Here is a 115,343-nt window from a genome sequence, read left to right on the forward strand (position 1 = left end):
GCGCCATCGAGTGTCGCGCGCAGCGCAGCCTCGGCGTCTTCGGCGCTCAAGCCGGTTGGCAGAGGAATATCGCAGGCAATACCATCTGCAAGCCAGTAAAGTCCTGTTGCATTCACTGCCGCTGACGCTTTAATCCCGAGCGACGGAACAAGAGCGGCCTTGGCCGGGTTGGCGATCAAAGTGGCAACGAGCGAAGCGGATGCAGACATGAGGGAGCGATTCCTGCGATGAGTGAGGAGGCGATCAAGAATGCCATCCTGATAGCTGGCCCAACGGCCAGCGGCAAGTCGGCACTTGCCATTCATATGGCAAGGGAGACCGGCGGTTTCATCGTCAACACCGATTCCATGCAGGTTTATGATGTGCTCGATCTGCTGACGGCGCGCCCCGGCGCAGACGATCTCGCCGCTGCTGAGCATCATCTCTACGGCCAAGTTCCGCCATCGGTCTCCTATTCCACCGGCAAATGGTTTGCCGATGTTGCATCCCTTCTGGCGCGGTCCGAGCTGGAAGGCCGAACCCCGATTTTTGTCGGCGGTACGGGGCTTTATTTCCGCGCGCTCCTGGGCGGTCTGTCGCAAATGCCGGAAGTTGCGTCAGATGTGCGCAACCATTGGCGCGCCCGCATGGAAGCGGAAGGCGCAGAAGCGTTGCATCGGGCTTTGTTGGAACGCGACCCGCAGATGGCTGCGACGCTTCAGCCGACCGACAGTCAGCGTATCGTGCGGGCGCTGGAGGTGATTGAAAGCACCGGAAAATCCCTGAGCGTATGGCAGCAAGCCAGGGGGCGCGTTCTGGTGGATGACCAGTCGGCGCGCAAACTCGTGCTTTTACCGGAACGGGGCTGGCTTTCCGAACGCATTGCGCGGCGCTTTGCCTTGATGTGGAACAATGGCGCTATCGACGAAGTGAAGGCGCTGTTGTCCTTGCAGCTCGATCCGGCGCTGCCTGCCATGAAGGCTATCGGCGTTCGCGAGATCAGCGCTTTCCTCGATGGCGCCATGACCAAAGACGAGGCCATTGAGCGGTCAGTCATTGCAACACGGCAATATGCCAAGCGCCAGTCGACCTGGTTTCGCAATCAGCTTGATAAAAGCTGGAGTTTTTTAAGTAATTCTGATGAAGCACTACTTCAATTAACGACACTGAAATAACTCGCTGGCAATCTCCGGTAAGGAGAGGCGGGCGCGAAATATGCGGTTTCATAAATCGGAGCGGGCATTTTTCATTCTGATTATTTTGATGTGCGGGATAGGCATTCTGCTCTATCGCGTGCATGTCGATCTGGGTGCGCTTGCAGCCAGCCCTCTTGATGCGTCCGCTTCCGAACTGGTGACTTCTCTCGGACGGCTCAACCATGCGGCGATCTGGGTTCTCATTGCCTCTGTCGTTTGCGGGCTTCTGCTGATCTATCCGCAGATACGCACCGAGGCGCTGGATCGCGGCAAGTTGCAGATCATCACCCAGGATTTGTCCGAACGCTCGCAAACGCTCGAACATGCCGCCCTGACTGACAGTCTGACCGGCATGCAGAACCGGCGTTATTTCGACGAGGCGTTGAAGGAATATCTGGTCCAATTCGACCGTATCCAGCGGCCCGTCGGCCTGATGATTATCGATCTCGACCACTTCAAGGCCGTCAACGACACCCATGGACACGATATTGGCGACGTGGTGTTGCAGGAAGTCGCGCGTTGCCTGCGCGATTATACCCGCTATCACGATGTGGTAGCGCGTCTTGGCGGCGAGGAATTCGCCGTGCTGGCGCCCAATATGGATGCAGAGCTGATGATCAAGCTCGCCAATCGTATCCGCAAGGCCATTGCGGCGCTGGAAATCGATCTTGGCGATGTGAAGCTGACGGTCACCGTCAGTATCGGCCTTGCGGTATGGGACCGGCGCGAAACGTCGAAGGATCTTTATCGTCGCGCCGACAAGATGCTCTATGCCGCCAAGAATATGGGGCGCAATCGCGTCTGCGCGTGATGCGCTAACACGCAGCGCCTTCCGTCAGCCTTCAAAATCCTTGCGAAAATTGCGCACCAGATCGCCAAGCTTCTTCATGCTTTGGGCGGTCTCGCTGTTATGGGAGACGACAGGTGCCGGTCGCTCCGGTGCAAGCGGTGTTGTGGTGACGGTCTCCAGCCTGCCGATTGTCGCAGGCTTTCCCAACAGGTCGCTATCGTCGGACGGCTTTTCCGGCGCGCCGGTCTGCGCATTGTTTTCAAACGAGCGAAGCCGATCCACGATACGGTCGAGCGCGATCTTGTCATCGACCTGCCGGGATGATGTCAGGCTTTCGGCCTTGCGGCGTCCCGGCAGCTGATGCGGCGGGACTGTTTCGAATGTGAGCCGCATCGGTGTCGAAAAGGCTTCACCGAAGGCAATGGCTTCACGGTTGGCAATCGACGAGAGAAACCCGGCCATGCTGCGCGCACCGCCGCGCAGCGCGCCTTTGATGATCTCCTGATCGCGCTCATTGCCCAGACGCATTGCGAAGATGGAGTTGCACTGCGAGAGAATGGTGGCGTCCAGCTCGCCGGGGCGCTGACTGATCACGCCAAGATAGGAGCCATATTTACGCCCTTCCTTGGCAATGCGGGCAATGGCCTGTCGCGTCGGCCAGAAACCGGCGTCTTTGTCGGCTGGTATATAGCGGTGCGCTTCCTCGCAGATGACGAGGGTTTGCAGGCTGCCTTCGCTCGACATGGCAATGTCGAATGCAAGGCGGCACAGGACCGAAGCAACCGCGTTGACCACTTCGGACGGTAGGCCCGCAAGCTGGAAGGTGCAGATCGGCTTGCCATTATGCGGAATGCGGAAAATGCGCGCGATCGCCTGACGCATGGTTTCCGGCCCACCGGTGACGGCGAACATGAAGCGGAAACGCGGATCGCTGGCGATAGATTCCAGCCGTGCTTTCAGGTTGCGCAGATAGGGCCGCTCCGCCTTGCTGTCGAGAAGGCCGATCCTGTCTTCGATCAGGGTGAGGAGATCGCGCAGGCGATAGGCAATGGGCGTATCGACGCTGACCGTCCTGTCCGACAGTTTGCGCCGCAGGGTCTGGCGACCGCCGGTTTCGCTGTCATTGGTCTTTTCGCGGGCAAGCTGCACGAGGTCGCGCAATATGTCGTATTCCGTCGGCTCTGGCGTGCGACCGCGAAAGATCACATCGGCAAATTCGTCCAGCCGCAGCATCCAGAACGGCAATTCGATATTGGTCTGGTCGACAGCAATGGCGAGGTCTGGAAACGCGCCCGCAAATTCATTGTGCGGATCGAGGATCAGAATGCGCAGATCGGGCCGCTGCAAGACGATGCGGCGCAAGAGCAGCATGACAGCGCTGGATTTGCCCACACCCGTGGTGCCGACAACGGCAAAGTGCCGCGAGATGAGGTCTTCAACCGAAACATAGGCCGGGACCGAGGCGTCTTGTGTCAGCGCGCCGATGGGCACGCTTGTCTGGCCCATCTGGGCATAGACTGCGGAAAGGTCGGAGGCGCGGATACGGTGGGCGATGGCGCCGGGATAGGGATATCGGGAAATGCCGCCGCTGAACGACATAGCGCCGTCCGGTTCGCCGCGCACTTCACCGAGAAACTCGACATGGACATGGACGATGTTATCGCCGCCGCGCGTCCAGACATTATCGGGCACGGTGACATTATGGACGAGGCCGACCAGACGGTTGCCGCCCGACTGAATCGAGATCAGCTGACCGACGGTCCAGTAGTCATCAGATGCGGTGGAGGAGGGGCCGGACAAAGCTGCGATAATCGCGCGCTCGCCGTCGCACTGGATGACGTGACCTTCCGTGCGGTTGCGTTGTACAAAGCCGCGGTCCTTCATTTCGGCACTGCCGTCAATATCCCCGCCCGTGTTCATTCCGCCAACTTTCATAAGAGCTATCTGATGAAGCTAGCAAATCCGGGTTGAAATAAAGTTATCGAGAGGGTGGGGTGAATCTTAAGAAAATATCACAGGGCCCATATTTATGCGTTGACGGCTTCTTTTCAGGCGATTAGTGTCCCGCCCCATGAACACGTTTATTATTCTTGTGGTACGGGCGCGCATGGGCAGGATGGTGTAACCATCCGGCGAAAGCTCCCATGCGCGAAAGACAGGCTCCCTCGGGGGCCTTTTTTATTATCCAAAAAAGCCCGATGGGCTAAATCCAACACCGAAATACTGACTAGACGGGAAGAGAACGATGACTGCAGGTAAACAAGAGGCGGAAGCGACCGCCGCAGGATCACAGGAAACAAGCCACCCACGCGAGATGACCGGCGCGGAAATGGTTATTCAGGCCATGATCGATCAGGGCGTGGAGAGCATTTTCGGTTATCCGGGCGGCGCAGTGCTTCCGATCTATGACGAACTGTTCCAGCAGGATAAGATTCAGCACATTCTCGTGCGTCACGAACAGGGTGCAGGCCACGCCGCCGAAGGCTATGCCCGCTCCACCGGCAAGGTCGGTGTGCTGCTGGTGACATCCGGCCCCGGCGCAACCAATGCGGTCACGCCGCTTCAGGATGCGCTGATGGATTCCATCCCGCTCGTCTGCATTTCTGGTCAGGTCCCGACCTCGTTGATCGGTTCCGATGCTTTTCAGGAAGCCGATACGGTTGGCATCACACGCCCCTGCACCAAGCACAACTGGCTGGTGAAGGACGTCAACGACCTGTCGCGCATTCTGCATGAAGCCTTCCACGTTGCATCCACCGGCCGTCCCGGTCCGGTGCTGGTCGATATTCCGAAGGACATCCAGTTCGCCAAGGGCATCTACACGCCGCCGCAGACCACGCCGCGCACCACGTACCGTCCGGTTCTCGACGGCAATGCGCAGGCGATCTCCGACGCCGTCCGTCTGCTCGCCACGGCCAAGAAGCCCGTCATCTATTCCGGCGGTGGCGTGATCAATTCCGGCCCGGCAGCTTCCCGTCTGCTGCGCGAGCTGGTCGAACTCGGCAATTTCCCGATCACCTCCACGCTGATGGGCCTCGGCGCCTATCCGGCTTCGGGTAAGAACTGGCTCGGCATGCTGGGTATGCATGGCACCTATGAAGCGAACATGACCATGCATGATTGCGATGTCATGCTGTGCGTCGGCGCGCGCTTCGACGACCGCATCACCGGTCGCCTCAATGCCTTCTCGCCGAATTCGAAGAAAATCCACATCGATATCGATCCGTCTTCGATCAACAAGAATGTTCGCGTGGATGTGCCGATTATCGGCGATGTTGCGCATGTTCTGGAAGATATGGTTCGCCAGTTCCGCGCTTCCGAAAAGAAGCCGGAAAAAAAGGCTATCGCCGCCTGGTGGGAGCAGATCGACCGCTGGCGCGCCCGCAATTCGCTGGCCTACACGCCGAACAAAGACGTCATCATGCCGCAATATGCCATTGAGCGGCTGTATGAACTGACCAAGGATCGCAAGACCTATATCACCACCGAAGTTGGTCAGCACCAGATGTGGGCTGCGCAGTTCTACGGTTTTGAAGAGCCAAACCGCTGGCTGACCTCGGGTGGCCTCGGCACGATGGGCTATGGCCTGCCTGCCGCGCTCGGCGTACAGATCGCGCATCCGGATGCGCTGGTTATCGACATTGCCGGGGACGCATCGATCCAGATGTGCATTCAGGAAATGTCGGCGGCCATCCAGCACAGCGCGCCGATCAAGATCTTCATCCTGAACAACCAATATATGGGTATGGTGCGCCAGTGGCAGCAATTGCTGCATGGCAATCGTCTGTCGCATTCCTATACGGAAGCGATGCCGGATTTCGTCAAGCTCGCTGAAGCCTATGGCGCGCACGGCATCCGTTGCGAAAAGCCGGGCGACCTCGATGCCGCCATTCAGGAAATGATCGATATCGACAAGCCGGTCATCTTCGACTGCCGCGTTGCCAATCTGGCGAATTGCTTCCCGATGATCCCGTCCGGCAAGGCGCATAATGAAATGCTGTTGCCCGACGAAGCCACCGACGAAGCCGTTGCCAATGCCATCGATGCCAAGGGCCGCGCGCTCGTCTGATCCGGAGGATTTGAAATCATGAATGCACAGAACCTAGCTTCCGGATCGGCCTACTTCATTGCAGCCGAGACACAGACCCCGGAAACCCATACGCTTGCCGTCCTCGTCGACAACGAGCCGGGCGTACTCGCCCGGGTGATCGGATTGTTCTCCGGCCGCGGTTACAACATCGAAAGCCTGACGGTTTCGGAAACCGAGCATGAGAAGCATCTGTCGCGTATCACAATCGTGACGCGTGGTACGCCGCATGTGCTTGACCAGATCCGCCACCAGCTGGCGCGCATCGTTCCGGTTCACCGCGTGGTGGATCTGAGCCATCGCGCGAGCGAACTTGGTCACGATCGCCCGATTGAGCGTGAACTGGCGCTGGTGAAAGTGGCTGGCAAGGGCGAAGCTCGCGCTGAAACTCTGCGTCTTGCCGATGCGTTCAAGGCCAAGGTGGTCGACGCGACGACGGATCACTTTATTCTGGAGATCACCGGCAAGACCGCGAAGATCGACCAGTTCATCTCGATCATGAAGCCGCTCGGCCTCGTGGAAATCTGCCGCACCGGCGTGGCAGCAATGAACCGGGGTCCGGAGGGGATGTAAGTATAGTTTTTCTGCCAAGGGTAGGATCGATACAATAAGGCTCAAAACCGGCACAATGTTTCGATTGTGCCGGTTTTTTATTGAGCTAATTTGTGCGGGTAAATCGGGTTCATCACATGTCTGTCGAAATATTTTTGGCGCTGATCGCCTTCGCTTTTGTTTCTTCGATCACACCGGGGCCGAACAATCTGATGCTGCTTGCTTCGGGGGTGAATTTTGGCTTTCGGCGCACGATCCCGCATATGCTGGGCATCGGTGTCGGGTTTTTCGGCCTGCTTCTGGCGGTGGGCTTCGGATTGGGTGTGTTGCTTGAAACCGTGCCGGCTTTCTATACCAGCCTGAAATTCGCTGGCGGCGCATATATGCTCTATCTCGCATGGAAAATCGCCACGTCACGCTCCATCGGGGAAGCGAAGGGTAGTGACGAAGGCAAGCCGATGACTTTCATGCAGGCCGCAGCCTTTCAGTGGGTCAATCCAAAGGCATGGGTGATGGCCGTTACCGGCATCGCCACCTATGCCACGCATGACAATTACTATCTGGCGGTGGCGCTGGTGAGCATCGCTTTCGCGCTGGTCAATCTGCCGAGCGTATCGGTCTGGGCTGGCTTTGGCATGTTACTGCGCAACTGGCTGGACGATCCGGTGCGTCTCAAATGGTTCAACATGGCCATGGCCTTGCTGCTGATCGCAAGCCTTTGGCCGATGTTACGGTAGAGCGCCGATCTGATTGTATCAGATCGGCGCTCTAAACCTTTGTTCTAACGCGCATCTTTTCCGAAAACCGTTTCACACTTTTCGGGATGCGCTCATAATCAGGAGCATGGCATGTCGGCACTTCCCACCTATGACGATGTTGCATCCGCAGCGAGCCAGATCGAAGGGCACGCGTTTCATACGCCGGTTCTGACTTCGACTGCGCTGAATGATGAGACGGGCGCAGAGTTCTTTTTCAAGGGGGAAAGTCTGCAGCGGATCGGTGCGTTCAAGTTTCGTGGTGCATTCAATGCCCTGTCGCGTTTCAGCGACGAGCAGAAAAAGCGCGGCGTCATCGCGTTTTCGTCGGGCAACCATGCGCAGGCAGTGGCCCTATCGGCAAAGCTGCTTGGCATTTCCGCCACCATATTGATGCCGGAAGATGCGCCGCAGTCCAAGCTTGAAGCGACGCGCGGCTATGGCGCGAATGTCATCACCTTCAATCGCTATAAGGATGACCGCGACGCTTTGACGAACCGTCTGGCGGAGGAGGGTGGTCTGACCCTGATCCCGCCGTATAATCATCCGCATATCATTGCCGGACAAGGCACCGCGACCAAAGAGCTGATCGAGGAAGTAGGCCCGCTCGACGCGCTGTTCGTCTGTGTCGGCGGTGGTGGGTTGATTGCCGGATCGGCGCTGGCCGCCAAGGCGCTTTCGCCCGATTGCGCGGTCTATGGCGTCGAGCCCGAAGCGGGGAACGACGTCCAGCAGTCGTTGCGTGCAGGCAAGATTGTGCGCATCGATACGCCGCAGACGCTGGCCGATGGCGCGCAGACGCAAGCACCGGGCGATCTAACCTTTGCCATTATCCGCGAAAAGGTGACGGATGTGCTGACGGTCAGCGATCAGGCGCTCGTTGATGGCATGAAGTTCTTTGCCCGGCAGATGAAGCTGGTGGTCGAGCCGACCGGCTGTCTGGCCTTCGCCGGTGCCCGCCAGATTGCGGATCAACTGCGCGGAAAACGCGTCGGCGTGATCGTCAGCGGCGGCAATGTCGACCTCTCTCGCTATACGGCTCTCCTGAATACGGCTGTTTGATCACGGTTTGATCTTGTTTTCGGGTCGCGAATCCTGTCTGAAAGAGCCATGCAGTTTTCACCGGAACAGGATCAGGCGCTCAAGGCCGTCGGACAATGGCTGAAAGAAGGGCGCAGTCCCATTTTCAGGCTGTTCGGTTATGCCGGAACGGGCAAGACGACACTTGCGCGCTATTTCGCCGAACATGTCGATGGCGATGTGCAGTTTGCCGCCTTTACTGGCAAGGCCGCGCAGGTTCTGCGTTCCAAGGGCGCCAGCAATGCGCGCACGCTGCATTCGCTGATCTATCGTCCGCGTGGCGAGGAAGCCGTTGAGGATGAGACGACCGGCAAGACGTCCATCGCACCGACATTCTCGCTCAACCGGCAAAGCCCGGTCGCCAAGGCGGCGATGATCGTGGTGGACGAATGTTCGATGGTGGACGAGGCGCTCGGGCGCGATCTCATGAGCTTTGGAACGCCGATCCTTGTGCTGGGCGATCCGGGTCAGTTGCCGCCGATTTCCGGCGGCGGATTTTTCACCGAACATGAGCCGAATTATCTGCTCACCGAGATTCACCGCCAGGCGCAGGACAATCCGATCATCCGCATGGCGCTCGATGTACGGGAAGGGCGTGAGCTGCCCTATGGCGATCACGGCGCGGCAAAGGTCATCAGCAAGAACGAAGTCAATCAGGACATGGTGCTGAAGGCGGATCAGGTGCTTGTCGGCACAAACCGCACGCGCCGTCGCTATAATCAGCGCCTGCGCGAACTGAAGGGCTTTACGGCTGACTATCCGCAGGCGGGCGACAAGCTGGTCTGTCTGCGCAACGACCCGGCCAAGGGGCTGCTCAACGGGTCGCTTTGGAAGGTCATGACCTCATCCAAGGAAACCGTGAAGCCCGGCATCAATCTGCTGGTCGCGCCGGAAGACGATGATCGCGGCGTTGCCAAGATCAAGCTTTTGAAGGCGCAGTTCGAAGACCCGGACAGCGAAATTCCGTGGCAGACCAAGAAGCGTTACGACGATTTCGACTATGGCTATGCGCTGACCGTGCACAAGGCTCAAGGCTCGCAATGGGACGATGTCGTGCTGTTCGATGAAAGCTATGCTTTTCGCGATACGCGGGAGCGCTGGCTCTATACAGCCATTACGCGTGCGGCCGAGCGCCTGACAATTGTAAAATAATCAACTCTCGATGGGTTTGGCGTTCAGCCACTCCCATGCGTCCTGTTCTTCGTCGGTTTCGAAAGAACGCATTTCGATGGAGAGGAAGGGCTGCATCAGGGTGATGCTGGCTTGTATCCACAACGGCCCTCCGACAATCGCATAGCGACGCAGATGTTTGAGCGATTTTGAGCGCATCGACAGCATGCTTTCGGAAAAAGCTGCGGTCCAGTCCACGCCTTCATAGCCGGTCAGGCGGATCAGAAGATCGATCTCGTCAAACTGCTCATAAGCCGCGTCGAGCAGACCGTAGAGATTCTCCAGCGATGAATCGTCCAGATGCCCTTCAATGGCAAAGGCGAACACATCATTCCGGTCTGTGGGAATGCGGCGGACAACGGGAATGTCCTCATTGCGCATCATCGGTCTCCAAGACTGTCTGAATTCCACTCAGGAATCAACGTTCGGACCGGGCGAAAGGTTGCGGATCGTTGTTCCAATTTTGCCGAGGGAAAGTTTGTCCTATGCTCGAAAGGTGGGAAACGGCAACATTTGGGGATGGGTCAACAGGTGCGACGGGAAAACACTCACACTTTCCTGCGGCGGGCGATATAAGAGCCTGACTCAAAAAGCGGCCTGTGCGCGCGAAAATGGTGATTTTCGAGTACCGGAGCGGAGCGTACTAAAGTACGTGAGCACCGGAATGGAGAAAATCGGCATTTGCAGCCACACAGGGCGGCTTTTGGAACAGGCTCTAAAGCGAAAAACCGATAATGGGAGAACTGCCTCCATGCCTGCGAAATTATCTGTCAATCTCAATGCCATTGCCATGCTGCGCAACCGTCGCGATCTGCCCTGGCCGAGCGTCACCGGTCTCGGACGGATAGCACTTGCGGCAGGAGCTGCGGGTTTGACGGTGCATCCGCGTCCGGATCAGCGCCATATCCGCTTTTCCGATCTTGGCGATATCCGCGCATTGATCGACGATGAATTTCCGCAGGCTGAATTCAATATTGAGGGCTTCCCGAGCGACGCTTTCCTCGATCTGGTCGAAAAGCACCAGCCGGAACAGGTGACCCTGGTGCCGGACGATCCGACACAGGCCACGTCCGACCATGGCTGGGATTTTCTATCGAAGGCCGATTATCTCGCGCCCATCGTGGCGCGGCTGAAGAAGGGCGGTATGCGCGTTTCGCTGTTCGCCGATCCCGATCCGCTGGGCTATGACAAGGCAAAGGCCATCGGCGCCGACCGTTTGGAATTCTACACCGGCCCTTATGGCGCGACCTATGACGATCCGGCTGTCGCAGCGCGTGAGCTGGACCGTATCGGCAAGGCCTCGGATGCCGCCGCAGCGCTCGGCCTCGAAATCAATGCTGGCCACGATCTGACGGTCGAAAATCTGCCCGCACTGGTCAAGCGCATTCCACAATTGAAAGAAGTTTCCATCGGACATGGATTGACGGCGGACGCTTTGACGTATGGTATGGCGGCGACAGTGGGACGTTTCAACGCTGCTTTGGCTGGGTAATTGGCACCTTCAATGCGCAAAATGCATAGCTTCGATCTGAGCTTTGCGAAAAGCGCATTTGTGCGAAAGCTCAACAAGCTATAGGCGTCCGCGGCTGGTTCATCCGCGTCAGGAGCGCGCAGGGACGTATGAGGGAAGCATTGATACGGTTTTCCGAAATCCGCATTCCGCATGGAATTGCCCCGGCGCGTTTTGCCTTCGGGGCTGCATCGGAGCGGCAGGTTTTTGCCGTTCGGTTCGGTGATTATGTTTGAATCCGATTGGGGCAAAGCTGCGGCACGGTTGTTGCAATCCGCAATCTTTTGCGGGCATTCCTGTGAGTGGGCTCCACACGCTATGATTTTCAGCCAGAATGATTTCAGGATGTTGCGAGGTGTCGGCAAATGAGCGACGAGCTGAACGGCCAGAACACGCAATCGCAATCCAACCCGCCGGATACGGCGGTCACGCCGCCGGTCGGCGGTGCAGCGGGCTCCGAAGCCGGTTTTGCCGCCGAAGAGAACGACCACCACAATGACAGCATGAAGACGCTGGTCTTGGGCGCTCTCGGTGTCGTCTATGGCGACATCGGCACCAGCCCGATCTATGCTTTTCGTGAAGCGCTGCATGCGGCGGCTTCCGATGGCGTCCTGTCTCGCTCCGATATTCTTGGCGTTGTATCGCTTATCTTCTGGGCGTTGACGCTTGTCGTCACGATCAAATATGTCCTGTTCGTTCTGCGCGCCGACAATAACGGCGAAGGCGGCATCCTCTCGTTGATGGCGCTGGTGCGTGGCGCGCTGAAGGGGCGTCCCAATCTCATTCTCGGTGTCGGCATTGTCGGCGCGGCATTGTTCTTCGGCGATGCTGTGATTACGCCAGCTATTTCGGTGCTTTCCGCAATGGAAGGGCTGGAAATCGTCGCGCCCAGCCTCACACCCTTCGTGGTGCCAATCACGGTCGTCATTCTCGTGACGCTGTTTTCGGTACAAAAGCTCGGCACTGGCAGGGTGGCAATCGTGTTCGGGCCGATCATGGCGCTGTGGTTTCTGGCGCTGGGAGCATCGGGCCTCTGGCATATTTTCGACGACCCCACGGTCATCTCCGCACTTAATCCTTATTATGCGGTGCGCTTTCTGGCCATCAGCCCCGGCATTGCCTTCATCACTGTGGGCGCGGTTTTCCTCGCCATGACGGGTGCGGAAGCGCTTTATGCCGATCTCGGCCATTTCGGGCGCAAGCCGATTGTACGCGCCTGGCTGTGGATCGTGTTTCCGTGTCTGGTGCTCAATTATTTCGGGCAGGCCGCCTTTATCCTGTCGCATGGCGAAGCGGCGGCTTTGCCGTTCTTTCAGATGCTGCCGAATTTCGCGCTTTTGCCGATGGTGCTGCTGGCGACGGCGGCAACGGTTATCGCCAGTCAGGCGGTCATAACGGGCGCTTATTCCGTGGCGCGACAGGCGGTGCAGCTCAATATTCTGCCGCGACTGGAAATTCAGCATACGTCCGAAAAACTGCACGGGCAGATTTATATTCCGCGCGTGAACCTCGTGCTCGGCCTCGCCGTTGTCATTCTGGTGCTGGGCTTCGAGAAGTCGACCAATCTGGCCGCTGCCTATGGTATCGCGGTAACCGGCAACATGCTGGTGACGACCGTTCTGCTCTATATCGTCATGACGCGGATCTGGAATTGGCCGGTGGGGCGCGCCCTGCCTTTGATGCTGGGCTTCCTCCTGATCGACGTCATGTTCTTCAGCGCCAATATCATCAAGGTGCATGACGGCGGCTGGGCTTCCATCGGTATTGCTGCCGTGCTCGTCATCATCATGTGGACCTGGGTGCGGGGCACGCGGCATTTGTTCCTCAAGACGCGCAAGGGCGAAGTGCCGCTCGATCTCATCGTCGAGCAGATGGCCAAGCGTCCGCCGACCATTGTGCCGGGAACAGCCGTCTTCCTGACCGGCGATCCCAAGAGCGCGCCGACCGCGCTGATGCACAGTCTGAAGCATTACAAGGTGCTGCATCAGAACAATGTCATCCTGACCGTCGTCACGGCTTCGAAGCCGTGGGTATCAAGCGCCGATCGTGCCCGCGTCTCGCAATATAACGAGCGCTTCATGCAGGTGACGCTCAAATTCGGCTATATGCAGCAACCGAATATCCCGCGCGCGCTTGGCCTTTGCCGCAAGCTCGGTTGGAAGTTCGACATCATGACGACGTCCTTCTTCCTCTCGCGACGCTCGCTCAAGGCTTCGGTGCATTCCGGCATGCCTCTGTGGCAGGACAAGCTGTTCATCCTGCTGGCGCGAACGGCCTCGGACGCGACCGAATATTTCCAGATTCCAACGGGCCGCGTGGTGGAAATCGGTACGCAGGTGAATATCTGATCGGGAATTCACTTTAATAGCCGTCTGTTTATCAGGGCGTCATCTGAGAACTTGATTCCGGATGACGCCCTTTCTCTTTGTTTTTATTGCTCATTTATCGCGTGATCGAGATCTTTCAGGTCGCCGTTTCGACCGTTCGCGAAAAGGGCAATTATCCTCCGAATTTCTCAAAAATCTCGCTTGACCGCCTATGCGGCAAGGGCTAATAGAATGGGAACCGTACCGTACGGTACAAGAGGAGGAAGTAATCCGTGACTGATGGAAGCGACGAATTGCAGGCTCAAAAGCAGCAGGCTCTTTCGCCGCGTCAGAACGATGTTCTGGAGCAGGCGTTGCGCCTTCTTGTCGAAGGCGGAGACCGCGCTTTGACGACGGCGAGCATTGCGCGCGCCGCCAACTGCTCCAAGGAAAGCCTCTATAAATGGTTTGGCGACCGTGACGGTCTTCTGACGGCGATGGTTCGCTGGCAGGCCTCCAAGGTTCGCGTCGTGCCGCTGGCGCGCGAGAAGCTTGACGCGGAATCGCTGTTCTCCAGTCTGGAGCACTTCGCCCGCGACTGGTTGCTGGTGCTTTCGGGCCGCACGTCGATCGCGCTGAACCGTCTCGCGGTCAGCCATGCGGCTTCGGCCAAATCGGCACTGGGCGATATCGTTCTCTCCAATGGACCGGTGGCCATGGCCCAGCGCCTGAAGCCAATCCTTGAAATGGGGATGGAAGCGAAGCTGCTCGCTTTCGACGATATCGATGAAGCATTTCGCACGTTTTTCGGGCTTGTGGTCCGGGACATGCAAATCCGGTTGCTGTTGGGCGACCGGCTGGAACTGACTGACGATGTGGTCATCCGGGACGCCCGGCGCGCCACAAAGCAGTTTTTCGCTCTGTATGGGGCATGACCTGATCGGCTGACACAAGAAGGCCAGGGAACAAACTGAAACGAAGGGAATTGGAAATGCGCGTTTATTATGACCGGGATGCGGACGTTAACCTGATCAAGTCGAAGAATGTGGTTATCGTTGGCTACGGCAGCCAGGGCCGCGCCCATGCGCTGAACCTGAAGGATTCCGGTGCTGCCAATGTGCGCGTCGCCCTTCGCGAAGGTTCCGCAACCGTCAAGAAGGCCGAGGCTGACGGCTTCCAGGTGATGAACGTTGCCGATGCCGCCAAGTGGGCCGACCTCATGATGATGGCGACCCCTGACGAGCTGCAGGCCGACATCTACCGCGACCACATCCACAGCAACCTGCGCGATGGCGCCGCGATTGCTTTCGCCCACGGCCTCAATGTTCATTTCGGCCTCATCGAGCCGAAGAAGTCGGTCGACGTCGTCATGATTGCGCCGAAGGGCCCAGGCCACACGGTTCGCGGCGAATACCAGAAGGGCGGCGGCGTGCCTTGCCTGATCGCCATCCATCAGGATGCTTCCGGCAATGCCCATGACCTCGCTCTGTCCTATGCTTCAGGCGTGGGTGGCGGTCGTTCAGGCGTCATCGAAACCACCTTCAAGGAAGAGTGCGAAACCGATCTGTTCGGTGAGCAGGCTGTTCTCTGCGGCGGCGTGGTCGAACTGATCCGCACCGGTTTCGAAGTTCTGGTTGAAGCCGGCTATGCGCCGGAAATGGCTTACTTCGAGTGCCTGCACGAAATGAAGCTGATCGTGGACCTGATCTACGAAGGCGGCATCGCCAACATGAACTACTCGATCTCGAACACCGCTGAGTGGGGCGAATACGTCACCGGTCCGCGCATCATCACGGCCGAAACCAAGGCTGAAATGAAGCGCGTTCTGAAAGACATTCAGACCGGCAAGTTCACCTCCGATTGGATGCAGGAATGGAAGGCTGGCGCCGCTCGCTTCAAGGGTATCCGCCGCAACAACGATGCGCACCAGATCGAAGAAGTCGGTGGCAAGCTGCGCGCCATGATGCCGTGGATTGAAAAGAACAAGCTGGTCGACAAGGCTCGCAACTAATCGTTCGAGCTTCCATGACAAGCAAGAAGAGGGGGCGTTTCATGCGCCCCCTTCATTACTTGGCGCGGGATGGTTGTATTGATCGCGAATAAGCCGCGAACGAAAAGAACCAAAACTCTGCGTCAGCTTTCCGTTTCATGCACTTCGAAGGCCAAAAGAATTTCGAATAGCTTTATTCCGCAGAAGCATGGGAAAAGCTGTTCTCGTTGGTCTAAAATTGCGCTAGAGCTTCCCCCTATTAGCTGGGGTTTGAGGAGAGCTAGCTAGTACGAATTCCATCAGATGGATGGTTAAGTCTAATTGAGGAGATTTCCCGTGTTGGACTGGGAAAATGTTTTTGCAACGCGCTCCAAACGCATGCGCGCATCGGAAATCCGCGAACTTCTGAAGCTGCTGGAGCGTCCGGACATCATTTCGTTTGCTGGCGGCATTCCCGATCCGGCGCTGTTTCCGCATGAAGCTTTTCAGGCTGCCTATAAGGAAACGCTGACGGGTGCCGAGGCAAATGCCGCGCTGCAATATTCGGTATCCGAAGGCTACAAGCCGCTGCGCACATGGCTCGTTGGCGAGCTGGCCAAGATCGGCATTCCCTGCACCGAGGACAATGTTTTCATCACCTCCGGTTCGCAGCAGGCGCTCGATTATCTCGGCAAGCTGTTCATTTCGCCCCATGATACCGCGCTGGTGACTGCACCGACTTATCTCGGCGCCTTGCAGGCATTCAATGCCTATGAGCCGTCCTATGACACGCTTTCGATCACCGGCAATCGCACGCCTGAATCCTATGCGCAGGCCGCTGAAAAGGCTGGCGGCAAGGTGAAGTTCAGCTATCTCTCGGCTGATTTCGCCAATCCGACCGGCGAGACCGTCGATCTGGCAGGCCGTCAAAAGCTTCTGGCGCAGGCCGACGAGCTGAATATTCCGATCATTGAAGACGCAGCCTATCAGTATCTGCGCTACAATGGTGAAGCTATCCCGCCGATCCTTTCGCTCGACATCGCCCGCAATGGCGGCGACATCGAAAAAACCCGCACCATTTATTGCGGCTCGTTCTCGAAGACTCTCGCGCCGGGTCTGCGCGTTGGATACGTGGTTGCCTCGAAGGATGTTATCCGCAAGCTCGTGCTCATGAAGCAGGCAGCTGACCTTCATTCCTCGACCATCAACCAGATCGCGATTCATCATGTCGCGACGCATGGCTTCGAGGCGCAGGTTGCCAAGATCGCCAAGGTCTACAAGCATCGCCGTGACCGCATGCTGGAAGCTCTTGCCAAAAATATGCCGGAAGGCACCAGCTGGACCAAGCCTGAAGGCGGCATGTTCATCTGGGTCACTGTGCCGGAAGGCATGGATGGCGCGCAGCTGCTGGCATCATCCATCGAGACCGAAAAGGTCGCTTTCGTTCCGGGCAAGGCGTTCTTTGCCGATGGTAGCGGCGCCAACACGCTGCGTCTCAGCTATTCCTGCGCCAATGACGAAATGATCGATGAAGGCATCATGCGGCTTGGCCGCCTGATCCGCACGCACAGCAAATCTGCTGCTGCTTGATCATCGGAAGAGAATTGAAAGGGCCGGGTTCATCCCGGCCTTTCTTCATTGAAATGGTGAGTTGCAGCTGGTGCGCGGCCCGGCGAGCGGCTGGTAAGTGTCATCGGAGCTGCGATAGCTTCGATAGCGGTTTGAGCACCACTGCATGTGATTGACGCTCGGTCCGAAGCGCTTAACCTGCGGACGGGTGGATGGGCGCACTTCCAGCGGTTCGCCGTTTTTATAGCGCAACACGCCTTCGCCGGAGATATAGCTCTCGCTGTTGCGGCAGGTGACCGAGCCGTAACATCCCGGCGAATTCGGGCCGGGGCGATTGGTATTCGAGTTCGGATTGACGATTGGCGGTCTGGCTGGCTGTAATGAAGGCAGATAGGGCGTCTTGCGTAATTCGACAGCCATTGTTGGCGCGGCAAAGCCGACAGCAAACAGGCTGGAAATCATGGCTGCGCACAGGGCTTTCTTGAGCATTACAACCTTTGCCTTTCATGCATGGGAGGCGTGCATTCGCTCTCGCCATACACTTAATATGGGTCTTTTATCTTCCAAAATCATCCGCTCGGGGGAAAAATACCGACGCGACCAAGAAGTCCTTGCCAATCGCGATGCAAGTGGCGAGATTGCTCGCACATGTTTACGATAGCCACATTCAATGTCGAGAATCTGATGCGCCGGTTCGATTTCTCCGGCTTCCGCAACGAATTGCATCAGGACCGCAGCCTGCAATTGTTCGAGATCGGCGACGAGGCGCAATACCGCCTGTTGGAACAGGCGCGAGCGGTAGCCCATGCCGACGACACAAGGCAGATGACGGCGCTGGCAATCGCCGAAACCCGCGCCGATATTCTGTGCTTGCAGGAAGTCGATAATCTGGCCGCGCTCAACGCCTTCGAATATGGTTATCTTTTTAAGATGATCGGCCACGGTTACCGGCACAAATATCTGATCGACGGCAATGACAGCCGGGGTATCGATGTGGCCGTGATGATCAGGGACACGACCCGCGACGGCCAGCCCATTGAGGTGGGTGAGGTCACCAGCCACGCGCATCTGACCTATACCGATTTTGGCCTTTACGAGCCTGTTCTTGCAGAACTGGGCATCGAGCCGCATGACCGCATTTTCAGACGGGATTGTCTCAATGTGGATTTGCGCATTGCAGGCAAGCCGCTCTCACTTTTCGTGACGCATCTCAAATCCATGACCGGCGCGCGCAACGGTTTTGACGGGCGCACCGCATCATCGCCGGTTCGTAAAGCCGAGGCGCGAGCGATCCGCCGCATCATCGAGGACAAGTTCGGACCGGCCAAGGCGGCAGACCGGCGCTGGCTGATCTGTGGCGATTTCAACGATTATCGCGAGCGTATCGTCGTCGGGGGTGATGAATGGAACGGCTATGAATTCACGCCGGTTCAGGAAGAGGAAAGCGCGCTCGACGTGCTGCTCGGCGATGGCTTTGCCGTCAACCTCGTGGAGCGTCGCCCCGTCATGGATCGCTGGACGCTCTATCACACACGCGGACCACAGGAGCGACATCTTTGTCAGCTTGATTACATCCTGGCGTCACCCTCATTTGCTTTTAAGAATGAAAGCGCGGTGCCGCAAATCGTCAGGCGCGGCCAGCCCTGGCGCACGGTCTTTCCGCCAGACCAGCAGGTGGAACGCTATCCGCGCACGGGCTGGGACCGGCCTAAGGCCAGCGATCATTGCCCGGTTGCCGTCACGCTGAATATTGTCTGAGAAACAGGATAGTGCCGCGATGGATCATGTGCGGGAAAATACGGTTCATGTCATCGATGATGTGGATGTCCGCATCGTTCCGGGACCGCTTGAATATGCGCAGCAGCATGAACAGGCGATAGCGATCAACTGGCAGCGTGAGCAGGCTGCAAAACCAGCCCTGTTCGATGGCGAAATCTTTCTGGCGCCGGAGGCGAGACTGATCGGCGGCGTCTTGCAGGCCGGGTTCAAGCGCAGCAGTTTTGCGACGCTGATGCATTGGCGCAATGATCCGGAGCCGGTCCGTCCGTGGCATATCTTTGGTGTGGGCGTCATCGTTTCGGGCGAGGGGCATTTGATCGCGGCTCGCATGGGTATGCGGAATGCTGGCGGCGGACGCATCTATTTCCCGGCAGGCTCAATCGACGATAATGACATTGTCGACGGGCGCGTGGACTACGTCGCCAATATGCAGCGCGAAGTGCAGGAGGAGACTGGGCTTGATCTGGCCGACGCAGAAGGCGAGGCGCAGCTGAACCTGGTGACCGGCAATCGCAGCATCGCGCTCTTCCGCCGCTATCGTTTCGATGCACCGTCGCGGGAGCTGGTTTCCGGTATTGAGAATTTCGTGTCTGCGCAGACCGAGCCGGAGCTTGCAGAGATCATTCCGATCAAGGCAGCAGGCATGATGGGCGATGCCACACCGTCTTATGTTCGCGCTTTTGCCGACTGGCATTTCAACCAGTGACGAAATAAGCCAGACGGACAGATGACAGGGCCGATAAATTGGCTATGCTCGCATTGAATTCTATAAATGTGATGCTTGAATGCAATCGTTGAAAACACTGGTTCTGGGTGGTTTCCAGAAAAGTGTCGAGGGGAGAATGAGGGATGAGCGAAGCCGCCGTTTCCGGCCGTTTTTATGAGATTTTCGACGTTTTTGCCGAGAAAGCTCTGGCGGGAAATCCGTTGGCCGTCGTCCATGACTGCGAAGGGCTGAATGATGCCCGCATGCAGGCCATCGCCCGCGAGTTCAATCTTTCCGAGACCGTCTTTATTTTTCCGCCTGCCAATCCGGCGCATGAAGCTGCCGTGCGGATTTTTACCCCTGACTACGAACTGCCTTTCGCCGGTCATCCGACGGTGGGGGCGGCCGTTTCGCTGGCACGCCGCCGCAACACGGGCGACGAGGCCGACCGGCTTGTTGCGCTGGAGGAAAAGGTGGGCATTGTGCGCTGCGGTGTTATCCTGGGTGACAATAGCGCCTTTGCCGAATTCGATCTGCCGCGCTTGCCGGAAAAGGTGGACGTGCGGGTCGAAAAAGAAGAAGCCGCCGCTGCCATCGGGCTTGGAACCCACGAGATCGGTTTCGAGAATCACGTTCCCGGCATCTGGAGCGCGGGCACGCCCTATCTGCTCGTGCCGGTTCACAATCTCATCGCCGCGGCCAAGGTGTCGATTGATCCGGTTTATGTGACCGAAAGTCTGCCGCATGTCGATGGTCGCCCGCTGCCGATCTATGTCTATTGCCGTGAGACGATCCTCTTCAACAGCAATTATCATGCGCGCATGTTCGTGACCGGCGCCAATGTCTATGAAGATCCGGCGACGGGTTCGGCAGCTGCCGCCTTTGCCGGAATGATCCAGCAGAACGACAAGCCAGTCGACGGCAGCTCGCAATGGTGGGTTGAGCAGGGCATGGAAATGGGGCGTCCGTCGCTCATTCGGCTCGAGCTCGATGTCAACGGGCAGAAGCTGACGGGTGCGCGCATTGGTGGAACGGCAGTCAAGATCGCCGAGGGCCGGCTTTTCATCTGACGCAATTTTCTTTCGCGTCCTTGATCACTGTCAAGGCGATCTGCCTACTCTATATTAGGATGTGAAGAAGAGCTTTTCAGGAGACGACGCGCCATGATGATCAAGGAAATGTCGGACTACGATCTTCGCGACATGATTCAGAATTCGCATGTAGGACGATTGGCTTATATTCTGGATGATCGCCCCGTTATCGTACCGATGAGTTTCCGGTTCAATGGCGGATCGCTTTATTCCTTCACGACCGACGGACAGAAGACCGAAGCCATGCGCAAGAACGATGCCGTCTGCATCCTCTTCGACCACATCGTATCGCGAACCGAATGGAAAACCGTGGTTTTGCATGGTCGTTATCGCGAGATTGCCAGAGAGGACGAGAAAGCGGCCATCGTTGGTATCATGTCTGCCGAGCCGACATGGTGGGAACCGGCCTATACCAAGACCATCACCAAGGAAGGCGACGTCCGCAAGATGGAGCCGGTTTTCTTCCGGGTGGATATCGAAAGCGCTAGCGGTCACCAGACAAGCTGACCGCCACGGCTTACACTTATCGAACAACAAGCACTGGAACAGTGCTGCGCGTGACGACTTCATAGGTCTGGCTGCCAAGCAGCAGGCCTTTGAAACCGCGCCGCCCATGCGAGGCCATCACGATAAGATCGCTGGCCAGTTCAGTTGCCGATTCGATGATGGCCGTTGCCGGGTGCTGGGCAACCACGTGCAGGGTGTGGATTTCCGCACCGGCTTCGGCTGCCAGTTCACGGGCGCGTGCCAGTGTGGTCTCGGCAAAATCCTTCCATTCCTGTTCGAAACGTTCGATGAAAGCGGGACTGTCGGTCCAGCCGCCGGGCAGGCCCGACACGGAATAGGGGGCGGTCACCGTTACAACCGTAACCTTCGCGCCAACGGCTTTGGCCAGTTGGAATGCGTGTACGAGACCGCGCTCGGCAAATTCCGACCCGTCGGTTGTGGCGACAATATTCTTGTACATGAGCCCTCGCTTCGTCAGATTCGGCTTTAAGCTAGTGCTTAAAATGAGCATATCCAAGCCTCCGAGTGCCGGATAAGGCTGGAAATGAAAAATCAACATCGGAACGCCCATGCCTCTCGACATATCGCCCTCCCATTGTGATGCGTTTCAGGCAAGCTGGATCGCCACGGTTCTCAACCTGGATTGGCCGTCGAATGCGTCAAAGAAAATCGAAAATGACGATGAACGCATCCGGCGCCAAAAGCAGGAATTGGTGAAACTGTTTGATGAGGCGTCGGAGCACGGAATCAATGCGGTCGTGTTTCAGGTGTCGCCAGCAGCGGACGCATTCTATGCGTCTTCCTATCTGCCATGGTCTTCCTATCTGACCGGTACGCTCGGCAAAAACCCCGGCTTTGACCCGTTGCAGTTTGCCATTGAGCAGGCGCATAAGCGCGGCATCGAACTGCACGCATGGCTCAATCCCTATCGGGTTTCGATGGATGTCAAGGCATCGACGCGCAAGGAGCTGAAGAACTCGTCCAAGGATTCGCCACGGAGTGTCTACAAGACCCATCCAAGCTGGGTCGGCGTGTCGGCGGATCGCTATGTTCTCGATCCCGGCATTCCTACTGTTCGTCAATGGGTGACGAACATTACCGCCGAGGTCGTGCAGAAATACAATGTCGATGGCATCCAGTTCGACGACTATTTCTATTACGAGACCGCGTCCTCGCCTCTCGATGACGACAAGACCTATGCGCGTTTTGGCACACGCTTTGCCAGCAAATATGAGTGGCGGCGTTACAATACTTACACGTTGATTCAGGAAATTTCCGACAAGATCAAGTCGATCAAGCCGAATGTACGCTTTGGCATCAGCCCCGGCGGCGTCTGGCGCAACAAGGCCGACGATCCGCTGGGTTCGGCCACGCGCGCGGGCAAGACGAACTATGATGGCGACTTTGCCGATACGAGACGCTGGGTCAAGGAAGGCCTGATCGATTACATCGCGCCGCAGGTCTACTGGTCGTTCGACCGAAAGGCCGTGCCATACGACACGATCGTCAAATGGTGGGCGGATACGGTGCGTGGCACCAAGACCGATCTTTATATTGGCTTGGCGCTCTATCGCGCTGGAACCGCAACTGCATCAGAGCCGGGCTGGCAGGCAGGTGGAGGCTTGAGCGAGATCAAGCGGCAGCTGGAACTCAATCAGTCGCTGCCGGAAGTGAAGGGAAGCATCCTCTTTCGACAAGGGTTTCTTTCCGACCCAAAACAGAAGAACGTATCCGATCATTTGAAGAAGACATGGGGCAAGTGCGGGCAGAAATAAAGCATTTCACCGCACATCTTTGATCCTGATCAAAGTGCGCTTCCTGCAGAGTTGCTAGTGCTCCTGCCGTTGTTGGTTACCACCAGAATCGGCGACCCGGGATGCCTCGTCTTGAATGGCATCCCGGTCTTCATCCAATCTGTCGAGCGCATATCAGCGCGATCTTCCGTGACGTCGTCTTCGGCAGCCAGCGGGTGCTGTCGGCGTTGCCCCTCTGTTTCACCAAATCGGCACCCGCGCTTCTCATTCGCTCTGAATTGAGGGGAAATTGCTAGTATTTTAGTGTTTATTGATCACCGTCAAAGCATTGGATAATGAGCGCCTCTATGCACGGCCGCGACGGCATTTACTTTATCGCGCGTTAATTAGCATTCGCTGGTTGTCAACCTGCGCGGTTGTTCCATATCCTCAACCGAATGGTTCTCCGATGACTATCGAGCGGGGCGGTGGGAATGCGAACAGCCAGACCAATGGGGATCGCCTGCCAATGCCTTGAATTAACTCGGGAATAATGCTGGCATTGTCGTGGATATTGCAAAGAGGGTGTTTCGCATGAGTTCCAACCGCAAACAATGGATTGTGGCTGCAGTTGTGGTGGCGCTGGCTGCCGGTGGCTACTATGCCTGGAAGGCCCTGAACGGCAGCGGATTGCCCGAGGGAATTGCCTCGGGCAATGGCCGTATCGAAGCCACCGAAATCGATATTTCGACCAAAAGTCCCGGTCGTATCCGCGAAATACTTGCCAATGAGGGTTCTTTCGTCAAAAAGGGCGACGTCCTTGCGCGCATGGATACCGATCAGCTGGAAAGCCAGCGTGCGCAGGCGGAAGCGCAATTGCGCCGGGCACAGATCGGCATCGAGACGGCCCAGAGCCTCGTCACGCAGCGCCAGGCGGAATTTGCGGCCAATCAGGCGACGGTTGCCCAGCGCAATGCGCAGCTCGATGCAGCGCAGCGGCGTTTGGCGCGTTCGCAGGCGCTGACCCAGTCACGAACCGTTTCCGAACAGGTTCTCGATGATGATCGCGCCAGTGCGCAGGGCGCTCAGGCTGCTGTCGAGGCGGCCAAGGCGCAGCTTGCGGCGAGTGACGCAGCCATCAATGCCGCCAAGGCGCAGGTTGTCGATGCTGAGGCTTCGGTGGAAGCGGCCAAGGCGGCGATTGCGAGCATCATGGCGGATATCAACGACGCAACGCTGGTCGCGCCGACGGCGGGGCGGGTGCAGTATCGTGTTGCTCAGCCCGGCGAAGTGCTTTCGGCTGGCGGTCGCGTGCTCAACCTCGTCGATCTTGGCGATGTCTATATGACGTTCTTCCTGCCAACCGCGCAGGCCGGTCGTGTCGCAATCGGCGCTGAGGCCCGCATTGTGCTGGATGCAGCGCCGCAATATGTCATTCCGGCCACGATTTCCTTCGTTGCCGATGTGGCGCAGTTCACGCCGAAGACAGTTGAAACTGAGGAGGAACGTCAGAAGCTGATGTTCCGCGTGAAGGCAAAGATTTCGCCGGAGTTGCTTCAGAAATACATCCAGCAGGTGAAGACCGGGCTGCCTGGCATGGCCTATGTGAAGCTCGATCCCGCTGCTGAATGGCCGAAGAACCTCGCGGAAACCGTAAAATGAGTGAAGCTGCGGTCCAGTCTGTGGCGGGAGACGACAGCTTTGTCGTTCGCGCGAAGGGCGTAAAGCTGTCCTATGGCGCTGCGCAGGCGCTGCGCGATGTTGATCTCGATATTCCCGCAGGGCGCATGATCGGCCTGATCGGGCCGGACGGCGTGGGAAAGTCTAGCCTGCTTTCGCTGGTTTCCGGTGCGCGCAGTATGCAGGAAGGGCGCATCGAGGTATTGGGTGGCGATATTGCCGACCGGAAGCATCGCGAATCCGCCTATCCGCGCATCGCCTATATGCCGCAAGGCCTCGGCAAGAACCTTTATCCGACGCTTTCGGTTTTCGAGAATATCGATTTTTTCGGACGGTTGTTCGGCCATAACAGGCAGGAACGCGAACGGCGCATTGCCGATCTTCTGGCGCGCACAGGCATGTCGCCCTTTGCGGATCGCCCGGCAGGCAAGCTCTCGGGCGGCATGAAGCAGAAGACTAGCCTCTGCTGTTCGCTGATCCATGATCCAGACCTTCTGATCCTCGATGAACCGACCACGGGTGTTGATCCTTTGTCGCGTCGCCAGTTCTGGGAACTGATCGACGATATCCGCAAGGACCGTCCGGGGATGAGCGTCATCGTCGCGACCGCCTATATGGAGGAAGCGGAGCGTTTCGACTGGCTTGTCGCGATGAATGACGGACAGGTATTGGCGACGGGTACGCCGCAAGAGCTTCTGGAACGCACGGGCACCCCCAATCTGGATGCGGCCTTCATCGCCTTGCTGCCGGAGGAATTGCGGCAGGGGCACAAGGAAATCGTCATTCCGCCGCGCGCGCCGGGTGCCGATGCGGAGATCGCCATTGAAGCCGAACATGTCACGGTTCGGTTCGGCAATTTCACCGCGGTCGATAATGTGAGCTTCCGCATTCCACGCGGCGAAATCTTCGGGTTCCTGGGTTCCAATGGTTGCGGCAAATCCACGACCATGAAGGTGCTGACCGGCCTTTTGCCCGCAAGCGAGGGCATTGCGCGACTGTTCGGGCGCGAAGTCGATCCGAAGGATATCGATATCAGGCGTCGCGTCGGCTATATGTCGCAGGCCTTTTCGCTTTATTCCGAGCTGACGGTTCTCCAGAATCTGGAACTGCATGCCAAGCTTTTCGGCATGGAGCCGGAGCTGACGGCGCGGCGCATCAAGGAGCTTTCCGAGCGTTTCGATCTGGCCGGTGTGATGGATGAACTGCCGGATTCCATGCCGCTCGGCATCCGCCAGCGCCTGTCTCTGGCGGTGGCGCTGATCCATTCGCCGGATATTCTCATTCTCGATGAGCCGACGTCCGGCGTGGACCCGGTGGCGCGTGATGCTTTCTGGGAAAGTCTTTCCGACCTGTCGCGCAAGGACAATGTGACGATCTTCGTCTCGACCCATTTCATGAATGAAGCTGAGCTGTGCGACCGCATTTCATTGATGCATGCGGGCAAGGTGCTGATCAGTGACACGCCAAAGGCGATCACCGAAAGCCGCAATGCGGCGACGCTGGAAGAAGCCTTTATCGCTTATCTCACCGAAGCCATTGGCGAGACGCCGCAACAGGAGGCCCCTGTACCGAAGGAGACACCAGCGCCGGTCGAGCCTGCGACTGCCCACCCGAAGCCTTCTTCAAGCTGGTTGCCCAATCGGCGACGAATGCTTGCTTACACGCGGCGTGAAGCGCTGGAGTTGAAGCGCGATCCGATCCGCGCGACGCTTGCCATTTTGGGCACCGTGATTTTGATGTTCGTGATTGGTTACGGCATCAATCTCAATGTTGAAAACCTGACATTCGCTGTACTTGACCGCGACGATACGACGGTCAGCCGCGATTACACGCAGCAGATTGCCGGTTCGCGCTATTTTACCGAAATGCCGCCGATCACGGATTATGACGATCTCGACCGGCGAATGCGCAATGGCGAAATCAGCCTTGCCATAGAGATACCGCCTCGGTTCGGGGCGAATATAGCACATGGACGGCCTGTCGAGGTGGCGGCATGGATCGACGGCGCCATGCCCACCCGCGCCGAAACAGTGCGCGGCTATGTGCAGGGCATGCATGCTAACTGGCTGACGCAAAAGGCACGCCAGCTTTATGGCAATGCGGCGACAGTCGGCAATTTCAATCTGGAAATTCGCTATCGCTACAATCCCGACGTCCAGAGCCTGGTGGCGATGGTGCCAGCGGTCATTCCGATGCTGCTTTTGATGATCCCGGCCATGCTTGCGGTTTTGAGCGTGGTGCGTGAAAAGGAACTTGGTTCGATCATCAACTTCTATGTGACGCCGGTGACCAAGTTCGAGTTCCTTTTCGGCAAGCAATTGCCCTATATCGCGCTCGCCTTCCTCAACTTCCTCATGCTGACGGCCTTTGCAGTCTTCATCTTCCGGGTACCATTTACGGGCAGTTTTCTCACCTATGCAGCGGCGGCGCTGCTTTATGTCATCATCGCGACCGGCATGGGACTGGTGCTTTCCACCTTCATGAGCAGCCAGATCGCGGCCATTTTCGGCACGGCCCTGCTGACGCTCATTCCCGCGGTGCAATATTCCGGCATCATCGATCCGGTTTCGTCATTGCAGGGCGCTGGCGCATTCATCGGCAAGATCTATCCCACGACCTATTTCGTGACCATCTCGCGCGGGGTGTTTTCCAAGGCGCTGGATTTCGGCGATCTGGCCGGGTCGTTCATTCCGTTGCTGATTGCCATTCCGGTTCTGATGGTGCTCGCTATTCTCCTTCTCAAGAAACAGGCGGGCTGAGATGCGGATAGCCAACATACTTCAGCTCGGCATCAAGGAATTGCGCGGTCTCGCCCGCGATCCGATGCTTCTGCTCCTCATCGTCTATGCTTTCACGCTGGCGGTTTATACCTCCGCCCGGGCACAGCCGGAAAACCTCAGCAATGCGGCCATCGCCATTGTCGATGAGGATCAGTCGCCGGTCTCAAACCGGATTACCACGGCGTTTTATCCGCCCTATTTTGTGCCGCCCAAACTCATCTCCTCCCACGAAATGGACAGCCGCATGGATGAGGGGCTCGACACGTTTGCGCTGAACATCCCGCCGAATTTCCAGCGCGATCTGCTGGCCGGGCGCTCCCCGACCATCCAGCTCAATGTGGATGCAACCCGCATGAGCCAGGCCTTCACGGGCGGCGGCTACGTGCAGTCCATCGTGTCCAGCGAGGTGAACGAGTTTCTCAACCGCTATCGGGGTACGGCGGATACGAAGGTCGATCTCAATTTGCGATCCCGCTTCAATCAGGATCTGAACAAGAGCTGGTTCGGCGCGATCAACAATGTCATCTCGTCCGTCACCATGCTGTCGATCATCCTGACGGGTGCTGCGCTGATCCGCGAGCGCGAGCATGGCACCATCGAGCATTTGCTCGTCATGCCGGTGACACCGGTTGAAATCATGATCAGCAAGGTCTGGTCCATGGGGCTGGTCGTGCTGGTGGCTTCGGCCTTTGCGCTGGTCTTTGTCGTGCAAGGCCTGCTGGCGGTCCCGATTTATGGATCGGTTCTGCTGTTTCTGGCTGGCGCCGCGTTGCAGCTTTTCGCAACCACCAGCCTTGGCATTTTCCTGGCAACGGTTGCAGGCTCCATGCCGCAGTTTGGCATGTTGCTGATGCTGGTGCTAATGCCGCTGCAGGTGCTTTCCGGCGGCATGACCCCACGGGAAAGCATGCCGGATATCATCCAGAACATCATGCTGGTGGCCCCAAACACGCATTTCGTTATATTGGCGCAGGCGATCCTGTTCCGAGGGGCGGGGATCGGCGTGGTGTGGCCGCAATTTCTGGCCCTGATAGTCATCGGCTCGGTGCTGTTTTATTTCGCGCTGCAACGTTTCCGGGCTTTCCTGAGATAACCAAAGATATTTGAAAACAACACCCTGAATCGCTTCGTTGAGAATGCGATTCAGGGGAGCGCGCTTTTTGGCGCATTGCGAATCCGCACCAGCCTTGCTAGGGCTCGTTTCAGGAAACGGTTTCGCTGTAAAAGGCGGATGAAAAGGGAACGCGGTGAGGCCATCTGGCCAATTCTGCGACTGCCCCCGCAACTGTAACCGGAGAGTTATCTTCCAGGGTCGCCAAGGCGACCAAGCCACTGAGTGCAGACGCATTCGGGAAGGCGGGAGAGCAGCGGCGACCCGGAAGTCAGGAGACCTGCCGTATCCGGTCACCTAGTTTCGACACGGGGCGTGTCGGGGCGCGGCTTTCCGTAGCGGTGACATTGAACAAATGTTGCCGCCGGAACGAGAAACGGGTTTCCCATTTCTTCGACCTGCGGTCAGGCGATTGCAGGAGAAGATACAAGTGCATATTCCAAAATTTACCATTTTGCTGACGGCTGCTTTTGCGGCTGCAGATCCGCTTGCCGCATCGGCTCAAACCGCCAGCGGCGCGGGCGATGCCAATGCAAGCGTGGTTCTCGATACGATTGTCGTCACGCCGCTTCGTCGCGCAACGTCGTTGCAGCGATCCACATCGTCGGTAACGGTCATCGACACGGCTGACATCGAGCGCTCGGCCGCCTCCGATCTGCCATCGCTGCTGAAATCCTATAGCGGTGTTTCGATCAAGACGAATGGCGGGCAGGGGTCCAAGTCGGACATCTATATGCGGGGCATGTCGTCCAAGCAGACGGTCGTGCTGGTCAATGGCGTGCGCACGGCATCGGCGACGGACGGCGCCACGGCGCTGGCCAATATTCCGCTGACGTCTATCGAGCGCATCGAGATCGCCAAGGGCGGCCATTCGGCCCAATATGGCGCGGATGCCATGGGCGGCGTCATCAATATCATCACCAAGCAGGGCGGGGCCTGTGGCGAGCGCTCGTGGTGCGGTAGCATGACCACCGGGGTCACCCATCCCTGGGGCGGCTATGCTTCCGGTTCGGTGCGGGGGCAAAGCGCTACGGGTGTCGATTATGCCTTTGGCGCGGCGATAACCGGCACTGAGGGCTATGATTTCACCAGCCCCGATGCGTGGGGACACGAACCGGACCGGGATGGTTTCCTACAAGGCTCGTTCAACTTTTCGCTCGGAAAAGATTTTGACTGGGGCAGGATCTATGCGGATGGACTTTTGAGCCGCAGCCGTAATCAGTATGATTCCGAATATCCGTCCGCCAATCAGGGCTACAGCACAGCCTTTTCTGGAAAGATCGGCACGCGGATCGATCATACGGATGACTGGTCATCGACGGTCGAATTCAGCTCGGGCATCGACAACAGCCGTGATTTCCGCAAGGGTGTATCCGGCTCCGACCGTTTTGAAACCAAGCGTTATGGCGTCTTCGCTTCCACCGAGAAAAGTTTCGAGACAGGCAAGGCAAAGCATGTCGTGACCGGCGGCGTCGAAGCCTATCGGGAGACCATCGATTCCACCGTCGCCTATGACGAAACGGGACGTGATCTGGCGGCGGTGTTCGGACAATATTCGCTGGAATATGAAGCGTTGCGCGTCGATGGCGGCGTGCGTTACGATCACAACCAGCAATTCGGCAATGTGACGACCTACAATATCGGCGCGAGCTACGAGATTGTTCCCGATCTCGTTGTGCGTTCGTCCTATGCGACGGGCTTCCGCGCGCCGACATTCAACGAGCTTTACTATCCGGGCTTCGCCAATCCCGATCTGCAGCCTGAAAAGTCGCGCTCCTATGAAGTGGGGCTGAACTGGCAGATGTCGGCAGCGACCAGCCTCGATCTTGCATTTTATCGCAATGAGTTGCGCGATGCGATCATCAGCACAGCACCGTCCTATCTGCCCTATAATGTGGCCCGCGCGCAGGTGACAGGCTTCGAGGCGACGCTTGGCCATCGCTTCAATGACCAGTGGGGTGTGAAGGGAGTGCTGGACTTCAAGCGCCCCATCGATGAAGAAAACGACACCGATCTAGCCTATCGCGAACGTTTCAAGGCGACCGCTGAAGTGAACTATACGCCGTTTGAAGGGCTCGACCTGACGGGCCGCGTCTTCTATGGCGGTTCGCGCTATGCCGATGCCGCAAATATGCGGAAGCTCGGCAGCTATGTGACCGCCGATTTCGTGGCGCTTTATGCCATCGACAAGCAGGCGAAGCTGAAGTTCTCGGTCGAGAACATCTTTGACAAGGACTACCAGACAACCTCCGGCTATATTGCGCCGGGCCGCACCTTCAATATCGGCCTGACGCGGAATTTCTGAGGGTTTATCGACGGGTGACGAGAGCGACGATCCTTGGCAGAAACTGGCTTGTGGCGCTGGCAGCCATGGTTTCGGTCGCTCTTTCTTCTGCGGAGGCCGCACCGCCGCAGCGCGTGGTGTCGATCAATGTCTGCACCGATCAGCTGGCCATGCTTTTGGCCGCGCCGGGGCAGTTGCAGTCGGTTTCTCATCTGTCGCGCGATCCGCAGCTTTCCGTGCTGGCGGGGCAGGCGGCGCAACTGCCGGTCAATCGGGCCGAGGCGGAAGAGGTTTTCCTCCTGAAGCCTGATCTGGTGCTTGCGGGCACGTTTTCATCGCAAGTGACGGTCGATCTGTTGCGGAGACTTGGCCTGCGTGTGGAACAGTTTGCGCCAGCACGTTCATTCAGCGATATCGAAACACATTTGCGACGTATGGGTGCGTTGCTGGGGCGCGAAGAGCAGGCGGATGCGCAGATCGGCTCCATGCGGGCAGGGCTTGCGGCAATTGAAAAGCCGCAGCATCGCAAGACTGTCGCGCTCTATTTCGCGAATAGCTACACCTCCGGGCGCGGCACGCTGATTGACGAGGCGGTCAAGCGGGCGGGGCTGGACAATATCGCCGACCGCGCCGGCGTGAACGGTCCTGCGGCGCTGCCTCTCGAGATGCTGGTGATGGAAAAGCCGGATATGCTGGTCCTTAGTGCAAGCGAGCGTGCACCGGCGCTGGCTTTCCAGAATTTCCAGCATCCGGCTTTGCGAGTGCTGGAACGCGAGGCGAAAGCAATAACGCTGCCCGATAATCTGACCGTTTGCGGCGGGCCTTTCAGTGTTGAAGCGGTGGCAAAACTAAGCGAGGCGGCGCGTGACTGAAAAGGCTCGTTTCGTGCTTTTGCTTGTCGGCCTCGCCGTGCTCGTCGCGGTTCTCTTCGCGTGGTCGCTGCTGACCGGGCCAGCCGATATCAGTGTGAGCGATAGTCTCCGGGCGCTGTTCAGCGGTGAGGGCGATGCCATCGTGCTGGTCATGCGTGAAATTCGTCTGCCGCGCGCCTTGCTGGCGCTGCTGATCGGCGCGTCGCTGGGCCTGTCGGGCGCAACACTGCAAGGTTATCTGCGAAACCCGCTGGCAGAGCCGGGATTGCTCGGCGTCAGTGCTTCGGCTTCATTTGGCGCAGTCATCGCTATCTATACCGGGCTGTCCTTGCTGTTCCCTCTGGCCCTGCCATTGCTGGCGCTGGCCGGTGCATTTGCGTCGGTCTTTCTCGTCAAGCTTATGGCCGGGCGCAATGCCGGAACGCTGGCGGTCATTCTGGCCGGTGTTGCGGTGACCAGCCTTGCCGGAGCGCTGACCGCGCTGGCGCTGAACCTCTCACCCAACCCCTTCGCGGCCATGGAAATCGTGTTCTGGATGCTGGGCTCGCTGGCGGACCGGTCGATGACCCATGTGATGCTGGTGGTTCCGTTTATCCTCCTTGGCTGGATCATGCTTTTGTCGCTCGGGCGGGCGCTGGACAGTCTGACGCTCGGTGCCGATGCGGCGGCCAGCATGGGCGTCAGTCTGGCGCGTGTGCAGCTTCTGGCCGTGCTCGGCACAGCGCTTTGCGTCGGGGCGTCAACCGCGGTGGCAGGCGCTATCGGGTTCGTCGGCCTTGTCGTGCCGCATCTGCTGCGACCGCTGGTCGGGGCGCGCCCGTCGCGGCTGCTTGTCGCGAGTAGCTTGGGCGGTGCGGCTCTGCTGCTTGCTGCCGATATAGCGGTGCGGGTCGCCATGCCGGGACGGGAACTGAAGCTCGGTGTCGTGACGGCCCTGATCGGCGCGCCATTCTTCCTGTGGCTGGTGTTCAAATATCGCAGGCAACTTGTATGACGGCGCTCTCGGTTCAAAATATCAGCGTGTCGCTGGGTGGGAAAACCGTGCTGGATCGCGTCAGCTTCGACGCAGGCCCCGGTGAATTCATCGGCTTAATCGGCCCCAATGGCGCTGGAAAAACCACACTTTTGAAATCCATGCTCAGCCTTGTTCGAGCAGATGGCGCGGTTTCACTGGATGGCCGGGGAATAGCCAGTCTCAACGCCCGCGACAGAGCCCGTGCGGTTGCATATCTGCCGCAGGAGCGCGATGTCGCCTGGCCGGTTTCCGCGCATATGCTGGTCTCATTGGGACGGTCTGCACTGAAGCCAAGTTTTGCATCGCTGGACGCTGGCGATGAAGCGCTGATCCGTTCGGCGATGCAGCGCATGGATGTGGAAGCTTTCGGCGAGCGCCCAGCCAACGCGCTTTCCGGCGGTGAGCTGGCGCGGGTATTGATCGCTCGCGTTCTGGCGCAGGATACGCCTGTTATCCTCGCCGACGAGCCGGTGGCCGGACTTGATCCATCGCATCAGCTGGCCTTGATGGAAAATTTTGCAGCGCTTGCGCATGAGGGTCGGACGGTGATCGCCTCGCTGCACGAGCTTGGCCTCGCGGCTCAATATTGCACGCGGCTGATCATTCTCGATAACGGGCGCGTGGTGGCGGACGGTTCGCCGCAGGACGTGCTGACGCCGGAGCGGCTGCGGCAGGTTTACGGGATCGAGGCGCATATCCTGCATCTCGACGGCCAGTTCATCGTGCAGCCGAAGTCGCGGGCTTAAACTCGGCGCCACTGGCGTTCGCGCGCCGAAGCATAGATCGTTTCCACGGACTTTTGCACTTCATAGCCTTCGCGGAAATCGGCATGGCTGGTTCTATGGCCCGCAATGGCCAGCAGAAAGTCGCGCACTTCGATAGTCTTGAGGTCGTTGAAGCCGATCTGATGTCCTGCCGCCACGCAGAACGAACCATAGGGTTCGTGGTCGGGGCCGGCGAAAATCTTGCGGAACCCCTGCTGCCCCTTTTTGTCGGCATAGAGAAAGAGGTCCAGCTCGTTGAACCGCTCCTGCGTAAAGAAGATCGCGCCTTTGGAACCGGAGATTTCAAACTCGTGCTGCATTTTGCGCCCGCTGGCGATCCAGCTTGCTTCCAGCGTCCCGGTCGCCCCATTGGCAAAACTGACCATGGCGTGACAGACATCATCCACTTCAACCGGCTTGTTCTGTGAGGGATTGGCGCTATCCGGGCGCTCGCGGATGGCAGTCACAGTCTTGCCCATGACTTCGGCAATTGGGCCGACCAGATAGCGTGCGGCGGCGATGATGTGGCTGCCAATATCGGCAAGGGCGCCGCCCCCGCCTGCCGGGTCCAGCCGCCAGGTCCACGGAATGCGCGCATCAGCCATGAAATCTTCCGCATGGATGCCGCGAAAGTTTCGGACCTCTCCAATTTCACCGCTGTCTAAGATGTCTTTCGCCAGCCGGATCATCGGGTTCTTGAGATAGTTGAAGCCAACAGCTGTCTGGACACCCTTCTTCTCCGCTGCCAGCGTCATTTCCAGACAATCGGCGGCGCTGGGGGCAAGCGGCTTTTCGCAATAAACATGTTTGCCCGCATCGATCGCCGTCAGCGCCATTTCCTTGTGAAAACGGTTGGGGGTGGTGATGTCGATGAGATTGATTGCCGGATCGACTATCAGGTCGCGCCAGTTGCCGGTCGCATGGGCAAAGCCCAGCTGTTTCGCGGCTTTCTGCGCCGTTGTTTCATCAATGTCGGCCAGCGTGTGCAGCTCGACCCGCACGGGCAGATCGAAGATGCGATTGACGTTGGCCAGCGCCAGCGCGTGGGTCTTGCCCATAAAGCCCGACCCGATCAGACCTGTAACGACTGCCATGCCTTCCTCTCAAACGCTGACACCATACATGCTGGCAAAGCTCAGCCCGCATTACGAAACGCCCAGCCGGAAAATATGCCGTTCGGGGCGAGCTTATGCGATTGACATCAGCTAGCAGAAATGGAATTATAATTCCACGAGAATTTTCTAATGATTGTTTCATTCTATTGAGTAGTCGACATCGGTTTACGTTGCGGGACATGGCTTGGAGGAAGCCCCGTAACGATACCGGCAAGGCTGAAAAATCGGGAAAACCGGCGGGGAGCGTCGGGCAATGGGAGGAGTGAACATGAAATCTCTTTTGAAATCGGCAGTCGCTGGTGTGGCCCTTATGGCTGCATCATTTGCTGCACACGCGGCTGACATCAACATTGTTGTCGTCAGCCATGGTCAGGCATCGGATCCGTTCTGGTCCGTTGTGAAGAACGGTGTGGCGGAAGCCGCCAAGGATACCGGCGCAAAGGTTGATTATCGTGCGCCGGAAACTTTCGACATGGTGCAGATGGCGCAGCTTATCGACGCTGCCATCAACCAGAAGCCGCAGGGTATCGTCGTATCGATCCCGGACGCCGATGCGCTCGGACCATCGATCCAGCGTGCCGTCGCGGCTGGCATTCCAGTCATTTCGATGAATTCCGGCTCCGATGCCTCCAAAAAGCTCGGCGCGCTGCTGCATGTCGGTCAGGATGAGGCCGATGCGGGCAAAGCTGCCGGTGAAGCCCTGAAAAAGGCTGGCGGCAAGAAGGGCATCTGCGTCAATCAGGAAGTGGGCAATGTCTCCCTTGACCAGCGTTGCGCCGGTTTCAAGGAAGGTTTCGGTGACGTTACCGTTCTGCCCACCTCGACCGACCCTGCGGAAAATGAAGCCAAGGTGCGTGCAGCGCTGGCTTCGGATACGGCCATCGATACGATCCTGACGCTCAATGCTACCCTTGCCGGTGAGCCTGCCGTGAAGGCCGCTGGCGAAAGCGGACGCAGCGGCATTCATGTCGCAACATTCGATATGTCGCCAGGTTTCCTTGAAGCTGTCGAGAACGGCAAGGCAGACTTTGCCATCGACCAGCAGCAGTTCCTGCAAGGCTATCTGCCGGTCTCATTCCTCGCTCTTCATGCCAAATATGGCCTGATGCCCGGCGGCAATGTGGCTTCGGGCCCGAACCTGATTACCAAGGACAAGGCCAAGCAGGTTGTGGAGCTGTCCGCCAAGGGCATCAGGTAGAAACCGCCTTTAGAATAGATAATTGACCCGCCCATTGCGATGGGCGGGAACGGGTGGTCGCACCCCTGAGATCGACGGCTGCGCATCAAGCGGCTGCGAGGCGCTTCAGGAGAAAATCATGAGTGAACCAATGTCCGAACCGAAGCCCGCGACGATTGCGGAGCAGCGCGACGAACGGCTCAAAACGGCAAGTCCGATCCAGCGGCTCTTGAGCCGACCCGAACTTGGCGCCGTTTCCGGGCTTATTCTCATCACGGCTTTCTTCCTGACAACGGCCAATCCCGCGATGTTCACGGCTGCCGGCATCATGAATTTCATGGCGCCCGCGTCGCAGCTGGGCATTCTCGCGGTTGCCGCTGCGCTCTTGATGATCGGCGGCGAGTTTGATCTTTCCATCGGTTCCATGGTGGCTTTTGCCGGTTTGATCTTCGCGGCAGCGCTGGTCGTCTGGCAGGTGCCACTTGTCGTGGCGATCATCCTCACGCTCGTCTTTGCGGCGCTGGTCGGCGTGATCAACGCCCAGATCGTCATCAGGACGGGGCTGCCGTCCTTCATTGTGACGCTGGCTTTCCTGTTTATCCTGCGCGGCCTGTCGCTGGTTGGTCTCAAATGGGCGACCGGCGGCGCAACGCAGCTTCGCGGCGTCAAGGATGCCGTCGGCAACAGCATGCTCGCCGGTTTGTTTTCCGGCGATGCGTTTCAGGGACTGTTCGCCTGGATGGCCGAGCATGACCTGATCGCCAAATTCCCGAATGGAGAACCGACCGTGAAGGGCGTTCCGGTCGAGGTGTTGTGGTTCGCCGGTGTGGCGCTGATCGCCACCTATGTTCTGGTGCGCACCCGCTTCGGCAACTGGATTTTCGCGGCGGGCGGCGATGCGCTGGCGGCGCGAAACTCCGGCGTTCCGGTGCGCCGCGTCAAGACCACGCTCTTCATGTGCACGGCCATGGCCGCGGCGCTGGTCGCCATTTTGACCGTGCTCGACGCCGGATCGACCGATGCGCGGCGCGGCTTCCAGAAAGAGTTCGAAGCCATCATCGCAGCCGTCATCGGCGGGTGCCTGCTGACGGGCGGCTACGGCTCTGCCATCGGTGCATTCTTCGGCGCCATCATTTTCGGCATGGTGCTGATCGGCCTGACTTACACGCAGATCGATCAGGACTGGTATCTCGTCTTTCTCGGCGGAATGCTGCTGATCGCCGTCCTCTTCAATAATTTCATTCGCAAGCGCGCCACGGGCGAACGCTAAAGCATTTCCAGCAAAAGTGCGTAGCGGTTTTGCGAAGGATAATGCGTAAAAACAAATAGATAGAGCGGTTCCGCGATTTCGTTTTAATCGGAACCGCTCTGAGCCGGGAGGTTGCCATGACAATGACAACGACGACGCCGACGATTGAAATCCGTAATCTTGTCAAACATTTCGGGCCGGTTATTGCACTGAATGGCGTCTCGCTGAGCGTCGAACCCGGACAGGTCCATTGCCTGCTCGGCGATAATGGCGCGGGTAAATCGACGCTCATCAAGACCTTGTCCGGTGTGCATAAACCGACGAGCGGTGACTTCTTTGTCGAAGGCAAACAGGTCGTATTCAACAGCCCGCGCGATGCGCTCGACCATGGTATTGCGACGGTCTATCAGGATTTGGCGATGATCCCGCTCATGTCGGTGATGCGGAACTTCTTTCTGGGGCGTGAACCGACCAAGGGGATTGGTCCGCTGCGCTGGTTCGACACGCAATTCGCTGAAGACGTGACGCGCGAGGAAATGCGCCGGATCGGCATCGATGTGCGCGATCCGCAGCAGGCCGTCGGCACGCTGTCCGGTGGCGAGCGGCAGTGCGTGGCCATTGCCCGGGCGGTTTATTTCGGGGCTAAGATATTGATCCTCGACGAGCCGACCTCCGCGCTTGGCGTCCGCCAGACCGCGATGGTACTCAAATACATCAATCAGGTGCGCGCGCGAGGTCTGGGCGTGATTTTCATCACCCACAATGTCCGCCACGCCCATGCGGTGGGCGACAAATTCACCGTGCTCAATCGCGGTGTGACGCTTGGCACCCGCACCAAGAGCGAAGTCGATATGGATGAATTGCAGAGCCTGATGGCTGGCGGTCAGGAATTGTCCGACCTGTCGGCCGAACTGGGCGGCAGGGTTTGATCGGGTCTCGGAGTTTGCGATGAACGAGCAGTTGAAAGGCAAGGTTGCTGTCATTACCGGCAGCACGCAAGGGCTGGGTGCGGCCACGGCAAAGCTGTTTGCCGAACGAGGCGCCGCCGGTCTGGTGATTTGCGGTCGCTCGGCAGAAAAGGGGCGGGCGCAGGTCGATCTGCTGGAGAAAACCGGCCCGCGCGCGGTTTTCGTTCAGGCCGATCTGGAGAAAGTCGAGGATTGCAGAAAAATCATCGCCGAAGCCGACCGTGCTTTCGGACGTCTCGATATTCTGGTCAATGCGGCTGGTCTGACCGACCGCGGGACCATTCTGGATACCTCGCCCGAACTTTTCGACCGATTGTTTGCGGTGAACACAAGGGCGCCTTTCTTTCTTATTCAGGAAGCCATCAAGCTTTTCCGGCGCGATGGCGTCGAAGGGGCAATTGTCAACATATCCTCCATGTCATCGATGGGCGGTCAGCCATTCATCGCCGCTTATTGCGCATCGAAGGGCGCGCTCGACACGCTGACCCGCAATGTTGCCTATTCGGTGCTGCGCAATCGCATCCGCGTCAATTGCCTGAATATCGGCTGGATGGCGACGGACGGCGAAGACCGTATCCAGCGCGAATTTCATGGCGCGCCCGCCAACTGGCTCGATGACGCCGCCAAAGCGCAACCTTTTGGACGCTTGATCGATCCTGCGGAAGTTGCGCGGGCAATTGCGTTTCTGGCTTCGGAAGAATCGGGGCTGATGACGGGAGCCATCGTGAATTTCGACCAATCGATCTGGGGTGCCTACGATGGTTCGCCTCAACCGCATGCACCGCTCTGACAGCCTTTCTAACGGATCTACTGAAAACGAGCTCTTTTATTGGGAGTATTCCGAAAAAATCAGGCAGCAATCGGCGTTCCTGCTTGCGCGCACAATTACAGGTAGATAGACGGTGCTCTAAACCGTTGTTTTAGCCGTGTTTCTGCAAACCACGACTTTTCGTTTGGTTGTACGATCTTAAGGCGGTGACGGCTGACACAACGACCGTTTCAATTGCGCTGAAAGGACGAATATCGTGGAGCAGGCAAAGAACGGGACCGGCAAGGGTGGACGCAAGGCGCTTTGGGCAGCCGTTGCGGTCATCGCGATAGCTGCCGCTGGTCTGACCGGATACAAGATCACGCTTCAGAACACCATCACGTCACAGCTGGAAAAGCGTGGCGGCAAGGCTGCTTCCGTCGAAGCCGATTTCTTCGGACGCATTCATCTGCGCGACGTGACGCTGCCGCTCAAGAACGGTTCTGATGTGCGCATCGGCTCGATCGAAGGCCGTCCGAAATTCCTGTTTCTGACCGGTATGCTGGATGCATCCGACATCAACACGCAGGTCGCCAATTACAAGATCTCCATTCCCCATGTGAAGATCGATGATGCGAGCTTTGATATTTCCACATTGCGTGAAACCTTTGGTAACAGTCAGCTGACCTTGCCCGAGCGCGTTGGCCGCTTCTCGGCCAAAAGCGTCGTCGCGCCGGAGATCAATCTGGTTCAGACCATTGCGGGCAACGAGCAGAAAGTCGTCTACAAGGACGTGAAGCTCGAAGACATCCAGCAAGGCCGCGTCGCCCGTTTTTCCGCTGCTAATACGACCTTTGAATTTGCGTTCGAGGCCCCTAAGGCAGACGGCGAAACCGTCCGCGACCAGATGCAGGGCTCAATCGGCCAGACGGAAGGCAAGGACATTGACGGCGTTTATCTGACGCGCCTTTATACGGAAAAGGCTGGACCGGACGATAAGGACGCCAAGCCGGTTTATGGCCCGTTCTCGGCCAAGAATATCGCCATGAAGAGCCGTGAGGTGAGTTTCAGCTATGATGAGATTCGCAGCAATGGCTTCAGCATGCGCATGCCTGCCGAGCCGCTGCTGGACATAGTTCAGCAGATCGAGGCGGTTAAAAATCCGGAAGATCTGACGCCAGCCGAACAGCGTGCATTCTTCCTGCGTGTGCTGTCGATTGTCGATATGATCGGCAAGGGCGACATGGAGATGCTCGGCCTCAAGATCGAGCCCACCGACGGCACCAAGGGCAAGGGCGACATTGCTCAGATTTCGATTGCGTTCGACACCAGCAAGGTGGACGCCACCGTGAAGGGCGTCAATATCGGCAACGGCACCGACTATATGAAAGTCGATGAAGTTTCCATGCAGGGCTTTTCCTGGGCACCGACTATGGAAGCCTTGAAGAAGTTCGCCGCGCTCAGCGATGAAGAGGCCGAAAACTTCCCATTTACAACGCTGCTGCCTGAATTTGGTACGATGCGCGTTTCCGGTGTCGATGCGGATCTGCCTTATGAACCGGAAGCGGTTGACGATGTGACCGGCGCTGACGAGACCACTGACGATGCGACTGATCAGGAAACCGTCGATGCGGCTGGCGATGATGCCGCAGTCGCTACGGATGATCAGGGCGTCGACATCGCGGGTCCGGCACAGGATTCCACCGAAGAGCCTGCGACAGAAGGCGAAGAGGCGCAGCCGGAAGCGGCTGAAGAAGCATCGGTTCCGGCAATTCCCGAGCGTATCAAATTCTCCATGAAGAATTACGAAGTCGCGCTCAACAAGCCGCAGAACGGTATCCCGTCCGATATTCGCGTGAGCTATGAGGATATGACGCTTCCGGTGCCGCAATCCGGCAATGACGAGATTTACGACCAGTTGCGCAAGCTTGGTTATGACAAGGTGACGATCTCGTCCAATGTGGCGATGAACTGGGATGAACCGAACCAGAACCTTGTCATTTCGGATATTTCCGTCAGCGGCAAGGATATGGGCAGCGTCTCGGTCAACGGCCTGATGGGCGGCTTCACCAAGGAGTTTTTCTCGGGCGACAAGGTGATGACGCAGGTTGCTGCTCTTGGCCTCAAGGCGCGAGAAGTAAAGGTGAAGGTTGAAGAGAAGGGCCTGATCGCCAAGGCGCTCAAGCTCTATGCGGAAGAAAACGACATGACGGAAGATGAAGTGCGTAGCAGCTTCTCCCTGATCGCCGCCGCCTTCCTGCAGGAACTGGCGACCGACCAACCGAAGCTTCAGGAGGTGGTGGCCGCATTCTCCACATTCCTCGCAAAGCCGAATATTTTCGAGCTGGCGGTCACGTCTAAGGCAGAGAAGGGCATCGGCGCGCTGGAGATGATCTCTGCGTCTCAGGATCCTCTATCGCTGCTTGATAAGGTGAATATCGAAGCAAAGGCCGAGTAAGCCATCTCTTCGGAATCAACGAGAAAAACGCCGGCTGCATCGCAGCCGGCGTTTGCATATGGGCAGGTGTTTGATAGATTTTCGGATCGAAGATGCCTCAAATCTGGAATCAGACATTATGCTGAAAAACATCAACCCTTTGCTGACCGGCTCACTCCTCTCCATTCTCGCGGATATGGGGCATGGCGACGATCTCGTGATCGTAGACGCAAACTATCCAGCGCAAGCTTCCGGTGTGCCAGTCCTGGATTTCCCGGGCATCAGTGCCACTGCCATGGCGGAAGCCGTCCTGTCGGTTCTGCCGCTTGACGATTTTGTCGACAAGCCAGCGGCTGTCATGCAAGCGTCGAACGAAACGCCAGCCATTTATGGCGAGTTTGAAGCGGTCATCGCGGTGGCTGAAGGGCGCAAGATTGCCGTCGATCCGGTAGAACGCTTTGCGTTCTACGCGCGTGCCAGAGAAGCCTTCGCTGTGATCCGCACGGGCGAGCGTCGGCTTTACGGCAATATCATTTTCAAGAAGGGCGTTATCCGCTCCTGATCGTCGAAGACGAACCAATAAAAGCCCGGGCCATTGCGCCCGGGCTTTTGTTTCTGGAACTATTCCTGAGGCTGTTCTTTCTGGTCCTTCATTGCACCGTGGGAGCCTTTGAAATCGCCACCCTTGTGATGCTGCCCCATGCCATGGCGGCCGTGATGGGGTCCCATGCCGTGACGGCCCATATGTGCGGCGCGCATTTCCTTGCGGTCGATGACGCCGTCATCGTTCCGGTCCAGCGCGGCAAATTCCTTCTTGCGCTGGTTTTCGATGGCCGAGAGGGTGATCTTGCCGTCGCCCTTGACGTCGAGGCGGCGTTCCAAACGGTCAGCCTCGCGCTTCACGACACGCTTCAGCGCTAACGCTTCAATTTCATCGCGGGAGAGGACGCCGTCGCCATTGGTGTCGGCGGCCTTCAGCTCTTCCATGCGGGAGAACTTTTCCAGATCGATTGGTCCGCGCTTAGTCTTGACGTCCTTATCCTGTGTAGCAGCCGCTTCCGTTGCCGGCTTTGGTGTATTCGCATTGCTGCTTTCCTGGGCCAGTACAGGTCCAGCAAGCATTGTAGATGCGATTACAGCGAGAATTGCGGTTCTATATTTCATGGTTGTTTCACTCCATTACTCTTTACAGGGGCGCCGTCAATTGGCGTGCCAGTAATGTGTGTCTTTTTAGATGAACCGCATATGAATGGACCAATTAATTATATGTAATGAAACTGCAATGTACTCGCGGTCCGGTGCACGAGGTTGCCGCAAATGCGGACAGATCCAGATGAACGAAGAGATTTATCAGGGGACGAAAATCGAAATTTTGATGCGATCACAGGATCACTTCGGCACCGTTCATTACGGTGTCAATCAGCGGAAGCGTTTGTTTTCAGGAGAGAAAATGGTGGGTGATGTAGGGATCGAACCTACGACCCGCTGATTAAGAGTCAGCTGCTCTACCAACTGAGCTAATCACCCACTCGCTTTGCCGAGGCAGCGGCCCCGGTGAAGTGAGCGGGTGTATACCGGTCGATTTTACAGCTGTCTACCCTCCAATCGAAAAATTTCGAAAAAAACTTGCATCTTTGAGCAAAAGCCCGGAAACGCTGGCTTCTGAACAATCCAGCTACGCATCTTTGCCGGGAGTTTCGCTGCAATTGTCGCAAAAGTTGTGACCACCCCAGCGAATCCGGAAGAATCGAATGCCAAAAGAATCTTGTTTTGATTCATTTTTTTGCGTTTCCAGCGTTGTAAGCGCGCAGGCCCCACTCCATATTCGCGAAATACTGGATTCGTACTTGCGGTTATGTCCGTGTGGGGGCGAAGCGGGTTACGGCTTCGGGGCGTAGGTTCACGCTTCAAATGTCGCAGCCATGTCATCATTTTTTGATGCTTGTCTGAGAAGTTAGAGCATATAAATGTCTTGATCGGCGGGTAATCATTCATAGTCACGAACCCGAGCTGATCGATCAGCATTATAATCCGAGCAGGGCGCGTCATGCACCGGATAGCCTTTGCAGAGAAAACCGAGGCGGGAAAACCGCTTCAAGATCCGGTTCGCGGCATTTGAGGAAAGCATGGAAAGCATTATCAGCAATCTCGGGCATTTCATTTCCGATCATCGGGTATGGGCCGGGCCTATTGTTGGTGTTATTGCCTTCGGCGAATCTCTCGCGATCATCGGGATGTTCATTCCCGCCACCCCGATCATGATTGCCATTGGCGGCCTTGTGGGCGCTGGCATCATCGAGCCGCTGCCCGTCATCATCGGCGCTATTATCGGCGCGGTCATTGGCGATATCATCTCCTATTTCCTCGGCTGGTGGCTGGGCCGCAACATCATTCACAAATGGCCGCTGAACAAGCATCGCAGCGGCGTTGCGCGTGCGCGCCTGCTGTTCCGCCGCTACGGCTTTTCCGCCGTCTTCCTTGGTCGTTTTTTCGGGCCGGTTCGCTGTACCGTGCCCATGGTCGCCGGCATGATGTCGATGGACCAGACGCGCTTTCAAACCGCAAACGTGCTGTCCGCGCTGGTCTGGGCGCCGCTGATGTTTCTTCCAGGCTGGCTGGCCGGGCGTGGCGCAGGCATATTCGCCAAGATGGACGGCGATCATATGTTCTGGTTCGCCATCGGCATTACGGTGCTGACCTTGATCGTCACGGTCATCGGTGTGCGTTTCTTCAAGGCACGTCCACCGCGTCGGGAGCGAAAGTCGCGTCGGATACAGGTTTCGCCCGCCGAATAAGGGATTATGGAGACGCACTTGCCTGACCGGCGATCGTCTGCATAATGAGGGGTAACGCTGGATGCTGATTGAGAAGTTTAGCCGCCAGCCTGTGAGTATATTGCGAACAACGATCGTATGTTTCGTATAACAATTGGTGCCCGAGGTCGGTGATAACACCGATACAGCGCCCTATAAAAGGTTCATCGCGCTTAATGCCCGACGACAGTTCTGACGATTCGTCTTACCGAAGTACCGGTTCCCGCGCGGGAACCTTTCGCTTCATAGGCTTCAAGCCTTTCTCTGCCGCCTGTGGATTGTTTCGGCTGGATCGCGATTTTGCGTTCCGGCCCGAAGGCGTTTGCGCAGGTATCTCTGGATTTCGCTTTTTCTGACCCGTTTGGACGCTGCCTTTTTGATTCAGGACAGCACTCTAAACATCTGTTTATACTCACATATTGCCCGGAAATAGTCTTCGGGCCGTGTACTAAAGGAGCCGACATATCATGGACTGGTCCATGGACTGGATTGCCGACCCCAATGCCTGGATAGGTTTGGTGACATTGGTGGTGCTTGAGATCGTTCTCGGCATCGACAATCTCGTCTTTATCGCCATTCTGGCCGATAAGCTGCCGCCGCATCAGCGCAGTCGCGCGCGTGTCATAGGCCTCACTCTGGCGCTTCTTATGCGCCTTATCCTGCTGGCATCGATCTCGTGGATCGTGACGCTGCGCGAACCGTTGATTGAAGTGATGGATATGTCCTTCTCCGGACGCGACATCATCATGCTGATCGGTGGTCTGTTCCTGCTGGCAAAGGGCACGATGGAACTGCACGAACGCCTGGAAGGCGCGCATGGGGCAAAAAGCTCGCGCGTGGTCCATGCGGTGTTCTGGCAGGTCATTGTCCAGATTGTCGTCCTTGACGCGGTTTTCTCGCTGGATAGCGTGATTACGGCTGTCGGCATGGTGCAGCATCTGCCCGTGATGATGATTGCCGTCATTATCGCAATCGGCGTCATGATGCTGGCGTCCAAGCCGCTGATGGACTTCGTCAACAAGCATCCGACGGTGGTTATCCTCTGCCTTGGCTTCCTGATGATGATCGGTTTCAGCCTGGTGGTGGAAGGCTTTGGCTTCCATATTCCGAAGGGCTATCTCTATGCGGCCATCGGCTTCTCAGTGTTGATCGAAGCAGCCAACCAGATGTCACGCCGCAATCGCGAGAAGTTGGTGACGACAAACGATCTGCGCGAGCGGACGGCGGGCGCGGTTCTGCGGCTGCTCGGTGGCGGGCGCGGCGAGAACCCGCTTTCCGATACGGTCGACGTGATCGCCCAGCAGACGGCTGCCAATGACGTCTTCCTTCCGGAAGAAAAGGAAATGATCCGTGGCGTGCTGGATTTGGCGGATCGTCCCGTGCGCTCGATCATGTCGCCGCGCAATGAAGTCGAATGGCTCGATATCGATGAAAGCGAAGATGAACTGCACGAAGCAATTCGCAAGCTTTCGCATTCGCGCGTGGTGGTTGCGCGCCGTCAGGTTGATGAATTCGTCGGCGTGGCGTCGGTCCGCGATCTGCTGCTCGACATGACGGACAAAAAGTCCATCAACTGGGACCAGGTCGTCAAGCAGCCGCTCGTCGTGCATGAAAGCGCCAATGTGCTGCGTGTGATGGAGCAGCTGCGTGTTTCGCCGGTGCAGCTTGCCGTGGTCGTCGATGAGCACGGCTCATTCGAAGGCGTCGTCACGCCGACTGACGTGCTGGAAGCGATTGCCGGAGAATTTCCCGACGAGGACGAGGAAGCATCCGTCGCCGAATCGGACGGGCAGGGCGGTTATATCGTCGATGGTTTCGCCGATATTCGCCGCCTGAGCGGTCTTCTGGAGCGCGATCTGGTGGACGACAGCGACCGCTATACGACGCTGGCCGGTTATGTGCTCTGGCACCTTGGCCACCTGCCGCTGGGTGGCGAGAGTTTCGTCGCGGACGGCTTCGAATTCAGGATCGACGCCATGAAGGGGCGCAATGTGGACAAGGTCCATATCAAGCCCGTCAGCGACTACGAGGTATAAGCTGGTATGATTTTGCGGGCGGCAACCTGCTGTTCGCAAAATATTTCACCCTGTTAACTCCGATAAAATAAGTCGGTTATTGACATCTGCTTCGAAGGCTTCAAAATTAACGCATCGTTCATTGTTGCGGCGAAAGCATGTCTGGATTGAAGACGTGCCTGGATGTCGGCAGCTTGGAGATGGGGACGCGACAACGCGGATAGGAGGCCTGGTTTGATGCGGAACTTGCAGGTGCTGACCACCGGACTGAAAAACGCCTTCTTGGGCATTCCCGCATTTTTGGCGCAGCCGTGGCGGGAAATGAAACTGAGCGCTGAGGAAATCGCAGCGCGTCGGCGCAGTCGGCTTGAGCGCAGCGAGCATAATTTTCTGTGGTGCTGGCAGCATCGCGGTTTCTGGTAAGATTTTATGCAGAAAGAAATACGAGCCGGAGGCGAAAGTCTCCGGCTTTTTTGTTGTCCTGTTTCGGATTTTTGCGCCTCTGAGGAATATTTTTCTAACACGCATAGGCCGCTTGGGCGCACGTTCCAAGGAGTTCGCGGAAAGTAGTTTATTGATTTAAATCAATGATTTAGGTTGATTTTGAATCGCCTTTCGATAGATTTTCTTTCCAAGTTCAATCATCTATATGAACGCTTTGCAGGTGCAGGGCGGTGGGGATAGTCTAATGCGGAAAATTTTTCTCTATGCGGCTGTCGCGCTTGGTCTGGGTGCAGCACCGGTCAAGGCTGAAGAGCCGAAGGAAATCCTGAACGTTTCCTATGATATCGCTCGCGAGCTGTACGAGCAGGTCAACAAGGCGTTCATCGCGGACTGGAGGGCGAAGACTGGCGAAGAGCTGACCGTCAACCAGTCGCATGCCGGTTCCTCCAAGCAGGCCCGCTCCATTCTGGAAGGTCTTGAAGCCGATGTGGTGACCTTCAATCAGGTGACCGACGTGCAGGTTCTGCACGACAAGGGCAATCTGATCCCGGCGGACTGGCAGAAGCGTTTGCCGAACAATTCGTCGCCCTATTATTCCTTCCCGGCATTTCTGGTCCGTGCGGGCAATCCGAAGAACATCAAGAACTGGGACGATCTTGCCCGCGACGATGTGAAGGTTGTTTTCCCGAACCCCAAAACCTCGGGCAATGCGCGCTATACCTATCTGGCGGCAACCGCCTATGCGAAGGAAGCTTTCAACAACGACGACGCCAAGGTGCGTGAATTCGTCGGCAAGATATTCAAGAATGTGCCGGTCTTCGATACGGGCGGCCGTGGTGCAACCACCACCTTTGCTGAACGCGGTATCGGTGATGTTCTCGTCACCTTCGAGGCCGAAACCCGTGGTACACAGAAGCAGCTCGGCGCAGACAAATATGATGTTGTCGTTCCGCAGGTCAGCCTTCTGGCCGAATTCCCGGTCACGGTCGTTGACAAGGTGGTGGACAAGCGCGGCTCGCGCAAGATCGCCGAAGCCTATCTGAATTATCTCTATTCGCCGGAAGGTCAGGAGATTCTCGCGCAGAACTTCAACCGCGTGCATGACAAGGCGGTCATCGAAAAGCACAAGGATATTTATCCGGATGTGCGTCTCGTGACCGTCGATGATGTGTTCGGCGGCTGGGACAAGTTGCAGAAAGAGCATTTTGCCGAAGGCGGCGTGCTTGATCAGCTCTTCACCAAGAAGTAAGCGGTAATTTAGCGCGGATCCAGGAGCGTGCGGCGACGTGCGCTCCTGCCGTTATATGGAATAATTCAGTGTCGCTTCTCAGCATGAAACGCAATTCGGTATTGCCGGGGTTCGGTCTGACCCTCGGCTGCACCCTGTTTTATCTGACTGTCATCGTGGCTTTGCCATTGCTCGCCATGATCATGAAGACCGCGAGCCTCGGCTGGAGCGACTTCTGGTCCATCGTCACCTCTGACCGTGCTCTGGCCACCTATCGGATCACGCTCAGCACGGCGGCGCTTGCGACCGTGTTCAACGGCCTGTTCGGCCTGCTGCTGGCCTTTGTGCTGGCGCGGTATGAGTTTCCCGGCAAGCGCCTGATGGATGCCGCCGTCGATTTGCCTTTTGCGCTGCCGACAGCCATTGCAGGTCTCGCACTGGTGACGGTCTTTGCGCAGAACGGCTGGTTCGGCCAGTTTCTGGAGCCGCTCGGCATCAAGGTCGCCTATGCGCCACTCGGTATTTCCATCGCTATGGCTTTCACCAGCATTCCTTTCGTCATCCGCACGGTGCAGCCGGTGCTGGAAGATATGAGCGCCGATGTGGAGGAAGCCGCTCGCAGCCTCGGCGCGAAGCCGTGGCAGATTTTCGCCCATATCGTCTGGCCAACGATCTTCCCGGCTTTTCTCGCGGGCGCGTCATTGTCTTTTGCGCGCAGCCTCGGCGAATTCGGCTCCATCGTTTTCATTTCCGGCAATCTGCCGTTTGAAACGGAAGTGACATCGCTTCTGATCTTCATCCGGCTTGACGAATATGATTACCCAGCCGCAGCGGCGCTGGCCTTCGTCATGCTGGTCGCTGCATTCCTGATGCTGCTCATCACCAATCTCATTCAGGCAAGGCAGCTTCGTTATGCAGAGCGCTAATGTGGCACGCAACGCGCCGGGGCCGGTTCGCAGTCTGTTGATCTGGCTGGCCAGCGTGCTGTCCATCCTGTGCATCGGCGTGCCGCTGGCGGTCATCTTCGCCTATGCGTTCAGCAAGGGCGCGGGCGCATTTTTTGGCGAAATCCTGAAGCCCGATACGCTGCATGCGATCTGGCTGACGGTGCTGGTCGCCATTGTGGTCGTGCCGATCAATATGGCGTTCGGCGTCTGCGTCGCATGGCTGGTGACAAAATTCCGTTTTCCGGGACGCAGACTGCTGATTACCTTTGTCGAGATACCCTTCTCCGTCTCGCCAATCGTGGCGGGCGTGACCTATCTCTTCCTCTATGGCTCGCAGGGGCTGCTCGGTCCGCTGCTCGAAAGCTATGATCTCAAGATCATGTTCACGGTCCCGGCGATCTTTCTGGTCAGCCTGTTCGTGACCTCACCCTTTGTGGCGCGCGAATTGATACCGCTGATGGAAGTGCAGGGGAGCGATGAAGAAGAAGCGGCGATGACGCTGGGCGCGAATGGCTGGCAGACATTCTTCTACGTCACGCTGCCCAATATCAAATGGGCGCTGCTCTATGGCGCGGTGCTGTGCAATGCGCGCGTGATGGGCGAGTTTGGCGCGACATCTGTCGTGTCCGGCGCTATTCGTGGCAAGACGAACACCTTGCCGTTGCAGGTGGAGCTTCTGTTCAATGACTATAATGTCGCCGGAGCCTTTGCCGCGGCTTCCACACTCGCATTGATTGCCGTTCTCACGCTGGTGCTGAAATTCTTGCTGGAGCGCAGGCAGCACGCCTGACAATGAAAAACACCGTGCGTCTGACGGGACGCACGGTGTTTGCAGTCAGGCAGCCAGCGGAGCAGCTTGGGAGGATGCTGCTTTTTGTGGCTCCCGTTGCAGGGACGAGGCGAGAATGACGCCTTCCGGCCAGCGGCTGAAACCGCTCGCGACATTGATGTGACCGGCATGGCCGAGGTCGACAAAACCCGAACCCCAGACATTCGCCAGAGCTTCCGCCTTGGCAAAGCGCATATAATCGTCATTGCGGCTCGCGACGACGATGGAAGGGAAACCAAGCTCATGGCGCGGCAGCGGGGCAAAGCTCTGGAAACGGCTGTCTCGGGAGGCCATGGTTTCCGCGTCGGCTGGAGCGACCAGAAGCGCGCCCGCAACATGGGCGGCAGCTGGGCGGCTTGCCAGATGGGCAACCAGCACACAGCCGAGGCTATGGGCGACCAGAACCGCGCCGGGATTTTCGGCCAGTTTTGCTTCGAGTGCATGCATCCAGTCGGATAGCACTGGATAATGCCAGTCGTCCTGTTCAACCAGTAATGCTGACGGATCGTCATGCAACCATTGGCGCTGCCAGTGGCCTGCTTCCGATCCCTTGTAACCGGGGATGATAAGTGTCGCAGGCATGCGTTGTTTCCTTTTCCGGCAATCGCAGCAAAAGCACGAGTTGGCTTTGCTACAATTGCGACATCACAGAGATCAGAGCCTTGGGAGGGCTTTTCTGTTTCGCTTTTCGCCCCGATCGAGGCGACTAGCGAAGCAGTTTCCAAAATAGGCGCTGAAACCCGCGATTTTAAGGAAAAGGAATTCAAATTCAGGCGGATGCGTGAAAATTATTCTCCGCCTGAATGGGGTCTCACTTGTTGTGCTTTTCGTTCCAGCGCAGCAGGAACTGCGATTTCTCGAAAATCAGCACCACCACCAGCGACATGGCGAAGGGGATCAGGAGATAGAGCAGGCGGAACACGATCAGTGCCGCCAGCACATCGGCCTGATCCATATCCGGAAGGCCGGTCAGGAAAACCAGTTCGAGCACGCCAAGGCCGCCCGGCGCATGCGAGATGAGAGCTGCCGAGAAGGAGACGAGGAAAATGCCGAGCACGATCAGAAAGCCGGGATTGCCCGCTTCCGGCAGGGCGAAATAGATGATGCCCGCAGCGCCGATCAGTTCGAGGGGTGCGACGATCAGCTGCTGCACGACAACCGACATGCGCGGATATTCGAGCCGGAACTTGCCGATCTGGAGTGGACGCAGCTGCATCCAGCTGCCGAAAACATAGAGCAGAACGAATGCCAGCATGATCAGGGCGATGACCATGGCGACGGTGGGTGTCAGGTCTTCGTTGAAGCGCATGAGCACATGCGGCTCCAGCAGCAACACCACGCTGGAGGTGATGATCACACCGAGTATGAATGTAAACGAGCAGAAGGCGATGAGAACGGCAATCTCGCTGCCCGGCATGCCTTGCGAGGAATAGGCGCGGTAGCGAACGACGGCCCCGGAGACGACGGATGCGCCGATATTGTGCGACAAAGCATAGGTGGTGAAGGAACAGAGTGCGATGAAAAGCCAGGAAATCTTGCGCCGCAGATGGAGAAGCGCGATACGGTCGTAACCAGCAAGCGAGCTATAGGCGAGAAGGGCTGCCGCCGCTGCCAGTACCCAGTGATGTGCGCGAATGGCGTAGAGGCTGTCCAGAACATCGTCGAGCGATATGCTGCGAAGTTCCCGATAGAGAAGCCAGGCTGAAACGCCGACAGCACACAGACCGATGACCGGCCAGATGTAATCCTTTGCTTTCATTAACCGATTACCGCCCCTTTAAATTTCATTCTGTGTTCCCCCTTATATGGCCTGTGCTTCGCCATCAGCGGCAATCACCGAACTGTCGTCCTGTGCCTGAATGTGCTGCTGTGGCGACCGGGCGGAAGCATTGCCGCCCGTATTCGAAACGTCTGCACCGATTGCCTTGGCTATTGCCTTTGCAATTTCCTCTTCGCCAAGAATGACGGAGGTTGCACCGAGATCGGTCAGATATTGCGCTTCAGCCTGCGAATTGGCCTGCGCAACGATGTGGATATCCGGGTTGGCCGCATGGGCCAGAGCGGTCGCGCGTCCTGCCTCAAAGGCATTGGGAATCGCAATCACCAGATTTTGGGCGAGCCCGGGCTTCGCCGCGTTTATTATTTCAATATCGGAGGCATTGCCTGCAATAGCTTCGATGCCTTTTTCGCGCAATGTGGTGCAGATTTTCGACGAGTCATCGATGACGAGGAACGGCATCGCACGTTCCTGCAAACTGCCGGCCAACCTGCTGCCGATATGTCCGTAACCGGCAATGATCGTGTGGCCGGTCAGAAGGGTGTGCGGCAATGGTTCCGGTTCGGAGACATCGATGGCTGTGCTGCCCGTTGTGTCGTTCGCACCTTCGCTTGCGCTGCGTTTTTCGATCCAGGGCCGCATCCGTTCAGCGACGATGAACATCACCGGGTTGAGGAAAATGGAGAGGATTGCACCTGCCAGAATGAGGTCTCGTCCGGCGGGCGGCAACAGATTGAGGCTGACGCCAAGGCCTGCGAGGATGAACGAGAATTCACCGATCTGCGCCAGACTTGCCGAAATCGTCAGCGCGGTGCTGACCGGGCGGCGGAAAGCCCGCACGATGAAAAAGGCCGCGACGGACTTGCCGATCAGGATGATCGCAAGGGTGGCCAAAAGGGGCAGGGGGTCTTTCAGCAGGCTCATCGGGTCGAACAGCATGCCGACCGAAATGAAGAACAGCACCGCGAAAGCATCGCGCAGCGGCAGGGATTCTTCCGCGGCGCGATGGCTGAGCTCGGATTCGCTCATCACCATACCGGCGAAGAAAGCGCCGAGCGCGAAGGAAACGCCGAAGAGATGCGCCGCACCGAAGGCGACGCCAAGCGCAATGGCCAGAACGCCAAGGCGAAACAATTCGCGCGAGCCGGTCTGCGCAACGACATTGAGAAGCCAGGGAATGACCTTGCGCCCGACGACCAGCATCAGGGCGACGAACAGAACCACCTTGGCGATGGTCAGAAGAATGATGCCACCGATGCCGAGGCCAAGCCATGCCGCGAGCGGGTCGCTGGCTGCCGCACTGGTTGCGCGGCCTGTGACGCTGGCGACAGCTGGCAGCAGAACCAGCGCCATGACCATGGCAAGGTCCTCGACAATCAGCCAACCGACGGCGATGCGCCCTCGTTCGGTGTCGATGAGGCGGCGCTCCTGCATGGCGCGCAACAGAACAACCGTACTGGCCGTGGATAGCGCAAGGCCGAAGACCATGCCTGCCTCCACATCCCAGCCAAGCGCAAGACCAAGGCCAGTGCCAAGGGCAGCGGCAGTAGCGATCTGCGCCAATGCGCCCGGAACGGCGATGGCTTTGACGGATAGCAGGTCTTTCAGGGAAAAATGCAGGCCGACGCCGAACATCAGCAGGATGACGCCGATTTCGGCGAGCTGCAGAATGAGGCCCTGATCGGCAACGAAACCCGGTGTGTGCGGACCGGCGATAACGCCAGCCAGAAGATAGCCGACCAATGGAGAAATCTTGAGGCGGGTGGCAATCGCACCGAAAATAAAAGCAAGGCATAACCCGATGACGATGGTCGCAATCAAAGGCGTGTCATGGGGCATAGGGTGCCGTTTCCCTCTATTGAAATTTCAGTCGTTGGGAGCCGGGCAGGGCGAAAATCCTGCCCGGCAATTGGGTTCACTTCTGCGCGATAGCCTTTTCTTCAGCAGGCTTGTGGGCATCCTTATGGTGCTGCCACCAGTCACCCAGCAGAAGCAGGATCGGCGCTGCGATGAAGATCGACGACGATGTCGCAATGACGATACCGAACAGCATCGGCACGGCGAAATTATGGACGGCGCTGCCGCCCCATACCGCCATCGGGAACATACACAGGAAAGTCACGACCGACGTGTAGATACAACGCACGAGCACCTGATTGATACTCATGTCGATGATCTCGCGCAGCGGCTTCGACTTATAGAGGCGCATGTTTTCACGCATACGGTCATAGACCACGACCTTGTCGTTCACCGAGTAACCGATGATCGTCAGAAGGGCCGCGATAGCCGTCAGGTTGAAATCGAGCTGCATCAGCGCGAAGAAACCGACGATCTTCGTGGTGTCGAGAATGAGCGTGATGATCGCACCAAGCGCGAAGAACCACTCGAACCGCCACCAGAGATAGACCAGCATACCGAGTGCGGAGAGCACCACCGCGATGAAGCCGGAACGGGCCAGTTCGCCGGAGACTTTCGGTCCCACGACTTCGGTTCGTTCGATTTTCACGCCCGGATCGAGTTGCGTAACGGCTTCCCGCATCTTGTTGACGGCTGCGGTCTGCGCTTCCTCACCGCCATCCTGACGCTGGATGCGGATGAGCACTTCATTGGCGCTGCCTGCGCTCTGGAGCGCAACTTCACCGAGGTCCAATGCACCGAGCTTGGCGCGAAGCTGCGCAAGGTCGGCTGGCTGTGACGTGGTGATTTCGGCCTGGATACCGCCCTTGAAGTCGATGCCGTAATTGAGGCCCGGCTTGAAGAACAGCACGATCGAGGCAATCGACAGCACGATGGACACGCCGATGCCGACAAAACGCGCATTCATGAAGCGGTAGTTTGTGCCTTCCGGCGCGAACTTCAGGATCGGCTCGATGTGCAGAACCTTCAGCTTGCGCTTGCGCACGAACCAGCCCATCGCCATACGCACCAGCGTCACGTCGGTGAACATCGAAATCGCGATACCGAGCATCATAGTGATGGCGAAGCCCCGAACCGGGCCGGTGCCGAACATGAACAGAAGCAGCGTCGAAATCAGCGAGGTGACGTTGGAATCGACGATGGTTGCAAAGGCGCTGTGGAAGCCCTTATCGAGCGCCGCCATGGCGCCGAGGCCCTTGCGCGTTTCTTCGCGGATACGTTCGTTGATGAGAATATTCGCGTCAACCGCGATACCGATACCCAGAATGATACCGGCGATACCGGGCAAGGTCAGCGTTGCACCGATGAGGCTTAGCGCGGAGAAAGTCAGCAATGTGTGCAGAAGAAGCGCCACATTGGCGATCATGCCCCAGAGGCCGTAGAGCAGAACGATGAATACGGCCACGAGCGCGAAGCCGATGATGCCGGTGATCAGGCCCATCTTGATGGCGTCGCCGCCAAGGTCGGGACCGACGGTGCGTTCTTCGATGACGGTCAGCGGCGCGGGTAGGGCGCCAGCACGCAGAAGCGCGGAGAGAACGACGGTATCCTGAACCGTGAAGCTGCCGCTGATCTGGCCCGAACCGCCGGTGATCGGCTCACGAATAACCGGTGCGCTCAAGACCTTGCCGTCGAGAACGATGGCGAAAGGACGGTTCACATTCTTGGTGGTGATATCGGCGAACTGACGAGCGCCAAGGCTGTCGAACCGGAAGGAAACGATTGGCTCATTGGTGCGCTGATCGAAACCGGCGCGCGCATCGGTCAGGCGTTCGCCCGACAGTGCGATCTGATCCTCAATCGGATATTTGATGTTCGGGTCCTTGGAATCCGGCATGATCGTGACGCCCGGAGGCGGCGTATCGTTCGGATTGGCATCGGCGACCATATGGAAACTCATCTTCGCCGTGCTTCCGAGAAGCTGGCGGAGCTGGGCTGGATCCTGAAGACCCGGTAGCTGAACCACGATACGGTCGGAACCGACACGCTGGATCGAAGGTTCGGCAACGCCGACCTGATCAACGCGCTGGCGGATGATTTCAAGGCTCTGCTGCAGCGCCGCATCGAGGCGGTAGTTGAAGCCCGCTTCTGTCAGCGTCAGGCGAATCTGATTATCGGTCGAATTGACGTCGATATCGTTAATCGCCGTGCCGAAGCCGCTGGTGTTGACCTGCGAGATGAGCGTGCGAAGCGCCGTTTCCGCCTTCGCGCGCTGGTCGGTATCGGGAATTGCCACGATGACGGCATCGCCCACGGCACGGATCGACTGCGGCTGGATGCGCTCGGCGCGCAGTTTGCTGCGGGCATCGTCCAGCAGCGCACGCAGGCGGTCCTTTTTGAGGCCGGCTGCGTCCACTTCCAGCACGAGATACGAACCGCCGCGCAGGTCGAGACCGAGCGTCACCTGACGCTTCGGGAACCAGGATGGCATCGCATCCAGCTGTTTTTGTGTGAAGAAGTTGGGCAAGGCGATGATAAGCCCGATCACGACGATCAGGCTGTACAGCGCTACGACCCATTTCGAAGTACGCATGGATTGTGGTTCCGGGTCTGCGCGTCATCTCAAGTCCCGATAGCTGACCGAAATGGAAAGCCACAATCTGTGCGGGGCGGATGACGCTGTTTTACGTAAGAGTGTGCGGGACTGGAAAAGCCAGCCCTCCGGTGGTGCCTATTATGCGCCTACAGGAGGCGCGCGGGCAAAACCAAAATATTGCTGGGCTGCCGTGAAGCGCTGAAAGCTGCGCTCTGCCTCTGCGGATTTCGCATTGGCAAAGGACAGGCCAGTTCCGGTAACAGCCAGAGCCGTGTCGCCACCCAGCGGATAAGCCGCCTTGATTTTCGCGGCAATAGCTTCGATGAGGATGGCGCGCATGGGCTGCGACGCCGGTGCCGATTGTTGCCTGACGGGGGCCGTCGGCGTGCTTTCAGCCTGTCTGGCCGCAAGCATCTTGGGCAGACTGCGCGAAGATTCGTCATTCGCCTTATCAGTGAGTGCGGAGAAGTCCACGGCGAACAAAAGAGCTGCGAAAGACAGCACGCATGCCATCAACAGCATGAAGCCATGCTGTCTATGATGCCCTGTGCTGTTCATGCCTATCATAAAACCGCCCAGACTTCCGTTAGAGTCTCGCTCAGGATTTGAGCCAGCTTCCGCACTGTCCACGAATCCTCATTAGCCATTTCAGCCGGTGCGAACAAGGAAATACTGGCGTTCTGCCGTGGTTTCGTTGTTGCTCCCCAGCAAGGGCTGTCGATATGCGCCATTGGAGACTTTCAGGAGCAAATGGGATTCTCTCTTGCAAGCCGCCTTGTTTCCGTTCTACGGCGCTTTATGTTGAAACAGTGATCGTCTTAACGGCAGATTTGAAATTGGCTTATTTATCAACGTTTCGGATAGTTGCATTTTCTCTTTTGATCGGCGCGCTTTCGTTGGGCAGCATAGCGCCCACCAGCGCACAGGATAACAAGCCGAAAGCCGAACAGACGGCGCAACCGGCTCCTGCGCCAGCCGGTTCGTCAAACGATGGTGCTCAAGCTGCGCCGGGAAATGGTGATCAGCCGCCGGTCTCGGCCATCGTGCAGCAGCAAAAACCGGTCATCGACGACTTGAAGCAACAGGCGCAGAAGATCAGCGAACAGTTGCAGAAATCTGGAACCAGTGACGAAACCTTGGCGAATCTGAAGCTTCAGCTGGATGGGCTTTCCAAGAAGCTTCTCGATGCCGGTGTCGCTTTTCGTCCGCGCCTGACCGAGATCAACACGCGTCTGGAACAGCTCGGCCCCGCGCCGACCGGCGAGGCCACGGAACCGGGCATTGTCACCGATGAACGCAAGCGGCTCACCGCTGAAAAAGCGACGATCAACGCGATGATCGGTGATACGGAAGATACCTCGCTGAATGTCAATCAGATGTCGGCGAAGATCGGCGATCTGCGCCGCGATCTTTTCGCAAAAACGCTGTCGCAGCGGGTTAATCTCGATTCCGCACTCGGCACCGAGGTTGCAGCGGCGGCGAACAATCAGGTCGTGTCGCTGTGGCGGATTATCCAGTCATGGTGGCGCTTCGTCGTCACCTTCAAGCTGAATTCGTTTCTTGCCGCAGCATTTTTCGCTTTCGTCGGCGCCCTGGTGATTCAGCTTGGCGCGCGCCATGTGCTTGGTACACTTTATCAGCGCGATCCGACCATCGAATCGCCCTCCTATCTCAGCCGTCTTCTGGTCGCGTTCTGGTCCACGGTCATTCCGTCGGCTGCGATCGGCGTCTTTCTGGCGACGACTTACTTTTTCCTCAATTATTTCAATGTCCTGAGAACGGACGTCGCGTCGATACTGGAATCGCTGTTCATCGTTCTCGGTCTCGTCTTTTTCATTCATCGGCTGGCCGCAGCCTGTATCAGCCCCGATATGCCGCAATGGCGGCTCGTGCCGGTTGCACCGCGCCCGGGACGGGTTCTGGGCCTGCTGATAACGGCGACGGCGCTGACGACGGGTGTCGATTCCTTTGTCGGGACGGTCAACAAGCTTCTGTCGTCGCCGCTGTCGCTTACCATGGCGCAGAGCCTGCTGGCGACCGTGATGGTGGGCATTCTCATTCTGGCAATAGCCTTCCTGAAACCGGTGGTACGGCGCGACCACGAGGGCGTGCGTTCATGGCCACGTCCGTTCAAGGTATTTCTCATCATTCTCGGGCTTCTACCCATTCTGGCCGCCATTTTCGGCTATATCGGCATGGCGCGTTTCCTGTCGCAGCAGATCGTCGTCACCGGCGCTTTTCTGGTGACCATGTATCTGGGCTTCCTGACGGGCCGCGCCATTTCCGAAGAACAGGCATTCGCGTCAAGCAAGGTGGGCGCGAGTTTGCGCGAGCGCTTCCATTTTGACGATGCGACGCTTGACCAGCTGGGGCTTGTCGCGGGCATTCTCATCAATCTGGTCGTGGCGCTGATCGGCATTCCGCTGGTGCTAATGCAGCTCGGCTTCCAGTGGGCCGAGTTGAAGAATGCCTTCTTCAAACTGATGACCGGCTTCGAAATCGGCAATATGTCGGTTTCGCTGATGGGGCTGCTCACCGGCATTTTGCTGTTCGTCATCGGCTATCTGCTGACGCGCTGGTTCCAGAACTGGCTCGACAACAGTGTCATGGCGAGAGGCCGCGTCGATTCCGGCGTGCGCAACTCCATCCGCACGGTGATCGGTTATGTCGGTCTCTGCCTCGCTGCGCTGATGGGTGTCTCGGCGGCCGGGTTCAATATGTCCAATCTGGCGCTTATCGCCGGTGGTCTTTCACTTGGTATCGGTTTTGGTCTCCAGAATATCGTTCAGAACTTCGTTTCCGGTCTGATCCTTCTGGCGGAGCGTCCGTTCAAGGTCGGTGACTGGGTGGAAGCGGGCACGGTCAGCGGCATCGTGAAGAAGATCAGCGTGCGCGCAACGGAAGTGGAAACTTTCCAGAAGCAGTCGATCATCGTGCCGAACTCGACGCTCATCAACGGCAATGTCGGCAACTGGACGCACCGCAACAAGCTTGGCCGTATCGATATCAACGTGCAGGCTTCCTATACGGAAGATCCAAGGCGTGTGCACACCCTGTTGCTGGATATCGTACGCGGCCACCCGTCCATTCTCAAGAATCCGGAACCGTTCGTTGCTTTTCAAAGCATGACCGATTCGCTGATGGTGTTCGATATCTACGCCCATGTCGCGGATATCACCTCGACCGGCGGCATCAAGAACGAGCTGCGATTCCAGATTGTCGAACGGTTCCATGAAGAGGGGCTGCATCTGTCCTCGTCTTCGACCGATCTGGTGCTGAGCCTGCCGGAAATCGAAAAGCTCTCCGAGATCATGCAGAAGGCACCGACACCGACGCCGAAGAAGAAAGCACGTGAGGAGAAAAAGGTCGCAGATGACAATGACGATAAGGCGTGATGAACGCCTCGTTCAGTTGCAGTTCAGTTTTGTCCATCTATAAATGAGCTATGAACGGCGGGTCGTTCTTCGAGGATGGAAGCGGTGACACGCGCTTTCATCGGGGTGGTAGAAGCGGGAGCGGTGGAAACGCCGAAACGATATGAACGTAATTCAGATCAGAAAGTTTGGCACGATCGGTCTTGGCGCAGTTCTTATGCTTGCAGCTTCCATGGGCGGTTCCTACGCCGCCAAGATTTCCAACAAGGACAGCGCCGCGCAGACCATTGTGGTGACCGAAGGTGCTTCCAAGCGCGAAATGGTTGTGGCGCCCGGCGATACGGTCGATTTCTGCGCTTCCGGCTGCTTCGTGACCTTTCCGAACGGCGACCGTGAGGCGCTGACGGGTGATGAGACGATCACCATTACAGGCGGCAAGGCGACGCTGAAATAAGATCGCTGCATCATGAATTGAAAAAGCCGGGCGCAATGCCCGGCTTTTTGCTGGTCAGGTCAGCTGCGTGGCTTGAGGTTCTCCGGGTCGTAAAGCGGCTTGTAGCCAACGGACGCCACTTCGACGGGATAGGTTTCACCGAAATATTCGACCGTCAGCTTGCGGCCTTCCTGACAATAGCTCCACGGCAGATAGGCAAGCGCGATATTCTTGCCGATGGTCGGGCCGAAAGCCACTGACGTGGTGAAGGAACGGCGACCCAGTTCGTCGACCAGCGTTTCGCCGGTTTCCGGGTCCATGACCGGCATGATGCCGACAGGATAACGGGCAACACCCTTCGAATCGACATTATCGGTCATGACCAGTGTGCAAAGCATGGCGGGCTGGTGCTCGCGGGCGCGATATTCAACATGCTTTGCCTTGCCGCGGAAATCGGCTTCCTTGACCTTCGGACGCGCCAGATCGGCTTCCAGGAGATTATACTCCGTCAGCAGGTCGGCATTTTGTAGGCGCAGGCTTTTCTCCATACGGCGGGTATTGGCATAGGTTTCGACTCCAACGGCAATCGTGCCGGTCGAGCGCAGCGCATCCCAGACGGCGAGGCCGTCTTCATAGCGCATATGCAGTTCCCAGCCCTGTTCGCCGACATAGGAAATGCGGAAGGCGGTCACGTCCTTCCCCGCAATCCTGATCGGCTTGATCGCCGCAAAGGGGAAGTTTTCGGCATCGAGCCCTTCCGGATTTTCGACAACCTTCTTGAGGTTTTCGCGGGCATTCGGGCCCCATATGCCGATGGTAACATATTTCTCCGTCACATCGGTAATGGTGACGTCAAAGCCCTTATCCTCGGCCACGCGGCGCATGTAATGGAAATCGCGCGGGCCTGCATCGGCGCCGTTGATCATGCGGATACGGTCGGCCATGCGGATTGCCGTGAAGTCGGCGCGCACCATGCCTTCATCGTCGAGGAAGTGCGTATAAATGCCCTTGCCGATATTGGTATCGCCGCCAATCTTGGCCGCGCAAAGCCATTCCATCAGCTCGACATGGTCCGGGCCTTCAATATCCACAATCGCGAAATGCGAGAGATTGATGATGCCGCAATTTTCAGTCAGTTCGAGATGTTCGGCATTGGAAACACGCCAGAAATGGCGGTTGTCCCATTCATTTTCGCGCACGGGTACGCGGTCGCCGTATTTTTCCAGCAGATGCTCGTTGGCGGCATAGCCATGCGCACGCTCCCAGCCACCGAGTTCCATGAAATAGCCGCCAAGCTCCACTTCACGCTCATAGAAGGGTGAACGGCGGATATTGCGTCCCTTGGAGAACGGCTCACGGGGATGCACTGCCGGGTTATAAACCTTCATTGCCGTTTCGGTACAGCGATCCCAGATGAACTGCTCGGTCATCTGGTGCGGATAGAAACGGGAATAGTCGATGGCATGATGGTCGATGGATGTGCGCCCGTCGGTCATCCAGTCGGCGATGAGCTTGCCCATGCCGGGACCATCCTTGACCCAGATGGCGACTGCGTACCAGAGGCCGCGCACCTTCTGGCTTTCGCCCATGGATGGGCCGCCATCGGTGGTGACTTGCAGGAAGCCGTTGAAGGAATGGCTTTCATTATAGCCAAGCTCGCCGAGGATCGGAGTCAGTTCGATGGCGCGCTCAAGCGGTTCCAGAACCTGTTCCATATCCAGGTCGCGCTGCGACGGCGAAAGCCGCGCTTCGTGCTTTTCCAGAAGATCGCGCGGGTGACAGAGGCGCGGATTGGTCTCTTCGTAATAGCCCCATTCGATCTGGCCGCCTTCGGCGGTCTTCGGGTCGCCCGTATCGCGCATATAGGCGGAATTGCCCTGATCGCGCATGAGCGGCCAGCCGATTTCCTTGCCCGTGCCTTCGAACTCGTTATAGGGACCGAAGAATGTCAGCGGATGGTCAATCGGCATGACAGGCAGGTCCTCACCGACCATCTCGGCAATCAAACGCCCCCAGAGGCCAGCGCAGACCACGACATAATCCGCTTCTATGGTGCCGCGATGGGTGACGACGCCCTTGATGCGGCCGTTTTCGACGAGCAGCGACTGGGCGGGCGTATTGGCAAAGCTCTGCAATTTGCCCGCCGCTTCCGCCTGATCGATCAGCTTGCCGGCGACCGTCTGCGAACGCGGGATGACCAGACCGGCATCCGGGTCCCACAGGCCGCCCTGAACCATGCTTTCCTCGATCAGCGGGAATTTTTCCTTGATCTCTGCCGGTTCGATCAGGCGGGCGCGAGTGCCGAAGGCCTTGCCGGAAGCGACCTTGCGCTTAATTTCATCCATGCGGCCATCGTCGCCCACACGGGCAACTTCAAGGCCGCCGACACGGGCGTAATGCCCCATCTTTTCGTAGAAATCGATGGAATAGAGCGTGGTCCAGCAGGAGAGGAAATCGTGGCTGGTCGCATAGCAGAAATCCGACGCATGCGCGGTCGAACCGATATCGGTCGGAATGCCCGACTTGTCGATGCCGACGATGTCGTCCCAGCCCCGTTCGATCAGGTGATGCACGACGGATGCGCCGACGATGCCGCCGAGCCCGACGATTACGACCTTCGCCTTCTTAGGAAACTCTGCCATTTTATGTGACCCTGGTTGGTATTTGACAGAACCATAATCGCTGACGGGGCAGGATATTTGCCTTTATACGACATATTCCCAGCCTGACACGACTGCGTCCATCACCGGGCAAAGCCGGGTTTTTTCGCAACAAGCCTGTCCTGCAAGCGACATGGTGGAACGTGCGTTATCCGATCTTGCGAAACTGATTCCGAAAGACGCTTTACGGTTCTGATTTTCTTATCTTTTAGGCAGCCGCCACACAGGCGGCGTTACCATTCGCAGTACTGATCCGGCCTATGCCGCGATGAGCATTTTGCGATCTGCGCGCTCCTGTTGCGGCGAGCGCCCGTAGAGTTCGCGATAGCATTTGGAAAAATGCGACGCGGAAACAAAGCCACAGGCCACTGCTACTTCCACCACCGGCATCGATGATTGCAAAAGCAGGTGCCGTGCCCTGTCGAGGCGGATTTCCAGATAATAGCGGGCCGGAGAGCGTCCCATTTCCTGCCGGAACAGCCGTTCGACCTGACGGCGCGACAGGCCGATCGTGTGGGCGACGTTGATCAGCGCCTGCGGCTCTGACAGGTTGGCTTCCATCATCTCGATGATGGTCAAAACCTTGGAGTTCTGGATGCCAAGGCGCGCGCGCAGCGGCAGACGCTGGCGGTCCTGCGGGCTGCGAACCCGGTCGGTCAGTGCCTGTTCGCAGATCTTGTTGACCAGATTGGCGTCGAAATCGTCGCCGATCAGCTTCAGCATCATGTCGAGCGAGGCCGTGCCACCAGCGCAGGTGTAGATATTGCTGTCGAATTCGAAAAGGTCGGCATAGACCTCCGCCTTGGGGAAGGCCTCCGCAAAGCCGGGCAGGTTTTCCCAATGAATGGCGCATCGCTTGCCGGAAAGAAGACCGGCTGCCGCAAGAATATGCGCGCCGGTGCACAGGCCGCCGACCGCCACGCCGCGATTATATTCTTCGCGCAGCCAGGCGAAGACCGACTTGTTGCGGAATTCTTCGACATAGACGCCTGAACAGACAAACACCATGGACGGGCGCTGTTCGCGTTGCAGATAGCGCCGTTCGTCTTCCAGCGAGGCATTGACGGCGCAAACGACGCCGTTCGATGCCGTGACCGGCTGGCCATCCGTTGACGTCAGACGCCAGTGATAGGCTTCGTAACCGAGCATACGATTGGCGATGCGCAGCGGCTCGATGGCCGTCGCAAACGCGATCATCGAAAAGTTCGGCACCAGAAAAAAGACAATAGACCGCTTGATCGATGAAGCCTGGTTCATAACCGGACCGTTCCCATTTTTTGAAGCAGATGCCGCGGTTCCCGACGCGGTGCTGCTTACGTCTCCGTCACGACTGCGGGGTCGATTTTTGCCCCGCTTTTGCCGGTCGCTATCAGACCGGCGATCCCGGTAGCCTTGCCCGCAAATGCTAGGGGAGGGCAATGACGCAAACGGGACAGTGCTTTATTGAGACACAGAACAGTTAGGTTGCAAAGTGCGGCTAAATGCCTGCCGCGAGAAGGTATTTTTATGTCGTGAAAATGAGGGCGAGATAGGCTCGCCCTCATTCGAAAAGAGATATTTGTCGCAAATCGGCCTTAGCGCGGGTCGCTCAGATGCGTGGGACGGCCCTGTCGGGATACGGGAAGGCGATCTTCAATGGTGGGCCAGCCAACATCCTGGCGGATATGTTCCGGCAGATTCTGGACAGCCAGGCGGGTACGGGCGATTTTGCGGTCGAGCAGCCATTGATCGATCTGGCTTCGTATCTCGGCCAGCGCCTGGCGCAGCCATCTAAAGATCGAATGGGATTCCGGCCTCGCTGAACCGCGATTGCGGGCTGCGGTCTGGCCTATAGTTTGACCCACGGTTTGGCATTGTACGGTCATTTTCGGTCTCCTCGGGGCGAGAATGGATTGGTTTGAATGCCTGCTGCAGCGGGATGCCTTGTTTCGATGGACTTAATGTGCGCCGTGCTTGACGTTCAATCAAACGAAATATAAAAAGGCTTAAGATCAGAAAAATTGATTTACAGCCGGAGTTCCGTTATGACAGCGCCCGTCCAGCATCCTTTGCCAATGCTCGATATCGATGTCCTTCGCACGTTTGTGGCGATCGCGGATACGGGCAGTTTCTCTTCCGCCGCTAATGCGGTTTTTCGCACGCCTTCGGCTGTGTCGATGCAGATCAAGAAACTTGAGGAGCAGATCGGCGTTGCCGTGTTCGACCGCGACGCGCGTTCGGTGACGCTCACCAGCGACGGTGAGGTTCTGCTCGGCTTTGCGCGTCGCCTTCTGGCGCTCAATCGTGAAGCAGTTTCGAAATTTGTTGCGCCGACTGTTACCGGCGTTGTGCGGCTCGGTTCGCCCGACGATATTGGCGAATGCGTTCTGCCGCTGGTTCTCAAGCGCTTTGCCGAAACTCATCCGGGCGTGACGGTCGATGTGGTGATTGATCAGAGCGGCAATCTGCGCAAGCGTCTGGATGAACGGCGTCTCGACGTGACGCTCGTCAACATGTCGCATACGGTGCCCAGCAAGGACGATACGGAAGTTCTACTTGATGAGGAACTCGTCTGGGCCGGGGCGAAATGCGGAACGGCTTACCGTCGCGATCCGCTGCCGCTTTCCATTTGGGAAGAAGGTTGCGCCTGGCGCGGCAATGCACTGGAAGCGCTCGAAAGCTCGCGCCGTCCTTATCGCATCGCTTATATGAGTTCACATTCCACCGGGCAGCGCGCCGCCATCATGGCCGACCTCGCCATCGCCCCTTTCGCGAAGACCTTGCTCAGCGAAGGCATTGTTGCGTTGGGTTCTGAGCATGGCCTGCCTGAACTGGGGCGCTATCAGCTTGGCATGATTATCAGGCCCGACGCCGGGCCGCATATTCATGCGGTGGCGGAGAATTTGCGCAATGTCTTTGAAGCTTATCGCCGTACGGGTCGTTTCGAGACTTTTCGTGCTTGCTGATACAACTCACAAGAACTTGTGGGTGTAAGTAATGCCGTCTCTTGTCAGGTTAAAAGGTTGCGCTAGATTTCATTTATGACAGCCGCATGAAACGGCTTCATGGCCAGCTGACAGAGGCGGGGTCCGGGGTGGGCCTATGGATGCTGGCTCGATACAAGCATGTGTGCCCATTCATTTGGGCTGTAACGACATCCCTATCGGAGAGACCGCTATGAAACTGACCCGCCTTGTCCCGGTTGCTATTGTTCTCTGTGCTTTCACACTGGCTTCTTGTGCCAATACGGTTCGCGGCGTTGGACGCGATGTCAAAGGCACAGCGCATGCCGTTCAGGAAACAGTGGAATAAGGATTTAGAGCGCATCCCGAAAAGTGTGAAACGGTTTTCGGGAAAGATGCGCGTTAAAACAAACATTGAGAGCACCGATCTGATCCAATCAGATCGAAACGCGCTCCAAGTGAAGGCCCGGGATATGCTCCCGGGCCTTTTCATTCGTCGTTCATTCGCTGTCATAGACATGTCGGATGTTTATTGCGCGTTGACCAGAAAATACCCCACCGGCATCTGCATATCCGGGCGCGTTCTATAAGCAATGCTCGTCGTCATGATACCCGTCGTTGGCACCGCGATATTGACGCTGGCCAGAAGGCTCGCAATCTGTGCATTGGGTGTGGCGTCACCAAACCACAGGATAAGGATCGGTGCTGCGATCTGCTTGGCCCCTTCCGGTGTCTCCGAGTGGACAACCTTCAGCGAGGGGTCAAACAGCCGGAAATTGCCCGGTATCTGCGGATTATCAGCAACAATGGTTTTGAACGGTCCGTGGCTGCTGATTTCCGTATAAAGCTGACGATAATCGAGCTGCCCATATGGGGGAACGCTGGAGCCATAGACCAGATAATAGGACAGGACCGGGGGGACGAGCAGCGCAACCAGCGCACCCATCGCCGCATATTCGATGACCGGCCGGTTGCCGATGCGGAAGCGCTCCAGACGGAAAGCCAGCACAGCGGGCAAAAGAAACAGCACGGGCTGAAGCCAGCGGTCCTTCACGTCATTGGCGCCGGTAGCAATAACACCGCTAAGCACGATAAGTAATCCGACAAGCACCAAGCGGCGCATGAATGTCTCGCCGGGCGTGTAGGGCGTGGTCGGCACCGTGCGCTTTTTGAAATGAATGAGCGCGATGATCGCCGCGATTGCAAGTGCCAGAACCGAGAACAGGAAGGCCGCTTCGACAAAGCTTTCCATACCGTTCAGCCGGTCGAAGATCGGATTTCCCGATGCGCCCATCTGAAATTTGCTGGAGCGCGCCAAGACGCTCGATTTGTGCGCGAACATCCATCTTGCCGTTGGCCCGATGCAGATCGCGAAAGCAAGCAGGGTAATTCCCGAGAGTTTCGACAGCAGCACCGCCCGATATTCCGGGACGGAAAGCGCCGTGATGATCAGCATGATCAGGAAGAAAGATGCGTTAAACTTGCCGAGAAGAGCCGCTGTCATCGCCACGCCGAGCGCGGCTGCGGAAAGCGCATTGCGTTTGCGCATATGCCAGGCGAAGGCCAGAAAAGTCCATCCGCATGCTGCCGTGCCCGCGACGGAATGGGTCAAGGCGCGCTGCGATTCCCAGCCGATTTGCGGGATGAGAAACAGGCCGAGCATGCTGGCCGAGGCCACTGCACGTGAAAAGCCCAGAAGCCGCATGGCGCCAAACACACTGAGGAAGAGGCTTGCCAGCATGCCGAACTTCACAATCTGAAGCGTGAGCATCGATGTGCCCAGCACAGAGGCGGCAAGATTGGTCGTCCACGTATAGAGCGGCGGCTGCGAACCGCCATAACCCCAGTCGAGATAGCCTATATTGGCAAGCTGCTCCGCATCGTCGAGGCCAGCACCGTTGGAGATATAAGTCACCAGAACGGCCTGAAGCACGAAATAGCAGATGACGAAGAGAACGGCCCAAGGCAGTCCCAATATTTCTTTATCTGCGGTGGACGCGGTATGTCTTATTGCGGTCAAACTCGAAGTCCCGATGCTGAACGATGTGCCCGGATAGGCGCAAACAGGCTGCTACATGTCACAGGATTATGTTCGGATTTCAATCCGAGTAGCACCCATCAAGGGAAATATGCGGACAATATTTGATAAATTTTTCGTTTACGGCAAAAACCGCGCTGCCTTTCGGTGCACGGTTTTGCCAACTACGCATGGCAATCCCACCGGACTGAACGCTGGTGGGAGATACATGAAGCTCCGGTACGCAATACCAGATCCGGAGCATCGAGAGAGGCTCGGCCTGTCTCGAGCTCCTTTTTAACTGAACATCGTTACCGTACGGTTAGCAGACGATTAAGCAAATCTAAACATTGCCTTTTTGGGACAAGTTTTTCACGCATGTGATCTCTTTTTACTTTGCGTCGGATTTTGCCCGCAAATGATTGATGATGCCGGAGAAGTCATCGCCGCCATGGCCTTCACTGTCGAACAGCGAATAAATCGCCTCCGCATGGGCGCCAAGCGGCGTCTCAGCGCCTGCACTTCTCGCCGCTTCCTGCGACAGCTTGAGGTCCTTGAGCATCAACGCTGCGGCAAAGCCCGGCTTATAGTCACGGTTGGCGGGGGAGGTCGGCACCGGTCCCGGCACGGGGCAATAGGTGGTGAGCGACCAGCACTGACCCGACGAGGTTGAAGCCACGTCGAACAGCGCCTGATGGGACAGGCCGAGCTTCTCAGCCAGCACAAAAGCCTCGCTGACACCGATCATCGAAATGCCGAGAATCATGTTGTTGCAGATCTTGGCGGCCTGTCCGGCTCCGTCACCACCGCAACGCACGATCTTGCCAGCCATTGGCTTGAGGATCGGTTCGCCACGCTCGAAGGCCTTGTTGCTGCCGCCTGCCATGAAGGTTAGCGTGCCTGCGGCGGCACCGCCGGTACCGCCGGAAACCGGTGCGTCAATGGAGAGGTGCCCGTGATCTGCTGCAATCGCATGGGCCTTGCGGGCGGAATCGACGTCAATCGTGGAGCAATCGATAAAAACTGAATCTTTTCGCGCTTTAGGGGCGATTTCCTCATAAACGGCGAGAACATGCTTGCCCGCTGGCAGCATGGTTATGACCGCGTCGACATCCGAAACGGCATCCACTGCACTCGCGGCAATCTGCAATCCATTGGCACGGGCTTCTTCGAGATGCTGCGGCAACAAATCAAAGCCGCGCACCGTGTGTCCGGCTTTGACCAGATTTGCCGCCATCGGGCCGCCCATATTGCCGAGGCCGATAAATGCGATAGTGGCCATGATAAACTCCTCCGTATAAATGCTGTTCAGCGTCCGATCATATGCCTTGCAATGATCACGCGCATGATTTCGTTGGTGCCCTCCAGAATCTGGTGCACGCGCAGGTCGCGGACCAGCTTTTCGATTCCGTAATCATGGAGATAACCGTAACCGCCAAAGAGCTGCAGCGCTTCATTTGCGATATTGAACCCGGTGTCGGTGACAAACCGCTTGGCCATGGCCGACCATTTGCCCGCATCGTGGGTTTTGCGGTCGAGCCTGTTGGCGGCAGCGTAAAGCAGCAGTCGCGCTGCCGAAAGCTCCGTTTCCATATCGGCAAGGCGAAACTGCAGGGCCTGAAAACGGTCGATCGTTTGTCCGAAGGCTTTTCGCTCGCCGCAATATTCCAGCGCCTTGTCGAGTGCAGATTGCGCGCCGCCAAGCGAGCAGGCTCCGATATTCAGCCGTCCGCCGTCGAGACCGGCCATGGCGATCTTGAAGCCTGTGCCTTCTTCGCCAAGCCGATTTCCCACCGGCACGCGGCAGTTGTCGAAAATGACCGTTCGCGTCGGCTGGCAGTTCCAGCCCATCTTGTATTCATTGGCGCCGAAAGACAGACCCGATGCATCTTTTGGCACAACGAGGGTTGAAATCCCTTTCGGACCGTCCTCGCCGGTACGCACCATGGTCACATATATGTCGGTCTCTCCGGCACCGGAAATAAACTGCTTGGCGCCGTTGATGACATAGTGATCGCCGTCCCGCGTGGCGCGGGTGCGAAGGGCGGCGGCGTCCGAGCCGGAACCCGGCTCGGTCAGGCAATAGCTGGCCAGCCAGTCCATCGTGGTGAGACGGGGCAGAAATTGCTGGCGTTGCGTATCGTTGCCGAATGTATCGATCATCCACGCAGCCATGTTGTGGATCGAGACAAAGGCCGAGAAAGAGGGGCACGCCGCTGCGAGCGCCTCGAAAATAAGCACGGCATTCATGCGTTTCAGCGCCGATCCGCCGACATCCTCGCGCACATAAATACCGCCCATGCCGAGCGATCCGGCCTCGCGCAGCGCATCAATCGGGAAATGCTTGTCGCGGTCCCATTCCAGCGCGTGGGGTGCAATCCGCTCGCTTGCGAAGCCGCGCGCCATCTCCTGAATGGCGAGCTGTTCCTCGTTCAGCTCGAACTGGTTCTGTTCAGCAGCATCCATGGTTTCCTCCCCTATGAGTACCGCGCATCTTGGTCTGACTAGAGCACAAGAGCGGAGGACTGCCAACGCTCCTTTGGAATAATCTTGCTCACATTTGTAATAAACTGATGCGCATTTTTGCATAGAAGGTGCATCGTTGAGCGCGTTAGATGTGCCGGTAGGCACAGGCTCAAACCCGGATTGCCACGGCTTACCGTTTCGGCTAGGCAGGTCAAATGGTACGGGCAATTATGTTTCAGGGAACGGGGTCTGATGTCGGCAAGAGCGTGCTTGTCGCTGGGCTCTGTCGTGTGGCGCGCAATCGCGGATTGAAAGTCCGTCCGTTCAAGCCTCAAAACATGTCCAACAATGCTGCGGTCAGCGATGATGGCGGTGAAATCGGACGCGCGCAGTGGCTGCAGGCGCTGGCGTCGGGTGTTCCATCCTCGGTGCATATGAACCCGGTTTTGCTGAAACCTCAGACCGATATGGGCAGCCAGATCGTCGTGCAGGGCCAGGTGCGCGGCGAAGCGCGCGGGCGCTATTATCAGGAATTGAAGCCTCAATTGATGGCCTCGGTGATGGAATCCTTTTCCATCGTCAGTGAAGGCGCCGATCTCGTGCTGATCGAAGGGGCGGGGTCGCCCGCGGAAATCAACCTTCGGGCCGGTGATATCGCCAATATGGGCTTTGCGACGCGTGCCAATGTGCCGGTGGTACTGGTCGGCGACATTGACCGGGGAGGGGTGATCGCCTCGCTGGTCGGGACACACACAATCCTGCCGGAAGAAGACCGTGCCATGGTGCGCGGTTTCATCATCAACAAGTTTCGCGGCGATATTTCCCTGTTCGACGACGGGCTGGAAGCAATCGAACGCTTCACCGGCTGGCGTTCGTTCGGTGTGGTTCCATGGCTCAAGGCTGTTTCCAGATTGCCCGCCGAAGATTCGGTGGTTCTGGAGCGTGCGGTGCGCAGCGCTGACAAAGCGCTGAAAGTTGTGGTTCCTATGTTACCGCGCATCGCCAATTTCGACGATCTGGACCCGCTGAAAGCCGAACCTGCCGTCGAAGTGATCATGGTTCCGCCCGGCGCGCCGCTTCCGCCCGATGCGGGACTGGTCGTGCTGCCCGGAACAAAATCCACCATTGCCGATCTTTTGGCGTTCCGCGAAAACGGATGGGATCGCGATCTGGCAGCGCATGTGAAGCGTGGGGGACATGTGCTCGGGATCTGCGGCGGCTTCCAGATGCTGGGGCGCAGCATCCGCGATCCGCACGGGATCGAAGGGCAGGTGCGCGAAGCGGAAGGGCTCGGCTTGCTGGACATCGAGACGGTCATGGAGCCGGAAAAAGTCGTCCGCAATGTCGAGGCGCGTTCATTGCTTTATGATGCGCCGCTGGAAGGATATGAAATTCATATTGGTCGCACGACAGGGGCTAATATGTTCAGGCCTTTCGCCCGCATCGGGGATCATGATGACGGCGCGGTCTCTCCGAACGGTCGGATTATGGGGACTTATCTGCATGGGGTGTTCGGCGCGGATCGGTTTCGACAGCAATTTCTCGCTGCGCTGGGGGTCGAAGGCGGCGCAGGCAATTATCGTTTGACCGTCGAGACGGCGCTCGATGAATTGGCCGAGGGACTGGAAGCCTGTCTCGATATCCATGCACTGTTTTCCTTGACCTGACACTGCCGCAGTCCTGATTGACGGCCCATCAGCAAAAGCCTAATGTCCAGACATGTGACAGGTTTCCGCCGGACGAATCTGGTGGGACCAAGAGGGAATGCGAAGGACGGACCCATTCCGGGCGTCTTTATCGCAGCCGACCCCGCGACTGTAGAGCGGAGAGGAATGGAGCCAAGCCGGGCGACCGGCAGCCACTGGAACTTAAAGTTCCGGGAAGGTGGTGACATTTCCGACGACCCGCGAGCCAGGAGACCTGCCTGTTGCAGAAGGGTATCATACCCGCGCCCCATGGGAGGTTTTTCCCTGCTGCCTGCACGGAGGTTGTCATGGCTGCACGTATAAATAATTCTGTCTCCACCACGACTACCCTGCCTTTGGCTGCGCGCCTCGGCACGGCTGTTGTTTCCCTGCTTCTTGGCGCGTTTCTCATTTATGGCGTCGGTCTTGCGCATTCGGACGCGCTGCACGATTCAGCGCACGATACCCGCCATTCTTACGGTTTTCCCTGCCATTGATGCTTTAGCATCGACATTGCGAACCGCGATAGCGCGTCGGTTCGCATGGGGAAATGAACGTATGTCTGTTTTTCAAGGAAGCTGACACTGCAGAGCGTCGGATAGCATTTGCTACCGGTGCGCTTTGCAGTTGGGGGAATGAAATGTTGATCCGATATCTTTTGGCCACGCTTGCTGCGGGCCTTCTGGCAGGACTTCTGGTGACGCCTGCCATGTATCTCAAGACCGTGCCGCTGATCATTCAGGCGGAAGTATACGAAGAGGCCAATGGCGGCCATAGTCACGATCTGGGCCATGGACCGGCGGAGGCTGCGTCTCATGAACATGCTACTGAAACGCCTGCCCGTGATCATGCGGCAGCAGCCGCACCAGCCGAAGAAGAGGCCGGGGCAGAACTGCCTTTCGGTCGTCTTGGTAATACGATTCTGGCCAATCTCGTGGCCGGCGCCGGTTTTGCTCTTCTGCTTGGTGGTATTGCGCTGCTGCTCGGTCGCCCGATCACGGTGCAGAACGGCCTTTACTGGGGCATGGCCGGTTTCTTCGCGGTGGCGTTCATGCCTGCGCTCGGCCTTTCGCCGGAACTGCCAGCCATGCCTGCCGCTGATCTTGCAGAGCGTCAGCTCTGGTGGATATTGACGGTCGTTCTGAGCGGCGTTGGTCTCTATCTGATCGTGCTGCGCGGAGAAATCTGGGCAAAACTGCTCGGTCTCGTCGCCATTATCGCCCCGCATGTCTATGGCGCGCCGCATCCGGAGGATATTGCGTCGCCAATTCCGTCGCTGCTTGCGTCGCAATATGCGGTCGCCTCGCTGGCGACGAATCTGTTCATGTGGGCGGTTATCGGTCTGGCGCTCGGCTGGTTCATCCAGCATTACGCCGCATCGGAACTGGAAGGCTGAAAGCGTGGCTCTGCCTGGAAAAATAACCTTTGTTCTTGGCGGAGCCCGTTCGGGCAAGTCGTCCTATGCCGAAAAACTGGTTGAAGCCTCCGGGCTTGAGCCGGTCTATCTGGCGACGGGGCGCGCCTTCGACGGAGAAATGGAAAGCCGTATCGCGGTGCATCGCGACCGGCGCGGCACGCAATGGCAGACTGTAGAAGAGCCGCTCGATCTCAAGGGCGCGCTGTTGCAACAGGCGCAACCGTCAAGATTCGTGCTGGTTGACTGCCTGACCCTATGGGTCACCAATCTCATGATGGCCGAGCGCGACATTGCTTCGGAAGGACGTGATCTGGTTGCCGCGCTTTCTAAGCTGGGTGGGCCGGTTGTTTTCGTCTCCAACGAAGTGGGACTTGGCATCGTGCCGGAAAACCGCATGGCGCGGGAATTTCGCGATCATGCAGGCTTTCTGCATCAGGCCGTCGCTGCGGCGGCGGACGAAGTTTATTTCATGGCGGCAGGTTTGCCGCTCAAGATGAAGGGATAATTCCATGCAGGGTCAGAAGATACCGGCTACCGTGATCACCGGGTTTCTCGGATCGGGCAAGACCACGATGATCCGCAATCTGCTTGAAAACGCCAATGGCAAGCGCATTGCGCTGATCATCAATGAATTTGGGGATCTTGGTGTCGATGGCGGCATTCTGAAAGGGTGCGGCATCGAGACCTGCCGCGAGGAAGACGTGATCGAGCTCAACAATGGCTGCATCTGCTGCACCGTTGCCGATGATTTCATTCCGACCATGACCAAACTGCTCGACCGCGCAGATCGTCCGGACCACATTGTGATCGAGACCTCCGGCCTCGCATTGCCGCAGCCGCTGGTCGCCGCCTTCAACTGGCCGGAGATCAAGACGCAGGTCACGGTCGATGGTGTGGTGACGGTGATCGACGCTGCCGCCGTCGCCGAAGGCCGCTTCGCCGACGATCATGACAAGGTGGATGCGCAGCGCGCTGCCGATGAATCGCTTGATCATGAAAGCCCGCTGGAAGAACTGTTTGAAGATCAGATTCATGCAGCCGACCTGATCGTGCTCAACAAGGCCGATCTGATCGACGCCTCAAGCCTCGACAGCGTGAAGGCTGATGTTGCCGAACGCTCGTCGCGCCGCGTCAACATGGTGCCTGCAAGCTTCGGCAAGCTTGGCGCCGATGTGCTGCTCGGGCTTGGCGTTGGTACGGAAGACGATATCGCCAACCGCAAGTCGCATCATGAAATCCATCATGCCGATGGCCACGAGCATGATCACGATGAATTCGAGAGCTTTGTCGTCGAAGCCGGTTCCGTGTCGGACCCGAAGGCTTTTGCCGAAAAGCTGAAGACCATCATCGCTGACCATGATGTTTTGCGTCTCAAGGGCTTTGTCGATGTGCCGGGCAAGCCGATGCGTCTGGTGGTGCAGGCTGTCGGCCCGCGTATCGAGCATTATTTCGACCGCCCGTGGGGCAAGGATGAAGCCCGTTCGACGCGTCTCGTCGTCATCGGCCTGCATGAGATCGATGAAGACGCCATCACCAAGGCCGTGAAAGACGCAGTTTTGTAATGCATCTTCTGCTTGCCCAGAAAGGAACGATCAGCGACGGCAATGAGGCCGTCGATCTCGGCCAGACGCCGGGCGATATTCTGTTCCTTTCCGCCGCCGACACGGAACTGGCCAGTCTTGCGCAGGCGCATCGCGCTGAACCAGACGGGCCAAGCCTGCGGCTCGCCAGTTTTCTGAGCCTCACCCATCCCATGTCCGTCGACGCCTATGTCGAGCGGACGGCGCGTCATGCAAAGCTGATTGTCGTGCGCATTATCGGCGGCGAGACTTATTGGCCCTATGGGCTGGAAGCGCTTCATGCCTGCGCCGTGAACCATGGCGTGAAGATCGCGGTGCTTCCGGGCGATGACAAGCCGGATCACGGCCTGGATCGTTTCTCGACGGTTGCGAACGCCGACCGTGACGCGTTGTGGCATTATCTGATCGAGGGCGGCGCTTCCAATATGCGCGCCTTCCTCGATTATTGCGCAGCGCTGATTGATGGCGGCGAAAAGCCAGCCGAAGCAGCACCTCTGCTCAAGGCGGGGCTTTGGTGGCCCGGCGAGGCGGTGGTATCGCTCGACCTCATCCGCAGCCGCTGGATCAAGGATGCGCCGGTTGCGGCCATCGTCTTCTATCGCGCGCTGGTGCAAAGCGGCCAGACCCAGCCTGTCGAAGCGTTGATTGCGGGTTTGCAGGCGGAAGGCATCAACCCGCTGCCTCTGTTCGTCTCCAGCCTCAAGGACCGGCTGTCCGCCGCTGTGGTGGACGGCGTTTTCGAAGATTGCACGCCGGATATTGTGCTGAACGCGACCGGCTTTGCCATTTCCTCACCGGGCGCAGAGCGCAAGCCGACTGTGCTCGACAAGCGCGGCAATATGGTTTTGCAGGTGATTTTTTCGGGCACGCCAAGGGCCGTCTGGCAGGCTTCCCAGCAGGGATTGCTGGCGCGCGATCTGGCCATGAATGTCGCCCTGCCGGAAGTGGACGGGCGCGTCCTGTCGCGGGCGGTTTCGTTTAAATCGGCACGGCAATTCGATGCGGCGGTGGAAGCGAATATCGTCACCCATGAGCCGGATGAAAACCGTGTGGCTTTTGTGGCGAAACTTGCGGCAAACTGGGTGCGATTGAAGCGGAAGAAGGCCGGGGAGCGCCGTGTGGCGCTGATCCTCGCCAATTATCCCAATCGCGACGGGCGGCTTGGCAATGGCGTCGGGCTGGATACGCCAGCCGGAACGGTCGAGACGCTCAAGGCCATGGCCGATGCAGGCTATCAAGCTGGCGAAGTGCCTGCGGATGGCGATGCGCTGATGCAGCTTCTGATAGCCGGGCCGACCAATGCCGCGCGCGATGGCCGAGAGATTCGCGAAACCATTTCGCTCAATCAATACAACGACTTTTTCAAAAAGCTTCCCAATGCGATTCAGGCGGAAGTCACCGCCCGCTGGGGCGAGCCGGAAGCCGATCCGTTCTACGACCGGGAACGTAATGCTTTTGCGCTGCCGCTGATGCGGCTTGGCGAAACGCTGACCGGCATTCAGCCCGCGCGCGGCTACAATATCGATCCGAAGGAAAGCTATCATTCGCCGGATCTGGTCCCGCCGCATGGCTATATCGCTTTCTATGCCTACTTGCGCACGATAGCGGATGTCGATGCCATCGTGCACATGGGCAAGCACGGCAATCTCGAATGGCTTCCGGGCAAGGCGCTGGCGCTGTCGGAAAACTGCTATCCGGAAGCCGTGTTCGGGCCGACGCCGCATATCTATCCGTTTATCGTCAACGATCCGGGCGAGGGCACGCAAGCCAAGCGCCGTGCGGGCGCGGTGATCATCGATCATCTGACGCCGCCTTTGACCCGTGCCGAAAGCTACGGCCCGCTGAAGGATCTCGAAGCGCTGGTCGATGAATATTACGAAGCGTCGGGCGTCGATCCGCGCCGTCTGCTGCGGCTTAAGGGGCAGATTCTCGATCTGGTGCGCGATATTGGTCTCGACCGTGATGCAGGCATTCACGACCATGACAATGAAGACATGGCGCTGCAAAAGCTGGATGCCTATCTTTGCGATCTGAAGGAAATGCAGATCCGCGACGGGCTGCATATTTTCGGGCAAGCGCCGCAGGCGCGGCTTTTGACCGATCTTCTGGTGGCGCTGGCCCGTGTTCCGCGTGGCGTGCCGGTTGCGCTTGGCGGAAGGGTCGGCGACCAGAGCTTGCAGCGCGCTATTGCTGTCGATGCCGGGCTGGATGAGGGTTTCGATCCACTGGATTGCAACATGGCCGATCCCTGGACCGGACCGAAGCCGGCATTGCTGGTAGAAGTTAGCCCGGCGACATGGCGTATTGCGGGCGATACGGTGGAACGTATCGAACTCCTGGCGGCAACGTTCGTCTCGGGCGAACAGGCCTGTCCGCAAGACTGGCAACAGACCGGCGCTGTGTTGCAAGCGATAGACGATCATCTGCGGCCAAGCGTTATCGCCTGCGGTCCGGCAGAAATCGAAGGATTGCTGACCGCGCTCGATGGACGCTTCGTGCCGCCGGGGCCCTCCGGCGCGCCAACGCGTGGACGGCCCGATGTCTTGCCGACCGGGCGCAATTTCTTCTCGACCGACAGCCGCGCTGTGCCGACGCCAGCCGCGTGGGAACTGGGACGCAAATCGGCGGAACTGCTGGTCACGCGCTACACGCAGGACCATGGCGAATGGCCGACCTCTTTCGGTCTCACCGCCTGGGGCACGTCCAATATGCGCACTGGCGGCGACGACATTGCGCAGGCTCTGGCGCTGATCGGCGTCAAGCCGGTCTGGGACATGGCCTCGCGCCGCGTCACCGGTTACGAAATCGTGCCGCCTGCCATGCTTGGGCGTCCGCGTGTTGATGTGACCTTGCGCATATCGGGCTTTTTCCGCGATGCGTTTCCCGAACAGATCGCCTTGTTCGACAAGGCGGTACGTGCGGTGGGAGCGCTCGACGAGGACGCCGAAGATAATCCGATTGCCGCACGCATGGCGGCAGAGCAGGCGCGGCTTATGGCCAGCGGAGCCGATGAAAAGACCGCGCAGCGCCGTGCAGGCTATCGCGTGTTCGGCTCGAAGCCCGGCGCCTATGGCGCTGGGTTGCAGGCGCTGATCGACGAAAACGGCTGGGCCGGGCGCAATGATCTGGCGGAAGCCTGGCTTGTCTGGGGCGGCTATGCCTATGGCGCGGGCGAGGAGGGGCAGGCGGAGCGCGGCCTTCTCGAAGAGCGCCTGCGTTCGGTGCAGGCCATCGTGCAGAATCAGGATAACCGCGAACATGATCTTCTGGATAGCGACGATTATTACCAGTTCGAGGGCGGCATGGCCGCGACTGTGGAAAACCTGACCGGTGCTATGCCGACGGTTTATCACAACGACCATTCGAGACCGGAAAAGCCGGTGATCCGCACGCTTGAGGAGGAGCTTTCGCGTGTGGTGCGCGGGCGTGCTTCCAATCCGAAATGGATCGCGGGCGTGATGCGCCATGGCTATAAGGGTGCGGCGGAGATTGCCGCCACCGTCGATTATCTGTTCGCCTTTGCCGCTACCACCGGCAAGGTCGGGAACCATCATTTCGAGGCGGTCTATCAGGCCTATATCGCCGACAAGACTGTGCATGATTTCATGGCCGAAAAGAACCCGGCAGCGCTGGTGGAAACTGCAGCAAAGCTGAACGATGCTATCGAGCGCGGCTTCTGGACGCCGCGTTCGAACTCGGCGCGGTTCATATTGGAAAATCTTCAGAAGTTGAATCCGGAAAGGGCGACAAATGGCTGAGAAATCTGAAAAACTTCTGTCGATGACCGAAGATGAGCTGAATGCGCGCCATGCGGACAAGATGCGCAAGAAGAAGGCCGCGCGCGACAAGATACAGGCCACCAAGACCGAGGAAAAAGGTCTGGTGATCGTCCATACTGGCAAGGGCAAGGGCAAATCCACCGCCGGTTTCGGCATGGTTTTCCGCGCGCTCGGTCACGGGATGAAGATCGGCGTGGTGCAGTTCGTCAAGGGATCGTGGGACACCGGCGAGCGCTGGGTTCTGGAAAAATTTCCCGAACAGGTGACGATTTCGGCATTGGGCGAGGGCTTTACCTGGGAAACACAGGATCGCAGCCGCGATATCGCCATGGCGCGGGGCGCATGGGAGCAGGCCAAGGCCATGATCATGGATGAGGATATCGACATGGTGCTTTGCGACGAGCTGAATATCGTTCTGCGCTATGATTATCTTCCGGTAGAAGAAATCGTGGAGGTGCTGAAAGCCAAGCCCGAGATGAAGCACGTTATCGTGACCGGCCGAAACGCGAAAGATGAGCTGATCGAGGTGGCCGACCTTGTCACCGAGATGGAAATGATCAAGCATCCGTTCCGTTCGGGCGTGAAAGCCCAGAAGGGGATCGAGTTCTGATTATGGTAGCAAGCTGGCAGTTCTGGGCGCTGATGTCGGCGGTCTTCGCCGCACTGACCGCGATTTTCGCAAAGGTCGGCATTCAGGGCATCAATTCGGACTTTGCAACGCTGGTCCGGACGTTCGTCATTATCGGCGCGCTGTGCCTGTTTTTGACGATCACCGGCCAATGGCAAAGGCCGGGCGAGATTTCTGCCAAGTCGTGGCTGTTTCTCGTTCTGTCCGGTCTGGCGACCGGGGCATCCTGGCTTGCCTATTTTCGTGCCTTACAAATTGGCGATGCGGCGCGCGTTGCACCAGTGGACAAGCTTTCGGTGGTGCTTGTGGCGCTGTTCGGTGCTGTCTTTCTCGGTGAGCGCATGTCGACCATCAACTGGTTCGGCATTGTGCTGATCGGCTGCGGGGTGGTGCTGGTCGCCTTGAGGGTTTAAAGTCCAATCCACTGCCGGAGCGGATTGGTCGGGTCCATCAAAAGGCGCACGGCCAGTGCGAGGCTGACCACGATCAAGAGTGGCTTGATCATGCGCGAGCCGACCTTCATCGCCAGACTTGCGCCGATTTGCGCGCCGATGAATTGCGCAATGCCCATGCAGATGCCGATCTTCCAGTTGATGACGCCGACTGCTGCAAAGGTTGCAAAGCCGCCGACATTGGACGCGCAGTTCAACAGTTTCGTATGGGCGGTTGCTTTCAGCACGCCATAGCCCGCCAGCGCCACGAAAGCCAGCATGAAGAGCGATCCGGTCCCCGGGCCGAACACGCCATCGTAAAAGCCGATCAGCGGCACAATGGTCACGCCAAACAGGAACGGGCCGATGCGGCGGGAACGGTCGATGTCGCCGATATTCGGTTTCAGCGCGAAATAAAGAGCGATTGCGATCAACAAAAACGGCAGCGCAGTGCGCATGATTGCGACCGGCAGAACTGTTGCAAGCAGTGCACCGAAGACGGAACCGAGCAGCGAAGCAAGCGCTTCCCGCCATTGCTCGCGAATATTCACGTGCCCCTTGCGCGCATAGGCGATGGTCGCCGATGACGAGCCGAACAGGCCTTGCAGCTTGTTGGTGCCGAGCGCTTCCACCGGGGGAATGCCCGCGAGCAATAGAGCGGGGATCGTAATCATCCCCCCGCCGCCAGCGATGGAATCGATGATGCCAGCGATGAAAGCGGCAGCCGTCAGGAGCAGGGTGATTGTATCGAGAAATTCTGGCATGGAGAGGGTCCGGGAACTGTTGTCGCAACATAACGTTGTTTTCCCGATCCGCCAGCATTAATGATGTGGTTGTGACCACCAACTCGGAGGGGGCCTATGAGCGAAAGCATCTTTGACCGCATTAGCGCATTTTTGAACAAGAAGAGTGCCGTGCAGCGTGTTGCCGATGATCCGGCGCTGGCTTCGGAATTGCTGCTGCTTTTGCATGTTGTGTTCGCCGATGGCGACCAGCACCCAGCTGAAATTGCCGCCTTCAAGGAAATCGCCTTCAAGAATTTCGGTATCGCGGCGGAAGATATTCCGGAAGTGGCCGAATATCTGAAGGATTTCGCTTATGAAACCACGACCAAGCAGGCCGCGAATATGCTCGCCGAAATGGCTCCCGAGCGTCGCCTGTCGCTGTTGCGCGATCTGATGACGATTGCCTGCGCCGATAACCGCATCGACAAATCGGAAACGGTGCTGATCCAGCGTGTTGCCGATGTGCTGGGCATCAAGCATGAAGAATTGCAGCAGGCGCAACGGGGTTCGCCCTGTGGCGCGTGAGGCGCAGCTTGCCGTTCTGGGAATGGGCAGCTCTTCCGGCGCGACGCTTGGCGAATTGATCACCCTTGCGGGCACTGTTCTATCCCAATGCGGGCTGCGCAGGCCTGATATGATCGCGACACTCGCATCGAAGGCCGGTGATTCCATCTGGACTGAACTGGCGGCTCATTACGATTGCGCCTTGCGCTTTTTCGAGGCGAGGCGTCTGGAGGAAGAAACGCCGCGTCTTGCCAATCCTTCCGAGGCTGTGTTCAAGCGCATCGGTTGCCATGGGGTTGCAGAAGCCGCCGCCCTTGCCGGTGCGGGGCCAACGGCAAAGCTCGTCGTTCACAAGACCGGCGTGCCGCGCGCCACCGCTGCGCTGGCTGTGGCGGGACAAGAAAACAGGTAAGACAAAGTGACCGTTCATTTCATTGGCGCCGGTCCGGGTGCGGCAGATCTCATCACTGTGCGCGGCCTGCGGTTGATCGAAAAATGCCCCGTCTGCATTTATGCGGGATCGCTGGTGCCGAAGGATGTGGTTGCTTCCGCTCCGGCGGATGCACGGCTTGTGGATAGCTCATCCATGACGCTCGATGAAATTATTGCGGAAATGGCGGCGGCCTATGCCAATGGGCAGGATGTCGCCCGCGTCCATTCCGGTGATCCGTCGATCTATGGTGCGATCGCCGAACAGATGCGAAGGCTCGATGCGCTGGACATTCCCTATGATGTGACGCCCGGTGTTCCGGCCTTTGCCGCAGCAGCGGCGGCGATGAAGCAGGAATTGACGATCCCTGAAGTCAACCAGACGATCATTCTGACGCGCACATCGATGAAATCCTCCGCCATGCCGGAAGGCGAAGACCTCGCCACACTTGGCCGTTCGGGAGCCACCTTGGTCATCCACCTGTCGATCCGCAATCTTGGCAAGATCGAACGCGAGCTGACGCCGCTTTATGGCGCGGATTGCCCGGTTGTGGTGGCTTATCGCGTCGGCTGGCCGGATGAACTCATCCTGCGCGGCACGCTGGCGGATATTGCCGGAAAGATCGAAGCAGCCGATTTGAAGCGGACCGCGATGATTTTTGTCGGACGCGGGCTCGATCCGAAGAGCTTTCGGGACTCGGCGCTTTATCACGAAGCGCACAGCCATGCGGCGCGTTCAAAGACCGAAGTATAAGCGGATCAGCCCGACGGTGTCTTCCACCGTTGTCGCGACATGTTCAGCCACGACCGCGGGGCGGGCGATCATTATCACGGGCAAGGCGAGATCGCGCGCGGCCCTGACCTTGGCATAGGAGGTGTCGCCGCCTGAATTGCGGCAGACGATCAGCCCGATACGCTTTTCCGTCAGAAATTGCTTTTCCTGCGCGTAAGTGCCCGGTCTGGCGAGCAGGATTTCGCAATTCGCAGGCAGAGGGGCATCGGTCGGGTCGATCATGCGCATGACGAAATGCACATCGGCGCGCGCTGAAAAGGGCGCAATATGCTGACGCCCGAGGGCCAGAAAGACACGTTCTCCCGCCGAGATCAGTCTTGCAGCTTCTTCTTCATTGGCCACAACGATCCATTGATCGCCGCTTTGCTGCACCCATTGCGAACGTTCGAGCCGGAGCAGGGCCGTCCCGGTCGATGCAGTTGCCGTCACGGCATTTTGTGAAATGCGGGTAGCATAGGGGTGCGTGGCATCGATGACGTAATCGATTTTCTCAGCCGCAATATAGGCAGCAAGCCCGTCAGCGCCGCCAAAACCGCCGCTGCGCACCGGACCGGGCAAGGGTGCTGGATTGGCGGTGCGTCCCGCAAGCGAAGTCATGACTTCGACCGGCAAGGCCGAAAGCTCCTGCGCCAGCTTTGCGGCTTCCGTCGTGCCGCCCAAAATCAGCAGCTTAGGCTTAGACGCGGGCAAGGATGGCTCCCGCCCGGTCGGTCACGATGATCTCCACATCGACAGGTGCGCCGCGCAAGGTTGCGAGCGCTGTTTCCTTCGCTTTGACGGCAATCGGCGTGGCGATATCGATGCCGATTGCTTTTGTCATATCAAGCACTTCCTTGGCGGTGTTCGCAAAGAGAATCCGGTCCTTGAAGTTTCCGGGCGCGCCCGCCTGTTCGGCAATCTCTGCCAGAAAGCCCATATCGACCTGACTGCGGGCCGAATGCAGATCGAGCGCGCCCTGGGCAAGCTTGGTGAGCTTGGCGAAACCGCCTGCAATGGTCAGCTTGTCGATCGGATGATCGCGCAGATATTTGAGCACGCCGCCTGCAAAATCCCCCATGTCGAGAATGGCGAAATCCGGCAGATCGTAGATCGCTTGCGCGGCATCTTCCGAAGTGGAGCCTGTCGCGCCAAGTACATGTTTCTGGCCCGCCGCGCGCGCCACATCGATGCCGCGATGGATGGAGTGAATCCAGGCCGAGCATGAGAAGGGATGCACGACGCCCGTGGTGCCGAGGATGGAAATGCCGCCAACAATGCCAAGGCGCGGGTTCCACGTCTTCTTTGCGATTTCCTCGCCGCCGGGCACGGAAATGGTGATGACGAGATCGGCGGGCAGCCCGTATTCGGCGCAGATTTCCTCGCAGACTTCTGTCATCATGCGGCGCGGAACCGGGTTGATCGCGGCTTCGCCCGGTGGAATAGGCAGTCCGGCCCGCGTGACGGTGCCAACACCTTCGCCCGCACGAAAAACCACGCCGGTTCCGGGCGGAGCGGGAAAGACGGTCGAAATGATCGTCGCGCCATGCGTGACATCCGGATCGTCGCCCGCATCCTTGACGATGCCCGCCATGGCATAGCCTTCACCAAGCCCCTCATAGGCCAACTGGAAATAGGGCACTTCCCCTTTCGGCAGAATGATTCCGACCGGGTCGGGGAATTCGCCGGTGATAAGCGCGGTCAGCGCCGCCTTGGTCGCGGCGGTTGCGCACGCGCCTGTGGTCCAGCCACGTCTAAGCTCGCTTTTTCCAAGCTTTTTATTGGGGTCTGCGGTTTCGTCACTCATGGATGCCTTATAAGGTATCTGATAGCAGTGCCGCTAGATTTATTAATGGTTGAAGAGAATGAGCGGAATCGGATCGACGACAGAACGGGGCATTGCCCTGCCAGCGATGGAGCCGGGCCATGTCTGGCTGGTCGGCGCCGGGCCGGGAGATCCGGGATTGCTCACGCTTCATGCCGTCAATGCGCTGCAACAGGCGGATGTCATCGTCTATGACGCTCTGGTGGATGAAGCCTGTCTGTCGCTGAAAAACGAACAGGCTGTGCTGGAATATGCGGGCAAGCGGGGCGGTAAGCCCTCACCGAAACAGCGCGACATTTCACTTCGGCTTGTGGAACTGGCGCGGCAGGGCAAGAAGGTTCTGCGCCTCAAGGGCGGCGATCCCTTTGTTTTTGGTCGCGGCGCGGAAGAAGCGCTGACACTGGTGGAACATGGCGTGCCATTCCGCATCGTGCCCGGCATTACGGCGGGCATCGGCGGATTGGCCTATGCGGGCATTGCCGCCACACACCGCGATATCAACCAGTCAGTGACGTTCCTGACAGGGCATGACGCAACGGGATTGCTGCCTGACCGCATTGATTGGGACGGCATCTCAAAATCGTCACCGGTTATTGTCATGTATATGGCAATGAAACATATCGATCTCATCACGGCTCGGCTGATCGCTGCCGGACGCTCGCTCGACGAACCGGTCGCTTTTGTCTGCAATGCCAGCCTTCCCGAACAGACCGTTCTCGAAACGACGCTGGCGCGCGCTGCCGCCGATGTTGAAGCTTCCGGGCTCAAGCCGCCTGCCATCGTGGTGGTCGGTGAGGTGGTCCGGCTGCGCGGCGGTCTCGACTGGATCGGGGCCGCGCAGGGACGCCAGCTTGTCAGCGATCCGCTGGATATCAGACGTGGAGGCCAGAGCGCATGAAGGGTCTTATGATCGCCGCGCCCGCCTCCGGTTCCGGCAAGACGACGGTAACGCTTGGTTTGTTGCGCGCCTTGAAGCGGGCCGGTGTCGCCCTTGCGCCGGTGAAAGCCGGGCCCGATTATATCGATCCTGCCTATCATAAGGCTGCAAGCGGTGCGGAATGCTTCAATCTCGATCCATGGGCGATGCGGGTGGAACTGATCAGCGCCCTGTCGGCCCGGATGACCGAAGGTGGAAAAGTGCTGATCGCCGAAGGCATGATGGGCCTTTTCGACGGCGCGCTGGACGGACAGGGCTCTTCCGCCGATCTGGCAAGGCTGCTCGATCTGCCGGTAGTGCTGGTGGTTGATTGCGCAAAACAGTCCCATTCCATTGCGGCGCTGGTTTCAGGCTTCAGCCGGTTTCGCAAGGATGTATTCGTTGCAGGTCTGGTGTTGAACCGTGTCGGTAGCGCTAGTCATGAAACCATGTTGCGCGATGCGCTCAAGCCGCTGGGTATTCCCGTCGTTGGGGCTTTGCCGCGTGACGCGGCACTGGCTTTGCCGGAACGCCATTTGGGGCTGGTACAGGCGGGCGAACATGCCGATCTCGAACGCTTTCTCGACCACGCCGCCGATATGATCGAGGCGCACATCGATCTTGCCGCACTGCGGCATATCTGGTCGGCACCGAAGCGTTTCGTTCAGATGGCCAATGTGCCGCGTCTTCAGCCGCTTGGAAGTCGCATCGCCGTTGCGCGCGATGACGCATTTGCCTTTGCCTATACGCATCTGTTCGAAGGCTGGCGCAGGCGCGGGGCGGAAATTTCCTTCTTCTCGCCGCTGGCGGATGAAGCGCCGTCACCGGTGGCGGATGCGATCTATCTGCCGGGCGGTTACCCTGAACTCCATGCGGAACGGCTTGTCGCCGCGCAGAATTTCCAGAACAGCATCAAGGCTGCGGCGGCGCGCAGTATCACCGTCTATGGCGAGTGCGGCGGCTATATGGTGCTAGGCGAGACGCTGGAAGATGCCAGCGGCAAAAATCATCCGATGCTGGGTCTTTTGCCGCTGGAAACGAGTTTTGCCAAACGCAAGCTGCATCTTGGCTATCGCGTTCTGGAGCCGTTGGGCGGATCGCCTTGGCAGGTGCCGCTGAAAGGCCACGAATTTCATTATGCCAGCATCACGCGCGAAGGCGCGGCGGACAGGCTGTTCAAAGTCCGTGATGCGGTGGGGGATGATCTGGGCGAGGCCGGGCTGAGGGTCGGGTCGGTCGCCGGTTCCTTCATGCATGTCATCGATTTTTCCGGAGATCATGCGTGACATCCAATATTGAACATGGGGGCGCGCTGGACAAGGCGATTGCGCGTTTTGGCGGCATGCCGGGCGATTGGCTCGACCTTTCGACCGGGATCAATCCCGAACACTATCCATTGCCGGATATTCCGGCCGAAGTCTGGAATCGTTTGCCGGATGAGCGGCTGCTGCGCCAGACGCTTGAACTTGCGCGCGACTATTACGGGCTGACGGAAGGCGCGCCCATCGTTGTCGCACCCGGTACACAAGCGCTGATCCAGATCATCCCGACGCTGGCGCAGCCTGCAACCGTCGCCGTTTTGACGCCGACCTATCAGGAACATGCAGCTTCTTTCGCCGCGTCAGGCTGGCAGGTTGTGGAATGCGCTGGCATCGCCGATATTCCCGACCATGCGACGGCTGCGGTTATCGTCAATCCGAACAATCCCGATGGGCGGGTGATTGCTGCCGATGAATTACTCGCTCTCGCCCGGACTATGGGTGCGCGAGGCGGCTTTTTGGTGGTGGATGAGGCTTTTGCCGATCCGCATCCCGAAGTCAGCGTCGCAGCGCTGGCTTCCGATGAGCCGCTGATCGTGCTGAAATCCTTCGGCAAGTTTTTCGGTCTGGCTGGCGTGCGGCTTGGTTTTGCCGTCGCGCAGGCTGGTATTGTCGAGACGATAGCGCGGCGGTTGGGCCCATGGGCTGTGCCGGGTCCGGCGCTTGTCATTGCTTCCGACGCCTTTGCGGGCGGCGAGACATTGCAGGCGTTTCGCAGGCGGATAGACGTTCGGCGTCGGGGACTATCCGATGTGCTTGCGCGATGCGGATTGTGGGAAGTTGGCGGCACGGCGCTTTTCTCGCTGGTTGCCCACGACAACGCCCGCACATTGTACAATGCCTTGTGCGCGGAGCATATTCTTCTCCGCAAGTTTGCTTATGCTCCGCATTGGTTGCGGATCGGTCTTGCCAATGACGATGCCGATCTTGCGCGTCTGGAACGTGCGCTCAATCAATGTCTCGGAAAAGCAGCTTGAAAAAGTGATTCATGAATCTCGGTTAAATCCATGGAAATAAAGCTGATTATCCTGTCGCTGGCGCTCATTCTTGACCGTGTTGTCGGCGATCCGCCGCAGCTCTGGCAAAGGTTGCCGCATCCGGTGGTGCTGTTTGGCAAGGCGATTGCCTGGGGGGAGAAGCGCTTCAATGATCGCACTTTGCCGGAAGCGGTTCTGCGCCGGAACGGCATGTGGCTCACCATTGCGCTGGTCGCGGCCTGTATTCTGGTGGGGCTGGCGATTGAAAGCCTGCTGCCCTTCGCCGGCTCGGCTGGAGCGGTGGCGGAAATCGTCATCGTTGCCGTGCTATTGGCGCAGAAGAGCCTCGGCGATCACGTCGGCGCGGTTGCGCGCGGGCTGCGTGACGAGGGTATCGAAGGCGGACGCAAGGCGGTTTCAATGATCGTCGGACGCAATCCCGATCAGCTGAGCGAAGGCGGCGTCAGCCGTGCTGCCATTGAAAGTCTGGCGGAAAACGCCTCGGACGGCATCGTTGCCCCGGCATTCTGGTTTCTCGTCGGCGGTCTGCCGGGACTGTTCGCCTACAAGATGATCAATACCGCCGATTCGATGATCGGGCATCTCAATGATCGTTATCGGCACTTCGGTCGTTTCGCTGCGAAGCTGGACGATGTTGCCAATTATATTCCCGCACGCCTGACGGGTCTTCTGGCGGCGCTGGCGACAGCGTTCACCCGCAGCAAGGGGGCGGCGAGAGCCGCTCTATCGGTCATGCGCAGCGATGCGCGCCTGCACCGCTCGCCCAATGCGGGCTGGCCGGAATCCGCTTTTGCGGGTGCGCTCAATCTGGCGCTGGCCGGTCCGCGTCAATATGGCGAAGAGAAAGTGGAAGGGCCGATGCTCAATGCATCGGGCAAGCGCGAGGCCGAAGCGACCGATATTGACGCAGCGTTGGACCTGTTCTGGGCGACCATGACCCTAATGACTGGGTTCCTTATAGTTGCAAGCCTTCTCGGTCTTATCTATCAGCTGGTATGAAGCGCGAGCCTTCATAGCGCTGCAAGCGGTTGGGATTGTCCGTCCGCATGCCGGTTCCGTCGAATTTGATCGTACCAAGCACCGTTTCGAAGGATGCATTGCGCAGCGTATCGAGTACCGGCTGCTTTTGTTCGTCGGCTTTGCTGACGGCATCGGCGGCGATCTGCACGGTTGCATAGCCCGTGAGCGCATAGGCTTCGACAAGGTGGCCCGCTTGATGCAGCGCGTCGATTGCCGGTTTCGCGGTTGGCAGATCCTGCGGCTTTAGCGGCGCCGTCATCAATGTGCCGTCGCTCAAACGCTTTGCGCCGGGTGCTGCGTCGAGAAGGCTGCCGCCTGCAATCACCAGCGGATAATTGAGCGAAGCAGCACTTGCGCCAATGGCGGCGATGTCGTCGCGTTCGCCGCCAACATAAACGTGGGTGGCCCCAGCGCGCTTCAGCCGGGCAACCAGCGCATTCTGGTTTTCAAGCCCCGGACGATAGGTGTCGGTGAAAACCGGCTGCAGCTGCTGTTCTTTCAGGCTGGCAAGGACACGGCTCGCGCGCTCGCGCCCTTCTATGGTGCCATCGTCGATCACCGCGAAAGGCTGGGCGCGCCACAGACTACCGAGAAAACTCGCCGTCGCCTGCGTTTCCTTTTCCAGTCCCGTGCTGATCCGAAACGCTGGCAAGGGCGACGCGGCACGGCGCTCGACAAGGGTCTGTTCGCTGACGCCCGACACGATGACCGGAATATTGCGCTCGGCCAGAACGGGCAACGCTGCTTCCAGCGCTTCGGCGCAGAGAAAGCCCGATGCAATACGGACATTTTGCGCGATGAAGCGTTCTGCGGCTTGCTTGCCGCCTTCCGCGTCGCAATGATCGTCGAAGATAACGAGATCTGCGCTTTTTTCATCAGCGGCGGCCCGTGCGCCTTGTACCAGCTGATTGCCCAATGGCGCGAAGGTGCCGGTCAAAGGTGCGGCCAGACCGATCCGGACATTATCCGCATACGCCATGCCCGATCCCGCCAGCAACAGCATGGCGAGGCTTGTCAGAACGGCAACGGGAAGCTTCCCAGACTCAATCACGTTATCGGTCTTCTTTATACAATTCGTGGCAATGTGATCGAAAAGTGGGTAGCGGTTTCCGCGCCTTTGTGCAATGCCCGTAATCTATGCCAGTATTCTGGCTAAATATTATGGTCGGCAACGGATCAATTCTGACGTGCAAACGATAAATAACATTATTTCCGATGCGGTATCTGTGGAACCGAAGGCTTACCGCGACGCCATGAGTCACTATGCTGGTGCGGTGCAAATCGTGACGACCGATGGCCCGGCCGGGCGTCGCGGCCTGACATTGACTGCGGCCTGTTCCGTATCCGACGCTCCGGCGACGGTGCTGATCTGCCTTCAGAAGATCCATGAAGACAATCGCCTTTTCATCGAAAACGGCGTCTTTGCCATCAACACGCTGGCGGGAACGCATCAGCAACTGGCCGATGCCTTTTCCGGGCGCATTGGCCTGACGCAGAATGAGCGTTTCGAACTGGCGACGTGGGAAAGGCTTGCCACCGGGGCGCCCGTGCTTGCCGATGCGCTGGCGGCTTTCGACTGCCGGGTTGTCAGCATTCAGGATCACTCGACCCATCATGTGCTGTTCGGCGAAGTGATTGCTCTGCGTTCAAATCCCGATGCATCTGCGCTCATCTATCTGAACCGGCGCTATCACACGCTCGATTTGTGATTGGATGGCCGGGGAAGAGGCAAATGAAAAAGCGATTGAACGCAACAGCGCGCGCTGGACTTGTCGGTATGGCAGCGCTGCTGTTGTCGGTGTCCGTAGCTTGCGCACAAGGGCCTCTACCGCCCTTCAAGGATGATGCCTTTGCCTATCCGGGCGTGTTGAGCAGCGCCGATGGCGGCGATTATAAAATCGTTGATTACAATGAGATGCGCGACATCAATGGTCGCGACAGCGTGCCGGAAAAGCGTGTCAAGGACAGCTATATTTCGCTCAAGGCGCGGGCCTATCAAAAGGACGCCACCTTTCAGACTGCGGCTGGGCCAGTCAAGGCAATGCTTGCCGGCAAGCAACAGGGCGCGTCCTTCATCGTGATCTATCTGCACGGTCGTGGCGGTAACCGACTGCAGGGCATGAATGATTTCACCTTTGGCGGCAATTTCAACCGCGTCAAGAATCTGGCGACGTTGAATGGCGGTCTCTATGTCACGCCGGATTTCAAGGATTTCGCCGATACCGGCGAAGCGCAGGTCGCCGGACTGATCGAGGCTTTGAAAGCAACATCGCCTTCCGCGCCGCTGATCCTTTCCTGCGGCTCACAGGGCGGTTCGCTGTGCTGGCGCATCGCGTCCAATGAAAAGGCGGGTGCTCAGCTCGCCGGGCTTATTCTGCTCGGTTCGTTGTGGGACGACGGTTTCTTCACATCGGCGACGTTTAAACGGCGTGTTCCAATCTTCTTCGGGCATGGCAGCCGCGATCCGGTTTTCGCCATCGACCGGCAGGAAGCTTTCTATCGCGATATTCGCAAGCGCGCGCCGGGCTATCCGGTGCAGTTCCGGCGGTTTGAGTCCGGCAACCACGGCACACCGATCCGCATGACGGACTGGCGGGAGATGCTGAACTGGATTCTCGCAAAACAGTGACGACAGTTTTGTGGATGCGAATCGAAATTCCGGCTCTGTGGCGTTCCTGCCACTCGACAATCGGCTAAAAGCGAATAGTTATCGAAGTTAAAATTTTACCTATCCAGCAGACCTTATGAGGTAGACCATTATGTCCGGACGAGTCCGCATCGGAGCCCGTTTCCTTGCCATTGCCATGTTGGCCCCGCTTGCTGCCGCCTGTACGACGACTGCGCCCGTTGCCATCACCCCCGGCAAGACCGATTCGCCGGTGCCTGCGGCCAGCTCTTCGCTGCCAAGCTTCCTTCCGACTCCTGTAAAGAGCGTGGATTATTCTCTGGCGCAGCCATGCATCACAGCCGCTGCCAACAAGTACTTCCTGCCGGAGCACGCCATCAGCGCTGTCGACTCGCGACCAGGTGCCAATGGCGGCACGGATGTGGACCTGAAGGTCGATCTGCGCACCGCAGTTTGCCAGCTGACCGCCAAGGGCGGCGTGCGTGCTGTTATCGATACCTCGCCGAAGAGCGCCGATCAGGTTGCCGCTGAAGCTGCAGCCGCCAAGGCGGACGCAGCCGCTGCTGCCGCGCCCAAGAAGGTCAAGGCAAAGAAAAACTGATTCCATAAACTTGGATAAGCTACGAAAAAGGCAGGGATTTCCCTGCCTTTTTGTTTGTTCATTTGTCCGGCTTTTCGCCATACCAGCGCGGCGTGTAGACCCATTCGCCGCCCGTTGCGCGCGCAAACCTCTGCGTATGGGACGAGCCGACGATTACCACCGTGCGCATATCCACATCATCGGGCGTCAGCTGCCCAAGCGTTGTGACGCGGCTGGTTTCCGCCGGTCTGCCGATATCGCGGCCCAGCACAACCGGTGTTTGCGGCGCGCGATGCTGGCGCAGAATTTCCAGTGCGCGGCCCAGCTGATGCGGGCGGGCCTTGGAAATCGGATTGTAAAAGGCCATGGCGAGATCGGCTTCTGCCGCCAGCGTCAGACGCTTTTCGATCACATCCCATGGCTTCAGATTGTCGGACAGCGAGAGAATGCAGAAATCATGGCCAAGCGGCGCGCCGCTGCGGGATGCTGCTGCCATCGCAGCCGAAATGCCCGGCTGAATGACCAGCTCCACACCATGCCAGGCAGGGTTTTCGGTTTCATCCAATGCTTCGACCACGGCAGCCGCCATGGCGAAAACGCCGGGATCGCCGGACGATACCATCGCCACCGTTCGGCCTGATGCTGCCAGTTCGAAAGCATGGCGCGCGCGCTGCATTTCTTCGCGATTATCCGTCATGTGGACGGTTTGACCGGCATGAAACGGCCCGACCATGCGCACATAGGTCTCGTAGCCGAGAATATCTTCCGCCTGTTCGAGTTCGCGCTGCACGGCTGGCGTCATCAGATCGCGCGTTCCGGGGCCAAGCCCGACCACGACCAGCTTTCCGCGTTTGCGCCCAACCCGCAGCACGTCGGCTGGGGTGGGGGCAACGGCCAGCACAACGCCGTTGGATTCTGCCACGCGCAATGGTTGCTCGACCGAAAGATGGGCGAGAGCGAGGGCATTTTCGGCTGATGGTACAAAGCGCAGGCTCACGCCGAGCGCGCTCGCCGCTTCGTGGATTTGTGGCGCAGCGCAATGGCGTTCATGGGCAAGCAGCAGGGCCAGCGATGCCAGAGCAAGCCCCGCTTCGTCGAAGGCTTTCGTGATGGCCTCTGCAAGATTGTCGGTCGGCTGGTCGATGGCCACGGCAACGACTTGCGGATGATAGATGAGTTCATCCGGCAGCGGTGTACGTTTTTCCGGTGTGATGCTGATGGTGAGCCTGCCATCGTCGGAGAAAGGCAGCCTGGAGGATTGCAGCCAGCGGGAGTGTCCTTTGAGGCGCAGTTTCGCACCTGCCAGAAGATCGGACGTGAAGGCTTTTGCCGCATCCGGATTGGCGAGCGTCAGTTCCGCTGGCGGGTGCATGAGATTGATTCCGAAGCGCAATTCGCCGGAGGTGGTGATCGCCGGGGCCACGTCCAGTGCCGCGGCAATGGTTCGCGCCATGTCGTTGACGCCAGACAGCCCGCCGAGAAGCGGCACCACCGCGCTGCCGTCTTCGGCAATCGCCAGAACCGGCGGCTCGATACGCTTGTTCTGCAAAAGCGGCGCGAGGGCACGAATGACAATACCGGCGGCGCAGAGCGCGACAACCGGGCGGCCTTCTTCATAGAAGGTGCGTATGGTATCGCCGAAATGGGCAAATGTTCTGTCCGCACCCGTGACGCGATCCTGCAGTCCAAGCACTTCGGCCTGATCGAGCGCGGTGGCAATGCGGCGCGCCGTCGGGATCGCCGCTTCCGCCAGCACAACGATAGCCGGCTTCATGCGCCGTTCCATTTCTGGCCGGGAACGAGAATGATCGAGAAATAAGGGCAATCGCTGCCGCTAACATCTGATAGCGGCACAATGCGCTGATTGGCCATGGTGGCGCGCTCGACATAGAGTGCGCGGTCCATCAGTCCCAGATCGGACAGCACATCGCGAACCTTGTCGAGATTCTTGCCGAGCTTCATGATGGCCGCGGCACCCGTATCGGCAAGCCTACGCTTCAATTCGTCAGCTCCCATGACGCCGGAAAGGATCGACAGCGTTTGGTTGCGATAGACCAGCGGCGCGCCAAGCACAGCCGAAGCACCGAGCACCGAACAGACACCCGGGACAACCGTGGTTTCGTAAGTTTCGGCCAACCGGTCATGGATATACATGAACGAGCCGTAGAAAAACGGGTCGCCTTCCGCGATCACCGCCACATCCTGCCCCTGGTCGAGATAAGCGGCGATTGTTCCGGTAATCTCACCGTAAAAATCGCTGACGATCTGCTCATAATCCATATGCGCGGGCAGTTTTTCCGTGGTCACCGGATAGATGAGCGGCACCAGAACCTGTTCCGGCGAGAGATAATCTTCGACAATGGTGAGTGCGTTGCCTTTCTTGCCCTTGGCGGCGTGATAGGCCACCACGGGCGCGGCCTTGAGCAGCCGAAGCGCCTTCAATGTGATGAGTTCAGGATCGCCGGGGCCGACACCCAGACCGAAAAGCTTGCCTTTTGCCGTCATTATTCGCGCTCCGAAGCCAGAGCATTGACCGCGGCTGCCGTCATGGCGCTGCCGCCACGGCGTCCGCGCACGATGACATAGGGCACGCCGCGACTATTGGCGGCGAGTTCGTCCTTCGATTCCGCCGCGCCGACAAAGCCAACCGGCATACCGATGATAAGCGCTGGCTTTGGTGCGCCAGCATCCAGCATTTCGAAAAGGCGGAAGAGGACAGTTGGCGCATTGCCGATGGCGACAATGCTGCCTTCAAGATGCGGCAACCACAAATCGAGTGCGGCGGCAGACCGGGTATTGCCGATTTTCTTCGCCAATTCAGGCACGGAAGGGTCGTTCAGCGTGCAGATGACCGGATTGGCGGCAGGCAGACGCGAGCGGGTGATTCCTTCGGCAACCATGCGTGCATCACAAAGGATCGGTGCGCCCTGTGCAAGCGCCTGCTTGCCCGCCAGACCGGCGCCTTCCGAAAAAGCAAGGTCGTTCACCACATCCACCATGCCGGAAGCGTGGATGACGCGCACAGCGAGTTTTTCGAGATCGGCGGGGATGCGGCTCAGATCCGCCTCGGCGCGGATGATGGCGAAGGAGCGGTCATAGATGGCCTGCCCGTCGCGAATGTAATCTGTCATGGTTTCCGCTCTGGTGAATTGAGAAGGCGCGCGGCAGCGTCGATGGTCACATCCCTCGCCAATAGCCGCCCGAAACGGGATGGTCCAGCCTTGTCTGTAAAAAAGACATCGTAGCGCCCCGGCGCGCGAGCGAGAAGCGTGTGCGGAAGCGGGGCAAGGGCGGCGCAGGACTTGGTGCAGCCAGTAAGATGGATTGCGTTGGTGCTGTCGCCATCAAGGAGCAAGGCCAGTTCTTTCGCATCGGTCTGTGTATCGGACAGGGCCGAGGCGCAACCCTTTGCCCCCGTGCAGCTGCGCAGTCGTGATTGCGGTGCCTGCGCATCGGTCGCAAGCCCGAGGGTATGCAATTGCTGGATGGCGTCGTCGCGGTTTGCGGCATCGATATTTGGCAGGATCACGCCCTGCCAAGGCGTCAGCCGGATTTCCCCGCCGCTGACCTTTTGCGCAAGGGCACCAAGCGCCTTTAACTGTACCGGATCGAGCCGCCCAAGAAGCGGCATCGCGCCGGTGTAAAACCATCCGTCGGCCTGAATGTGCACTCCGAGTTGGGCGGACTGCCGCGGGTGTCGTCGCTGCCAACCTGCAGCGGGCTCGATTGAAAAGGGAAGGCTGGCAATCAGCTCCGTCAAAAACGCTTCGACCGCAATGGTTTCGAAGAGTTGCTTCATGCGCGCGGCCCCTTTGGCATGGGCGAGAAATAATCGCAGCGCCGCTTCCAAAAAGGGCAGGGCATTATCGGCCTCTATGCGTCCCAACGCGGCTCCATCGGGTGAAGAAGCGAAGCCGAAAGCAAAGTGATGGCCGTCATCGCTGGCCGAAAGCCAAATATCGCCCGGATGCGAAACGATCGCGCAGGCTTCGCAGCCGTCGATCTGGAATGAGAATTTTGGCGAAAGCGCGTGATAGTCGGCGTTGTTTTCAAGCGCTGCCAGCAATTGCCGCGCCAGCGGTGTGACATCGCAAGCCTGATCGCGGTCGATACCGGCTGTCGGGCTGACCATCACGTTGCGAATGTCATCCGCCGCAGGATTATCGGCACCAAACCCGGCTTGATAAAGCGCGGTGACCGCGTGCTCCCAATTTTCAGGCGCGATGGCGCGTAGCTGAAAATTAGAGCGAATTGAAAGCTCCGCAGCATTCGGGCTAAATTCTTCGGCAATCTCCGCGAGCGCGAAAGCCTGATCGGCGGTGAGCCGACCCAGCGGCAGTTTTATGCGCGCAATCGCGCCGTCGCGCGCCATAACCATGCGCGACAGGCCGGGACACGCGTTTCGCCTGTCTGAGTTTTCGGTGTCTGTCGCTATGGTCTTTTGGTTCAACATAATCGCCTTATACGCCCACCATGTCGGGCAAGAAAGTGGGAACCGCTTTGGGCCTTGCACTTGCCATCGGTGCACCCTACGAACGAGGAAAACGGAGCGAACAATATGGCTTGCTGGCTGACGGTCATCGGTATCGGCGAAGACGGTTTGAACGGACTTGGCGAGACTGCACGGCAGGCTCTTGCTTCGGCTGATGTGATCTTCGGCGGCAAGCGGCATTTGGGACTGGTTGGCGAAACGTCCGGTGCCCGGCAGATTGCATGGCCTTCGCCTTTTGACGACGCTTTTCCGATGATTGCCGCCGAACGCGGCAAGTCGGTGGTGATTCTGGCCAGCGGCGATCCGATGCATTACGGCATGGGTGCTTCGCTGATCCGGCACTTTCCACCCGAAGAAATGCTGATCCTGCCTTATCCATCTTCGTTTTCGCTCGCTGCGGCGCGGATGGGCTGGTCGTTGCAGGATGTGCGCTGCCTCAGCGTGCATGGGCGTCCGCTGGAAGTGCTGGCAAAGCATATTCTGCCAGGCGTCAAACTGCTGATCCTCAGCAATGACGGCTCCACGCCGGAAAAAGTGGCACAGATGCTAAACGCTCGTGGCTTTGGACCAAGCCGCATCGATGTGCTGGAACATCTTGGCGGACCGAAAGAAAAACATAGTCGCGGTATTGCCGGGACATGGACAATTCCCGCCGGTGCCGATCTGAATGTCGTTGCCGTGGAATGTCTTGCGGAACCGGATGCGAAAATTCTTCCCAATATGATCGGCCTACCGGATGAGGCCTTCGAAAATGATGGCCAACTGACGAAGCGCGATATTCGCGCCGTGACACTGTCGCGGCTGGCGCCGCTGCCCGGCGAGTTGTTGTGGGATGTTGGCGCGGGATGCGGCTCTATCGGTATCGAATGGATGCGCACGCATCCCTCCTGTCGCACCATCGCCATTGAGGTGCATGAAGGGCGTCAGGACATGATCGCCCGCAATCGCGATGCTCTTGGCGTACCCGCTTTGCAGATCGTTCTCGGTGAAGCGCCCGGCGCGCTTGCGGGGCTGGAAAGGCCGGACGCGGTTTTCATTGGCGGCGGCGTTACGGATGAGGGTGTGTTGCAAGCCTGCTGGGGTGCATTGAAACCCGGCGGACGGTTGGTCGCCAACGCCGTGACCGTGCAAAGCGAGATGCAGCTTTTCGCCTGGCGGCAGCGCTTTGGCGGAGAACTCGTGCGGCTCTCCGTGGCGCAGGCCGGAGGGCTGGGTTCGTTCGACGTGTGGCGTCAGGCGCTGCCTGTCACGCTCTATTGTGCGACCAAAGATAAATGATGACTTGAATTGTCATCTTATATTCGGGTAAGGCTGATGCATCATTTCGTCCGACGGAGGATGGGGCATGTCCGAACTCAACGCCAACACCCGCTTTACGCTGACCAATGCCGGTCATATCGTCAATCAGCTGCTCGATCATTTCGTCGAACATGCCGATGTGCACCGGGACGCAACGCATGCGAAACTTGTTATGAGCTTCGGTGAGGCCGATGTTCAGTGGGATGGCGAGACAGTCAGCGTCGATGTAAAAAGCGATGACGAGACCGGCCTTGCCTATATGAAATACTCCATAGCCGAGCATGTGCTGGAGTTTCTGGACAAAGGCAGCCCAATGCCGAAAATCGTCTGGCAGGGGGATGTTGCTGCGGGTCTGCCGCTGCCTTATTTCCGCGAAATGCAGGTGGTGTCCGTGTCCAACGTCACGCCGCATATGCGTCGCGTGCGCCTGAGGGGCGAAAATCTCCAGCGGTTCTCGCATAGCGGACTGCATATCCGCCTGCTGTTCCCGCCAAAGGGACTGGCAAAGGCGCAATGGCCGGTGACGGGCGACGATGGACGTCCGGTATGGCCGGAAGGCGATGCCAAGCTTGCAACGCGGGTTTACACGATCCGCAATATCGATCCTGAAGCGGGTTGGGTCGATATCGACATGGTTGTGCACGGCGACGATTGCGATGCGCCAGGATCGGGTTGGGCACTGACGGCCAAGCCGGGCGACATCGTCGGCATGACCGGCCCCGGGGGCGGCGATGCAGGTGATGCCAAATGGTATCTGCTCGCGGGCGATGAAACCGCGCTGCCCGCCATAGGTCGGATTCTCGAACGGCTGCCAGAAGATGCAAAGGCCGTTGTGCGCATTGAAATTGGCGACAAGGCCGAGGAACAGAAGCTTGTTTCGCGCGCGAATGTCGATGTGCAATGGCTGAACCGCAATGGCGCCGAAGCCGGCACCACGACGCTTTTGCAAGATGCGGTGCGCGCGGTCGAGCTGCCGGAAGGCGAAGAAGATATTTATGTATGGGCGGGCTGCGAGTTCAACGCCTTCCGCAATATTCGCAGCTATATGCGCAAGGAGCGTAACGTTCCGAAGAATCGTCAGCTGATCGTCGCTTATTGGCGGCGCGGTCAGGATGGCGATAACGCTCGAAAAGCTTCGGAAGAATAAAAAAGGGGACCGAAAGGTCCCCTTTTTAGTTGCGTCTTGCGGGTCGCTTCAGCGCCGGAAACCTTCACTCGCGCGCATCAGGTTTTTCGTATAGTCGGCTTGAATATTGCCGGTGACGAGATCGCCAGACTGCAATTGTTCAACCACTTCACCATTGCGCATCACCGCAAGCCGGTCGCACATATGGGTGACGACACCAAGATCGTGGCTCACCATAATGAAGGTGAGGTTGCGGTCATGGCGAACCTGTTCCAGCAGGTTCAGCACTTCCGCCTGGACCGATGCGTCGAGCGCCGAAGTCGGTTCATCGAGCAGCAGAATGCTCGGCTCCACGATCAATGCGCGGGCAATGGCGATGCGCTGGCGCTGGCCGCCCGATAGCTGGTGCGGATAGCGGAAGCGAAAGCCCGAACCAAGCCCCACTTCGTCCAGTGCGCGCACGATGCGCTGTTCGGCATCGCTGACGCCATGGATAGCGAGGGGTTCCAGCAAAAGCCGGTCCACGGTCTGACGCGGGTGCAGGGAACCATAAGGGTCCTGAAACACCATCTGCACCTTGCGATAGAAGGCCTTGTCGCGTGGTGTCTTGAGGGGCTCGCCGTCGATACGGATTTCTCCATCGTCGATCGGCGCAAGTCCTGCGACTGCACGCAGAAGCGTGGACTTGCCCGAACCGGATTCACCCACGAGGCCATAGGATTCGCCTTGCGCCACATGGACGCTGACCGACTTCAACGCATGGAAATGGTCGAAATAGACGTCAATATTGTCGACGCTCAGTGCTGGTGCCGTGCTCATAGCTTCCAGGCCTCCTCACGCTGCAAGGTGGGCAGAGGATGGCGGTCGGCTCCGATTTTCGGCATGCAGTTCAGCAATCCTTGCGTATAGGGATGTTTCGCATTGGCAAGATCCTTGGCCGCGATCTCTTCCACGATACGGCCCGCATACATCACGATGACGCGGTCGCAGAAGGACGAAACAAGGCGCAGATCGTGGCTGACGAAAATCAGCCCCATGCCGCGTTCGGCCACCAGCTTGTCGAGAATACCCAGCACTTCGAGCTGCACCGTCACGTCGAGCGCCGAGGTTGGCTCGTCGGCAATCAGCAGTTCCGGCTCGGCCACCAGCATCATGGCGATCATCACGCGCTGGCCCATGCCGCCCGAAACCTCGTGCGGATAGAGCTTCATGACGCGTTCCGGATCGCGAATCTGCACCGCTTCCAGCATGGCTGTCGAGCGGGCGCGAATTTCCGCGCTGCTATATTTGCCATGGGCTTTCAGCGTTTCGGCGATCTGTTTGCCGATGGTCATCACAGGATTGAGCGAATATTTCGGATCCTGCAACACCATGGCGATGCGGCCGCCGCGTAAGGCGCGCCGTTCGCGGGCTGAAATATTGAGAAGATCAATCCCGTCGAAATTAAGCGTCTTAGCCGTGATCTGGGCGTGAAGCGGTGTCAGCCCCATGATGGCGCGACCGGTCTGGGATTTGCCCGAACCGGATTCGCCAACGATGCCAAGGCGTTCGCGGCCAAGCTCGAAGCTGACGCCGCGAACGGCCTCGATGGCTCCCGTGCGCGTCGGGAAGGTGACGCGCAGGTCTTCTACAGTCAGAAGCGGCTTCATTGGTTGTTACCCCGCGGATCGAGCGCATCGCGCAGGCCATCGCCCAACAGGTTGAAACCGAGGCTGACGATCAGGATCGCAATACCCGGCATGGCGGCAACCCACCATTGGTCGAGAATGAACCGGCGACCGGATGCGATCATCGCACCCCATTCCGGCAATGGGGGCTGTGCGCCGAGGCCAAGAAAGCCAAGGCCCGCTGCTGTCAGAATGATGCCCGCCATGTCCAGCGTCACGCGGACGATCAGCGACGAGGTGCAAAGCGGCATGATATGACGCACGACGATGCGGATCGGCGAAGCGCCCATCAGGCGGACTGCCGAGATGTAGTCGGAGTTGCGCACGGTCAGCGTTTCCGCACGTGCAATACGCGCATAAGGCGGCCATGAGGTAATCGCGATGGCGATGATGGCGTTTTCGATGCCCGGTCCGAGAGCGGCAACGAAGGCGAGCGCCAGGATGAGCTTCGGGAAGGCAAGGAAGATGTCGGTGATGCGCATAAAAACCGCATCGCCCCAACCGCCGGCATAACCGGCCACCGTGCCAACCAGTAGGCCAATCGGAGCTGCAATGATCGCAACCAGCAGCACCACATAAAGGGTGAGGCGCGAGCCATAGATAAGCCGCGAAAGAATATCGCGGCCCTGATCGTCGGTGCCGAGCAGATAGCCGGGGCTTCCCGGCGGCAGTAGGCGAGCATTGGCGAGATCGCCGATAACCGGCGAATGCGGCGCAAGCACATCGGCCAGCGCGGCAACGACGAGCAGGCCGATGATGATCAGGAGGCCGAGAACCGCCAGCTTGTTGGCCGTAAACCGCCGCCAGACCATATAGGCGCGACCGAGGCGGGCCTGCGTGCGTGACTGGGGCCGCTCGGTAAGCAGCCATTCACGCCATGAGAGGTTGGAAGTATCTGTCATTTGGCTCATCGTGCGCGCGTCCTTGGATCGAGAAGCCGATAGAGAAGATCGGACACGAGGTTGAGCGCGATAAAGACCGACCCGATGACGATAGTGCCACCGAGAACGGCATTCATATCAGCGTTTTGTAGTGAATTGGTGATGTAGAGGCCAAGACCCGGCCAGGAGAAGATGGTTTCGGTCAGAACCGAACCCTCCAGAAGTCCGGCATAGGAAAGCGCAATCACGGTCACAAGCGGCACGGCTGCGTTGCGCAGCGCGTGACCCCAGATGATGCGGGTTTCCGAAATGCCCTTGGCGCGCGCCGCGACGATATATTCCTGATCAAGCTCGTTGAGCATGAAGGAACGCGTCATGCGGCTGATATAGGCGAGCGAGAAATAGCCGAGCAGCGCCGATGGCAGGATAAGGTGGGAGACAATATCCTTGAGGGCAGGCCAGTCGCGCTGGAGGATCGCGTCGATCAGGTAGAAGCCGGTGATCGGCGTGAACGTATATTCGAATGTGATGTCGATGCGTCCGGGACCAGAGGTCCAGCCGAGACGGGCATAGAAGATCAGCAGCGCCAGCATGCCGAGCCAGAAGATCGGCACCGAATAGCCGACAAGCCCGATAACACGCACGATCTGGTCGATGATGCTGCCGCGCTTGACGGCTGCAAGTACGCCGAGCGGAATACCGAACAGAGCGCCGATAATCGTGCCGAGTGTCGCCAGTTCCATGGTGGCCGGGAATACGCGGCGGATATCGGTCATGACCGGATTGGTCGTGAGAACCGACGTGCCGAAATCGCCGTGCAGCACGCCCTTCACGTAAAGATAGAACTGCTGGTAATAGGGCAGGTTGAAGCCCATTTCTTCGCGCACGCGGGCGATGACATGCGCAGGCGCGCGATCACCGACGATGGCCAGCACAGGGTCAATCGGCACGACGCGACCGATGAAGAAGGTTACGGCCAAAAGGCCCAGATAGGTCGTGACGACGATGACCAGAAAACTGGCTAACGACGCGGCAAGGGCCGATGAACGTCGCGGCGCTCGCCTTACTCTTTTCTTGGTTTCGATATTACTCAATGTTTTGACCGCTTCCGACGATGAGTGCGGTTCAGAACGGTTGACGGTCTGAAGCCCAGTCATCTTTGCTTGCAAAAGCTCAGGAGCGGCTTTCCTTTTTGATTCAGAAAACCGCTCCATCTCCTTGTTTTAAAGCCGGTTTGGCACATGAAATTGCTCATGCGCCAAGGCGTGACCGACTATTCCTTGGTGATGTTTACCAGCGGATTGGAGTCGAAGGTCGGGCCAAGCTTGTAGCCCTTCACATTGCCGGCGATACCAGCCGTTTCGATCTGCTGGAACAGCATGACGAACGGGCTCTGATCGAGCGCTTCCTGCTGGAGCTTCTTGTAGATCTCTGCGCGCTTTTCATTGTCGCGTTCCAGAAGGGCTGCCTGCGTCTGCTTGGTCAGATCCGGAATATCCCAGGCGTTGCGCCATGCGAGCGTCTTGGTGGATGCATCGTCGGCATTGTTCGGATTGCTCGTGAAGGCTTCGGCGTTGGAATTCGGATCCCAATAGTCCATGCCCCACTGGCCGATATACATGTCGTGGTTACGAGCACGATATTTGGTCAGTGTCTGCTTGCCGTCGCCGGGGATGATATCGATCTTCACACCAGCTTGCGCAGCGCTCTGCTGGAAGGATTCGGCAATACCGGTCACCGGCTGCGTATTGCGGACGTCGAAGGTTACGGAAAGGCCGTCCTTCAGACCAGCCTTGGCGAGAAGTTCCTTTGCCTTGGCAACGTCGAACTTGTAGGGCGCAGCATCGAGAGCGCCAAGAACGCCCTTGGCCTGATAGGTCTGGCGGATTTCGCCAATGCCCTTGATGAGCGACGAACCGATGGCATCGTAGTCAACCAGATATTTGAACGCTTCGCGAACTTCGGGCTTCGCCAGATTCGGGTTCTTCTGGTTGAGGCTGATGTAATAGACCGTGCCCTTGGCGGCGCTGGTCGTGGTCAGCTTGTCGTTTTTCTGAACGGCTTCGTAGTCACCCGGTTCAAGATTGCGCGCCACATCGACGTCACCGGATTCCAGCATCAGGCGCTGAGTCGCGCTTTCCTTGACGTGACGATAGAAGACGCGCTTGAGCTTGGCCTTTTCGCCATAATAATTGTCGTTGCGTTCCAGAATGACGACTTCATTGGCGCGCCATTCGCGGATCGAGAAAGGTCCAGAACCTGCCGATTTGGTCTTCAGCCATGCATTGGCGTAGTCGGTGTCATATTTGTAATCGTCGGTCGGCGTGACTTTTGCGGCATGTTCTTCGAGCAGCTTTTTGTCGACCACTGCCGCGACGGTCGCGGTCAGGCAGTTCAGCACGAAGCTTGGCGCATAAGGCTTGTCCACGGTGAAGACGAAGGTGTTGTCGTCTACGGCTTTCGCCTTTTCGTTGACGTTGTCTTTGGTCAGGCCAAACTGGGTCAGGATGAAAGCCGGGCTCTTGTCGAGGCGCACGGCGCGCTCGAAAGAATATGCCACGTCGGCAGAAGTGATCGGGTTGCCCGAAGCGAACTTGATGTCCTTCTTCAGTTTGAACGTATAGGTAAGACCGTCGTCGGAAACGGTCCAGCTTTCCGCCACGCCCGGCACGACTTTCGACGTGTCGTTGATGTCGAGGCGAACGAGCATGTCATAGGCGTTACCGATAAATTCAGCCGGGCTGAGCTCGAAGGATTCCGCCGGATCGAGCGTAATGGTGTCGTCGATCGCCCATGCCTGAACGAGCGTATCGGCCGGTGTGGCCGACAGGGCCGGGTTTGCTGCCATCACGGCGGCAAGCGCCGCACCTGCGGCGAGAATACGAAAACGTCCGAAATGCATCATGTTTGAGTTCCCTTTCTGTATTTTTGTTGGGATTTTGTTGGATTGTGTTTGTATCTCAGGCTTCGTGCCACGCCTGTTTCAGGACCCTGATCCAGTTGTCCCGGCAGAGCTTTGCCAGTTCCTCGTCATTATATCCGGCCTTTTGCAAAGCCGTGACAAGGTTCTGCGTTCCGGCGGCATCGGAAATTTCTGCCGGGATGGTCGCGCCGTCATAATCGGAACCGAGCGCCACGCAGTCGATTCCCATGCGCTCGACCATATATTCGATATGGCGCACCATATCGGACAGCGGCGTGTTGGCGTCTTCCTTGCCATCGGCGCGCAGCATCGTGGTGGCATAGTTCAGACCCGCCAAGCCCTTGCTTTCGCGAATGGCATCCAGCTGCTTGTCCGTCAGATTGCGGGCCACAGGCGTCAAAGCGTGGGCATTCGAATGACTGGCGATCAGCGGTTGGTCGCTGAGTTCGGCCACATCCCAGAAGCCTTGCTCGGTGATATGCGCGAGATCGATCAGAATGCCCTTGCGGTTGCACGCTTTGACAAGGCGCTTGCCCGCTTCCGTCAGACCGGGACCGGTATCCGGGTTCATCGGGTAAGAAAAGGGTACGCCGTGACCGAAAATATTGTTGCGGCTCCATACGGGGCCAAGCGAACGCAGGCCGAGCGCATAGAAGACATCGAGCGCGGCAAGATCAGCGTCGATAGCCTCGCAGCCTTCCATATGCAGAACGGCGGCAAAGGTATCACTGTTCAGCGTTGCATCGAGTTCGCGGCCATTGCGGCACAATTTCCACGCGCCAGCCTCTTCAAGGCGGAGCGCGATGGATGCGATTTCAACTGCAATGTCGAGGGAAGGGGCGCGCTTGAGCGGCGGCGAAAGCGGCGTGTCGTAATGGCCGTTCGCATCCGGCTTGCCAAGTTCGATATGGTGGCCGGAGGGCACATAAATGGCGCAGATACCGCCGGCAAGTCCGCCCTTGCGGGAGCGCGGCGCATCGATATGGCCGGTTTGCGTTCCGTCGATGAATTCCCGGATGGGATCGTCGCCGTTTCTGGAATTCTCCCAGAGCCTCAGAAGGACATCGTTATGCCCATCGAAAACACGCTGCATGCTATCTTCCTGGCTGAGTGACAAAGCGTTGCTTCAGCACTCTATTGAATAAACTTACGCAACGGGAAGAATTTGTATCGGCATTTTTGCATAAAATTTAAACAGAATTGCCACGCGCCTAATCCCCAATCGTAACCTCCTATAAGATAGGAGACGCAGTGGGAGTCAATAGATGAGGAAGCGGACATGCGTGTCTGAAAGCAAAGAAATCGGTGCAAAATGAAAGGGCTACGGTTGAACCGCAGCCCTTGTGCAAAAATGGAATTGCCTTATGCAAAAACGGTATAAGGTTACTATCGCTCTAGAAGCGGTAGTTCAGACCGGCCTTGATCGCGTGGTTCTTGAGGTTGTTGCGCTGAGAAACGCCGTTGACCTCCGACTTCACATCGCCGAAACGCTGGAAGTCATATTCAGCTTTCACCGAAAGCGGGCCGCTCAGTGCCTGTTCGACGCCCGCGCCAACCAGCGCGCCGCCTTCCCAACCTGGACCCGACGTGGTGTTGTCCTTCGCCTTGAAGCGGGTCGCACCATAGCCGAGAGTGCCGTAAACCAGCGTCTTGTCGAAGGCGTAACCGGCCTTGACCTTGGCATTGGTGTTCCAAGACTGCTGTAGGCTGCCGCCATGACCGATGCGATGTTCGGCTTCCGCGAAATTGGCTTCGACTTCGCCGCCAACGACGAAATTGCCGCTCTGGATGTTCTTACCGGCGACAACGCCACCGAGCACCCCGGCGCGGTTCGTAAACGGGCCAGGGATCTTCGAGGAAGATGCACCGATCTGTGCGCCGACATAATTGCCGGACCAGTCATGCGGGCCTTGGGCAACGGGATCGTTGTAGGAATAATCGTTCGAACCCATCATATCGGCGGCGACTGCCGGGGCTGCGAGGGCCATGATGCCGGCGCTGAGCGCCACTGCGGTAAAGGTACGCTTCAACATTTTGTACTCCGTTTTTCCATCCGGAACGCTGATGGAAAATATGCAAAATCTGTTCGGCAAAGGCGGACACCGCCGCCTTCGGTTTGGTTCCCGTTTGACGGTTGCCTTCTCGTGGCTGAATGTGACCAAATTTAAGAAAATTGGAGCGAATTCCACCCAGCGCGCCGCCATTCTTCGCGCTATGCTTAACAAGTGGTAACGGGGGCGACGGACTGGTTTCAGATGCGCGTCACATCAGGTTCATCTTACGGAAGCTGATGCATTTTTGTTTGCCGACGATGATGTGGTCATGCACGGTAATTTTCAAAGGCCTGGCGGCGGCAACCAATGCATGTGTCATCTCAATGTCCGGTCGAGATGGCGACGGGTCGCCTGAAGGGTGATTGTGGACGAGAATGATTCCCGTTGCGGCAAGCTCCAGCGCGCGGTGAAACACCTCTCTTATATAGACCGGCGTATGATCGACCGTACCTTTTTGCTGTACCTCGTCGGCAATGAGCTGGTTTTTCTTGTCCAGGAACAGAATGCGGAACTGCTCACGGGTTTCATGGGCCATGGCCGTCATGCAGTAATCCATCACCTTTTCCCAGATGCTGAATACCTCGCGCTTCATGACCTTGCTGCGCGCACTGCGTTTGTGAACGGCTTCGATGATCTTGAGGTCACGCGCCACGGAAGGGCCAGCGCCAGGTACCTCGGCAATCAGCGTTTCGGAAGCTCCGAGCACTTCAGCAAGCGTGCCGAAGCGGTTCAGCAGGGCCTTTGCGATGGGCTTGGTATCAGCGCGCGGGATAACGCGAAAGAGCAGGAGTTCCAGCAACTCATAATCGGCGAGCGCATCGGGCGCAGCCTGGAAGCGTTGCTTCAGACGATCCCGGTGGCCGACATGGTGCGGCTGTTTCGCGATCTTCGGTGACAGTTGAAGCGTGTCGCTGAAACCGGGGATGTCATAGATCCCCGGCTTGTCTCTATTCCTTGTCATTCTGTTTAAACCCCCGCAAAAACAGATGAGAATATAGCTCCGGTTTTACCGCATTGATGCCGGGCCGAATATATTGGCCGGTGACAATGTGAAAATTTCGCAGCCGTCCTTGGTCACGCCGACCGTATGTTCATACTGGGCGGTCAGGGAGCGGTCGCGCGTCACGGCAGTCCAGCCATCGGCCAGCACCTTCACATGCGGCTTGCCAAGATTGATCATAGGCTCGATCGTGAAGATCATGCCTTCCTTGATCTCGACGCCCTCGTTCGGCGTGCCATAATGGAGAATATTCGGCGCGTCGTGGAAAAGCTGGCCAACGCCATGGCCGCAAAAATCGCGAACCACGGAGCAGCGTTCACCTTCGGCATAGGTCTGGATCGCAGCGCCGATAGCGCCCGTCTTCACGCCCGGCTTGACGACAGCAATACCGCGCAGCAGGCTTTCATAGGTTACTTCCAGCAGGCGTTCCGCCGCTCGCTTGATTTCGCCAACCGCATACATGCGGCTGGAATCGCCGTGCCAACCGTCGAGCAGATAGGTCACGTCGATATTGACGATATCGCCTTCGCGCAGCGGCTTGTCGTTCGGGATGCCGTGGCAGACCACATGGTTGATCGATGTGCAGGTCGACTTGGTATAGCCGCGATAGTTGAGCGTCGCCGGAAAGGCGCCGTGATCCATGCCGAATTCGAAGACGAAGCGGTCGATTTCGTTGGTCGTCACGCCGGGCTTGACGATGTCGTTCAGCGCATCCAGACAGCGGGCGGTCAGATTGCAGACCTTGCGCATCGCCTCGAAGGCATCCGGGCCATAGAGTCTGATCTGGCCGGTATATTTCATGGGGGCGCTTGTCGCTTCGATATAAGTTACCATCACTCGATCCGTCTTTGTCTATTCGATTGGCACCAGCTCGGTGGCGACAATGCTTTTGTCCGTTATGTGGCATCGAACGGCCCATGCCTCAACCCCGGATGCGATGGCGCGCTCAAAAGCGCGGGCATAGACAGGGTCGAGATCGCCGGAAATGCTGAATTTGCTGCAATCGCTTCGCTGGATAATAAACAACATCACCCCACGATGACCAGCGGCAACACTGTCGGTGAGCTCATTGAGATGTTTTGTCCCGCGCGCGGTCACCGTATCGGGAAATTCCGCGAGGCCGGGTGTGCGAATAAAATGCACATTTTTCACTTCCACATAGGCGCGGGGCAGGGTGCCTTCATCAAGCAGAATGTCGACGCGGGAGTTCTGTCCGTATTTCTGTTCACGCTTGAGGCTGGCATAGCCACCGAGGCTCGGAATGAGCCCTGACACGATTGCTTCTTCAGCAATCTTGTTCGGCAGGCCCGTATTGACGCCGACCAGCGTGTCGTCAGCCTCTACGATCTGCAATGTATGGGGATATTTGCGGTGGGGCGCATCGGAAACGCTCAGCCATGCGCGTGAGCCTGGCGTCGTCAGGCCGAGCATAGAGCCTGTATTGGGCACCGCCGCCGTAATAAAGCGGCCATCGTCGAGCGTTACGTCTGCGAGAAATCTCTTATAGCGGCGTTCAAGCCTGCCGGAGACGAGGGGCGTTGGAAATAACATAAAGCTTCTGAACATTTTGGACTAAACGGCGAAACGTTTGTCCGCCGAAAGCGACAAAAAGTCAAAAGCACTATCGAGCGATCATGACGCTTGTTCTAGAAAAGCGCCTTGATGACGTCCGACCAGCTCAGATCCGCACCAAGCGCCATTGCTGCGGCGACAAAGCCTGCACCGAGAAAGGTGAGAGTGGTTCTGGTTTCGCTGGTCATCCTATATTTCCCCATCAAATCGGTCATTTGAAGTTGTGAGGAATGTCGCGGGGGAATGAGCCCGGAATGTGATGCGATGATGGCTATTCCGGGCATTTTGCGGGCGATTTGCAGATAAGGTAAACGACGGCGTTTAAGCCTGCTCCCAGTTGAACACCAGTTCCTCGCGGAACGCGAAGCGGACGATGTGATTCACAACGACTTCCTGCAACCGGGCAAGATTTTCGGCAGAGGTTTTCACGGTAACGGTGAGTTTCTCCGAATCCGCATCCAGAATCACCAGTCGGTCTTCGCCAAGATCGATCTGGCCGTGTTCAGGTGTGAACGCGACGGTGAACTTATGCGCCCAGTGTTTGCAGAGCTGCTGCAGATAACGGCTGGCATGGGCGGTGGGAACGATGGCTGTAGCTTGCGACATGAGCAGTATTTCCCTCTGAATTGCGAAATGGGTGCAGATGCGCGTAGCAATATACCGGCAGAACAACCAGTATTGTTTCCATCAATTTTTTGGGAAAAGAAAAACCAGCGAATGGTACGCCCAAGGGGAATCGAACCCCTGTCTGCGCCGTGAAAGGGCGCTGTCCTAACCGCTAGACGATGGGCGCCTGCTGGTGTGGGGCGCTTATAGTCAGGATATTTCAGACATGCAAGCCCTTTTTTCAGCATATGTGAAATAAATTCAGAGGGCGCAAAACGACACGCGAATGACTGCTCTGAAAGAGCTAAAGGTTTGATATGTCTTGGAAAAGAAAAACCAGCAAGTGGTACGCCCAAGGGGAATCGAACCCCTGTCTGCGCCGTGAAAGGGCGCTGTCCTAACCGCTAGACGATGGGCGCCTGTTGCTGGTGTGAGTGGGCTTATATTCAGGAAGGTACTGACTCGCAACCCCTTAAAATCAGTTTTCTGAAAAAAGTCGCGGAAGCGTTCATTTAGTGAGATGATGCCTGTGGATTTCCTCGCTATGACCTTGAAATAGATAGAAAAAAGAAAGGCTGGCCCCAACGGGGCCAGCCTGATCTCTGTCAAAAATGGTGTTGCGGATGGTTACATCAGCCTTTGCATTTCCAGTTCCAGTCGCGTTCTGGCCCAATATCCACGTGGATCGATGTCGTGTGGCAATAAGTGCCGACGCCGCCGCGTCCCGGCATGGAACGGGCAAAGCGGGCCATTTCCCACTTGGAAACGCCATCGATTTGAATATCGGCTGCGGCGCAGATCATATGCAGCGATTTACGGGCGCCGTTGACCTTGCGGTTATAAGACGGGCTGCGATAGCCCGACGTCACCATGACCGGACGCCGGAAATGCCGCTCCATGGTCTTCAGCATGGAAACGAGCTGCGGCTTGAGGCAGGCGACATCGACAGTCTGGCGCTGCACCTTCAGGCCGTTCGGCGCGAGCCGGGCGAGGCCGGGCGCTGAAGCAAGCGTGACATTGGGCGAATCATCATATTCGTTCGCATCAATGTCGGTGTCGTCATAGAGACTGTTGCGATGCTTGATTTCGATGCCACCATTGGCGCGCACACCCGGCAATGTATAATTATACTCATGCTTTACGGCAGGCGAGACAGGTTTCGCCATCGCCAGCTTCTTGTTCTCTGTGCGGTCAGCGCGCGAGCCTGCCGATTCGTCGGAGAAGAGCCGCGAGATGCTGCCCTGAGAGGCGGTGGGGCGCTGCGGCGTGGCGTAAGCATTGGCATTCTTCGGCGTGCCGAAAAGCGAGGCAACCTGCACCGGCTTTTCCTGCTGGGCTGGTTTCGCGGTTTCCTGCGGCTGCGCCTTCGCATCTGCTGCCGACTCCGGCGCGGCTTCTGGCTTTGCCTCGGCGCTTTCGCTCTTCGGCTTTTCGGCGCTTGCCGCCGCCGTTGTCGCCGCTGGCGCGGTTGCCTCGGCAGGCTTCGATTCGCTGGTATCTTTTCCGCCAAACAGACCGAAGAGCGAATTGCTCTTCTTTTCCGGCGCAGCTGCCGCCACTTGTGTGGGGTGCGCCTCGGCTGCCGTATTTTCCGCAGTGGTGGTCATAGCGGCATTTTTCGCGTTTTCTTTAACGGGCGTAGCGGCGGGGGTCTGCGCCGTTACAGCGGCTGCGGCCTGCTTTGCGTCACCGGGCTTCTCTTCTATCTTCGTTTCCGCGGTCTTGGCTTCGGCGCCAGCTTCGGCGGCGACAGTCTGGTCGGCAGCACTTTGCAGCGTCTCTGTCAGCATTGAGCCATTGGCCGTCATCTGCAGCGGCTTGCCGTCAGGACCGGTCCCCGTAGACGTGCAGGACGACAACAGAAGGGCGAGCAGAGCCACGCTGCCTGAAAATCGTCGGCCGGTTGTCCGGTGCGCAGATGGTACAAATTTCAATAGTCCGCTCCAGCTCGATTTCCCTGACCAGCTTGGCGAACCGGACGAGTCCGAGCCCACCTGGTTTCGGGAGATCGGCTCTCCCGTGCGGGTTCAACCAATCACAGAATGTGATTTCTCCCGCAGTCCCCTCATAAAAGCCTTAATAAGCCTTGGGAAACAAACTCCATCATATCAATGCGTTGAAGTGGCTTCTCCAGTTTTGCGGCAAACCAATTTCAGCACTGTGCAAATCACCTGATCTGCAATTGTTGCCAATTTTTAAGTTTTTTATGCTGTGAAGGCAACTATCGAAGTGCATTTTGTACGATAGACAGCCTGCATTATTCCAGAAGATTGCGGATTAATCCTTTAGTAACGAAATATTACTTTGTGTAATCTTCCGAGGGGTGTAGCGCTGCATGGAACGAAATAAGCGCTGTCCGCAAGCCAAATGTCGGAATTGGACCAATCGCTTGTTGACATGGTGCATCGTCTTGGTGCTATCCCTTCGGAAGTATATTCTGTCGCGACTTTGCGGCAGCCTCAACGGCAAAACCGGGATCAGACATATGACCAAGAGCACGCGGCAGATCGCCCATCTCATGCTGGCAGCAACAGCCGCAGCGATGCTCACTGCCTGTGCCGGTGGCAAGGAATTTCAGGGTGTCCCGCAGGAAGGCGCATTGCGCACCGGCGTCTACCCGACATTCGGTCATATGCCGAAGGCTGCAACCGAGCAGATCACGCCGGAAGAAAAGCAGCAGATGACTGCAAAACTCGATTCCGATCGCACGCGTCTCGCGGCATCGAGAACCACTGGCGGCGGTTTTACCCCCGCACAGGCTGAGGCCATGCGCAAGCAAGCGCAGGCTGAATCAGAAGCTACCCTGAAGCAGATCGAATCCGGGGAAGAATAAGCCCTTCATCGACACGGAAGGCCACATTCGAAACGGCGCGGCAAGAAGTCTCGACCCGATTCGATATCAGGTGTATAGCTCCACCCACGGCGCATTGATGCGTCTATTGTTCAACTCTCCTTTTGGAACAGGATCATGTCGGAAGAATTCCATAAAGTCCGTCGCTTGCCCCCTTATGTCTTTGAACAGGTCAATCGCCTGAAGGCATCGGCGCGAGCGGGCGGGGCCGACATTATCGATCTTGGCATGGGCAATCCGGATCTGCCAACGCCGCAGAATATCGTCGACAAGCTGTGCGAGGCCGTTCAGGACCCGCGCGCCCATCGTTATTCCTCGTCGAAAGGCATTCCGGGGCTGCGCCGGGCGCAGGCTCAATATTATGCGCGCCGTTTCGGCGTGAAGCTCAACCCGGACACGCAGGTTGTCGCTACGCTCGGCTCCAAGGAAGGCTTCGCCAATATGGCGCAGGCCATCACGGCGCCGGGCGACGTGGTGCTTTGCCCGGATCCGACCTATCCAATCCACTCGTTCGGCTTCATCATGTCGGGCGGTGTGATCCGTTCGATTCAGGCCAAGCCGGATGACAACTTCATCCCGGCGCTGGAACGCGGCGTAAAGCACTCGATTCCGAAGCCGATTGCGCTGATCCTCAATTTCCCGTCCAATCCGACGGCCTATGTGGCAACGCTCGATTTCTATAAGGATGTCGTGGCCTTTGCCCGCAAGCACGACATCGTCATTCTGTCGGATCTCGCCTATTCGGAAATCTATTTCGACGGCAATCCGCCACCCTCCGTGCTGGAAGTGCCGGGCGCCATGGATGTGGCGGTGGAATTCACGTCCATGTCCAAGACATTCTCCATGCCAGGCTGGCGCATGGGCTTTGCGGTCGGCAATGAACGCCTGATTGCGGCTCTGACGCGTGTGAAATCCTATCTCGATTACGGCGCATTCACGCCGATCCAGGTGGCAGCAACCGCAGCACTCAACGGCGATGGTTCCGACATTGCCTATGTTCGCGATGTGTACAAGCAGCGCCGCGATGTGCTGGTCGAAAGCTTCGGCCGCGCAGGCTGGGATGTTCCGCCGCCAGCAGCCACGATGTTTGCCTGGGTGCCGATTCCGGAACGCTTCCGCGCGATGGGTTCGCTCGAATTCTCCAAGCTTCTGGTGGAAATGGCCGATGTGGCCGTTGCTCCTGGCATTGGCTTTGGTGAACATGGCGATGATTATGTGCGTATCGCGCTGGTCGAAAACGAACATCGCATTCGTCAGGCCGCACGCAATATCAAGCGTTTCCTCGCCACCAAGGACGAGAATCTGCACAATGTGATCCCGCTGGAAGGCCGCCGCTAAGCGCCATTCCCGGTTCTTCCTTTCTGGCCGCGACGAGTGTGCGGCCAGAATTCCCACCTACCGAAATCCACTACATCCAGACAATCAGAGTCAGAAGGTCGATATAATGAGTGATGCATTGCGGATCGGCGTTGCGGGCCTTGGCACCGTTGGCGCTTCAGTGTTGCGTATCCTGCGTGACAAGTCCGAAATGCTCACGCGCCAATGCGGTAAGCCGGTGACTATTACCGCCGTCAGCGCCCGTGATCGCTCGCGTGACCGTGGCGTTGACCTGAACGGCATCGACTGGTTCGACGATCCGGTCGAGCTGGCGAAGTCGGCTGATATCGACGTCTATGTTGAGCTTATCGGCGGTGATGATGGTCCTGCCAAAGCTTCCGTTGAGGCGGCTTTGCGCGCCGGTCGTCATGTCGTGACCGCCAACAAGGCGCTTCTTGCGCGCCACGGCGTTGCCTTGGCGAAGATCGCCGAAGATAAGGGCGTTCTGCTCAACTTCGAAGCGGCGGTTGCCGGTGGCATTCCGGTCATCAAGGCGATGCGCGAGTCGCTGACCGGCAATACGGTTTCGCGCCTTTATGGCATCATGAACGGCACCTGCAACTACATCCTGACCCGGATGTGGGAAGAGGGCATTTCGTTCGAAGAATGCCTGAAGGATGCGCAGCGCCTCGGCTATGCCGAAGCCGATCCGACATTCGATATTGAAGGCAACGATACGGCGCACAAGCTTGCGCTGCTGACCAGCCTTGCCTTTGGCACGCAGATTGCCGCCGACGATATCTATTTGGAAGGCATCAGCAATATTTCGCTGGCCGATATTCGCGCCGCCGATGAGCTGGGCTACCGCATCAAGCTTCTGGGCGTGGCGCAGAAGACCGATACCGGCATTGAACAGCGCGTGCATCCGACCATGGTTCCAACCTCGTCGGTCATTGCGCAGGTGCATGGTGTCACCAACGCGGTTGCCATTGAAACCGATCTGCTGGGCGAGCTGCTGCTGTCTGGACCCGGCGCTGGCGGCAATGCGACGGCGTCTGCCGTCATCGGTGACATTGCCGATATTGCCAAGAGCCGTCCGGGCTTCCAGCACGGCCCTGTATTCGGCACGCCTGCCAAGGCCTTGCAGCCTTATAAGCGCGCCAAGATGCGCAAGCACGCGGGCGGCTATTTTATCCGTCTGACGGTTCTCGACCGCATCGGCGCTTTCGCTGGTATCGCCAAGCGCATGGCCGAAAACGACATCTCGCTTGAGTCGATCGTGCAGCGCCCGCCCATGGGCGACACGCAGCAGGAAGGCATCAAGACTGTCATCCTCGTCACGCATGAGACGACGGAAGCAGCTGTCAAGAAAGCGCTGGAAGCGATCCTCAAGGATGACCATCTGGTGGATAAGCCGCAGATGATACGTATCGAGCGCGCAGGCTAATTCGAGTGTCGTGCTGTGCGATCCGCCATGATTATTCGTGGCGGATTGCACCATGATGTTGCGCAGGCCAGTTCACGCCCGGCCATGACATGCAACGAAGCGTGTAGTCCTTAAATCGATTAAGCATTTGAGCGCACATAGTTTTTAGCTTTCGGGCTCTTGCAGGGCACCGGGGACTTTGACAAAAGGTTCGCATAGTGCCGCTATAAACGCGGCAAGGCGCCCCTTGTGGCGCATCAACGCAATTCGAATTCAGGACTTGTTCAAATGGCCAACACCGCAGAGCAGCACCCCCACGGACTGGATCGCATTCTCACACTGGAACTGGTCCGTGTAGCCGAACGCGCAGCAGTGGCAGCAGCGCGGCTGCGAGGCCGGGGCGATGAAATGGCTGCCGATCAGGCCGCCGTTGACGCCATGCGTCAGGAACTGAACCGTCTGCCGATTTCCGGCACTGTGGTGATCGGCGAAGGCGAGCGCGACGAAGCGCCGATGCTCTATATCGGTGAAGAAGTCGGCACCAAGCAGGGACCGGATGTCGATATCGCGCTCGATCCGCTGGAAGGCACCACGATCTGCGCCAAGAACCTGCCGAACTCGCTGGCGGTCATCGCCATCGCCGAGAAGGGCAATCTGCTTTATGCGCCCGACGTCTACATGGAGAAGATCGCCGTTGGCCCGGGCTATCCAAAGGGTGTTGTCGATCTCGACGCCAGCGCGACGGAAAATATCAATGCCATCGCCAAGGCGAAAGGTGTGAAGCCGCATGAAATCACGGCTTGCATCATGGACCGCCCGCGTCACGCGCGCCTGATCGAAGAAGTGCGCGCGACGGGCGCTGCAATCCGCCTTATCGGCGACGGCGACGTTGCAGGCGTGATGCACACGACCAACCCGGATGAAACAGGCATCGACATCTATATCGGCATCGGCGGCGCACCGGAAGGCGTGCTGGCTGCAGCAGCTCTGCGCTGCATAGGCGGTCAGATGCAGGGCCGTCTCCAGCTGAACACGGACGAGAAAGTCGCCCGCGCGCTCAAGATGGGCATTACGGATCCGAAGAAGGTCTACACGATGGAAGAAATGGCCAAGGGCGACGTGCTCTTTGCAGCTACCGGCGTGACGGATGGCAACATGCTTTCCGGCGTGAAGTTTGCGCGCGATTACATCCAGACGCATACGATCGTGATGCGCTCCAGCTCGCAGACCGTGCGCGAGATCAAGGCTCGTCATCAGGACCTGTCGAAGTTCTAGTTTTTTGCGTCATGATTGACGACGAAGCAAATAGATCCCGGAGAGCCCCGCGCTTTCCGGGATTTCTGTTTATGGAGCCTTGCGCAGATGCTTTGGCCAAAGATTTGTCATTTTGATCGCGACTGTGTTCAATCACCTATCGATTTAGAAATGGAGCGGGCATGACTGAAACGCCGAACAAGCTAC

105 protein-coding genes, 3 tRNA genes and 2 riboswitches (2 of these 110 cut by a window edge) are annotated in these 115,343 nt (G+C 58.1%); of the genes, 66 read left to right on the plus strand and 42 right to left on the minus strand.

The features are described from left to right. Positions 1–209, minus strand: the 5' end (the start) of a protein-coding gene (gene serB, locus JAU75_RS00250; RefSeq protein WP_199053671.1) for a phosphoserine phosphatase SerB. 691 nt of this gene lie to the left of the window's left edge; 209 of the gene's 900 nt are visible here — the first part of the coding sequence; its start codon is at positions 207–209; the stop codon falls past the left edge of the window. A gap of 18 nt (positions 210–227) precedes the next feature. Between serB and miaA the strand changes: the two genes are divergently transcribed. Together miaA and JAU75_RS00260 are read left to right on the plus strand one after the other, a co-directional pair. Beyond that, positions 228–1,154: a tRNA (adenosine(37)-N6)-dimethylallyltransferase MiaA gene (miaA, locus tag JAU75_RS00255; RefSeq protein WP_199053672.1), complete on the plus strand. Its 927-nt coding sequence runs from the start codon at positions 228–230 to the stop codon at positions 1,152–1,154. Positions 1,155–1,194: 40 nt separating this feature from the next. Beyond that, on the plus strand, positions 1,195–1,986 hold the full coding sequence (locus JAU75_RS00260) for a GGDEF domain-containing protein (RefSeq protein ID WP_199053674.1): 792 nt from the start codon (positions 1,195–1,197) through the stop codon (positions 1,984–1,986). Between the two features lie 24 nt (positions 1,987–2,010). On the opposite strand, the gene JAU75_RS00265 is transcribed toward JAU75_RS00260, so the two are convergent. Then, the gene (locus tag JAU75_RS00265; RefSeq protein WP_247880351.1) at positions 2,011–3,885 is read right to left on the minus strand and encodes an ATP-binding protein; all 1,875 of its coding nucleotides are present in this window, start codon (positions 3,883–3,885) and stop codon (positions 2,011–2,013) included. 325 nt (positions 3,886–4,210) lie between these two features. On the opposite strand from JAU75_RS00265, the gene JAU75_RS00270 reads away from it, so the two are divergent. The 5 genes from JAU75_RS00270 to JAU75_RS00290 all read left to right on the plus strand — a co-directional run bounded on the left by JAU75_RS00270 (position 4,211) and on the right by JAU75_RS00290 (position 9,591). Further along, a complete protein-coding gene (locus tag JAU75_RS00270) occupies positions 4,211–6,034 on the plus strand; it encodes an acetolactate synthase 3 large subunit (protein WP_199053676.1) in 1,824 nt (607 codons plus the stop codon). Between the two features lie 18 nt (positions 6,035–6,052). After that, positions 6,053–6,625, plus strand: a complete 573-nt coding sequence (ilvN, locus tag JAU75_RS00275; protein WP_078339370.1) for an acetolactate synthase small subunit — start codon at positions 6,053–6,055, stop codon at positions 6,623–6,625. Between the two features lie 116 nt (positions 6,626–6,741). Further along, a complete protein-coding gene (locus JAU75_RS00280; protein WP_199053677.1) occupies positions 6,742–7,341 on the plus strand; it encodes a LysE family translocator in 600 nt (199 codons plus the stop codon). Between the two features lie 111 nt (positions 7,342–7,452). Beyond that, entirely contained in the window at positions 7,453–8,421 is a 969-nt protein-coding gene (locus JAU75_RS00285) for a threo-3-hydroxy-L-aspartate ammonia-lyase (protein WP_199053678.1), read from the plus strand. Positions 8,422–8,469: 48 nt separating this feature from the next. After that, the gene (locus JAU75_RS00290; RefSeq protein ID WP_109369370.1) at positions 8,470–9,591 is read left to right on the plus strand and encodes an ATP-dependent RecD-like DNA helicase; all 1,122 of its coding nucleotides are present in this window, start codon (positions 8,470–8,472) and stop codon (positions 9,589–9,591) included. On the opposite strand, the gene JAU75_RS00295 is transcribed toward JAU75_RS00290, so the two are convergent. Beyond that, positions 9,592–9,990 carry an STAS/SEC14 domain-containing protein gene (locus tag JAU75_RS00295; protein WP_199054876.1) on the minus strand — a complete coding sequence of 133 codons (399 nt, stop codon included), beginning with the start codon at positions 9,988–9,990 and terminating at the stop codon, positions 9,592–9,594. It lies immediately after the preceding gene. 370 nt (positions 9,991–10,360) lie between these two features. Between JAU75_RS00295 and JAU75_RS00300 the strand changes: the two genes are divergently transcribed. From JAU75_RS00300 to JAU75_RS00320, 5 genes are all read left to right on the plus strand, one after another. Then, entirely contained in the window at positions 10,361–11,101 is a 741-nt protein-coding gene (locus tag JAU75_RS00300) for a pyridoxine 5'-phosphate synthase (protein WP_199053679.1), read from the plus strand. A gap of 521 nt (positions 11,102–11,622) precedes the next feature. Continuing rightward, positions 11,623–13,467, plus strand: coding sequence for a potassium transporter Kup (locus tag JAU75_RS00305; RefSeq protein WP_371836108.1), 1,845 nt, complete (start codon positions 11,623–11,625; stop codon positions 13,465–13,467). Between the two features lie 251 nt (positions 13,468–13,718). Further along, the gene (locus tag JAU75_RS00310; protein ID WP_199053681.1) at positions 13,719–14,360 is read left to right on the plus strand and encodes a TetR/AcrR family transcriptional regulator; all 642 of its coding nucleotides are present in this window, start codon (positions 13,719–13,721) and stop codon (positions 14,358–14,360) included. 56 nt (positions 14,361–14,416) lie between these two features. Further along, entirely contained in the window at positions 14,417–15,436 is a 1,020-nt protein-coding gene (gene ilvC / locus JAU75_RS00315; protein WP_199053682.1) for a ketol-acid reductoisomerase, read from the plus strand. Positions 15,437–15,751: 315 nt separating this feature from the next. Beyond that, on the plus strand, positions 15,752–16,984 hold the full coding sequence (locus JAU75_RS00320) for a PLP-dependent aminotransferase family protein (RefSeq protein ID WP_199053684.1): 1,233 nt from the start codon (positions 15,752–15,754) through the stop codon (positions 16,982–16,984). A gap of 45 nt (positions 16,985–17,029) precedes the next feature. On the opposite strand, the gene JAU75_RS00325 is transcribed toward JAU75_RS00320, so the two are convergent. Beyond that, positions 17,030–17,452: a BA14K family protein gene (locus JAU75_RS00325; protein ID WP_199053686.1), complete on the minus strand. Its 423-nt coding sequence runs from the start codon at positions 17,450–17,452 to the stop codon at positions 17,030–17,032. Positions 17,453–17,611: 159 nt separating this feature from the next. Here JAU75_RS00325 and JAU75_RS00330 point away from each other — a divergent pair, with 159 nt between their 5' ends. The 4 genes from JAU75_RS00330 (at position 17,612) to JAU75_RS00345 (ending at position 21,046) form a co-directional block, all read left to right on the plus strand. Then, complete coding sequence (locus JAU75_RS00330) at positions 17,612–18,721, plus strand: endonuclease/exonuclease/phosphatase family protein (protein ID WP_199053687.1); 1,110 nt, start codon at positions 17,612–17,614, stop codon at positions 18,719–18,721. Between the two features lie 19 nt (positions 18,722–18,740). Then, a complete protein-coding gene (locus JAU75_RS00335) occupies positions 18,741–19,448 on the plus strand; it encodes an NUDIX domain-containing protein (RefSeq protein WP_199053689.1) in 708 nt (235 codons plus the stop codon). Positions 19,449–19,591: 143 nt separating this feature from the next. After that, entirely contained in the window at positions 19,592–20,518 is a 927-nt protein-coding gene (locus JAU75_RS00340; protein WP_151589395.1) for a PhzF family phenazine biosynthesis protein, read from the plus strand. Between the two features lie 93 nt (positions 20,519–20,611). Beyond that, entirely contained in the window at positions 20,612–21,046 is a 435-nt protein-coding gene (locus JAU75_RS00345; RefSeq protein WP_199053691.1) for a pyridoxamine 5'-phosphate oxidase family protein, read from the plus strand. A gap of 16 nt (positions 21,047–21,062) precedes the next feature. Here JAU75_RS00345 and JAU75_RS00350 read toward each other — a convergent pair whose 3' ends face one another. Beyond that, on the minus strand, positions 21,063–21,506 hold the full coding sequence (locus JAU75_RS00350) for a universal stress protein (protein ID WP_199053693.1): 444 nt from the start codon (positions 21,504–21,506) through the stop codon (positions 21,063–21,065). Between the two features lie 109 nt (positions 21,507–21,615). On the opposite strand from JAU75_RS00350, the gene JAU75_RS00355 reads away from it, so the two are divergent. The 8 genes from JAU75_RS00355 (at position 21,616) to JAU75_RS00390 (ending at position 33,267) form a co-directional block, all read left to right on the plus strand. After that, on the plus strand, positions 21,616–22,821 hold the full coding sequence (locus JAU75_RS00355; protein WP_199053695.1) for a glycoside hydrolase family 10 protein: 1,206 nt from the start codon (positions 21,616–21,618) through the stop codon (positions 22,819–22,821). Between the two features lie 552 nt (positions 22,822–23,373). Further along, positions 23,374–24,441, plus strand: coding sequence for an HlyD family efflux transporter periplasmic adaptor subunit (locus tag JAU75_RS00360; protein WP_199053697.1), 1,068 nt, complete (start codon positions 23,374–23,376; stop codon positions 24,439–24,441). Continuing rightward, positions 24,408–27,218 (plus strand): ribosome-associated ATPase/putative transporter RbbA, encoded by a 2,811-nt coding sequence (gene rbbA, locus JAU75_RS00365; protein WP_371836092.1) that lies wholly within the window; start codon positions 24,408–24,410, stop codon positions 27,216–27,218. Before JAU75_RS00360 ends, rbbA begins: the two co-directional genes overlap by 34 nt. A 1-nt stretch (position 27,219) precedes the next feature. Further along, entirely contained in the window at positions 27,220–28,332 is a 1,113-nt protein-coding gene (locus JAU75_RS00370) for an ABC transporter permease (protein ID WP_199053704.1), read from the plus strand. Positions 28,333–28,432: 100 nt separating this feature from the next. Beyond that, positions 28,433–28,653, plus strand: a riboswitch (cobalamin riboswitch). 127 nt (positions 28,654–28,780) lie between these two features. Continuing rightward, positions 28,781–30,655, plus strand: a complete 1,875-nt coding sequence (locus JAU75_RS00375; protein WP_199053705.1) for a TonB-dependent receptor domain-containing protein — start codon at positions 28,781–28,783, stop codon at positions 30,653–30,655. Positions 30,656–30,720: 65 nt separating this feature from the next. Continuing rightward, complete coding sequence (locus JAU75_RS00380) at positions 30,721–31,506, plus strand: ABC transporter substrate-binding protein (RefSeq protein ID WP_199054878.1); 786 nt, start codon at positions 30,721–30,723, stop codon at positions 31,504–31,506. Then, the gene (locus tag JAU75_RS00385) at positions 31,499–32,500 is read left to right on the plus strand and encodes an iron ABC transporter permease (RefSeq protein ID WP_199053706.1); all 1,002 of its coding nucleotides are present in this window, start codon (positions 31,499–31,501) and stop codon (positions 32,498–32,500) included. The genes JAU75_RS00380 and JAU75_RS00385 overlap by 8 nt, the downstream gene beginning before the upstream one ends. Continuing rightward, positions 32,497–33,267 (plus strand): ABC transporter ATP-binding protein, encoded by a 771-nt coding sequence (locus JAU75_RS00390; RefSeq protein ID WP_199053707.1) that lies wholly within the window; start codon positions 32,497–32,499, stop codon positions 33,265–33,267. The genes JAU75_RS00385 and JAU75_RS00390 overlap by 4 nt, the downstream gene beginning before the upstream one ends. On the opposite strand, the gene JAU75_RS00395 is transcribed toward JAU75_RS00390, so the two are convergent. After that, positions 33,264–34,379 carry a Gfo/Idh/MocA family protein gene (locus JAU75_RS00395; RefSeq protein WP_199053709.1) on the minus strand — a complete coding sequence of 372 codons (1,116 nt, stop codon included), beginning with the start codon at positions 34,377–34,379 and terminating at the stop codon, positions 33,264–33,266. The two genes, JAU75_RS00390 and JAU75_RS00395, sit on opposite strands and share 4 nt — an antisense overlap. 289 nt (positions 34,380–34,668) lie before the next feature. Here JAU75_RS00395 and JAU75_RS00400 point away from each other — a divergent pair, with 289 nt between their 5' ends. The 6 genes from JAU75_RS00400 to JAU75_RS00425 all read left to right on the plus strand — a co-directional run bounded on the left by JAU75_RS00400 (position 34,669) and on the right by JAU75_RS00425 (position 41,541). After that, positions 34,669–35,598 carry a sugar ABC transporter substrate-binding protein gene (locus JAU75_RS00400; RefSeq protein WP_199053711.1) on the plus strand — a complete coding sequence of 310 codons (930 nt, stop codon included), beginning with the start codon at positions 34,669–34,671 and terminating at the stop codon, positions 35,596–35,598. A 118-nt stretch (positions 35,599–35,716) separates the two neighbouring features. Then, positions 35,717–36,847: an ABC transporter permease gene (locus JAU75_RS00405; protein WP_199053712.1), complete on the plus strand. Its 1,131-nt coding sequence runs from the start codon at positions 35,717–35,719 to the stop codon at positions 36,845–36,847. Positions 36,848–36,969: 122 nt separating this feature from the next. Next, the gene (locus JAU75_RS00410) at positions 36,970–37,755 is read left to right on the plus strand and encodes an ATP-binding cassette domain-containing protein (RefSeq protein WP_171058801.1); all 786 of its coding nucleotides are present in this window, start codon (positions 36,970–36,972) and stop codon (positions 37,753–37,755) included. A gap of 19 nt (positions 37,756–37,774) precedes the next feature. Further along, positions 37,775–38,584, plus strand: coding sequence for an SDR family oxidoreductase (locus tag JAU75_RS00415; protein ID WP_199053713.1), 810 nt, complete (start codon positions 37,775–37,777; stop codon positions 38,582–38,584). A 235-nt stretch (positions 38,585–38,819) separates the two neighbouring features. Next, positions 38,820–41,000, plus strand: coding sequence for a hypothetical protein (locus JAU75_RS00420; RefSeq protein WP_199053714.1), 2,181 nt, complete (start codon positions 38,820–38,822; stop codon positions 40,998–41,000). A gap of 118 nt (positions 41,001–41,118) precedes the next feature. Next, entirely contained in the window at positions 41,119–41,541 is a 423-nt protein-coding gene (locus JAU75_RS00425; RefSeq protein ID WP_199053715.1) for an RbsD/FucU domain-containing protein, read from the plus strand. Between the two features lie 59 nt (positions 41,542–41,600). Here the strand turns inward: JAU75_RS00425 and JAU75_RS00430 are convergent, their stop codons facing one another. The 3 genes from JAU75_RS00430 to JAU75_RS00440 form a co-directional block, all read right to left on the minus strand. Then, complete coding sequence (locus JAU75_RS00430; RefSeq protein ID WP_199053716.1) at positions 41,601–42,143, minus strand: calcium-binding protein; 543 nt, start codon at positions 42,141–42,143, stop codon at positions 41,601–41,603. A 287-nt stretch (positions 42,144–42,430) separates the two neighbouring features. Continuing rightward, a tRNA-Lys gene (locus JAU75_RS00435) sits at positions 42,431–42,506 on the minus strand. Positions 42,507–42,563: 57 nt separating this feature from the next. Further along, on the minus strand, positions 42,564–43,004 hold the full coding sequence (locus tag JAU75_RS00440; protein ID WP_199053717.1) for a hypothetical protein: 441 nt from the start codon (positions 43,002–43,004) through the stop codon (positions 42,564–42,566). A gap of 101 nt (positions 43,005–43,105) precedes the next feature. Between JAU75_RS00440 and JAU75_RS00445 the strand changes: the two genes are divergently transcribed. From JAU75_RS00445 to cysW, 6 genes are all read left to right on the plus strand, one after another. Then, positions 43,106–43,774, plus strand: coding sequence for a DedA family protein (locus JAU75_RS00445; RefSeq protein ID WP_199053718.1), 669 nt, complete (start codon positions 43,106–43,108; stop codon positions 43,772–43,774). Between the two features lie 485 nt (positions 43,775–44,259). Then, a complete protein-coding gene (locus tag JAU75_RS00450; RefSeq protein WP_199053720.1) occupies positions 44,260–45,828 on the plus strand; it encodes a TerC family protein in 1,569 nt (522 codons plus the stop codon). Positions 45,829–46,044: 216 nt separating this feature from the next. Then, positions 46,045–46,230 carry a hypothetical protein gene (locus tag JAU75_RS00455; protein ID WP_078339338.1) on the plus strand — a complete coding sequence of 62 codons (186 nt, stop codon included), beginning with the start codon at positions 46,045–46,047 and terminating at the stop codon, positions 46,228–46,230. A 265-nt stretch (positions 46,231–46,495) separates the two neighbouring features. After that, positions 46,496–47,500, plus strand: a complete 1,005-nt coding sequence (locus JAU75_RS00460) for a sulfate ABC transporter substrate-binding protein (RefSeq protein ID WP_199053722.1) — start codon at positions 46,496–46,498, stop codon at positions 47,498–47,500. Between the two features lie 83 nt (positions 47,501–47,583). Continuing rightward, positions 47,584–48,405, plus strand: coding sequence for a sulfate ABC transporter permease subunit CysT (cysT, locus tag JAU75_RS00465; protein ID WP_199054880.1), 822 nt, complete (start codon positions 47,584–47,586; stop codon positions 48,403–48,405). Continuing rightward, positions 48,392–49,216, plus strand: coding sequence for a sulfate ABC transporter permease subunit CysW (cysW, locus tag JAU75_RS00470; RefSeq protein WP_199053724.1), 825 nt, complete (start codon positions 48,392–48,394; stop codon positions 49,214–49,216). Before cysT ends, cysW begins: the two co-directional genes overlap by 14 nt. Positions 49,217–49,261: 45 nt before the next feature. On the opposite strand, the gene JAU75_RS00475 is transcribed toward cysW, so the two are convergent. The 5 genes from JAU75_RS00475 to JAU75_RS00495 form a co-directional block, all read right to left on the minus strand. Further along, a complete protein-coding gene (locus JAU75_RS00475) occupies positions 49,262–49,837 on the minus strand; it encodes an alpha/beta hydrolase (RefSeq protein ID WP_199053726.1) in 576 nt (191 codons plus the stop codon). A gap of 229 nt (positions 49,838–50,066) precedes the next feature. Further along, positions 50,067–51,014 (minus strand): lysylphosphatidylglycerol synthase domain-containing protein, encoded by a 948-nt coding sequence (locus JAU75_RS00480; protein ID WP_199053729.1) that lies wholly within the window; start codon positions 51,012–51,014, stop codon positions 50,067–50,069. Positions 51,015–51,056: 42 nt separating this feature from the next. Further along, positions 51,057–52,871, minus strand: a complete 1,815-nt coding sequence (gene ybaL, locus JAU75_RS00485; RefSeq protein ID WP_199053731.1) for a YbaL family putative K(+) efflux transporter — start codon at positions 52,869–52,871, stop codon at positions 51,057–51,059. A gap of 76 nt (positions 52,872–52,947) precedes the next feature. After that, positions 52,948–55,482: a protein translocase subunit SecD gene (gene secD, locus JAU75_RS00490; protein WP_199053733.1), complete on the minus strand. Its 2,535-nt coding sequence runs from the start codon at positions 55,480–55,482 to the stop codon at positions 52,948–52,950. Positions 55,483–55,623: 141 nt separating this feature from the next. Beyond that, positions 55,624–56,052 carry a hypothetical protein gene (locus JAU75_RS00495; protein ID WP_199053735.1) on the minus strand — a complete coding sequence of 143 codons (429 nt, stop codon included), beginning with the start codon at positions 56,050–56,052 and terminating at the stop codon, positions 55,624–55,626. Positions 56,053–56,321: 269 nt separating this feature from the next. On the opposite strand from JAU75_RS00495, the gene JAU75_RS00500 reads away from it, so the two are divergent. Continuing rightward, positions 56,322–58,880, plus strand: a complete 2,559-nt coding sequence (locus JAU75_RS00500; protein ID WP_199053737.1) for a mechanosensitive ion channel family protein — start codon at positions 56,322–56,324, stop codon at positions 58,878–58,880. Positions 58,881–59,022: 142 nt separating this feature from the next. Next, entirely contained in the window at positions 59,023–59,313 is a 291-nt protein-coding gene (locus tag JAU75_RS00505) for a hypothetical protein (RefSeq protein WP_199053739.1), read from the plus strand. Between the two features lie 59 nt (positions 59,314–59,372). Here JAU75_RS00505 and JAU75_RS00510 read toward each other — a convergent pair whose 3' ends face one another. The 3 genes from JAU75_RS00510 to JAU75_RS00520 all read right to left on the minus strand — a co-directional run bounded on the left by JAU75_RS00510 (position 59,373) and on the right by JAU75_RS00520 (position 63,817). Beyond that, positions 59,373–61,934 carry an FAD-dependent oxidoreductase gene (locus JAU75_RS00510; protein WP_199053741.1) on the minus strand — a complete coding sequence of 854 codons (2,562 nt, stop codon included), beginning with the start codon at positions 61,932–61,934 and terminating at the stop codon, positions 59,373–59,375. A 276-nt stretch (positions 61,935–62,210) separates the two neighbouring features. Then, a complete protein-coding gene (locus JAU75_RS00515) occupies positions 62,211–63,209 on the minus strand; it encodes a GlxA family transcriptional regulator (protein WP_199053743.1) in 999 nt (332 codons plus the stop codon). Positions 63,210–63,526: 317 nt separating this feature from the next. Then, entirely contained in the window at positions 63,527–63,817 is a 291-nt protein-coding gene (locus JAU75_RS00520; RefSeq protein ID WP_199053745.1) for a hypothetical protein, read from the minus strand. A 159-nt stretch (positions 63,818–63,976) separates the two neighbouring features. Between JAU75_RS00520 and JAU75_RS00525 the strand changes: the two genes are divergently transcribed. Together JAU75_RS00525 and JAU75_RS00530 are read left to right on the plus strand one after the other, a co-directional pair. Continuing rightward, a complete protein-coding gene (locus tag JAU75_RS00525; protein WP_199053747.1) occupies positions 63,977–64,897 on the plus strand; it encodes a LysR family transcriptional regulator in 921 nt (306 codons plus the stop codon). Positions 64,898–65,108: 211 nt separating this feature from the next. Continuing rightward, entirely contained in the window at positions 65,109–65,243 is a 135-nt protein-coding gene (locus tag JAU75_RS00530) for an entericidin A/B family lipoprotein (protein ID WP_012091850.1), read from the plus strand. 180 nt (positions 65,244–65,423) lie between these two features. Here the strand turns inward: JAU75_RS00530 and JAU75_RS00535 are convergent, their stop codons facing one another. From JAU75_RS00535 to JAU75_RS00545, 3 genes are all read right to left on the minus strand, one after another. After that, the gene (locus tag JAU75_RS00535; RefSeq protein WP_199053749.1) at positions 65,424–66,914 is read right to left on the minus strand and encodes a glycosyltransferase family 39 protein; all 1,491 of its coding nucleotides are present in this window, start codon (positions 66,912–66,914) and stop codon (positions 65,424–65,426) included. A 388-nt stretch (positions 66,915–67,302) separates the two neighbouring features. Continuing rightward, positions 67,303–68,193: a 3-hydroxyisobutyrate dehydrogenase gene (mmsB, locus tag JAU75_RS00540; protein WP_199053751.1), complete on the minus strand. Its 891-nt coding sequence runs from the start codon at positions 68,191–68,193 to the stop codon at positions 67,303–67,305. A 26-nt stretch (positions 68,194–68,219) separates the two neighbouring features. Next, positions 68,220–69,377, minus strand: a complete 1,158-nt coding sequence (locus tag JAU75_RS00545; RefSeq protein ID WP_199053753.1) for an isobutyryl-CoA dehydrogenase — start codon at positions 69,375–69,377, stop codon at positions 68,220–68,222. 215 nt (positions 69,378–69,592) lie between these two features. Here JAU75_RS00545 and JAU75_RS00550 point away from each other — a divergent pair, with 215 nt between their 5' ends. The 8 genes from JAU75_RS00550 (at position 69,593) to JAU75_RS00585 (ending at position 78,879) form a co-directional block, all read left to right on the plus strand. After that, positions 69,593–71,044: a cobyric acid synthase gene (locus tag JAU75_RS00550; protein WP_199053755.1), complete on the plus strand. Its 1,452-nt coding sequence runs from the start codon at positions 69,593–69,595 to the stop codon at positions 71,042–71,044. A gap of 42 nt (positions 71,045–71,086) precedes the next feature. Beyond that, a riboswitch (cobalamin riboswitch) is annotated at positions 71,087–71,320 on the plus strand. A 50-nt stretch (positions 71,321–71,370) separates the two neighbouring features. Beyond that, positions 71,371–71,559: a CbtB domain-containing protein gene (locus tag JAU75_RS00555; protein WP_199053757.1), complete on the plus strand. Its 189-nt coding sequence runs from the start codon at positions 71,371–71,373 to the stop codon at positions 71,557–71,559. Between the two features lie 143 nt (positions 71,560–71,702). Beyond that, positions 71,703–72,458, plus strand: a complete 756-nt coding sequence (locus JAU75_RS00560; protein WP_199053759.1) for a CbtA family protein — start codon at positions 71,703–71,705, stop codon at positions 72,456–72,458. Between the two features lie 4 nt (positions 72,459–72,462). After that, positions 72,463–72,984: a bifunctional adenosylcobinamide kinase/adenosylcobinamide-phosphate guanylyltransferase gene (gene cobU, locus JAU75_RS00565; protein WP_371836093.1), complete on the plus strand. Its 522-nt coding sequence runs from the start codon at positions 72,463–72,465 to the stop codon at positions 72,982–72,984. Positions 72,985–72,988: 4 nt separating this feature from the next. Continuing rightward, on the plus strand, positions 72,989–74,041 hold the full coding sequence (gene cobW / locus JAU75_RS00570; protein WP_199053763.1) for a cobalamin biosynthesis protein CobW: 1,053 nt from the start codon (positions 72,989–72,991) through the stop codon (positions 74,039–74,041). Next, positions 74,041–77,817 carry a cobaltochelatase subunit CobN gene (gene cobN / locus JAU75_RS00575; RefSeq protein WP_199053765.1) on the plus strand — a complete coding sequence of 1,259 codons (3,777 nt, stop codon included), beginning with the start codon at positions 74,041–74,043 and terminating at the stop codon, positions 77,815–77,817. Before cobW ends, cobN begins: the two co-directional genes overlap by 1 nt. Beyond that, positions 77,810–78,448, plus strand: a complete 639-nt coding sequence (cobO, locus tag JAU75_RS00580; protein ID WP_199053767.1) for a cob(I)yrinic acid a,c-diamide adenosyltransferase — start codon at positions 77,810–77,812, stop codon at positions 78,446–78,448. The genes cobN and cobO overlap by 8 nt, the downstream gene beginning before the upstream one ends. A 2-nt stretch (positions 78,449–78,450) precedes the next feature. Further along, complete coding sequence (locus tag JAU75_RS00585; protein ID WP_138786300.1) at positions 78,451–78,879, plus strand: EamA family transporter; 429 nt, start codon at positions 78,451–78,453, stop codon at positions 78,877–78,879. Here the strand turns inward: JAU75_RS00585 and JAU75_RS00590 are convergent. Beyond that, positions 78,876–79,661 carry a TSUP family transporter gene (locus JAU75_RS00590; RefSeq protein ID WP_199053769.1) on the minus strand — a complete coding sequence of 262 codons (786 nt, stop codon included), beginning with the start codon at positions 79,659–79,661 and terminating at the stop codon, positions 78,876–78,878. The genes JAU75_RS00585 and JAU75_RS00590 overlap by 4 nt on opposite strands. 96 nt (positions 79,662–79,757) lie before the next feature. Between JAU75_RS00590 and JAU75_RS00595 the strand changes: the two genes are divergently transcribed. From JAU75_RS00595 to cobM, 3 genes are read left to right on the plus strand one after another with little or no spacing between them, the layout of a single operon-like run. Beyond that, positions 79,758–80,207, plus strand: coding sequence for a TerB family tellurite resistance protein (locus tag JAU75_RS00595; RefSeq protein ID WP_078339313.1), 450 nt, complete (start codon positions 79,758–79,760; stop codon positions 80,205–80,207). Between the two features lie 22 nt (positions 80,208–80,229). After that, positions 80,230–80,598 (plus strand): cobalamin biosynthesis protein, encoded by a 369-nt coding sequence (locus tag JAU75_RS00600; protein ID WP_199054882.1) that lies wholly within the window; start codon positions 80,230–80,232, stop codon positions 80,596–80,598. A 6-nt stretch (positions 80,599–80,604) separates the two neighbouring features. Next, a complete protein-coding gene (gene cobM / locus JAU75_RS00605; protein ID WP_199053771.1) occupies positions 80,605–81,369 on the plus strand; it encodes a precorrin-4 C(11)-methyltransferase in 765 nt (254 codons plus the stop codon). On the opposite strand, the gene JAU75_RS00610 is transcribed toward cobM, so the two are convergent. Continuing rightward, on the minus strand, positions 81,352–82,098 hold the full coding sequence (locus JAU75_RS00610; protein ID WP_199053773.1) for a cobalt-precorrin-6A reductase: 747 nt from the start codon (positions 82,096–82,098) through the stop codon (positions 81,352–81,354). The genes cobM and JAU75_RS00610 overlap by 18 nt on opposite strands. Then, complete coding sequence (locus JAU75_RS00615; RefSeq protein WP_199053775.1) at positions 82,085–83,191, minus strand: cobalt-precorrin-5B (C(1))-methyltransferase; 1,107 nt, start codon at positions 83,189–83,191, stop codon at positions 82,085–82,087. Before JAU75_RS00615 ends, JAU75_RS00610 begins: the two co-directional genes overlap by 14 nt. Positions 83,192–83,249: 58 nt before the next feature. Between JAU75_RS00615 and cobA the strand changes: the two genes are divergently transcribed. Genes cobA through cbiB form a run of 4 tightly spaced genes read left to right on the plus strand, consistent with a single transcriptional unit; the run spans position 83,250 to position 87,441 of the window. After that, positions 83,250–84,107 carry a uroporphyrinogen-III C-methyltransferase gene (gene cobA / locus JAU75_RS00620; RefSeq protein ID WP_199053777.1) on the plus strand — a complete coding sequence of 286 codons (858 nt, stop codon included), beginning with the start codon at positions 83,250–83,252 and terminating at the stop codon, positions 84,105–84,107. Continuing rightward, positions 84,104–85,411: a cobyrinate a,c-diamide synthase gene (locus JAU75_RS00625; protein ID WP_199053779.1), complete on the plus strand. Its 1,308-nt coding sequence runs from the start codon at positions 84,104–84,106 to the stop codon at positions 85,409–85,411. The genes cobA and JAU75_RS00625 overlap by 4 nt, the downstream gene beginning before the upstream one ends. Beyond that, complete coding sequence (gene cobD / locus JAU75_RS00630) at positions 85,408–86,421, plus strand: threonine-phosphate decarboxylase CobD (RefSeq protein ID WP_199053780.1); 1,014 nt, start codon at positions 85,408–85,410, stop codon at positions 86,419–86,421. The genes JAU75_RS00625 and cobD overlap by 4 nt, the downstream gene beginning before the upstream one ends. Before the next feature lie 30 nt (positions 86,422–86,451). After that, the gene (gene cbiB / locus JAU75_RS00635; protein ID WP_199053782.1) at positions 86,452–87,441 is read left to right on the plus strand and encodes an adenosylcobinamide-phosphate synthase CbiB; all 990 of its coding nucleotides are present in this window, start codon (positions 86,452–86,454) and stop codon (positions 87,439–87,441) included. Here the strand turns inward: cbiB and JAU75_RS00640 are convergent. After that, positions 87,422–88,513 (minus strand): branched-chain amino acid ABC transporter substrate-binding protein, encoded by a 1,092-nt coding sequence (locus tag JAU75_RS00640; protein WP_199053784.1) that lies wholly within the window; start codon positions 88,511–88,513, stop codon positions 87,422–87,424. The two genes, cbiB and JAU75_RS00640, sit on opposite strands and share 20 nt — an antisense overlap. Positions 88,514–88,649: 136 nt before the next feature. Between JAU75_RS00640 and JAU75_RS00645 the strand changes: the two genes are divergently transcribed. The 3 genes from JAU75_RS00645 to JAU75_RS00655 all read left to right on the plus strand — a co-directional run bounded on the left by JAU75_RS00645 (position 88,650) and on the right by JAU75_RS00655 (position 90,689). Continuing rightward, entirely contained in the window at positions 88,650–89,171 is a 522-nt protein-coding gene (locus JAU75_RS00645; RefSeq protein ID WP_371836094.1) for a flavin reductase family protein, read from the plus strand. Positions 89,172–89,194: 23 nt separating this feature from the next. Further along, on the plus strand, positions 89,195–90,091 hold the full coding sequence (locus tag JAU75_RS00650; RefSeq protein ID WP_199053788.1) for an alpha/beta hydrolase: 897 nt from the start codon (positions 89,195–89,197) through the stop codon (positions 90,089–90,091). 130 nt (positions 90,092–90,221) lie between these two features. Next, entirely contained in the window at positions 90,222–90,689 is a 468-nt protein-coding gene (locus tag JAU75_RS00655; protein WP_199053790.1) for a hypothetical protein, read from the plus strand. A 58-nt stretch (positions 90,690–90,747) separates the two neighbouring features. Here the strand turns inward: JAU75_RS00655 and cobJ are convergent, their stop codons facing one another. Genes cobJ through cobG form a run of 4 tightly spaced genes read right to left on the minus strand, consistent with a single transcriptional unit; the run spans position 90,748 to position 95,121 of the window. After that, positions 90,748–92,442 carry a precorrin-3B C(17)-methyltransferase gene (gene cobJ / locus JAU75_RS00660; protein WP_199053792.1) on the minus strand — a complete coding sequence of 565 codons (1,695 nt, stop codon included), beginning with the start codon at positions 92,440–92,442 and terminating at the stop codon, positions 90,748–90,750. Next, positions 92,439–93,173 (minus strand): precorrin-2 C(20)-methyltransferase, encoded by a 735-nt coding sequence (locus JAU75_RS00665; RefSeq protein WP_199053794.1) that lies wholly within the window; start codon positions 93,171–93,173, stop codon positions 92,439–92,441. The genes cobJ and JAU75_RS00665 overlap by 4 nt, the downstream gene beginning before the upstream one ends. Further along, entirely contained in the window at positions 93,173–93,799 is a 627-nt protein-coding gene (locus JAU75_RS00670; protein ID WP_199053796.1) for a precorrin-8X methylmutase, read from the minus strand. The genes JAU75_RS00665 and JAU75_RS00670 overlap by 1 nt, the downstream gene beginning before the upstream one ends. Next, the gene (gene cobG, locus JAU75_RS00675; protein ID WP_199053798.1) at positions 93,796–95,121 is read right to left on the minus strand and encodes a precorrin-3B synthase; all 1,326 of its coding nucleotides are present in this window, start codon (positions 95,119–95,121) and stop codon (positions 93,796–93,798) included. Before cobG ends, JAU75_RS00670 begins: the two co-directional genes overlap by 4 nt. Positions 95,122–95,226: 105 nt before the next feature. Here cobG and cbiE point away from each other — a divergent pair, with 105 nt between their 5' ends. Beyond that, positions 95,227–96,438 carry a precorrin-6y C5,15-methyltransferase (decarboxylating) subunit CbiE gene (gene cbiE, locus JAU75_RS00680; protein ID WP_199053800.1) on the plus strand — a complete coding sequence of 404 codons (1,212 nt, stop codon included), beginning with the start codon at positions 95,227–95,229 and terminating at the stop codon, positions 96,436–96,438. 67 nt (positions 96,439–96,505) lie between these two features. Beyond that, positions 96,506–97,606: a siderophore-interacting protein gene (locus JAU75_RS00685; protein WP_199053802.1), complete on the plus strand. Its 1,101-nt coding sequence runs from the start codon at positions 96,506–96,508 to the stop codon at positions 97,604–97,606. 48 nt (positions 97,607–97,654) lie between these two features. Here JAU75_RS00685 and JAU75_RS00690 read toward each other — a convergent pair whose 3' ends face one another. From JAU75_RS00690 to JAU75_RS00720, 7 genes are all read right to left on the minus strand, one after another. Next, positions 97,655–98,404 (minus strand): ABC transporter ATP-binding protein, encoded by a 750-nt coding sequence (locus JAU75_RS00690; protein WP_199053804.1) that lies wholly within the window; start codon positions 98,402–98,404, stop codon positions 97,655–97,657. Beyond that, a complete protein-coding gene (locus tag JAU75_RS00695; RefSeq protein WP_199053806.1) occupies positions 98,401–99,234 on the minus strand; it encodes an ABC transporter ATP-binding protein in 834 nt (277 codons plus the stop codon). The genes JAU75_RS00690 and JAU75_RS00695 overlap by 4 nt, the downstream gene beginning before the upstream one ends. Beyond that, complete coding sequence (locus JAU75_RS00700) at positions 99,231–100,163, minus strand: ABC transporter permease (protein ID WP_199053808.1); 933 nt, start codon at positions 100,161–100,163, stop codon at positions 99,231–99,233. Before JAU75_RS00700 ends, JAU75_RS00695 begins: the two co-directional genes overlap by 4 nt. Further along, positions 100,160–101,227 carry an ABC transporter permease gene (locus JAU75_RS00705; protein WP_199054884.1) on the minus strand — a complete coding sequence of 356 codons (1,068 nt, stop codon included), beginning with the start codon at positions 101,225–101,227 and terminating at the stop codon, positions 100,160–100,162. Before JAU75_RS00705 ends, JAU75_RS00700 begins: the two co-directional genes overlap by 4 nt. Before the next feature lie 179 nt (positions 101,228–101,406). Next, on the minus strand, positions 101,407–103,038 hold the full coding sequence (locus JAU75_RS00710; RefSeq protein ID WP_199053810.1) for an ABC transporter substrate-binding protein: 1,632 nt from the start codon (positions 103,036–103,038) through the stop codon (positions 101,407–101,409). Positions 103,039–103,093: 55 nt separating this feature from the next. Continuing rightward, complete coding sequence (locus tag JAU75_RS00715; RefSeq protein WP_199053813.1) at positions 103,094–104,149, minus strand: dipeptidase; 1,056 nt, start codon at positions 104,147–104,149, stop codon at positions 103,094–103,096. 301 nt (positions 104,150–104,450) lie between these two features. After that, on the minus strand, positions 104,451–105,089 hold the full coding sequence (locus JAU75_RS00720; RefSeq protein WP_199053815.1) for an outer membrane protein: 639 nt from the start codon (positions 105,087–105,089) through the stop codon (positions 104,451–104,453). Between the two features lie 31 nt (positions 105,090–105,120). Between JAU75_RS00720 and JAU75_RS00725 the strand changes: the two genes are divergently transcribed. Further along, positions 105,121–105,288 (plus strand): hypothetical protein, encoded by a 168-nt coding sequence (locus tag JAU75_RS00725; protein WP_199053817.1) that lies wholly within the window; start codon positions 105,121–105,123, stop codon positions 105,286–105,288. 30 nt (positions 105,289–105,318) lie between these two features. On the opposite strand, the gene radC is transcribed toward JAU75_RS00725, so the two are convergent. The 7 genes from radC to JAU75_RS00760 form a co-directional block, all read right to left on the minus strand. Further along, positions 105,319–106,071, minus strand: a complete 753-nt coding sequence (radC, locus tag JAU75_RS00730) for a DNA repair protein RadC (RefSeq protein WP_199053819.1) — start codon at positions 106,069–106,071, stop codon at positions 105,319–105,321. 45 nt (positions 106,072–106,116) lie between these two features. Beyond that, on the minus strand, positions 106,117–106,944 hold the full coding sequence (map, locus tag JAU75_RS00735) for a type I methionyl aminopeptidase (RefSeq protein WP_199053820.1): 828 nt from the start codon (positions 106,942–106,944) through the stop codon (positions 106,117–106,119). 18 nt (positions 106,945–106,962) lie between these two features. Then, positions 106,963–107,661, minus strand: coding sequence for a DNA/RNA nuclease SfsA (gene sfsA, locus JAU75_RS00740; RefSeq protein ID WP_199053821.1), 699 nt, complete (start codon positions 107,659–107,661; stop codon positions 106,963–106,965). A 342-nt stretch (positions 107,662–108,003) separates the two neighbouring features. Further along, the gene (locus tag JAU75_RS00745; RefSeq protein WP_199053822.1) at positions 108,004–108,288 is read right to left on the minus strand and encodes a DUF2218 domain-containing protein; all 285 of its coding nucleotides are present in this window, start codon (positions 108,286–108,288) and stop codon (positions 108,004–108,006) included. Positions 108,289–108,400: 112 nt separating this feature from the next. Then, a tRNA-Glu gene (locus JAU75_RS00750) sits at positions 108,401–108,475 on the minus strand. A 157-nt stretch (positions 108,476–108,632) separates the two neighbouring features. Then, positions 108,633–108,707, minus strand: a tRNA-Glu gene (locus JAU75_RS00755). Positions 108,708–108,920: 213 nt separating this feature from the next. Beyond that, the gene (locus tag JAU75_RS00760; RefSeq protein WP_199053824.1) at positions 108,921–110,222 is read right to left on the minus strand and encodes a YcbK family protein; all 1,302 of its coding nucleotides are present in this window, start codon (positions 110,220–110,222) and stop codon (positions 108,921–108,923) included. A 551-nt stretch (positions 110,223–110,773) separates the two neighbouring features. Between JAU75_RS00760 and JAU75_RS00765 the strand changes: the two genes are divergently transcribed. The 5 genes from JAU75_RS00765 to JAU75_RS00785 all read left to right on the plus strand — a co-directional run. Beyond that, the gene (locus JAU75_RS00765; protein WP_199053826.1) at positions 110,774–111,121 is read left to right on the plus strand and encodes a hypothetical protein; all 348 of its coding nucleotides are present in this window, start codon (positions 110,774–110,776) and stop codon (positions 111,119–111,121) included. 135 nt (positions 111,122–111,256) lie between these two features. Further along, a complete protein-coding gene (locus JAU75_RS00770) occupies positions 111,257–112,477 on the plus strand; it encodes an LL-diaminopimelate aminotransferase (RefSeq protein WP_199053828.1) in 1,221 nt (406 codons plus the stop codon). Between the two features lie 106 nt (positions 112,478–112,583). Further along, entirely contained in the window at positions 112,584–113,903 is a 1,320-nt protein-coding gene (locus JAU75_RS00775) for a homoserine dehydrogenase (RefSeq protein ID WP_199053830.1), read from the plus strand. Between the two features lie 267 nt (positions 113,904–114,170). Next, positions 114,171–115,157 carry a class II fructose-bisphosphatase gene (gene glpX / locus JAU75_RS00780; RefSeq protein ID WP_199053832.1) on the plus strand — a complete coding sequence of 329 codons (987 nt, stop codon included), beginning with the start codon at positions 114,171–114,173 and terminating at the stop codon, positions 115,155–115,157. 161 nt (positions 115,158–115,318) lie between these two features. Further along, a protein-coding gene (locus JAU75_RS00785) for a D-alanine--D-alanine ligase family protein (protein WP_199053834.1) crosses the window boundary here: on the plus strand, positions 115,319–115,343 show its 5' portion. Its footprint extends 1,049 nt past the window's final position; only the first 25 of its 1,074 coding nucleotides appear in the window; it begins with the start codon at positions 115,319–115,321; its stop codon lies beyond the right edge, outside the window.

Origin of the sequence: Ochrobactrum sp. Q0168 (genome assembly GCF_016427605.1) — a bacterium.
Lineage (GTDB): Bacteria > Pseudomonadota > Alphaproteobacteria > Rhizobiales > Rhizobiaceae > Brucella.

Bases quoted from the DNA above. Each gene is read 5' to 3' on its own strand.
- JAU75_RS00380 (WP_199054878.1), top strand. From the start codon at position 30,721: ATGGTTTCGGTCGCTCTTTCTTCTGCGGAGGCCGCACCGCCGCAGCGC.
- cobO (WP_199053767.1), top strand. From the start codon at position 77,810: ATGGCTGAGAAATCTGAAAAACTTCTGTCGATGACCGAAGATGAGCTG.
- JAU75_RS00595 (WP_078339313.1), top strand. From the start codon at position 79,758: ATGAGCGAAAGCATCTTTGACCGCATTAGCGCATTTTTGAACAAGAAG.
- JAU75_RS00600 (WP_199054882.1), top strand. From the start codon at position 80,230: ATGGGCAGCTCTTCCGGCGCGACGCTTGGCGAATTGATCACCCTTGCG.
- JAU75_RS00450 (WP_199053720.1), top strand. From the start codon at position 44,260: ATGGACTGGTCCATGGACTGGATTGCCGACCCCAATGCCTGGATAGGT.
- JAU75_RS00545 (WP_199053753.1), bottom strand. From the start codon at position 69,377: ATGGATGCTGCTGAACAGAACCAGTTCGAGCTGAACGAGGAACAGCTC.
- JAU75_RS00495 (WP_199053735.1), bottom strand. From the start codon at position 56,052: ATGATAGGCATGAACAGCACAGGGCATCATAGACAGCATGGCTTCATG.
- JAU75_RS00525 (WP_199053747.1), top strand. From the start codon at position 63,977: ATGACAGCGCCCGTCCAGCATCCTTTGCCAATGCTCGATATCGATGTC.
- JAU75_RS00285 (WP_199053678.1), top strand. From the start codon at position 7,453: ATGTCGGCACTTCCCACCTATGACGATGTTGCATCCGCAGCGAGCCAG.
- JAU75_RS00715 (WP_199053813.1), bottom strand. From the start codon at position 104,149: ATGCAGCGTGTTTTCGATGGGCATAACGATGTCCTTCTGAGGCTCTGG.
- JAU75_RS00585 (WP_138786300.1), top strand. From the start codon at position 78,451: ATGGTAGCAAGCTGGCAGTTCTGGGCGCTGATGTCGGCGGTCTTCGCC.
- JAU75_RS00305 (WP_371836108.1), top strand. From the start codon at position 11,623: ATGAAGACGCTGGTCTTGGGCGCTCTCGGTGTCGTCTATGGCGACATC.
- JAU75_RS00330 (WP_199053687.1), top strand. From the start codon at position 17,612: ATGTTTACGATAGCCACATTCAATGTCGAGAATCTGATGCGCCGGTTC.
- JAU75_RS00270 (WP_199053676.1), top strand. From the start codon at position 4,211: ATGACTGCAGGTAAACAAGAGGCGGAAGCGACCGCCGCAGGATCACAG.
- JAU75_RS00390 (WP_199053707.1), top strand. From the start codon at position 32,497: ATGACGGCGCTCTCGGTTCAAAATATCAGCGTGTCGCTGGGTGGGAAA.
- JAU75_RS00665 (WP_199053794.1), bottom strand. From the start codon at position 93,173: ATGACGGCAAAAGGCAAGCTTTTCGGTCTGGGTGTCGGCCCCGGCGAT.
- JAU75_RS00770 (WP_199053828.1), top strand. From the start codon at position 111,257: ATGTCGGAAGAATTCCATAAAGTCCGTCGCTTGCCCCCTTATGTCTTT.
- JAU75_RS00445 (WP_199053718.1), top strand. From the start codon at position 43,106: ATGGAAAGCATTATCAGCAATCTCGGGCATTTCATTTCCGATCATCGG.
- JAU75_RS00700 (WP_199053808.1), bottom strand. From the start codon at position 100,163: ATGAGCCAAATGACAGATACTTCCAACCTCTCATGGCGTGAATGGCTG.
- mmsB (WP_199053751.1), bottom strand. From the start codon at position 68,193: ATGGCCACTATCGCATTTATCGGCCTCGGCAATATGGGCGGCCCGATG.
- JAU75_RS00560 (WP_199053759.1), top strand. From the start codon at position 71,703: ATGTTGATCCGATATCTTTTGGCCACGCTTGCTGCGGGCCTTCTGGCA.
- JAU75_RS00690 (WP_199053804.1), bottom strand. From the start codon at position 98,404: ATGAGCACGGCACCAGCACTGAGCGTCGACAATATTGACGTCTATTTC.
- JAU75_RS00260 (WP_199053674.1), top strand. From the start codon at position 1,195: ATGCGGTTTCATAAATCGGAGCGGGCATTTTTCATTCTGATTATTTTG.
- JAU75_RS00325 (WP_199053686.1), bottom strand. From the start codon at position 17,452: ATGCTCAAGAAAGCCCTGTGCGCAGCCATGATTTCCAGCCTGTTTGCT.
- JAU75_RS00710 (WP_199053810.1), bottom strand. From the start codon at position 103,038: ATGATGCATTTCGGACGTTTTCGTATTCTCGCCGCAGGTGCGGCGCTT.
- JAU75_RS00670 (WP_199053796.1), bottom strand. From the start codon at position 93,799: ATGACAGATTACATTCGCGACGGGCAGGCCATCTATGACCGCTCCTTC.
- cobW (WP_199053763.1), top strand. From the start codon at position 72,989: ATGCAGGGTCAGAAGATACCGGCTACCGTGATCACCGGGTTTCTCGGA.
- JAU75_RS00510 (WP_199053741.1), bottom strand. From the start codon at position 61,934: ATGGCAGAGTTTCCTAAGAAGGCGAAGGTCGTAATCGTCGGGCTCGGC.
- JAU75_RS00520 (WP_199053745.1), bottom strand. From the start codon at position 63,817: ATGACCGTACAATGCCAAACCGTGGGTCAAACTATAGGCCAGACCGCA.
- rbbA (WP_371836092.1), top strand. From the start codon at position 24,408: ATGGCCGAAGAACCTCGCGGAAACCGTAAAATGAGTGAAGCTGCGGTC.
- JAU75_RS00370 (WP_199053704.1), top strand. From the start codon at position 27,220: ATGCGGATAGCCAACATACTTCAGCTCGGCATCAAGGAATTGCGCGGT.
- JAU75_RS00725 (WP_199053817.1), top strand. From the start codon at position 105,121: ATGGAAAATATGCAAAATCTGTTCGGCAAAGGCGGACACCGCCGCCTT.
- JAU75_RS00355 (WP_199053695.1), top strand. From the start codon at position 21,616: ATGCCTCTCGACATATCGCCCTCCCATTGTGATGCGTTTCAGGCAAGC.
- ilvC (WP_199053682.1), top strand. From the start codon at position 14,417: ATGCGCGTTTATTATGACCGGGATGCGGACGTTAACCTGATCAAGTCG.
- JAU75_RS00745 (WP_199053822.1), bottom strand. From the start codon at position 108,288: ATGTCGCAAGCTACAGCCATCGTTCCCACCGCCCATGCCAGCCGTTAT.
- sfsA (WP_199053821.1), bottom strand. From the start codon at position 107,661: ATGTTATTTCCAACGCCCCTCGTCTCCGGCAGGCTTGAACGCCGCTAT.
- JAU75_RS00475 (WP_199053726.1), bottom strand. From the start codon at position 49,837: ATGCCTGCGACACTTATCATCCCCGGTTACAAGGGATCGGAAGCAGGC.
- JAU75_RS00455 (WP_078339338.1), top strand. From the start codon at position 46,045: ATGCGGAACTTGCAGGTGCTGACCACCGGACTGAAAAACGCCTTCTTG.
- JAU75_RS00290 (WP_109369370.1), top strand. From the start codon at position 8,470: ATGCAGTTTTCACCGGAACAGGATCAGGCGCTCAAGGCCGTCGGACAA.
- JAU75_RS00295 (WP_199054876.1), bottom strand. From the start codon at position 9,990: ATGCGCAATGAGGACATTCCCGTTGTCCGCCGCATTCCCACAGACCGG.
- cobG (WP_199053798.1), bottom strand. From the start codon at position 95,121: ATGTTGAACCAAAAGACCATAGCGACAGACACCGAAAACTCAGACAGG.
- JAU75_RS00345 (WP_199053691.1), top strand. From the start codon at position 20,612: ATGATGATCAAGGAAATGTCGGACTACGATCTTCGCGACATGATTCAG.
- JAU75_RS00360 (WP_199053697.1), top strand. From the start codon at position 23,374: ATGAGTTCCAACCGCAAACAATGGATTGTGGCTGCAGTTGTGGTGGCG.
- secD (WP_199053733.1), bottom strand. From the start codon at position 55,482: ATGCGTACTTCGAAATGGGTCGTAGCGCTGTACAGCCTGATCGTCGTG.
- JAU75_RS00615 (WP_199053775.1), bottom strand. From the start codon at position 83,191: ATGAGTGACGAAACCGCAGACCCCAATAAAAAGCTTGGAAAAAGCGAG.
- JAU75_RS00340 (WP_151589395.1), top strand. From the start codon at position 19,592: ATGAGCGAAGCCGCCGTTTCCGGCCGTTTTTATGAGATTTTCGACGTT.
- cbiB (WP_199053782.1), top strand. From the start codon at position 86,452: ATGGAAATAAAGCTGATTATCCTGTCGCTGGCGCTCATTCTTGACCGT.
- JAU75_RS00300 (WP_199053679.1), top strand. From the start codon at position 10,361: ATGCCTGCGAAATTATCTGTCAATCTCAATGCCATTGCCATGCTGCGC.
- JAU75_RS00350 (WP_199053693.1), bottom strand. From the start codon at position 21,506: ATGTACAAGAATATTGTCGCCACAACCGACGGGTCGGAATTTGCCGAG.
- ybaL (WP_199053731.1), bottom strand. From the start codon at position 52,871: ATGCCCCATGACACGCCTTTGATTGCGACCATCGTCATCGGGTTATGC.
- JAU75_RS00480 (WP_199053729.1), bottom strand. From the start codon at position 51,014: ATGAAAGCAAAGGATTACATCTGGCCGGTCATCGGTCTGTGTGCTGTC.
- cobJ (WP_199053792.1), bottom strand. From the start codon at position 92,442: ATGAAGCCGGCTATCGTTGTGCTGGCGGAAGCGGCGATCCCGACGGCG.
- JAU75_RS00515 (WP_199053743.1), bottom strand. From the start codon at position 63,209: ATGAACCAGGCTTCATCGATCAAGCGGTCTATTGTCTTTTTTCTGGTG.
- cbiE (WP_199053800.1), top strand. From the start codon at position 95,227: ATGGCTTGCTGGCTGACGGTCATCGGTATCGGCGAAGACGGTTTGAAC.
- JAU75_RS00405 (WP_199053712.1), top strand. From the start codon at position 35,717: ATGAGTGAACCAATGTCCGAACCGAAGCCCGCGACGATTGCGGAGCAG.
- map (WP_199053820.1), bottom strand. From the start codon at position 106,944: ATGGTAACTTATATCGAAGCGACAAGCGCCCCCATGAAATATACCGGC.
- ilvN (WP_078339370.1), top strand. From the start codon at position 6,053: ATGAATGCACAGAACCTAGCTTCCGGATCGGCCTACTTCATTGCAGCC.
- JAU75_RS00505 (WP_199053739.1), top strand. From the start codon at position 59,023: ATGAACGTAATTCAGATCAGAAAGTTTGGCACGATCGGTCTTGGCGCA.
- JAU75_RS00410 (WP_171058801.1), top strand. From the start codon at position 36,970: ATGACAACGACGACGCCGACGATTGAAATCCGTAATCTTGTCAAACAT.
- JAU75_RS00765 (WP_199053826.1), top strand. From the start codon at position 110,774: ATGACCAAGAGCACGCGGCAGATCGCCCATCTCATGCTGGCAGCAACA.
- JAU75_RS00655 (WP_199053790.1), top strand. From the start codon at position 90,222: ATGTCCGGACGAGTCCGCATCGGAGCCCGTTTCCTTGCCATTGCCATG.
- JAU75_RS00425 (WP_199053715.1), top strand. From the start codon at position 41,119: ATGCTGAAAAACATCAACCCTTTGCTGACCGGCTCACTCCTCTCCATT.
- JAU75_RS00530 (WP_012091850.1), top strand. From the start codon at position 65,109: ATGAAACTGACCCGCCTTGTCCCGGTTGCTATTGTTCTCTGTGCTTTC.
- JAU75_RS00695 (WP_199053806.1), bottom strand. From the start codon at position 99,234: ATGAAGCCGCTTCTGACTGTAGAAGACCTGCGCGTCACCTTCCCGACG.
- JAU75_RS00720 (WP_199053815.1), bottom strand. From the start codon at position 105,089: ATGTTGAAGCGTACCTTTACCGCAGTGGCGCTCAGCGCCGGCATCATG.
- JAU75_RS00685 (WP_199053802.1), top strand. From the start codon at position 96,506: ATGTCCGAACTCAACGCCAACACCCGCTTTACGCTGACCAATGCCGGT.
- JAU75_RS00460 (WP_199053722.1), top strand. From the start codon at position 46,496: ATGCGGAAAATTTTTCTCTATGCGGCTGTCGCGCTTGGTCTGGGTGCA.
- JAU75_RS00395 (WP_199053709.1), bottom strand. From the start codon at position 34,379: ATGGCAGTCGTTACAGGTCTGATCGGGTCGGGCTTTATGGGCAAGACC.
- radC (WP_199053819.1), bottom strand. From the start codon at position 106,071: ATGACAAGGAATAGAGACAAGCCGGGGATCTATGACATCCCCGGTTTC.
- JAU75_RS00430 (WP_199053716.1), bottom strand. From the start codon at position 42,143: ATGAAATATAGAACCGCAATTCTCGCTGTAATCGCATCTACAATGCTT.
- JAU75_RS00440 (WP_199053717.1), bottom strand. From the start codon at position 43,004: ATGCTGATCGATCAGCTCGGGTTCGTGACTATGAATGATTACCCGCCG.
- JAU75_RS00590 (WP_199053769.1), bottom strand. From the start codon at position 79,661: ATGCCAGAATTTCTCGATACAATCACCCTGCTCCTGACGGCTGCCGCT.
- cobA (WP_199053777.1), top strand. From the start codon at position 83,250: ATGAGCGGAATCGGATCGACGACAGAACGGGGCATTGCCCTGCCAGCG.
- JAU75_RS00335 (WP_199053689.1), top strand. From the start codon at position 18,741: ATGGATCATGTGCGGGAAAATACGGTTCATGTCATCGATGATGTGGAT.
- JAU75_RS00280 (WP_199053677.1), top strand. From the start codon at position 6,742: ATGTCTGTCGAAATATTTTTGGCGCTGATCGCCTTCGCTTTTGTTTCT.
- JAU75_RS00555 (WP_199053757.1), top strand. From the start codon at position 71,371: ATGGCTGCACGTATAAATAATTCTGTCTCCACCACGACTACCCTGCCT.
- JAU75_RS00625 (WP_199053779.1), top strand. From the start codon at position 84,104: ATGAAGGGTCTTATGATCGCCGCGCCCGCCTCCGGTTCCGGCAAGACG.
- JAU75_RS00550 (WP_199053755.1), top strand. From the start codon at position 69,593: ATGGTACGGGCAATTATGTTTCAGGGAACGGGGTCTGATGTCGGCAAG.
- JAU75_RS00400 (WP_199053711.1), top strand. From the start codon at position 34,669: ATGAAATCTCTTTTGAAATCGGCAGTCGCTGGTGTGGCCCTTATGGCT.
- JAU75_RS00265 (WP_247880351.1), bottom strand. From the start codon at position 3,885: ATGAACACGGGCGGGGATATTGACGGCAGTGCCGAAATGAAGGACCGC.
- JAU75_RS00650 (WP_199053788.1), top strand. From the start codon at position 89,195: ATGAAAAAGCGATTGAACGCAACAGCGCGCGCTGGACTTGTCGGTATG.
- cysW (WP_199053724.1), top strand. From the start codon at position 48,392: ATGCAGAGCGCTAATGTGGCACGCAACGCGCCGGGGCCGGTTCGCAGT.
- cobN (WP_199053765.1), top strand. From the start codon at position 74,041: ATGCATCTTCTGCTTGCCCAGAAAGGAACGATCAGCGACGGCAATGAG.
- cysT (WP_199054880.1), top strand. From the start codon at position 47,584: ATGAAACGCAATTCGGTATTGCCGGGGTTCGGTCTGACCCTCGGCTGC.
- miaA (WP_199053672.1), top strand. From the start codon at position 228: ATGAGTGAGGAGGCGATCAAGAATGCCATCCTGATAGCTGGCCCAACG.
- JAU75_RS00415 (WP_199053713.1), top strand. From the start codon at position 37,775: ATGAACGAGCAGTTGAAAGGCAAGGTTGCTGTCATTACCGGCAGCACG.
- glpX (WP_199053832.1), top strand. From the start codon at position 114,171: ATGGCCAACACCGCAGAGCAGCACCCCCACGGACTGGATCGCATTCTC.
- JAU75_RS00775 (WP_199053830.1), top strand. From the start codon at position 112,584: ATGAGTGATGCATTGCGGATCGGCGTTGCGGGCCTTGGCACCGTTGGC.